Below are 115,343 nucleotides of genomic sequence, written 5' to 3'. Positions count from 1 at the left end.
CAGGATCGTGTCGCCGACGGCGTGATCACCAAGCCAGGACTGGGATCCGATCGCCAGCCGGCCGGTGAACACGAGGCCGTCGGACTCGGGTGAGCCGAGGACCGCGCCGAGCAGCGGGTGCTCCGCCGGGTCGAGGCCGGCCGACAGCACGTCGCCCAGCCCGGCGGCCGCGCCGGCCCAGGCCTCCTTCATGTAGTTGGTGGTGCTGATCCAGAACGTCTCGTGCTGGAACGGGTAGGTCGGCAGCTCGACCCGCCGAGCACCGGTGCCCTCGAAGAACTTCGCCCAGTTGACGGGGACGCCGTTGGCAAACGCTTGCGCCACCCCGGAAACCAGCTCGCGCTCCTGGCCGCGGTCCCGCCGCTGAGTGGCGACGAACGCCACGCCGTCCAGGCAGTTCGCGCCCATCCCGGTCAGCACCGCGTCCGGCCCGATCTCCACGAACCGCGTGACGCCCTGCTCGTGCAGCGTGGTCACCGCGTCCGCGAACCGGACCGCCGCCCGGACGTGGTCGACCCAGTACTCCGGCTCGGTCCACTGCCCGCCGCCGGCCGACGTCGTGACCACGGCCAGCGAAGGCTCGCTGAAGGTCAGACCGGCGACGATGCTCCGGAACTCGTCCAGCATGGGGTCCATCAGCGGCGAGTGGAAAGCGTGCGACACCTTCAACCGCGTGGTCTTCCGGCCCTTGGCCTCGAACTCCGCCTGGATCGCCAGGACAGCGGCCTCGACGCCGGAAATCACCACCGACTGCGGACCATTCACCGCAGCAATGCCAACGCCGTCGACCAGCGTGACCTCGTCCTCGGTGGCTTGCAGAGCCACCATCGCGCCGCCGGCCGGCAGAGCCTGCATCAGCCGACCACGGGTGGCGACCAGCTTGGCGGCATCCGCCAGCGAGAAGACACCGGCGGCGTGGGCGGCGGCGATCTCGCCGACCGAGTGGCCGGCCACGAAGTCGGGCCGCACGCCCCAGGACTCCAGCAGGCGGTACAAAGCCACTTCCAGCGCGAACAACGCCGGCTGGGCACTCTCGGTCCGGTTGAGGAGGTCCTGGTCGGAGCCCCAGACAACGGACCGCAGGACGGAGGCGGCCGCCTCGATCTCGGCCATCACCTCGTCCCAGGCTGCCGCGAACACGGGGAACTTCTCGTGCAGCTCCCGGCCCATGCCGACCCGCTGCGAACCCTGACCGGTGAACAGGAACGCGGTCGCACCCGTCGCCCGCGCCACGGACCGGCTCCGACCTGCGGCGATCGCCTCCAGGTCGGTGGCGGCCGAGTCGCTCAGCGCGACGGCCCGGTGCTCGAACGCCACCCGGTCCGTCAGCATTGTGTATGCCATATCCAGCGGCGAAGCGTCCACCGCGGACAGTTGCGAAGCCTGGGCCTCCAGCGCCTCGGGCGTCTTGCCGGAGACGATCACCGGCACGATCCGTTCCGACGACACTCGCTCGGCGGCCGCCGCCACCGGCGCCTGTTCGATGATCACGTGCGAGTTGGTGCCGGAGATGCCGAACGACGAGACGCCCGCCCGGCGCGGGCGATCCACCGCCGGCCACGGCCGCGACTCGGTCACCAGCTGGACATTCCCGGCCGACCAGTCCACGTGCGGGGTCGGCTCGTCGACGTGCAGGGTCTGCGGCAGGATGCCGTGCCGCATCGCCATGACCATCTTGATGATCCCGGCGACACCGGCCGCCGCCTGCGTGTGGCCCATGTTCGACTTGATCGACCCCAGCCACAGGGGCTCGTCCCGATCCTGGCCATAGGTCGCCAGCAGGGCCTGCGCCTCAATGGGGTCGCCCAGGGTGGTGCCGGTGCCGTGCGCCTCCACAGCGTCCACATCGGACACCGTCAACCCAGCGGAAGCCAACGCCTGGCGGATGACCCGCCGCTGCGACGGGCCGTTCGGGGCGGTCAGGCCGTTGGAGGCGCCGTCCTGGTTCACGGCCGAGCCGCGCACGATCGCCTGGATCGGGTAGCCCATCCGCTCGGCCTCGGACTGCCGGGTCACCAGCATCATGCCGACGCCCTCGCCCCAGCTGGTGCCGTCGGTCGCGCCGGCGAAGGACTTCGCCCGGCCGTCGTGGGCCAGGCCGCGCTGCCGGGAGAACTCGACGAACAGCTCGGGCGTCGCCATCACGGCCACGCCGCCGGCCAGCGCCAGCGTGCACTCACCCGACCGCAGCGCCTGAATCGCCAGGTGCAGGGCGACCAGCGACGACGAGCACGCGGTGTCGATGGTGACCGCCGGCCCCTCCAGACCGAACACATAGGACACTCGGCCGGAGGCGATGGCGCCGGTGCTGCTGTTGGCGGCGTAGTCGTGGTACATCATGCCGGCGAACACGCCGGTGTTGCTGCCCTTCAGCGTCGCCGGGTCGATGCCGGCCCGTTCGAACGTCTCCCACGTCGTCTCCAGCAGCAGCCGCTGCTGCGGGTCCATCATCAGCGCCTCGTTGGGGCTGATGCCGAAGAACGCCGGGTCGAACTCGGCGGCGGTGTGCAGGAAGCCGCCCTGGTTGGTGTAGCTGGTGGCGGCGCGGGTGCTGGTCGGGTCGAACAGCGCGGCCGTGTCCCAGCCCCGGTCCTCCGGGAACGGCGTGATCGCGTCCACGCCGTCGGCGACGAGCCGCCACAGCTCCTCGGGGGTCGACACCCCACCGGGGTATCGGCAGGCCATCGACACGATGACGATCGGGTCGTCGGCGCCGGGCGTCGACACCGGCGTGACGATCTTGACGTCCTCGCCGCTCCCGGACACCTCGTCCAGCAGGTGGCGGGCCAGCACGATCGGCGTCGGGTAGTCGAACACCAGCGTCGCCGGCAGCCGCAGGCCGGTCTCGGTGTTCAGGGTGTTGCGCAGCTCGACCGCCGCCAGCGAGTCGAAGCCGAGGTCGCGGAACGCCCGCTCGGGCTCGACGGCCTTGGCGGAGCTGAAGCCCAGCACCGCCGCGACCCTCGTCAGCACGAGGTTGAGGAGCGTGCCCTCCCACTCCTCCGCCGGCAGCGCGGCCAGCAGTCGCCGCAGTGAGCCGGATTCCGCCTTCGCCCCGGCCGAACGCCGCCGCGCCGCCGGCACCAGCGTGCGGAACAGTGCCGGCAGTTCGTCGCCGCGGGCCTTCAGCGCGGCAAGATCGAGGTGCACGGGGGCAACCGCGCCACGGTCCACGCCCAGCGCGGCGTCGAACAGCTCCAGGCCCTCGTCGTTGCCCAGCGCCACCAGGCCGCCGGCCGAGATGCGGGACTTGTTGGCGGCGTCGAGGGTGTCGGTCATGTCGCTGGAATCGGCCCACAGGCCCCAGGCCAGCGACAGGGCCGGTAGACCCTGCTCGACGCGGTACTCGGCCAGCGCGTCGAGGTAGGCGTTGGCCGCCGCGTAGTTGCCCTGGCCCGGCGCGCCGATCACACCGGCGGCCGAGGAGAAGAGCACGAAGGCGTTGAGCGGCAAGTCCTTCGTCAGCTCGTGCAGGTTCCACGCCGCGTCCACCTTGGGGCGGAACACGTTCGCCAGCCGCTCCGGCGTCAACGTGGAGATCACGCCGTCGTCGAGCACGCCGGCGACGTGGATCACCGCGCTGAGGTCGGGCGTGATCACCTTCGCCAGCGACTCGCGGTCGGCGACGTCACAGGCCACAATGGACACTGCGTCGCCCAGTTCCGCCTTGAGCTCCGGCGCGCCTGGGGCGTCCAGGCCGCGACGGCTGGTGATCAGCAGCTTCCGGACACCGTGCTCGTTGACGAGGTGCCGCGCGAACAGCACGCCCAGGCCGCCGGTGCCGCCGGTCAGCAGCACCGTGCCCTCGCCGAACGGCGTCGCCGGCGTCGCGCCGACCCGGGTCAGCCGCGCGCCCTGGATCACGCCGTCGCGGACGATCACCTGCGGCTCGCCGGAGCCGATCACGTCCGGCAGCACGGAACCGACGTCGACGCCGGGCTCCAGGTCGATCAGGACGTACCGGTCCGGGTTCTCCGACTGGGCCGAACGGACCAGCCCCCGCACGGCCGCGCCGGCCAGGTCGCCGCGCGTCACCACGGCCACCACCGGGGACTCGCTGGTCTGGAGCTTCGCCAGCGTCTCGACGGCGGCGTCGTGGGCGGAGGTGGTGGTCGGCTCGAAGATCTCGACGTCGGCGATGTCGGCGGGCGTGGTCGGGATCGGCGACCACGAGACACCGTAGAGGGATTCGGCGGACTTCGACGCGCTCAGCTGGTCGACCGCGACCGGCCGCAGCATCAGCGATCCGACGGACACGACCGCCGCGCCACCGGCATCCGCGGCCTGCAGGGTGATCGTGCCCTCGCCGACGGGTTTCACCTTGACCCGCAACGACGAGGCCCCGGCGGCCAGGAGCGTCACATCCGACCAGGAGAACGGCAGCGCCGCCTGATCACCGACGACGCCGGTCAGCGGCACCACGTGCAGGGCCGCGTCCAGCAGCGCCGGGTGCAGGCCGAACCGCTCCGCGTCGGCCCCCTCGGGCAGCTCCACCTCGGCGAACACCTCGTCGCCGAGCCGCCAAGCGTTGCGCAGGCCCCGGAAGGTCGGCCCGTAGTTCATGCCGGCCTCGGCCAGCCCCTCGTACGTGCCGCTGACGTCGATCGCCTCCGCGCCGCGCGGCGGCCACTCGGTCAGGTCGAAGGAGGCCGTGGCCGTGCCGAGCACGCCGGAGGCGTGCCGGGTCCAGGCCAGATCGTCGTCGCCACGGGAGTAGACGCTCACCGGCCGGCGGCCGTCTTCCGGTGCACCGACCACAACCTGCACCGCGACGCCGCCCCGCTCGGGCAGGATCAGCGGCGCCTCGATGGTCAGCTCCTCGACGGCGTCGCAACCGACCTGGTCGCCGGCGCGCAGCGTGAGCTCGACGAATCCGGTGCCGGGGAAGAGGATCGCGGTGCCGATCACGTGATCGGCCAGCCAGGCCTGGTTGCCGGCGGCGAGCCGGCCGGTCAGGACCACGCCGTCCGAGTCGGCGAGGGTGACGGCCGCGCTGAGCAGCGGGTGGTCCGCCGCGCCGAGGCCCATCGACGCGGGGTCGCCGCCGATGGCGCCGTCGCCGCGCAGCCAGAACCGCTCGTTCTGGAAGGCGTAGGTGGGGAGGTCGATCCGGCGAGCCCCGTGGCCGCCGAAAAACGCCTCCCAGTCGGCGGACAGGCCCGACACGTACAGGACACCGACCGCCGCGATGATCGCGGACGTCTCGTCGCGGCCCTTGCGCAGCGCGGGAATCAAGGTCGCATTCTCGGTTAGCGCCTGCGCCATGCCCGTCAGCACGCCCTCGGGGCCGATCTCCAGGAACCGGCCCACCCCCTGCGCGGCCAGGCCGGTGATCGCGTCCGCGAAGCGAACGGCCTCGCGGACGTGCTTGACCCAGTACTCAGGCTCGGTCCACTGCCCGCCGCCCGCCGACGTCGTGACGACGGCCAGCGAGGGCTCCTGGAAGCTCAGGCCGGCGACGATGCCACGGAACTCGTCGAGCATCGGCTCCATCAGCGGCGAGTGGAACGCGTGCGACACCTTGAGCCGCGAGGTCTTGCGGCCGCGACCCTCGAACTCGGCCTTGATGGCGAGCACGGCCTCCTCGTCGCCGGAGATCACCACCGACTGCGGACCGTTCACCGCCGCGATGCCGACCCCGTCGACCACCGTGATCTCGTCCTCGGACGCCTGCAACGCCACCATCGCGCCGCCGGCCGGCAGCGCCTGCATCAGGCGGCCCCGAGCGGAGACCAGCTTCCGGGCGTCGTCAAGGGAGAGCACGCCGGCGACATGCGCCGCCGCGATCTCGCCGACCGAGTGCCCGGCGACGAAGTCGGGCTTGAGGCCCCAGGACTCGACGAGCCGGTACAGCGCGACCTCGAAGGCGAACAGGGCGGGCTGGGCGTTGCCGGTCTGATTGAGGACCTCCTGGTCGTCGCCCCAGACGACGGCGGCCACAGCGGGATCGATCGCCGCATCCCAGGCCTGCGCGAACACCGGGAACGCCTTGTGCAGCTCCCGGCCCATGCCGATCCGCTGCGAACCCTGGCCGGTGAACAGGAATGCCGTCGCGACGTCGGCGGCGACACCACGAACGGCCAGCTCCGTCAGGCCCTCGACGGCCTCTTCCCTGCTGCCGGCGACAACCGCCGCGCGGTGCTCCAGAGCCGCCCGGGACGTGGCCAGCGAGTAGGCGATGTCCAGGAGGTCACCCTCCACACTGGACATTCGCGCCGCCTGCGCCACCAGCGCCTCGGCGCTGCGACCGGAGACCAGCAGCGGCAGCGGCACGCCCGCCGGCCACGGCGTGACCTCGGCGGACTCCTCGGTGACTGCCGGCGGCTCCTCGACGATGATGTGGGCGTTGGTGCCGCTGAGGCCGAAGGACGAGATGCCGGCCCGGCGCGGTTGGTCGGAAGCCGGCCACTCCCGGGACTCCGTCAGCAGCTTCACGTTGCCGGCGGTCCAGTCGACGTGCGTGGACGGGTTCTCGGCATGCAGCGTCTTGGGCAGCACGCCGTGGCGCATCGCCATGACCATCTTGATGATGCCGGAAACACCGGCGGCCGCCTGGGCGTGGCCGATGTTGGACTTGATCGACCCCAGCCACAGCGGGCGATCCTCCGGCCGGCCCTGGCCGTACGTGGCGAGAAGTGCCTGCGCCTCAATGGGATCGCCGAGGGTGGTGCCGGTTCCGTGTCCCTCGACGAGGTCGATCTGCGACGCCGAGACCTGCGCGTCGGCCAGCGCCTGGCGGATCACCCGCTGCTGGGCCAGGCCGTTGGGCGCGGTGAGGCCGTTCGACGCGCCGTCCTGGTTGATCGCGGTGCCGCGGACCACCGCCAGCACGGGATGTCCGTTGCGCTGAGCGTCGGAAAGGCGCTCCAGCAGCAACATGCCGGCGCCTTCGGACCAGCCGGTGCCGGCGGCGTCGTCGGAGAAGGCGCGGCACCGGCCGTCGGTGGCAAGGCCCTTCTGCTTGCTGAACGCGATGAACGGGCCGGGTGTGGCCATCACCATCACGCCGCCGGCCAGCGCGAGCGTGCACTCGCGCTTGCGAAGGGCCTGCGCCGCGAGATGCAGCGCCACCAGCGACGAGGAACACGCGGTGTCGACGGTGACCGACGGCCCCTCCAGGCCCAGCGTGTACGAGATGCGGCCGGAGATCACCGCGGCGGCGTTGGCGGTGGTCATGTACGCCTCGGCGACCTCGGGCTGGTTCGCCAACACGTACTCGTAGTCCTGCACACCCGAGCCGGCGAACACCGCCACCGGCTCGCCGCGCACGGCCTGCGGGTTGATGCCGGCGCGTTCGAACGCCTCCCACGAGACCTGCAACATCAGCCGCTGCTGCGGGTCCATCGCCAGCGCCTCGCGCGGCGAGATGCCGAAGAAGCCCGGGTCGAAGTCGCCGGCGTCGTGCACGAAGCCGCCGCTGCTGACGTAGCTGGTGCCGGTCGCGTCGCCGCCGGAGAGCTCGTCCAGGTTCCAGCCGCGGTCGGTCGGGAACGGCGTGATCGCGTCCACGCCGTCCGCGACGAGCCGCCACAGCTCCTCCGGCGAGGACACCCCGCCGGGGTACCGGCAGCTCATCGCGACGATGGCGATCGGGTCCTGCTCCTCGGTCTCCACCTCGTGCAGTCGCCTGCGGGTCTGCTGGAGCTCCGCGGTCACCTTCTTGAGGTAGTCGAGGAGTTTCTCGTCGTTGCCCATCCCAGCCTCACGCGTCCTTCAAGTGGGTAGCCGCCCGATCAGGCAAGACCGAGTTCCTTGTCGATGAAGTCGAAAACGTCGTCGGCGCTGGCGTCCTCCAGGGCGACGCCCTCTCTGCCGTCGCCCAGCAGCTCGCCGAGCCGGCCGATCAGCGTCTGGAGCCGCGCGGTGATCCGGTTGCGCTCGATCTCCTCGGCCGGCAGCGCGAGCACGGTCTCCTCCAGCCGGTCCAGGTCGGCCAGCACCGGCAGCACGCCGCCGTCGCTCTCGCCCAGCAGCGACTTGAGGTGGTCGGCCAGCGCGGACGTGGACGTGTACTCGAAGACCAGAGTGGACGGCAGCTTCAGACCCGTTGCCGTGCCGAGACGATTGCGCAGGTCGACCGCGCTGACCGAGTCGAAGCCGAGGCCCTCGAACGGACGGCTCGGGTCGAGCGAGGCCGGATCGTCGTAACCGAGCACGGCGGCGACGTGGCCGCGCACCAGGTCCAGCACCGCCCGACCACGCTCCACATCGGACATTCCCGCCAGCTTGGCCGCGAACGCCGACTCGCCCTGGCTGTCGTCGCCGCCGTCGAGGATCTCGCGGACCTCCGGCAGCGCGTCGAGCAGCGGCCGCGGGCGGGCCATGGTGAAGGTGGGCACGAACTTCGCCCAGTCGAAGTCGGCGACGACGAGGTGCGTGTCGGCGTTGTCGAGGGCTTGCCGCATGGCGTTGATCGCCAGCTTCGGCGGCATCGCGGGCGCGCCGATCCGCCGCATCAGGGCGCTCAGCTCCTCGTCGACCATGCCGCTTTCCCAGGAGCTCCAGGCGATCGAGGTGGCGGTGCGGCCCTGCGCCAGGCGCCGGTGGGCGAGGGCGTCGAGGTGGGCGTTGGCCGTGCCGTAGCCGGACTGGCCGGTGCTGCCCCACACCGCCGCGCCGGACGAGAACAGCACGAACGCGTCGAGCTCGCGGTCGCCCAGGAGCTCGTCCAGGTGCATCGCGCCGAGCACCTTGGCCCGCCCGACCTCGGCGAACTCGTCGAGCGTGACCTCCTCCACCGGCGCAATGCGTTGTGATACGCCGGCCGCGTGCACGACGGAGGTCAGGTTCGGCAGGCCGTCGAGGAGTTCCTTCAGCGACGAGCGGTCGGCGACATCGCAGGCGGCGACGGTGACCTCGGCGCCGAGCTCCTTCAGCTCCGCCTCGAGTTCCGCCGCGCCGGCGGCGGCGCTGCCGCGACGGCTCGTGAGGACGAGGTGTTCCGCGCCGTTGCCGGCGAGCCAGCGGGCGACGTGCGCGCCGAGTCCGCCGGTGCCGCCGGTGATCAGCGTGGTGCCGCGCGGTTTCCACGACCGCTTCGGCGCGGCACCGTTGAGGCCGGCGCGAACCAGCCGGCGTGCGAAGCGTCCGTTGACACGGATGGCGATCTGGTCCTCGCCGTCGATTCCCGAGAGCGCGCCGAGCAGCCGGCGCACGGTCGTCTCGTCAGCGCCGGCCAGGTCGATCATGCCGCCCCACGTGTCGGGGTGGTCCATCGACAGGACGATGCCCAGGCCCCACAGCGAACCCTGATACGCGCTGGTCAGCTCGGCGTTGTCGGCGACGGCGACGCCGCCGTTGGTGACACACCAGAGCTTCCCGGTGACGCCCGCGTCGGCCAACGCCTGGGCGAGGGCGACGGTCGCGGCGCCGCCGGTGGACATCGCGGGATGCAGCGGGTGCGGGGTGTCGTCCAGCGCCAGCAGGGACAACACGCCGGCCGGGGCGTGGCTGCCGAGCTGCGCGGTGAGGGCGGCGCGGTCGGCGTCGGCGAACTCCAGGACCTCGACCTCGGTCGCGGCAGCGACGGCCTTGACCAGCTCGTGGTCCTTGAAGCCCTTCGGCACCACGACGAGCCAGGTGCCCAGCAGGGATTCGGCCTGCACGTCCTCGACCGGCAGCCAGCTCACCTTGTACCGCCAGGAGTCCACCATGGACTGGTCGCGGTACTGCTTGCGCCACGCCGACATCGCCGGCAGCACCTCGCCGAGCAGGCCCTCCTGGAGCTCCAGCCGGTCGGCCAGGTCGGCGAGGTCCTCGCGCTCGACGGCGTCCCAGAACGCGGCGTCGATCGGGTCCGCGCTGGCGACCGGGGCCTCCTTGTCCCGCCAGTAGAACTTGTGCTGGAAGGCGTAGGTCGGCAGGTCCACGCGGCGCGCCTCGCGGCCCTCGTAGAACCGGTTCCAGTCGACGTGGACGCCGTTGGCAAACGCTTGCGCCAGGCCGGTGACCAGCTCGCGCTCCTGGTCGCGGTCGCGCCGCTGGGTGGCGACGAAGGCCGCGCCCTCGACGCAGTTCGCGCCCATGCCGGTGAGCACGCCGTCCGGCCCGACCTCGACGAACTTGGTCACGCCCTGAGCGTTCAGAGTGGTCACCGCGTCCGCGAAACGGACCGCCGCGCGCACGTGGTCGACCCAGTACTCCGGCGACGTCCACTCCCCGACGCAACCCAGCTTCGGCTCGCCGAACGTCAGCTTTCCGACCACCGCGCGGAACTCGTCCAGCATCGGCTCCATCAGCGGAGAGTGGAACGCGTGCGACACCTTCAGCCGGCTGGTCTTCCGGCCCCGCGCCTCGAACTCCGCCTGAATCGCCAGCACCGCGTCCTCGACACCGGAGATCACCACGGCCTGCGGGCCGTTCACCGCCGCGATGCCGACGCCGTCGACGAGCGTGACCTCGTCCTCGCTGGCCTGCAACGCCACCATCGCGCCGCCGGCCGGCAGCGCCTGCATCAGCCGACCCCGCGCGGTGACCAGCGTCCGAGCGTCCTCGAGCGAGAGGACCCCGGCGATGTGCGCGGCGGCGATCTCGCCGACCGAGTGGCCGGCGACGAAGTCGGGCCGCACGCCCCAGGACTCCAGCAGCCGGCTCATCGCCACCTCGAAGGCGAACAGCGCCGGCTGGGTGGCGCCGGTCCGGTTCAGCGCGTCCTGATCCTCGCCCCAAACGACCGCAGCCAGTTCGGGATCAAGTGCCGCATCCCAGGCCGCGGCGAACACCGGGAACAGGGCGTGCAGGTCGCGGCCCATCCCGATGCGCTGCGACCCCTGACCGGTGAACAGAAAGGCAGTCTTGCCGGCGAGGGCGGAGCCGGTCACCACTCCCGCGCCCGGGGTGCCGTCGGCGATGGCTTGCAGGCCGCGGACGAAGTCCTCGTGCTCGACGCCGACGACCGCCGCCCGCTGGTCGAACGCGGTACGCCCGGTGGCCAGCGAAAACGCCACGTCCAGGGGTTCACCGTCCACGGCGGACAGCTTCGAAGCCTGGTCCCGCAACGCCTGCGCGGTGCGGCCGGAGATCACCCACGGCAGCACCCGCCGCTCGATCTCCCGCGCCGCCGCCTCGACCGGCGGCGCCTCCTCGATGATCACGTGCGCGTTGGTGCCGCTGAGTCCGAAGGAGGAGATCCCGGCGCGGCGGGGTTCGCCGGTCTCCGGCCACGGCTGCGCCTCGGCCAGCAGCGAGATGTTGCCGGCGGTCCAGTCGACCTGCGGCGTCGGCTCGTCCAGGTGCAGCAGCTTCGGCAGCACGCCGTTGCGCATCGCCATGACCATCTTGATGATGCCGCTGACGCCGGCCGCCGCCTGGGCGTGACCGATGTTGGACTTGATCGACCCCAGCCACAGCGGCCGCCCGCGGTCCTTGCCGTACGTGGCGAGCAACGCCTGCGCCTCGATGGGATCGCCCAGCGTCGTGCCGGTGCCGTGCGCCTCGACGACGTCGACCTGGTCGGCGGAGAGCTGCGCGGACGCCAGCGCCGCCTCGATCACCCGCCGCTGCGAGGGCCCGTTCGGGGCGGACAGGCCGTTCGACGCGCCGTCCTGGTTGACCGCGCTTCCCCGCACCACGGCGAGGATCGGGTGGCCGTTGCGCTGCGCGTCGGAAAGCCGCTCCACCAACAGCATTCCGATGCCCTCGCCCCAGCCGGTGCCGTCCGCGGCCTTGGCGAACGACTTGCAGCGGCCATTGCGCGCGAGGCCGCGCTGTTCGCTGAAGCCGACGAACGAGTCGGGGGTCGCCATCACGGTCACGCCGCCGGCCAGCGCCAGCTCGCATTCCCCGTTACGCAGGGCCTGCATCGCCCAGTGCAGCGCGACCAGCGACGACGAACACGCCGTGTCGACGGTGACGGCCGGTCCCTCCAGGCCCAGCACGTACGACACCCGCCCGGAGGCGACGCTGGCGAGGCTGCCGACGCCGCTGCCCGGCCAGTAATCGTGGTAGGCGATGCCGGCGAACACGCCGGTGCGGCTGCCCTTCAGCGTCGTCGGGTCGATGCCGCCGCGCTCCAACGCCTCCCACACCAGCTCCAGCAGCAGCCGCTGCTGCGGGTCGGTCTCCTTGGCCTCCTTCGGGCTGATCCGGAAGAAGTCCGCGTCGAACTCGCCGGCGTCGTGCAGGAAGCCGCCCTCGCGCGAGTACGTCTTGTTCGGCGTGCCCGGTTCCGGGTCGTAGAGGTTCTCGACGTCCCAGCCGCGGTTGGTGGGCAGCATGCTGATGCCGTCGCCGCCGCGCGCGACCAGGTCCCACAGGCCCTCCGGCGTCGTCACGTCGCCGGGGTATCGGCAGCTCATGGCCACGATGGCGATCGGCTCGCGCTGCCTGGACTCGACCTCGCGGAGCTGGCGCCGCACCTGCTGGAGTTCCGTCGTGGCGCGCTTGAGGTAGTCGCGGAGCTTGTCGTCGTTGCTCATCAAGTCAGCCCATCATCTCCGTGGTCAGGAAATGCCGAGTTCGTCGTCCAGCGCGGCGAACAGCTCGTCGTCCGTCGCCTCGTCCAGACTCCCCTCCGAACCCGTGGCGATTTCCTCGTTGTCGCGCCATTTCCGGAGCAGCGCCTCCAGTCGGGCGGTGATCCGGGGCCGGGAGCCGTTCACATCCGTGGCGTGCAGCGACGCCTCCAGCCGGCCGATCTCGGCGAACAGCTGCTGGGCCGGGTCGAACTCGCCCGGCTGGAGCAGTTCGCGCAGGTGCTCGGCGACGTCCTTGGAGGTGGGGTAGTCGAAGACCAGCGTGGCCGGCAACTGGAGGCCGGTGGCCAGGCCGAGCTGTTTGCGCAGTTCGACGGCGGTCAGCGAGTCGAAGCCCAGCTCCTTGAACGCCCGGTCCGGCTCGATGATCGTCGACGCGTCGTGGCCGAGCACCGCCGCGACGTGCTTGCCGACGAGGTCGAGCAGCAGCCGTTCGCGGTCCGCTTCGGGCAGCTCGGCCAGCCGTTCGCGGATCGAGGTGTCGGCCTGCTGCTGCCGGGCCGGCATGCGGACCAGGCCGCGCAGCAGCGTCGGCAGGCCCTCGGGCCGGGCCCGTAGCGATGCCTTGTCCAGCTTCAACGGGACGGTGAGCGAGCCGTCCACCGTGAGCGCCTGGTCGAACAGCGGCCCGATCTCGTCGGAGGTGATCACCGGGGTTCCCATGCGGCGCATGCGTTCCGCGTAGGCCTCGTCGCCGTTGTCCAGCGGACCGAAGGCGATCGCCTTGGCATTGTGCTTCTCGGCCAGGGAGTTCAGGTAGCCGGTGGCGGCGGCGAAGTTGGCCTGGCCGGTGCCGAGGAGCAGGCTCGTCGCCGACGAGACGAGGATCAGGTTGGCGTCACGGTGGTTCCAGGCGCCGTCGACGGTGGCCAGCACGCTGTGCAGCTGATCGTCGGTCATGTCGGCGAGCAGGGCGTTGTCGGTGCGCGACTCGGCGTGGATCACCGTGTCGACCTTGCGCTTGCCGGGCTTGTGCAGGACCTTCACGCCCCTGGCGGTCAGGTGGTCGGCGATGGCCTTGCCGATGCCCTCCTTGCCGCCGGTGATCAGCACGGTGTCGCCTATCTTGCGGTCGCTTCCGGGCGGCGCGGCAGCGAGCCGCGGCACGAGAATCTTGCCGTCGCGGATCCTCAACTCGGGTTCGCCGGTGTCGACGGCCTTCTTGGCCTCCACGCTGCCGTCGGTGTCAACGAGCACGAACCGGCCCGGGCTTTCCTCCTGCGCCGACCGGATCAGGCCCCACAGCGCGCCGTTGTGACCGGTGAGCACAAGTTTGCCCTCGTATGCCCTGATCAGGTGCAGTAGCTGCGTCGCGGCGATCTCGGCGTCGGCGGGCGTGCCGTCGGCCGGGCACGCCACGTGCACGACGTCCGGGGCTTCGAGGGTCGGCAACCACTCGGACCAGTCGGCGAGGGGCAGCTCGGCCGACCACGTCTCGTCGGTGGGACGGGCAGTCGGCGCGGCGACCCAGTCGATCTTGTACAGGTCGTTGCCGATGTTGGCCAGTTGGTCGGCGGTGATCGGCCGGTACTCGATGCCCTGGATGGTCGCCACCGGGCCGCTGTCGTCGGCCAGCGTGACGGTGCCGTTGATTCGCGCACGGATGGCGGAGGTTCCCGCGCGGTGGACGGCGATTCCCTTGTAGGAAGCGGGGAACACCGTGTCGTTGAGCGTGGGCTGGAGGGCCGTTTCCAGCAGGGCCGGGTGCAGCGCGAACCGGTCATCGGCGTCGGGGACCGTGACCTCGGCGAAGATGTCGTCGCCGGCCCGCACCGCCCGGATGCCCTGGAACGCCGGCCCGTAGCCGAAGCCCAGGGCGAGCGGGTCGAGGTCGATCGGCGTGCCGGCCGGCATGTCGAACGTCTCGCCGGCCGGCGCACCCGTGCCGAGAATGCCTGTCGCGTGCCGGATCCAGCCGTCCTCGCCGCGGGAGTAGACGCTGACCCTGTTGTCGCCGGCGACGACCTGGATCGCCACGTCGCCGTTCTCGGGCAGCACCAGCGGGGTTTCGAGGGTGAGCTCCTCGATCAGGTCGTAGCCGGTGCGGGCGGCCGCTTGCAGCGCCAGCTCGACGAAACCGGCGCCGGGGAACAGGATGCTGCCCAGCACGTCGTGATCGGCCAGCCACGGCTGGGTTTCCGGCGACAACCGGCCGGTGAGCACCACGCCGTTGCCCTCCGCGGCCGGGATGGCCGCGCCGAGCAGCGGGTGGTCCACCGAGTCCAGGCCGGCGGAGTTCACGTCGGCGCCGTCGGAGATCACCGAGTTGACCCAGAAGTGCTGGTGCTGGAACGGGTAGGTCGGCAGCTCGACGCGGCGCGCCTCCCGGCCGGCGAAGAACTTCGCCCAGTCGACGTGCACGCCGTTCACCCAGGCCTGCGCGACGCCGGCGACCAGCCCGCGCTCCTGGTCCCGGTCGCGCCGCTGGGTGGCGACGAAGGCGCCGTCGTCGAGGCAGCCCTGCGCCAGGCCGGTCAGCACACCGTCCGGCCCGATCTCCACGAACTTGGTCACGCCCTGCTCATTCAGGCTGGTGACCGCGTCGGCGAACCGGACCGCCGCCCGCACGTGGTTGACCCAGTACTCGGGCTGGTGCCATTCCCCGCCACCGGCGGAGGTCGTGACGACCTGGATCCTCGGCTCGGCGAAGGTCAGCGTTTCCACGACGCTCCGGAACTCGTCGAGCATCGGCTCCATCAGCGGCGAGTGGAACGCGTGCGACACCTTCAACCGCGAGGTCTTGCGCCCCTTGGCCTCGAACTCCGCCTGGATCGCGAGCACGGCATCTTCAACACCGGAGATCACCACCGACTGCGGGCCGTTGATCGCGGCGATCCCCACGCCGTCGACCAGGGTGATCTCGTCCTCGGTGGCCTGAATGGCGACCATCGCGCCGCCGGCCGGCAACGCCTGCATCAACCGGCCCCGAGCCGACACCAGCTTCCGGGCATCCTCAAGCGAAACAACCCCGGCGACATGCGCCGCCGCGACCTCGCCGATCGAGTGACCTGCGACGAAGTCCGGCTTCATCCCCCACGACTCCAGCAGCCGGTACAGCGCCACCTCGAACGCGAACAACGCAGGCTGGGCGTTGCCGGTCTGGTTCAACGCCTCCTGGTCATCACCCCAGACGACGTCGCCATCGATCGCCGCGTCCCAGGCCGCCGCGAACACCGGGAACTTCTCGTACAGCTCCCGGCCCATGCCGATCCGCTGCGACCCCTGACCGGTGAACAGGAACGCCGTCAGCCCCTGCCCGGCGACCGCATCCGTGATGTCGACCAGGCCCCGGGTCAGGCCGTCCCGGTCCTCGGCGACGAACGCCGCGCGGTGCTCCAGCGGGGCCCGCAGCGTCGCCAGCGAGTAGGCGACGTCCAGCGGTTCGCCGTTCCCCAAGAAATTCAACGCTGCGGACAGTTGTGCGGCCTGTGCCTTGAGGCCGTCGGCCGTCTTCGCGGAGACGATCACCGGCACCGGGCGCGGGGCGATCTCCCGCTCCGGCACCTCCTGAACCGCCTGCTCGATGATCACGTGGGCGTTGGTGCCGGAGATGCCGAACGACGAGATGCCCGCCCTGCGCGGGCGATCCACCGCCGGCCACTCCCGCGCCTCGGTGAGCAGCTCGATGTTGCCGGCGGTCCAGTCGACGTGCGGGGTCGGCACGTCCACGTGCAGGGTCTTGGGCAGCACCCCGTGCCGCATCGCCATGATCATCTTGATGATGCCGGCGACACCGGCGGCCGACTGGGTGTGGCCCATGTTGGACTTGATCGACCCCAGCCACAGGGGCTCGGTGCGGTTCTGGCCGTAGGTCGCCAGAAGTGCCTGCGCCTCAATGGGATCGCCCAGGGTGGTGCCGGTGCCGTGCGCCTCGACGGTGTCGACATCGGCGGCGGCGAGCCCGGCGTTGGCCAGCGCCTGCTGGATCACCCGCTGCTGCGCGGGACCGTTCGGCGCGGTCAGACCGTTGGAGGCGCCGTCCTGGTTGATCGCGGAACCCTTCACCACGGCCAGGACGTTGTGACCGTTGCGCTGGGCGTCGGAGAGCCGCTCGATCAGGATCAGGCCGACGCCCTCGCCCCAGCCGGTGCCGTCCGTCGCTCCGGCGAAGGACTTGCAGCGGCCGTCCGGCGAAAGCCCGCGCTGCTTGCTGAACTCCACGAACGTCTCCGGCGTCGCCATCACCGCGACACCGCCGGCCAGCGCCAGCGAGCACTCACCGGTCCGCAGCGCCTGGATGGCCCAGTGCAGAGCCACCAGCGACGACGAGCAGGCGGTGTCGATCGTGACCGCCGGGCCCTCGAAGCCGAACGTGTAGGAAACGCGGCCGGAGGCGATGGAACCCGTGTTGTTGTTGACCTTGTAGTCGTGGTACATCATGCCGGCGAACACGCCGGTGTCGCTGCCGCGCAACGGTCCCGGGTCGATGCCGGCGCTCTCGAACGTCTCCCACGCGGTCTCCAGCAGCAGCCGCTGCTGGGGGTCCATCTCCAGCGCGTCGATCGGGCTGACGCCGAAGAATCCCGGGTCGAACAGCGCGGCGTCGTGCAGGAAGGCACCCCGCTTGGTGTACGTGGTGTTGGGGCGCTCGCCGCTCGGGTCGTAGATCCGCTCGGTGTCCCAGCCGCGGTCGGTCGGGAAGTCGGTGACCGCGTCCACGCCGTTGACCACCAACTGCCACAGGTCCTCCGGCGAGGTCACCCCGCCGGGGTATCGGCAGGCCATGCCGACGATTGCGATCGGTTCGTCCGAAGTGGACTTCGCGCGGGCCTTGGTCGTCTTGGCCGCGCCGGCGAACGTGGTGACCAGGTACCCGGCGACGGCGCGGGTGGTCGGGTAGTCGAAGACCAGGGTGGCCGGCAGCCGCAGGCCGGTCTCGGCGCCGAGCTGGTTGCGGAGCTCGACGGCCGACAGCGAGTCGAAGCCCAGTTCGTTGAACGCGCGGTCCGGGTCGACGGCGTCGACGGTCGCGTGCCCGAGCACGTCGGCGACATGCTTGCGTACCAAGGCAACCAGCAGCCGCTCCCGCTCGCCGGTGTCGAGGCCGGCGAGCCGGCGCTCCAGCGACGAGCCACCGCCGGCGGTCCGCCGCGTCGGGACCCGCACCAGGCCGTGCAGGATCGGCGGTTGCACCGCGGCCTGCGCGCGGAGCGTGCTCAGGTCGAGCCGGAACGGCACCACCGTGGCGAGGCCGGCCTTGAGCGCGCTGTCGAACAGGCCAATGCCTTCTTCCGGCAGCAGGACCGGCATGCCGGCGCGCTCCAGGCGCTGGAGGTCGGCGGCGGTGAGCAGGTCGGCCATGCCGCCGACCTGCGCCCACGGTCCCCACGCCAGCGACACCGCCGGCTGCCCGTTCGCCCGCCGGTGCTCGGCGAGGGCGTCCAGGAAGACGTTGGCGGCAGCGTAGTTCGCCTGCGCGGTGCCGCCGAAAGTGCCGGCGACCGACGAGAACAGCACGAACGCCTTGAGGTCGCCGGCGAGTTCGTGCAGGTGACGGGCGGCGTCGGCCTTGGGGGCGAACACCGTGCGGAACCGGTCGGCGTCCAGCGCGGAGACCACGCCGTCGTCGAGCACGCCGGCCGCGTGCACGATGCCGCTGAGCCGCGGAATTCCCTTGAGCAGCGCGGCAACCGCGTCCCGGTCGGCGACATCGCAGGCCTTCACGGCCACCGAAGCGCCGAGGGCCTCCAGTTCCCGCGTCAGCTCGGCGGCACCGGGGGCGTCCGCGCCGCGCCGGCTGGTCAGCACCAGGTTGGCCACGCCTTGAGACGCGAGGTGCTTGGCGAACAGCGCGCCGAGACCGCTGAGGCCGCCGGTGATCAGCACGGTGTCACCGAATTCGGTGCTGCCGTTGAGTTCCGTCACGCGGGCCAGGCGCGGCACCCGGAGTTCGCCGCCGCGCACCGAGACTTCCGGCTCGCCGAGGGCGATCGCCGCGGTGACGTCGTCGCCGTCGGTGTCGATCAGGCCGAAGCGCCCGGGGTTCTCGGCGATCGCCGACCGGACCAGGCCCCAGACCGGCGCCACGTCGAGGTCGACGGCGTCGGTGTCGACGGCGTTGCGCGTGACGAACACCAGCCGGTTGTCGGCGTTGCTGTCGTCGGCGAGCCAGTCCTGCACGCGGCCGAGAACGTGTTCCAGCGCGTTGTCGGGCGGCACGACCTCGATCGTCGCCTCCTCGGTGCCGGATACCGGGACCGGCGTCCAGACGACGTGGAAGAGCGAATCGTGCTGGCGGTCGACGCTGAGCTGCTCGGTCGACACCGCCCGCGACACCAGGGAGTCGACGGACAGGATCGGGTCGCCGGTGATGTCCGTGACCAGCACGGACACCGAGTCGTCGCCGGTGCGGCGGATCCGCACGCGCAGCTCGGACGCGCCGGCGCGGTGCAGGGTGACGCCGTTCCAGGCGAACGGGAGCTGGGTGTCGCCGGACTCCTCGATCGCGACCAGTTGCGCGTGCAGGGCCGAGTCGAGCAGCGCCGGGTGGATGCCGTAGCGCTCCGCGTCGGCCCCCGCCGGCAGCGCGACTTCGGCGTACGTGTCGTCGCCGTCGAACCAGGCCGCCTTGAGCCCCTGGAACATCGGGCCGTAGGCGTACCCCTGATCGGCGAGGTTCTCGTACGCCCCGTCGAGGTCGGCGGCGTCGCCGGGCGGCGGCCACTCGTCGAGGGTTTCGGGTACGGCGGCCTCCGTGTCGAGCACGCCGGTGGCGTGCCGTGTCCACTCGCGGTCGTCGATACGGGAGTAGATGCCGACGTTGCGGGCGCCGTCGACAACCACCTGCACCGCGACGCCGCCGCGTTCCGGCAGAATCAGCGGCGCCTCGAGGGTCAGCTCCTGCACCACATCGCAGCCGACGTGGTGGCCGGCCTGCAACGCCAGCTCCACAAAGGCGGTGCCCGGCAACAGAAGCGCGCCGAGGACGTCGTGATCCCCCAGCCACGGCTGGGTTTCCACCGACAGCCGGCCCGTGAGCACCACGCCGTCCGTCTCCGCGGAGGCGACCGCCGCGCCGAGCAGCGGGTGCTGCACCGCGATCTGCCCCACCGACGTCACGTCGCCGCCGGAGTTCGCCGACGTCATCCAGAACGTCTGCCGCTGGAAGGCGTACGTGGGCAGCTCCGTGCGCCGCGCGCCGGTGCCGTCGAAGAACTTCGCCCAGTCGACGATCACGCCGTTCGCCCAGGCCTGCGCGATGCCGGCGACGAGCTCCCGCTCCTGGGGCCGCTCGCGGCGCTGGGTGGCGACGAACACCGCGTCCTCGACACAGTTCGCCCCCATGCCGGCCAGCACCCCGTCCGGTCCGACCTCGACGAACTTCGTCACGCCCTGCGCGTTGAGGCTGGTCACCGCGTCGGCGAACCGGACCGCCGCCCGCACGTGGTTGACCCAGTACTCCGGCTCGGTCCACGCCCCGCCACCGGCGGAGGTCGTGACAACGCCCAGCTCCGGCTCGGCGAAGGTCAGCGTTTCCACGACGGCTCGGAACTCGTCGAGCATCGGCTCCATCAGCGGCGAGTGGAACGCGTGCGACACCTTCAACCGCGTCGCCTTGCGCCCCTTGGCCTCGAACTCCGCCTTGATCGCGAGCACGGCATCTTCAACACCGGAGATCACCACCGACTGCGGGCCGTTCACCGCGGCGATGCCGACGCCGTCGACCAGCGTGATCTCGTCCTCGGTGGCCTGGACGGCGACCATCGCGCCACCGGCCGGCAACGCCTGCATCAACCGCCCACGGGCACTGACCAGCGCCTTCGCATCCTCCAGCGACAGGACTCCGGCCACATGCGCCGCCGCGATCTCACCCACGGAGTGACCTGCGACGAAGTCCGGCTTCATCCCCCACGACTCCAGCAGCCGGTACAGCGCCACCTCGAACGCGAAGAGGGCAGGCTGCGCATTGCCGGTCTGGTTGAGGGCTTCTTGGTCCTCACCCCAGGCAACGTCGCCATCGATCGCCGCATCCCAGGCGGCCGCGAACACCGGGAACGCCGCGTGCAGCTCGCGGCCCATGCCGATGCGCTGGGAACCCTGACCGGTGAACAGGAACGCCGTCCTCCCCGGGCGCACCGCCCCGGCCACGAAGTTCTCCCGGTCGAGGCCGACGCCCCGGTGGTCGAACGCCACCCTCTCCACCGCCAGCGTGTATGCAATATCCAGCAGACTGCCGCCCGCATCCGAAAGCCCGGCGATCTGGCCGGCCAGCGCCTCGGGGGTCTTGCCCGACACCAGCAGGGGCACGACTCGGGACGACTCGGCGGGGGCCGGCTCGGCCGCCGGCACCTGCTCGACGATCACGTGCGCGTTGGTGCCGCTCAACCCGAACGACGAGATGCCCGCCCGGCGGGGCCGATCGACCGACGGCCACGGCCGCGACTCGGTCAGCAGCCGGACATTGCCGGCGGCCCAATCCACATGGGGCGTGGGCTCGTCGACGTGCAAGGTCTTGGGCAGCAGGCCGTGCCGCATCGCCATGACCATCTTGATGATGCCGGCGACACCGGCCGCCGCCTGGGAGTGGCCCATGTTGGACTTGATCGACCCCAGCCACAGCGGCTCCGACCGATCCTGACCGTAGGTCGCGAGCAGGGCCTGCGCCTCGATGGGGTCGCCGAGCTTGGTGCCGGTGCCGTGCGCCTCCACGGTGTCCACATCGGACGTGTCGAGGCCGGCATTGGCCAGCGCCTGACGGATGACCCGCTGCTGCGCGGGACCGTTGGGGGCGGTGAGGCCGTTGGAGGCGCCGTCCTGGTTGACGGCGGAACCGCGAATCACGGCGACGATGGGGTGCCCGAGCCGCTCGGCGTCGGACTTGCGCTCGACGAGGATCAGGCCGACACCCTCGGACCAGCCGGTGCCGTCGGCCGCGCCGGCGAACGACTTGCAGCGGCCGTCGGCGGAAAGTCCGCGCTGGGTGGAGAAGTCGATGAGCATCTCGGGCGTCGCCATCACGGCCACGCCGCCGGCCAGCGCCAGCGAGCACTCCCCCGACCGCAGCGCCTGAATCGCCAGGTGCAGCGCCACCAGCGACGACGAACACGCCGTGTCGACAGTGACGGCCGGGCCCTCGAAGCCGAAGCTGTACGAGACACGGCCGGACGCGATGGCGCCGGAGGCGCTGTTCAGGGCGTAGTCGTGGTACATCATGCCGGTGAACACGCCGGTCGAAGAGCCCTTGAGCGACCGGGGATCAATGCCGGCGCGCTCGAACGTCTCCCACGCGGTCTCCAGCAGCAGCCGCTGCTGCGGGTCCATCAGCACGGCCTCGCGCGGGCTGATGCCGAAGAAGTCGGCGTCGAACTCGGCTGCGTCGTGGAGGAAGCCGCCGTCGCGCGCGTACGTCTTGTTGGGCTTGCCGGGCTCCGGGTCGAACAGGTTGGCCAGGTCCCAGCCGCGATTCGTGGGGAACGGGCCGACGGTGTCGCCGCCGTCGGCGACCAGCCGCCACAGGTCCTCGGGCGAGTTGACGCCGCCCGGATAGTGGCAGGCCATGCCGACGATGACGATCGGGTCGTCGTCCAGCGGCGACACCGCCCGAACCGCGGTGACGGCCTTGGCGCCACCGAGCTTCTCGCGCAGGTACTCCGACACCGAGCGGGAGGTCGGGTAGTCGAACACGAGCGTCGCCGGCAGCCGCAGGCCGGTCTCGCCGCCGAGCAGGTTGCGAAGCTCAACGGACGCAAGGGAATCGAAGCCCAGCTCCTGGAACGCGCGGTCCGGCTCGATCGCGTCGGTGGACGCGTGCCCGAGCACCGCGGCGACGTGCTTGCGCACCAGGTCCAGCAGCGCGTCGTCGCTGAGGTCGGCCAGCGAGCTGCCCGTGACCGAACCGGCTCGCGCCGCCTGCCGCTGCGGCACGCGCACCAGGCCACGCAGCACGTGCGGCACCTCGCGGGTGCGCAACGTGGCGAGATCGAGCTTGACCGGCACGACGTTCGCGGAACCGGAGTCCAGGGAGGCATCGAACAGCGACAGGCCCTCGGCCTCGGACAACGCCGGCAGGCCGGACTTCCGCATCCGCTCCAGGTCTGTATCGCCGAGCTCGGCCCCGAGCCCTGCCTCGACGCCCCACAGCCCGTACGCCAGGGAGGTCGCCGGCAGCCCGAGCGCCCGCCGGTGCTGGGCCAGGCCGTCCAGGAACACGTTCGCGGCGGCGTAGCTGGCCTGCCCGGCGGCGAGCAACAGGCCACCGACGGAGGAGACCAGCACGAACATGTCCAGGCCGCGGGTCAGCTCGTGCAGGTACCACGCGGCGTCGGCCTTGGGCCGCAGCACCGCGTCCAACTCCTCGGCGGTAACCGCTTGCACCAGGCCGTTCTCGGCGACGCCGGCCGCGTGCACCACGGCCTTCAGGTCGGAAATGCCCTCCAGCAGGAAGGCCAGCGCGTCCCGGTCACTGACGTCGCACGCGGCAACCGTGACGGTGGCGCCGAGTGCCTCCAGCTCGGACTTCAGTGCGGCGGCTCCGGGGGCCTCGATGCCGCGCCGGCTCGTCAGCACCAGGCTGCGGAAACCCCTTTCCGCCACCAGATGCCGGGCGAACAGCGCACCGAGGCCGCCGGTGCCACCGGTGACCAGGGCCGTGCCGTCGGCTGCCCCAGAGTCAATCGATACAGAGCCGGCGGTGGCGGCCACTCGGGCCAGCCGCGGGACGAACACCGACCCGCCGCGCACCGCGACTTCCGGCTCACCCAGAGCCAAAGCCGCCGCGACATCGTCGGAATCGGTGTCCACCAGGACAAAACGGCCGGGGTTCTCCGCCTGCGCGGCGCGGACGATGCCCCACACCGGGGCGATCGCCAGGTCTATGTCCTCGCCGCCGACGGAAACCGCGCCACGGGTGACGAAGGCGACCCGGTCCTCGCCAACGAGCGCCGCACGGATGCGTTCCAACACAACGGAGGCCACCGTGCGGACGCCGTCGAGCACGTCGCCCTCAGCCGACACGACGTGCTCGACGACAACATCGGGATCGACAGCCGATCCCGAAACCGCGGGCTGCCACACCAACTCGTACAGCGGCTCGGCGGAGGAAAGCTGCGCGGGGGTCACCGGCCGCGACGCCAGGGACGCCACCGTCAGCACCGGCTGACCGGTCAAATCCGCCACGGTAAGGGAAAGACCGCCGTCAGCGGGCGCCATCCGCACCCGCAGCGCCGACGCACCGGCGGCGTGCAGCGACACGCCGCCCCACGAGAACGGCAACTCCGTGTCGCCGTCTCCCAACAGTTCCCCGTGCATCGCCGAGTCGAGCAGCGCCGGGTGCAGCCCGAACCGCTCCGCCTCGGCGCCCTCGGGCAGCGCCACCTCCGCGAACATCTCGTCGCCGCGCCGCCACACCGCCTTCAGCCCCTGGAACACCGGGCCGTAGGCGTAACCACGGCCGAGGAGCTGGTCGTACGCACCGTCGATGTCGACGCGCGAAGCGCCGGCCGGCGGCCACTCGGCCAGCTCCGCAACCGGGACCGACGCACCCACCGTGAGGATGCCGAGAGCGTGCCGCGTCCACGGCAGCCCAGAGTCGGCATTAAGGGGGTCCTCGACGCGCGAGTGCACGCTCACCTGGCGGGCGCCGTCCGCGTCGGCCGCGCCCACCACCACCTGGATCGCCACGCCGCCACGCTCGGGCAGCACCAGCGGCGCCTCCAAGGTCAGTTCCTCCACCAGGTCGCAGCCGACGTGGTCGCCGGCCTGGATCGCCAGCTCCAAAAACGCCGTGCCGGGCAGGATCACCGTGCCCAGCACGTCGTGATCGGCCAGCCAGGGCTGGGTCTGGGTGGACAGCCGGCCGGTCAGCACGACGCCGTCGCCCTCGGGTGCGGCGACCACCGCGGCCAGCAGCGGGTGCTCGACCGGCGCCAGGCCGGCCGAGCCCAGGTCCGAACCCTGCGTCCAGACCGAGTTCACCCAGAACCGCTGGTGCTGGAAGGCATACGTCGGCAGGTCGGCGCGCTGCGCGCCCCGCCCGGCGAAGAACGCCTCCCAGTCCACCGGCACACCGTGGGCCCACGCCTGCGCGACGCCCGCGACCAGCTCGCGCTCCTGGGCCCGACCACGCCGTTGCGTGGCAACGAAAACCGCGTCCTCGACGCAGTTCGCGGCCATCCCGGTCAGCACCCCGTCGGGCCCGACCTCCACGAACCGCGTCACGCCCTCCGCCCTGAGCCCCAGCACCGCGTCCGCGAACCGCACCGCCTCGCGGACATGCCCGACCCAGTACTCCGGCTCGCTCCACCGCCCGCCGCCGGCCGACGTGGTGACCACCGGCAACGACGGCTCGTTGAACGTCAGGCCGGCGACGACACTCCGGAACTCCGCCAGCATCGGCTCCATCAGCGGCGAGTGGAACGCGTGCGACACCTTCAGCCGGGACGTCTTGCGCCCCAACGCCTCGAACTCCGCCTTGATCTCCAGCACGGCCGCTTCGTCACCGGAGATCACCACCGACTGCGGACCGTTCACCGCCGCGATCCCGACCCCGGGCCGCAGCACAACCTCGTCCTCGGCCGCCTGTAAGGCAACCATCGCACCGCCGGCCGGCAGCGCCTGCATCAACCGTCCCCGCGCGGACACCAACGTCCGCGCATCCTCCAGCGACAACACCCCGGCGACATGCGCCGCCGCGATCTCACCCACCGAGTGACCGGCCACGAAGTCCGGCTTGACGCCCCAGGACTCCAGCAGCCGGAACAGCGCCACCTCGAACGCGAACAGCGCGGGCTGGGCGTTTCCGGTCTGGTTCAACGCCTCCTGGTCGTCGCCCCACACCGCGTCGCAGTCGATCGCGGCGTCCCAGGCCTCGGCGAACACCGGGAACGCCGCGTGCAGCTCCCGCCCCATGCCGATCTGCTGTGCACCCTGACCGGTGAACAGGAATGCCGTCTTCCCGGCGTCGGCCGTCACCCCGGCCACGCCGGCAAGCCCGGACACGAGCTCGTCCAGCGACGAGCCGACGACCACCGCGCGCTGTTCCATCGCGGCCCGGCCGGTCGCCAGCGTGTACGCCACATCCACCGGAAGCGTATCCACGGTGGACAAGCGAGAAGCCTGATCCGTCAAGGCCGCGGCGGTCTTGCCGGAGAGAATCCACGGCACCGGTCGCGGATCGACGGAGCGCTCGACGGCCTCGACGACCGGAGCCTGCTCGATGATCACGTGCGCGTTCGTGCCGGAGATGCCGAAGGAGGAGACGCCCGCGCGACGCGGGCGCTCCACCGCGGGCCACGCCCGGGACTCCGTCAACAGCTCAACCGAACCCGCAGTCCAGTCGACGTGCGAACTCGGCGAGTCCACGTGCAGAGTCCTCGGCAGCACGCCGTGCCGGATCGCCATGACCATCTTGATGATCCCGGCGACGCCGGCGGCCGCCTGCGTGTGCCCCATGTTCGACTTGATCGACCCCAGCCACAGGGGCTCCGTGCGTTCCTGCCCGTACACCGCCAGCAGGGCCTGCGCCTCGATCGGATCACCGAGCGTCGTGCCGGTGCCGTGGGCCTCGACGACGTCCACATCGGACGGACCGATGCCGGCCGACGCCAATGCCTGACGGATCACCCGCCGCTGCGACGGGCCGTTCGGCGCGGTGATGCCGTTCGACGCCCCGTCCTGGTTGACGGCACTTCCCCGCACCACGGCCAGAATCGGGTAGCCCAGCCGCTGCGCGTCGGACAACCGCGCCAGCAGCAGCATGCCGGCGCCCTCGCCCCAGCCGACGCCGTCGGCACCGTCGGCGAACGCCCGGCAGCGACCGGTCGGCGACAATCCGCGCTGGCGGGAGAACTCGACGAACGTCTCCAGTGTCGCCATCACGGTAACGCCGCCGGCCAGCGCCAGCGCGCAGTCACCGGCCCGCAGAGCGCGAATCGCCTGATGCAGGGCAACGAGCGACGACGAGCAGGCGGTGTCCACAGTGACCGCCGGGCCTTCAAGCCCCAGGGTGTACGAGACGCGGCCGGACACCATGCTGCCGTCCGAGGTGCCGGCGCCGTAGTCGTGGTACATGACGCCGGCGAACACGCCGGTGCGGCTGCCCTTCAGCGACGTCGGGTCGATGCCGGCCCGCTCCAACGCCTCCCACGCCGTCTCCAGCAGCAACCGTTGCTGCGGGTCCATTTCCGCCGCCTCGCGCGGGCTGATGCGGAACAGCTCCGCGTCGAAGCCGCCGGCGTCGTCGAGGAAGGACCCGTCCCTGGAGTAGATCTTGCCCGGGGCGCCGGGCGTGGGGTCGTAGCTGCCGTCCAGGTCCCAGAACCGGTCCGTGGGCATGGATCCCACGGTGTCCACCTCGTCGACCACCAGCTGCCACAGGTCCTCCGGGGAGCCCACCCCGCCCGGGAATCGGCAGCCCATGCTGACGATCGCGATCGGTTCCTGCTCGCGCCGCTCGGCGTCGGCCAGCCGCTTGCGGGCCTCCCGCAGATCGGACGTCGCTCGCTTGAGGTAGTCGAGAAGCTTCTCCTCGTTGGACACCCCACGCCACCCCATCAGTTCGATCGGAGAACCTTCATGGCAGACAAGAAAAAGGAGACCGCACCCGGTGCAATTATCGCCAACCCCGGGTGCGGTCTCACTAGGTCAACTGCTAATCCTGGTGCGGCGGAGGTCCGCCAGCTCCGGGAACTGCGCGATCGCCTGCTCCGCGGTGAGGTCCGGCTTGCGCGGCCCGCGCAGCGTGGACAGCAGCACCGGCAGGGTGGCCGCCTTCGACTGCGGCGCGGCCAGCGTGTAGACCTCGTACACCGCGTTGCCCACCACCGGGTCGCTCAGAGCGGTGCGGGACATGCGATCCGCGAACTTGGCCTGCCCCTTGCTGACCTTCACCTCGCGGTTGGCCTTGGTGCCGGGGAAGCCGCGGTCCTGGCCGCTGGCCGTCGTCCACGCGAAGTCGGCGGCGCGGGCGATGGCGGTCTGCGCGTTGCGGGACGTGCCCGGCTTCAGGCCGCCGTTGGCCTCCAGCGCCCGGCGCAGCGCCACCGCGCCGTGTGCCGCGACGGACATTCCGTGCGCGTACACGGGGTTCAGCGCCGTGGCGGCGTCGCCGAGGACGACGAAGCCCTCCGGCACGGGGAGCTTGTCGTAGTAGCGGCGGCGGTTGGCCGTGCCTCGGTACGGCTTGACCTCGCCCAGCGGCGTCATGCCGGAGATCATCTCGGCGATGATCGGGTGCCGCTGGTTCTCGGCGAACTTGCGGAATCCGTCCTCGTCGGCCGGCGGCTCGCCGCCGCGGGTGCCGGTCATGGTGCAGATCCACAGGTTGTTCTCGATCGGGAACAGCGTCGCGCCGTGGCCCGGCTGGCCGGTGCCGGCCTGCGGCTGGATGAGGATCACCGGGATCGCCGAACCACCGGGCGGCGCCTGGAACAGCAGCGTCGAGTACGACAGGCCGGAGTCGACGGTCTCCTCGTCGACGGCCGGAAGGCCCAGCGCGGCAAGGAACTTCGGCGACTGCGAGCGCCGACCCGTGGCATCCACGACGAAGTCGGCGTCGATCGTCTCGACCGGCGCGACACCGCGCTGGATCCGCACGCCGGTGATCCGCGAGGCGTCGCCGACCAGACCCTTCACCTGGGTCTGCTCCAGCACGCTGATCTGCGTGTTGCGCAGCGTCTGCTGGCGGACGATGTGGTCCATCAGCTCACGGCTGCACACGATGGAGTAGGCCGGGCTCGGGCCACGGCGGTGCCAGCCGACCGACGAGAGCGTCAGCGAGCCGCCGGGCAGCTCGCGCCGGTGCGCGCCGGCCGCGATTAGCAGCTTGCTGGTGCCGGGCAGCAGGTCGTCAAGCGCCTGCGCGCCGCCGCCCATGAACATGTGCGAGTGGTAGCCCTGCGGAAGTCCCTTGCGGGGCAACGGGGTCTCGGGGAAGGTGTCGCCCTCGACGATGGTGATCGCGTCGGCGTGCCCGACCAGGGAGGCGGCGGCCAGCATGCCGGCCATGCCGCCGCCGAGCACTACGGCGTGGGTGTCGCTCATGCCGTGACCCCCGCCTCGGCCAGGTACTGCCGCATCCGCCGCTCGGCCAGGTCCGGGTCCGGGAACAGGTCGAAGCCGTCGGCGAGCTGGTAGGCCTTGGCCAGGTGCGCCGGCGAGCGGTCGTTCTGCTCGCTCCAGATCATCTTGAAGTGGTCCTGGTGGCCGGACAGCCACGCCAGGAAGGTGAACCCGGTCTTGTAGAACCGGATGTCCATGCCGGTGCCCTCGAACAGGTGGAAGGACAGCTGCACGGTCGGGCCCAGCAGCTCGGTGAAGCCCGCGGTGTCGCCCGCGTCCAGCTTGCGCACGGCCGCGGCGGCCAGCGGGGCCAGCGGGTCCAGGATGCCCAGCAGCGCGTGGCTGTGGTGGGTGCCGTCGCCGGCGATCAGCGTGGGGTAGCTGAGGTCGTCGCCGGTGTAGCACTTGACGCCCTCGGGCAGTCGGCGGCGCATCTCGATCTCGCGGTCCAGCGCCTGCGGCAGCACCTTCACGCCGTCGATCTTGTCCTTGTTCTCGGCCACCACGCCGAGGAAGTTCTCCAGCGCCTCGTCGCCGTTGGCGCTGCCCCAGTAGCCGGCCAGGCCCGGGTCCATCAGCTCACGAACCCAGTGCAGCACCACGGGCTTGCTCGCCTGCTTGATCAGCTGCCGGTAGACCTCGGCGTAGTCGTCGAGGCCCTTGGCCGAGGCGGCGAGCTGCCGGCTGGCCAGGATCACGATCTCGGCGCCGGCCGCCTCGGCGACCTCCATCTGCTGCTCGTACGCGGCGAGCACGTCGGCGACGGAGTGCGCGGCGGTCGGGTCCAGCTGGTCGGTCCAGATCGCCGCGGACAGCCGGCCGCCGACGGCCTTGGCCTCCGCGCCGGACCGCGTGATCAGCTCGGCGGCCAGCGGCCAGTCCAGGCCCATGCCGCGCTGCGAGGTGTCCTGCGCCTCCGTGACGGCCAGGCCGTGCGACCAGAGGTGGCGGCGGAACGCCATGGTGGCGTCCCAGTCGATGGTCGCCGGACCGTACTGCGCGTTCGGCGCGGCCGGGTCGGCGACGACGTGGGCCGCCGAGAACAGGGTGCGGCTGCGCAGCGCGGGGCCGCCGGGAGCAAAGGGGGAAGGCGTCTTCTTGGGCTCGAAGGCAACCAGGTTGCCTTCCGCGTCTGGGAGTTCGATCACAGCAGTCGCTCCGATGCCGTCGTCATGACTTCGCCGGCACCTATTCCCTCACCGCACAACGACCTCCGGCCACCCCTGCGCAGCAGGAGTGGCCGGAGGCTCGTAGTACTGGGGAAATCACTCGGGAACGGCGGCCTCCAGGGGCCGACCGCGCAGCCGGAACCAGGTCGGCACGAGCGTGGCCAGCAGGGCCACCACCGCCGCGTACGCCACCACCGCGAAGAACATCCACAGTGGACCGGTGGGGATCGCGTTTCCGGTGCGGGACAGGCTGAACGGGATCAGCGTGGACGGGGTGACGATGACGCCGAGGATGATGCCGATCACCGCCACCAGGGTTCCCTCGAACGCCATCATGCCCAGGATCTGGCCGCGGGTGGAGCCGGTCAGCCGCTGCAGGCCGAACTCCTTGCGGCGCCTGGTGGTCGACAGCGCCAGGTTGTTGACGATGGTGATGGTGGTGTAGCCGGCGATCATCGCCACGATCAGGTAGCTCACCAGCGCCTGCGACTGGAGGTGCCCGGCGTAGGCGGTGGCCAGGGTGCTGCGGTCGCTGATGGTGCTACCGGGCAGCGTCTGCGACAGGGCGGCCAGGGCCGTACGCAGCTGGGCCACGTCGGCGCCGGCGGTGGCGCGGACCAGGATCTGGATCGGCAGGCCGGGCAGGGTGTGCGCGGCCAGCAGGTCGGCGGGCAGCAGGATCTTGTCGAAGCTGGGCCGGGTCGGGAAGGTGGCGACCAGCTTGACGTCCACGGTGGACCGGTCGCCCAGCCGCAGGGTGATGGTGTCGCCGATGGTGCGGCCGATGCGCTTGGCGTAGGTGTCGGTCAGGGCGACGGTGTTCCCGGTCAGGTTGCGCAGGTCACCGGAGATCGTCGACGAGACACCGATCTTGGACGCGGCGTCGGCGGTGACGCCCTGGATCGGCCAGCCGTCGAGGTCCTTGCCGCCCAACGGGTCCGTGGGCTTCTCGACGAAACCGGTGCTGGCCACGAACTCCGAGGCGGCGTCCACGTTCGGCAGCTGCCGGACCTTGGCCAGCACGTCCGGGGTGAAGCCGGTCGCGCCGGACTGGAGCACCAGGTCGGCGTGCAGGTCGTCGGTGTAGGCGGCGGTGCTGACGTCCTGCTCGGTGGTGACCAGGTACAGGTTGGCGGTGGCGATGGCGGTCAGCAGCATCACCGGGGTGATCACCGCCGCCATCCGGGTGGCGCGTTGGCGGGCGTTGAGCGAGCCCAGGTAGCCGGCCAGGCCGGCGAACGGCCGCAGCAGCGGGGCGATGATCGCCGTCATCAGCTTGGCGATGGCCGGGCCGAGCAGGCCGAGGCCGACGGCCAGGCAGATGGAGATCAGCGCCGCCGGGGTGGCGGTGAGCGGGCCGGTGACGGCGGTCAGCGTCACGAACGACATCAGGGCCGCGACGGCGATGAACACCCAGGCCATGATGACCCGGCCCCAGCCCATGCGCACCGGCTGGTTCTCCGCCTCCTGCAAGGCCGCGGTCGGCTTGGTGACGGCCGCGCGGCGGCCGGCGATGCGGGCCGCGCCGATGCTGGTCAGCAGCGCGATCAGCATGGCGATGACGATCGGCGCCGGGCCCAGGTGGAAGACGATGCCCTCCGGCGCGATGCCGCTGGACACGATCTCGTCGTACAGCCACTCGCTGGCGAAGTACGCGGGCACGATGGCCACCACGGAGGCGAGCAGCGACAGCGTGATCGTCTCACCGCGGATCATCCGGCGCAGCTGGCGCGGCGTGGTGCCGATCGCCCGCAGCAGAGCCATTTCCCGGCCGCGCTGCTGGTAGGCCAGCGCGAGCGTGGAGGAGGCGCCGAACAGGCCGGCCATGATCGCCAGCAGGGTGAACACCGCGGACGTGACGGTGAGGTCGGTGACCTTGAGGGTGTCCGGGAACTCGGCGTAGCCGCGGTGGTCGCCGGTGAGCACGATGGCGCTCGGGCCGACGGCCGCGGTCAGCTTGTCGCTCAGCGCGGCGACGTCCTGGCCGGCGGCCGGGATGACGCCGATCGCGTTCAGCGTGCCGGGCTCGGTGTTGAACTTCTGGACGTCGGCGGGACCGAAGAACAGCGCCGCCTGAGACACGGTGCCGGACGCCCGGGCGATGCCGCTGACGGTGAAGGTCTGCTGGCCGCCGTGCACCTCGACGGTGACCGACTGTCCAACCTGGACACCGGCCAGCGAGGCGGTGGTGGTGTCGAGCACGACCTGACCGGCCGCGGTGGGCTCGGTGCCCGACACCAGCGTGTACGGGGTCAGCTCGGCCGAGGTCCAGCCGTGGCCCAGCGAGGTCATGTCGGTCTCGACCCGGGAGCCGTGGCCGCGGAACTCCTGGCTGCTCGCGGAGACGGGCTTGCCATCCTTGAGCACGACGGCCGGGAACGACACGTCCTGGATCGCCTTGGCGACACCGGGGGTCTTGCCGACGGCGTCGACCACGTCCTGGCCGACGCGGACCTGCTCGGCCAGCGTGTACGGGGTCTGGCCGCCCGGCAGGTTGTAGTTGGAGTTGCCGGCGACGACGATCGGCGCCGCGGCCAGCCGCTGCGCGGGCACGGCGTGCTCCGCGGAGGTCTGGACCAGGCCGCCGGCCGCCATCAGCAGGCCGGCGCAGAAGAACATCGCGATGAAGGTGGCGACGAAGCCGCCCCAGCGGTGGCGCAGTGAGCGCATGGCGAGCTTGAACATCTCAGTTGCTCCCCACAGCCACGTTGTTGCGGCGGGCGGCGACGAAGTTGCCGAGCTGGGTCATGCGCTCGGCGACCGACTCCGGCGTCGGGTTGTGCAGCTCGCCGGCCAGCTGGCCGTCGGCGAGGAACACGACGCTGTCGGCGTGCGAGGCGGCCACCGGGTCGTGCGTGACCATGACGATGGTCTGGCCGGTGGCGCGGACCGAATTGCCCAGCAGCGTCAGGACATCCCGCGCGGTGCGGGTGTCCAGGGCGCCGGTCGGCTCGTCGGCGAAGATCACCGCGGGCCGGGTGACCAGGGCGCGCGCGATGGCGACGCGCTGCTGCTGGCCGCCGGAGAGCTGGCCCGGGCGGTGGTTCTTGCGCTCGGCCAGGCCGACCTGCTGGATGATCCGGTTGACCTCGGCCTTGTTCGGCTTGCGGCCGGCCAGCTGGAGCGGCAGCGTGACGTTCTGGTAGACGGTCAGCGCCGGCAGCAGGTTGAACGACTGGAAGATGAAGCCGATGCGGTCGCGGCGCAGGATCGTCAGCTTCGCCTCGGACAGGCCCTCGATCTTCTGACCGGCCAGCGTCACCGAGCCCGACGTCGGCGTGTCCAGGCCGGCCGCGCAGTGCAGCAGCGTGGACTTGCCGGAGCCCGAGGGGCCCATCACGGCGGTGAAGGTGCCCTGGCGAAAGCCGATGGTGACGCCGCCGAGGGCGACGACCTCGTTGTCCCCCTTGCCGTACACCTTGCGGACCTGGTCCAGCTGGACGGTGGTCGCGGCGCCGGCGTTCGTCCCGTTCTGGTTGTGCTGCGTGGTTGTCACTTCAGACTCCTGATGTGGGATCGGCACTTCGGATCTGTTGGTCGGAACTATACATACGTCTAGCTCATTTGTATAGGACGTACGTTTAAATGTGCTTCTACCTGCTGTTTTGTCCCCGACGGCACCACGTCGAGGGCCCCTAGGTGATCGTCACAGCACCGTGCGTGACACAGGACGGGCACGAGTTGAGGGCCCTTCCCGGGCAGGGAAGGGCGGTTCCAACGGTGAGGAGGGCAGGCCGGGTCGCCCCGCCGCGCGTGGCAGTGGCGCGGCGGACTCTGGGCGTGCGTCATCAACGCCTTGCGGCGTCGGGAAAGAAGGGAGAATGTCTCCGGATCGAGCGCCGGCGGATCAGCGCGCAGCGGCGGCTCGTGGACTCGCGTGCCCTGCTCGACTCCGTGGTGGAACAGGGCCAGTCCGGGTCGGGCGCGACCCCGCTAGCGGGGTCGCTGCGCCCGGGTCAACCAAGGATCAGTTGCTGGCACTGCCAACCTTCTCACCGGCGAAGCTGCGCGCGATCACGTTCAGCGCCTCGGTGATGTCCGCGCCGTTCAGCGCGGTGGTGGGGTCGATGAGCCACTGGGCCATCAGGCCGGTCAGCAGCGCCTGGTTGAACGCGCCGACCAGCGACGCCTGTCGCTCGTCCACCTCGGGGTCGATGTTGTTGAAGAGCATGCCCAGGCCCGGCCGGCCCTCGGCGTTGCCGGAGGTCAGCACCTGGCGAACGTCCTCGGCGTGCTCGATCTGCGCCAGCACCTCGAACTGCGCGGCCCACAACTGCTTGTTCGAGCCGAACATCTCGACGATGCGTCCCCAGATCGCCTCGTACCGTTCGCGCGGGCCCAGATGGTCCACGTCGGCCTCGATCAGAGTCTTCGCAAGCTGTTCACCCCACTCCCTCACCGACTGGATGAGTGCCTGGTTCAGCAGGGCCTCTTTGGACCCGAAGTGGTAGCCGATCGACGCCAGGTTGGCGCCGGAGGCCGCCACGATGTCACGCGCGGTCGTTCTCGCGTAACCCTTCTCCACGAGGCAGCGCTTGGCGCCGGCCAGCAGGTCTTCTCGATGTCCCATGCATCCATTCTACCTCATGTCCTATACAAATGTCCTAGACAGAAGTGGAGTTTTTGCGGCGTCAGCCGGTCGGCGTCGACGCCACGTGCAGGGACAGACCCGCCGGGAGGTCCTTGCGGCCACCCACGTTGAGCTTGCGATACACCTTGGTCAGGTGCTGTTCCACGGTGCTGGGCGTGATGTAGAGGCGGCGACCGATCTCGCGGTTGGTGTGCCCGAGGGTCGCCAGGGCGGCCACCCGCAGCTCCGCGGCGCTCAGCACCGAGCCGACCGCGTCGTCGGCCTCGTCCGGCGCCGCCGTCGGTGTCTCCGCTACGTCCACGCTCCACCGGGACAGCCGGTCCAGCAGCGGTGCGGCGTGACACGACCTCGCCTCCTGACTCGCCCGCAGCGCGGCGGACCGCGCCAGCTCCAGTTCGCCCAGCTCGTGGTGCGCCTGGGCCAGGTCGACCAGGCAGCGGGCCAGTTCCAGCCGGTCCCCGCTGACCTGGAGCAGATCCAACGCGGCGTAGAGCAGCCGCGGCCGTTCCTTCGGGTCGCTGGTGGCCGCCAACACGCGCAGCGACACGCCCTTGACCCGCCCGGTGACGCCACCGGCGAACTCCAGCTGGGCGGTGACCAGTTCCTTGGCCGTCCACGGCCGGCCCAGCAGCACCTGCACCTCGGCCAGGTCGCCGCGCCACATGGAGATCACCGGCACGTCCAGGCCGAGCGCGCCGACCAGCGCGCCGCACTCCTCGAAGTCGCTGAACGCGGCCAGCAGCCGGCCGGTGGCCAGGTAGTGGTGGCCGCGGGCGTTCAGGTAGCGTGGGCCGAAGATCGTCTTGAACATCGCCTCGGGCACGATCTGCTGCGCCAGGGCGGCCGCGCGCTCGTGTCGGCCCATCGCGGTGTTGGCCAGCATCAGCGTGGACAGCGGATACCCGATGAGCACACCCCAGTTCTGCGGGCTCATCAGCTCCAGCGCGGTGGCCGCCAGTTCCTCGGCCTGCGCCGGATCCCCTTGGCGCAGCGAGATGTGCGCGCGGATGCTGGCCAGGACCGCCTGCCACATCGGGGCATTGCGCTTGGCGGCGTCACACAGCAGCCGCTCGCAGGAGATCGCCGCGTCGTCCACCCGGTCCGCGCCGATCAGCACCGACAGCGCCGTCGCCAGCATCTCCAGCGTGGAGTCGCCGAGCGCGCAGCTGGCCAGCACGTGCAGCGCGTTGTTGACGAGGTCCTCGCCGCCGCCGTGTTGCACCATCGACGTCAGCGTGACGCGGGCCCGGGTCCAGGGGTTGTTCGTCGTCTCCTGCGGCATCGAGCCGGGGGCCGTGCCGTAGACGAACTGGTAGGCCAGGCCCAGCTCCGCGGCGATCTGCGCGTCCGCCTGAGTCAGCGACTCCATCACCGTGCCCAGCTGCGCGGTGGCGTCGTCGAGTTTTCCCTGCCACAGCAGGTATCTGATGAACGTCACGAGGTCGCGGCCGGTGAGCGTGCCGTCCTCGAGGGCGTGGTGCAGCGGCGCCAGCCGGCGGGAAGCCGCCAACGGGTTGACCCGCCACTCCGCTCGCGCCAGCGCCGCCGTGATCAGAACGCGCTCGGTGTCGTCCTCGCTGGCCCGCAGCGCCAGGCTGAGGCACCGGATCGCGGTGTCCACGTCGTCGTCGACCAGCGACTGGTCGGCCGCGTCGCGCAGGATCCGGATCGCCCACGGCGCCGTCGCGTCGTCCGCGCCGAGCACGTGCCGAGCCACCGTGACGGGTGTGGCGCCGTGCCAGTACAGGAGTTCCGCCGCGTCGCGGTGCATGACGACCCGGTCGGCCGGGCTCAGGCTGTCCAGCAGCGCCGCGTGCACCGCCGGCCGGCTCAGCTCCGCCGGGCTGAACTGGCCCGAGCGCGCCATGCCGTCCAGGTGCTGCTCGACGGAGCCGCCGTCCATCTCGATCAACCGGCCCACCAGCGCCGGCGTCGCCTCGTCGCCGAGGATCGCCATGCCCCGCGCCACTTCCAGGAAGGACGGGTCGCTGCGGTGCAGGCAGGCCAGGACCGCCCGGCCGAACGCCGCGCCGACGAACGGGTCGCCCTCCCCGTGCGCCTGGTCCTCGATCAGCGCCTTCACCAGCAGCGGCACGCCGCCGCTCACCGCGTGCAGGCCCTCGGCGAGGTTTTCCCTGCCTGCGCCCAGTTTCAGCTCGACGAGGTCGGCGACGCCCTGCGCGGACAGGGGCCGGAGCGTGATCTCGCGGTGCGGGCAGCCGGCGAGCTCGGCGTGGAACCAGGGCCGCGGCGACCAGGGCTGCTCGCATTCGGTCAGCACCATCAGGACCGGGATCGTCCGCATGCGGCGGATCAGGTAGAGCAGGGCCTGCAGGGAGGCGTCGTCGGCGTACTGGACGTCGTCGACGAGCATCACCACCGGCTGGTCCTTGGCCAGGCCGGAGACGATCGTGCAGAGCTCCTGGGCCACGCGCGCGTCGGAGGGGCGCATCGCCGGCGAGCCGAACTGGCCCGGGTCCGCCGCCGGCAGGATGAGGCTGGCCGCGCGCGCGATGACCGACGGGGGCAGGGTGTCGCTGTGGAAGAGCTGGCCCAGCACGCCGCGCTGGAGCGCCCCTTCCGCGCGGGCGCCCGTCGCGCTGAGCAGGAGGGCGCCCGAGTCCACGACGAAGTCGCCGAAGGCGTGCAGCAGTTCGGTCTTGCCGCTGGCGAACCGGCCGCTGACCAGGACCAGCTGGCCGCGGCCCTCGCCGCAGCCGGCATAGGCGTCCCTGAGCAGTTCCCATTCGCCGGAACGGTCGACAAGCTCCATTGTGCACTCACCCCACGTTCGCACTGCTCGCAAAAAACACCCCATCGAACGCGTCGAACCGACCGTAGAATGACGATGCGACCGACGTCAACTAGGGAAAACCGGGGAATTGCACCGCCTGCCCGTCCTCACCGCGACCGCCAGCGCCAACCCCTGGTCAACACGGCTCCGACGGTGTCAACCTAGCAGTGGAACCCCTAGGAAAAGGCCAGTCTTCACCCCCATTCCGGAATTGCAAATGCCGTGTCACGAGCCGGTCACGACTGTTGATTTGAACGGGATATGAACGCCGTGCCGTAGCGTCAAGCCACAGAGGGATCTGGGGGTACGACATGAGCAATGGGAGAGCAGTACTCACCCTACCGGCGCGGCCGGCCGCCGCGGAGCGCGTGACGGTGGCCGTGGCCAGCGGCGAACCCGTGGTGCGCATGGGATTGCGGGTCCTGTGCGAGGACTTCGACGTGGTCGCCGAGGCCTCGACGGCTCGGGAGGCCGTGCGTGAGGTGCTGCTGCACCGGCCCGACGTGCTGGTGCTCGACCTGGCCGACGGCGACGTCGTGCTGACCGAGCTGCGCCGGTCCGCACCGGACGTGGCCGTCCTGGCATTGACGTCCACACTCGCCGACGACACCCTGCGCGCAGCCCTGCGCGCCGGCGTCCGCGGCTACCTGCACAAGGACGCCTCACGCGACGAGATCGTCCGGGGCATCCAAGGCGTCGCCGCCGGCGAGATGATCTTCAGCCGCGCCGCCGCCGATCGCCTCCTGGCATTGGTGGCGCGCCCCTTGGCCGCCGTCTCGGTACCGTTCCCGGGCCTGACCGGCCGCGAGCGGGAGGTCCTCAACCTGGTCGCCGCCGGCCTGTCCAACCAGCTGATCGCCCGGCAGCTCCGGTTGTCGCCCAAGACCGTCAGCAATCACCTGTCGGCCATCTTCACCAAGCTGCGCACCGGTTCCCGGGCCGAGGCGATCGTGCTGGCCCGGGAGGCCGGGCTGGGCGCCATGCAGCGCTAGGGAGCGGCGAGCGACAACGCGCGGAAGAAGGCGGGCGGGGGCCGCCCGCCTTCTCGACACCACCTAGCCGACGCGCCGCCGAGCGAAGCCGTCCAGCACGGAACGCTCGACCCCGACCGCCGCCTCCACCTCCGACACGTCCAGCGCCCCGCAATCCATGCCCCGCACCAGGGCCGCGCTCATGGCCTGAGCCGTCGCCGGCTCGTCCAGGAACGCCCCGGACGACTTCCCGAGGTACGCCCGCAACCGGTCCGCCGCCTGCGGAAAAGCCGCACGGTAGAACGAAAAGGTGGCCAGGAACCGAGACGGGAGCTGGTGCGGATGCAGGTCCCACCCCTGGTACAGCGCATGCTCCAACGACCGAGTCACCAACCGCGTGTGCAGCCGCCACCCGGCATGCACGGCATCGGAATCCCCTACCGGCAGCACATTCGTCGACCCGTCCGAAACATGCACCCCGGTCCCCGCCGCAGCCAACAACATCACGTTCTTGGCGTGATCGGCGACCGGATGCTCCATGGACTGCTGCGCGGCGGTGACGCCGCAAGCGGCACTGTAGTCATAGGTCCCGTAATGCAAACCGGTGCACCGACCCTCGGACGCATGAATCATCCGCGCCACCGTCGCGGCACCGTCAAAACCCAGCACGGCCTGGGTGGTCTCGATCTGGAGCTCGAAACGCAGCGAGCCGGGCGACCGCTCCAGCTGACCACACAGCCACACCATGGACTGCACCTGCTCCACCGACGTCACCTTCGGCAGCGTGACGACGAAATTCGGCGGCAGCGGGCCCAAGGCGTCCAGCAACAGACTCAAGGTCCGTACGCCGCGGCGGCGCCCGGCCGGCTCGAAGCCCTTGATCCGAACCCCGCAGAACGGCGTCGCCCCGGCCCGCAGAACGTCCGCGGCGGCCCGAACATGCTGATCCTCGACGGCATCGTCGACGAACCCGTAGCCGTCCTCGAAGTCGATTCGGAGATCCTCGATCGGCTCGGCACGAAGTTTGTCGACCACCCGCTGGTACACGGGAACGGCATCCACCCCGACCGCGTCGCTCAAAGCGCCGGCATTGGGCGCGAACTCGTCCAACGCGGCCAGCGCGCGGGCGCCCCAGGAAGCGACCAGGTCGGGCACGACCTGGTCCGCCGGCACGTACACGGTGTGCACGGGCTGGCGGACACCGGACGAACCCGGATACAGGCGTTCCCGCAGGGCATCCACATCGGACAGTTGACTGTCCAGTTCGGACACCAGCTTGTCGAGGTCCATCAGTCGATCTTGTCGTAGGCCGGCAGGGTCAGGAAGTCCACGAAGTGATCGTCCAGCGCCACCTGCTCGAACAGCTCGCACGCGGCGTCCAGGTGATCACCCGACAGCTCGGAACGCACGTCCGCCAACACCTCGCGAACCAGCGCGGCCGTGACGACCTGGCCGTCCGACAACACCGTGCCGTTGTGCACCCACTGCCACAACTGCGAACGGGAAATCTCGGCGGTGGCGGCGTCCTCCATCAGGTTGTGAATCGCGGCAGCCCCGTTGCCGGAAAGCCACGACTGGATGTACCGCACACCGACATCCACAGCGGACCGCACGCCGGCAAACGTCGCCTCACCGGGCGTGGATTTGACGTCCAACAGCTGATCGGCGGTCACCCGAACCTCCGGGCGCAGCTTGTCCAACTGATTCGGCCGCTTGCCGAGCACCTCGTCGAAGACGGCCTGGCACACGGGAACCAGATCCGGATGCGCCACCCAGGAACCGTCGAAGCCGTCCCCGGCCTCGCGGCTCTTGTCGGCGCGGACCTTCTCCAGCGCGGCCGCGGTGACCTCGGGATCGCGCCGGTTCGGAATGAACGCGGCCATGCCGCCCATGGCAAAGGCGCCGCGCTTGTGGCAGGTCCGGACCAGCAGTTCCGTGTACGCCCGCATGAACGGCGCGGTCATGGTGACGCTGTTGCGGTCCGGCAGCACGAACTCCTCGCCGGCGTCGCGGAACGTCTTGATCAGGCTGAACAGGTAGTCCCACCGCCCGGCGTTCAGACCGGACGCGTGGTCGCGCAGCTCGTAGAGGATCTCCTCCATCTCGAACGCGGCCGGCACGGTCTCGATCAGCACGGTGGCGCGAATGGTGCCGTGGGGAATGCCCAGCCGCTCCTGCGCGTAGGTGAAAACGTCATTCCACAGCCGCGCCTCGAGGTGGCTTTCCATCTTCGGCAGATAGAAATACGGCCCGCTGCCGCGCGCCAGCAACTCGCGGACGTTGTGGAAGAAATACAGTCCGAAGTCGACCAGGGCCCCGACCGCGGGCCGGCCGTCCACGGGAAGGTGCCGTTCGTCGAGGTGCCAGCCGCGGGGCCGCATGACGATGGTCGCCGGCCGCACGTCCGAGCGCAGCGCGTAGTGCTTGCCCTCGGGCGAGGTGTGCACGATGGTGCCGCGCACCGCGTCGTACAGGTTCTCCTGCCCGGACACCACGTTGTGCCAGTGCGGCGTGTTGGCGTCCTCCAGGTCGGCCAGCCACACCTTGGCCCCCGAGTTCAGCGCGTTGATCGCCATCTTGCGCTCGGTGGGCCCGGTGATCTCCACGCGCCGGTCGGTCAGCGCGGGCGGGGCCGGCGCGACCTGCCACTGCGCGTCGCGGATGGACGCGGTCTCGGGGAGAAAGTCCAGCTTGCGGCCGCCGGCCAACTCAACTCGGCGAGCGGCGCGGGCCGCGATCAGCTCGTCGCGACGCGGGGCGAAGGTCCGGTTGAGGTCGGTGACGAAATCCACCGCCTCCGGGGTCAGGATCTCAGGCACTGTTTTCCTCATCGTGGAGTTTTTCTTCCAGAACCGGGCGAAGCCACGGTACCCTTGGGCACGAGCCAAGTACAGGGAGACCCTGATCGCATGACGAACACCGGTGGGGTGCAGTCGGTCGAACGCACCTTCGAGCTGTTGGAGCTGATGGCCGAGGCCGGCGGCGAAGTCGCGCTCAGCCAGCTGGCGGCCAGCTCGGGCCTGCCGCTGCCGACGATCCACCGGATCATGCGCACCCTGGTCGGCGGCGGCTACGTGCGGCAGCAGCCGTCGCGCCGCTACGCGCTGGGGCCGCGCCTGATCCGGCTGGGCGAGACGGCGAGCCGCACGCTCGGCGCGTGGGCCCGCCCCTATCTGGCCGAACTCACCGAGGTCACCGGCGAGACGTCGAACATGGCGGTGCTGGACGGCGACCAGGTCGTGTACGTGGCACAGGCCCCGTCGCGGCACTCGATGCGCATGTTCACCGAGGTCGGGCGCCGGGTGGACGCGCACTGCACGGCCGTCGGCAAGGCGATCCTGGCCCAGCTGCCCGACGACACGGTGGCGCAGGTGCTGGCCCGGGCCCAGATGAAGCCGCAGACCGAACGGTCGATCACCACGGTCGACGCCATGCGGACCGAGCTGACGTCGATCCGCGAACAGGGGTACGCGGTGGACGACGGCGAGCAGGAGATCGGGGTGCGCTGCCTGGCCGTGGCGGTGCCGGGGTCGCCGTCCAACGCGGCGATCTCCATCAGCGGCCCGGAGACCCGGATGAGCATGATCGCGGTGGACGAGGTCGTGCCGCTGCTGATCAAGGCGGCCAAGGTGTTGGCCCGGGAGATGGACAGCCCGCACGGATAATGTGCCGGTGCCCGAGCCCGGTCAGTCCGCCCTGATCATCCCCGTACCCGCAGCCGCTCCGCTGCTGGCGCGGATCGCCGCCGCCTTCCCCGGGGCGGTCCGGGACGGCGACACCGGGCACGTGACCATGCTCTACCCGTTCGTGCCGGCCGCCGCCGAGAAGCTCGCAGCAGTCGCCGCCGAGCTGGCACCGGTCGATGTCGTGTTGGACCGGGTGGTACGAGAACCGGGTTTCGTAGCACTCACCTCCGACGCCCTGACGCCGCTCACGGTGGCGGTTCGGCGGCACTGGCCGGAGGTCGCACCGTACGGCGGGCGCTTCGGCCCCTCCCCCGAGGCACATCTGACGCTGGCAATGGGCGTGGACGATGCGGCCGGCGCGACCATCGCCGCCTTGGCGGCGCCGGTGCCCGCGCGGCTGGACCAGCTCTGGGTCCTCACCTACGCCGGCACCTGGCGGGTCACCGGTCGGTACCCGTTCGGCGGCTGATCAACCGGATATCGCCCGCCCGACGCCGGCCTGCCGCAGGCGCAGACAGAAGCGAGAGCCGTGCGGATGGCCGGGTTCGTACCAGGCTTCTCCCCCATTGGCCCGCGCGAGGTTGCGGACGATCCACAGTCCCAGACCGGTCCCTTCGCCCCTGCGCTCACTGCCAGGCCCGCGGCTGAACCGCTCGAACAGCCGCGCCACGAAGGAGGCGGGCACGCCGGGGCCGTGGTCGGTCACCCGGATCTCGATCCACCCCGCTGTCGCCCTGGCCGCTATCTCGACCGGCGGCTCGCCGTAGCTGAGGGCGTTCTCCAGGTAGTTCGTGAGCATCTGACGGAACTCGGCGCGGTCGACGACGGCCACGAGCCCGTCGGGCACCGACACGCGGAGGTGGTCGCGCCGCTGCGCGATCTCTGCGAGCTGCTCGACCACGACTTCGAAGACGGAAACGCTCTCGATGACCGGGCTGCCGCCGGCGTCGATCCGCGATGCGGTGAGAAGCTTGCGCACCAGGGCCTGAGCGTAGACGGTGCGCGAGATGATGCGCTCGATGATCTCGACTCGACGCTGTCGGGCCAGCGTGGTCTCGTTGTCGCGCAGCACGTGTGCCAGCAGGCTGATCGCGGCGAGCGGGCTGCGCAGCTCGTGCGCCGCCACCGCGAGCACGATGTTCTGCCGCTCCAGTGCGTATTCGACGTCTGGATGGGTGACATCTCGCAGCACGGCCTGTCGCAGCTGCTCGCCGGTGGTGGTGGTGATGATGATCCGCATCTCGACCACCCGCACCTGGCCGCCGGGCAGGATCAGGTCGATCTCGAAGACGCCGTTCGGGGCGATGGGGTGCCCGAATTCGGCGCCGATCAGGGCGTCCGCCGGTCGGGCGAACAGGTCTTCCGCGGCCTTGTTGCACAGCTGGATGACCCCTTTCCTGTTCACGGCCAGGATCCCGTCGGCCGGTCCCGTGATGACGAGACGGCTGATATCGGCGAACTCACTCACCTGACTGCTGTTCTTCCGGCTCCGGCGACTCGGCCAGCAACCACGGAACCCCGGGAATCGTCGAGTTGCCGGACAGGATGCCCACCACTCTGGTCACGCGCTCGCCGACGTGCAGGCCCTCGCTGTCGACGGTCACGTGCCGGATGCTGGGGTCATGCATGGAACCTCGCGTCTGAAGGACGGCGACGACGCGATGGATCTCACCGGCGGACTCGACGTAGCGGAGGTTGATGGAGACATCGGTGAGGCTGGCGATCTCGGCCGCGATCGCCGGCGTGAGCTGGGGAGTGAACCGCCCGGAGGGCGCCGAGGTGAGCAGCGTGGTCACCCGGTGTTGACGCACCACGGCGCCGAGCGACAGCACGAAGTCGAGCAGTGCTCGGGGCGTGACGACCCGTTCCAGGGCCGACAGTGTGTCCATCACCAGGCGGGTCGGCTGAAACTCCTCGATCAGCTGCCTGAGCCGCAGGAAGTGGTCCTCCAACGAGGCGACCTCCGGGTAGTCGCACACGATCCGGAGCAGGCCGGACGCCTCCATCGAGTCGAGATCGAGCCCCCAGCCGGCGGCGTTTCGGCCCAACTGGGCGCGGCTCTCGTCCAGGGCGAAGATCAGGCAGCGCTCGCCGGCCGCGATCCCGGCCGCGGTGAATCCGAGGCCGGTCAGCGTCTTCCCGACGCCGCTCGGCCCGGTCAGCAGGACGATCGAATCCTGGTAGACGCCGCCCCCGCACATCTCGTCCAGTCCGGGGTTGCCCGTGGAGACACGCGTCCGGGACGCCACCGCGAGCGGCGTGAGGAACGCCAGCGGCATCACGACGATGCCGTGCTTCGGATCGATCGTGAACAGCCACTCCCCGGTGCGGTGCGTGGTGCCGCGGAACTTGACGATCTCCACGGTCCGCCGCCGCCGCTCGTCCGCGAGGACGTTGCGAAGGATGATCACATTGTCGAGCACGAACTCCTCGACGTCGTACCGGGACACGCCGTTGTACTCGCTGGTGCGCTCCGCGGTGATCACCGAGGTCACCCCGATCCGGTTCAGGACGTGCGCGATCCGATGCAGTTCCTGGCGGACGACGGCGGAGTTCGGAAACCGGCTGAAGACCGCGCCGAGCGAGTCGAGCGACACGCGAACGGCGCCGATCCCACGGACGGCATGCTCGATACGGGACGCCAACCCACCGAAGTCGTAGTTGCCGACGATCACCTCACCGCCGTCCTCGGCGTCCGCCGTCGCGTCGACGAAGGCCCAGTGCCGGTCGCGTTCCCACTGCTCGATCGGGAAGCTGAGCGACGCCGCGTTGCGGCGCACGTCTTCGGGCCTCTCCTCGAAGTTGACGAACACGCCTGGTTGGTCGAGATGCTGGATGCCCCTGGCGAGGAATTCGATGGCGAACAACGTCTTGCCGGTGCCGGTGGTGCCGGTGACCAGCGTCGACCGGCCTTCGGGAAGCCCGCCCAACGCGACCTGGTCGAGGCCGTTGATCCTGGTGGGAAGCCGCCTGATCGCATCGTTGTATGTCATGCTTCATCCCCTAGTGGAGTAGGCGGTGCCTCCTCGGGCAGGCCGAGAGCTGTCGCCATCCGACGGTGGTCGGACAGGTCCCCGATCACCCGATACCTCGGCAATGGAGCCATCCTGACGACCATCGGGGTGGCCAGGACGCGCTCCTGATCGGCCACATCCGGATGTTCGGCGACGTCGACCACCTCGACTCGGTAACGGCCGGGCAGCAGGGACTCGCACAACATGCGCAGGTTCGCCTGCGCCGCCACAGACCGCTCCGTCTGGCCGAACACGAAGAGCCGGAAGAAGTAGGTAGTCATCACAGGCACCCCATTCGGGCACACCCTGTTCCGCAACGCGTCACACGATCCGTCTCACGCCGAACCACCCGTCGCGCCGAAGCGAGGTTTGCCCGCATTCCACGGTACGCCGCCCGAACAGGGGCCAGCGGGTACGGTTGAACGCCGCGAACGGAAAGGACGACTGACGTGACCCACGTGCTGGTGGTCGAGGACCAGCGGACCCTCGCTGGCGCCCTGGAGATCGCGATCGACGCCCAACCCGACCTGGACTGCGTCGGGGCGGTGGGCACGGTCGAGGACGCGTTGGCGTTGATCGGACACCGGCGGCCGGACGTCGTGCTGATGGACATCGGACTGCCCGGCGTGAACGGCATCGAAGGCACACGGCGAATAAAAGCGGAATATCCTCATGTACGCGTGCTCGTCCTGACCGCCAATCCGGATGCCGTCCTGCTCGTCGAGGCTCTCGCCGCCGGCGCCACCGGTTTTCTGGCCAAGGACAGCGCGCTGCCCGTTATCCTGACGGCCATCCGCACCCCGCTCGACGGCAAGCTCCTGATCGAGAAGACGTCCGGCGCGGCGCTCGCATCGGCCGTCCTCGTTCCCAACCAGACCGGGCTCACCCGTCGGGAACGAGAGGTTCTCGGCTTGATGGGCGAGGGGATGAACACAGGCGCCATCGCGCAGCGGCTCGTCGTGAGCGCGCACACCGCACGGGGCCACGTCAAGAACGTGATGCGCAAGTTGGGTGCGCACACCCAACTCGAGGCGGTTGTCATCGCCACCAGAAACGGACTCCTGTCAACGCCCCCACTGTCGGTTGATCTTGTCGGCGGCGGCGCCGCTTCAGCCCATCTGGGGGGGGAGGCCAGACCAACTGAGTGATGCCTCACCCGGGAATGCTCCGTAGAGTCCCCGTCCGACGGACGTGCGGGGGCGACGACAGAGGACACGATGGATTCCATGGACCGGCGGGCGCGACGGGCATTCGTTGTCCTCGCAGACAATCTTGTCACCGACTGCGCCCCCATCGACTATCTGGGCACTCTCGCCCAAACTGCCGCCGACCTGCTGGAGTCGGCCTGCGCGGTCCTGTTGACCGGTCGGAGAAATGCATTGGGCCTGGTGGCCACCTCCGCCAACTGGCCCGGTCCGATCGAGATGTCAGAACCCTGGACCGATGACAGACCCGGCATGAACGCCTTCCCCAGCGGACCCAGGATGTATTCGCCCGACCTGACCGAGGATGACCACTGGGCGCTGTTCACCTCCGCCGTGCTGACAGCCCGATTCGGCACCGTGCAGGCATTCTCGATGAGGGTGTGGGAACAGACCGTCGGCGTGATGTGCCTGTTGTCCGAACATCCCGGCAACCTTGACGCCGCACTCGCCCAGGCGTTGGCCAACCTGGCCACCATCGGTGTGCTCAGCGAACGGGCCCGCGACAGCGCGGTTGTCATCGACCAGCTGCAACACGCGCTCGGCAGCCGCGTCACGATCGAGCAGGCCAAAGGCATCCTGGCCGAGCGCCTACAGGTGTCCGTGGACGACGCCTTCTCCACGCTGCGCCGTCACGCGCGAAGCAACAACCTCAAGCTCGACGACGTTGCGCGCGCGGTGGTGGCAGGCGACCTGCCCATCATCTGACCAGGCGGCGGTCCATGGCGTGGCGCGGATTGGCGTCGGCCGTCAGGAGTGAATCTCGGGGCGGTCGATGATCCGCACCCACGAGCCGTCGGCCTCGCGGCGCACGATCTGCACCCGGCCGCCGGTGTCGTCGGACGGCTTGGTCGAGGTCAACGCCAGGTCGTCGCCGTAGTACACGGTCGGCAGCGCCTCCTCGACGGTGAACTCGCCGCCGCGGGACACCAACTGCGCCATGAGCTCGCGGATGCCGGCGCGGCCGACGGTCTGCTGGCCGGGCGGGAACGCCAGCACGGCGTCCTCGGCGTACAGCGCGGCGAGGCCGTCCACGTCGCGGGCGTTGGCCCGCTCGACGAACAGGCGGGACAGGTCTTCGGGGGTCTTCGCGAAAGGTGTCATGGCTCAATCCTGCCGAGCGCGCAGCGATAAGTCCAAGAACTAGTTGCGCTCGGAGCTAGAATCTCCAGTTATGGAACTTCGCCAGCTGGAGTACTTCGTCGCGGTCGCCGAGGACGCCAACTTCACCCGCGCCGCGGAACGCCTGCACGTCGCCCAGCCCGGCGTCAGCGCGCAGATCAAGCAGCTCGAGCGCGAACTGGGCCTGCCGCTGCTGGACCGCTCCGGCCGCACGGTGACGCTGACCGAGGCCGGCGCGGCTGTGCTGCCGTTCGCCCGCGCCGCGCTCGGCGCGGTCGCCGGCAGCAGGCAGGTGGTGGACGAGCTGAGCGGGCTGGTACGCGGCCGGGTCGCGATCGGCACGATCACGTCGTGCCCGGCGGTGGCCATCGCGGACATGATCGCCGGCTTCCACCACGAGCACCCGGCCATCGAGATCACGTTGTCGCAGGACAACTCCGACCGTCTGGTCGACGCCGTCCGGGCCGGCGGCCTGGACCTCGCGGTGATCGCGTTGAGCGCGTCGACCAACTACCCCGGCGTGGCGCTGAAGACGTTCGTGGACGAGCCGATCGTCGCCGCCGTCGGCGACGGGGATCCTTTCCAGGGCAAGAAGACCCTGCCGATCGGGGCGTTCCGGGACCGCGACCTGATCAGCATGCCGCCGGGCACCGGCGTCCGGTCCTGTCTGGACGAAGCGTGCGCGCTGGCCGGCTTCGCACCGCGGATCGCCTTCGAGGCCAACGATCCCACCATGCTCATGCAGCTGGCCAGGCGCGGCCTCGGCGTCGCCTTCCTACCGACGTCGATGGCCGCCAGGCCCGGACTGCACCCCATCGCCGTCGCCAGCCCGGCCCTGCGGGGCCAATTGGCGCTGGCGTGGCGTGCGGACGGTCCGATCAGCCCGGCGGCCACCGCGTTGATCGATCACGGCATCGCCGCGCTCGCCTCTCCTAGCAGCTGACCAGGATCGAGGTGAGCGCCGAGCACGTGACGGTGCTGCTGTCGTTGGCGGCGTTGGGATCCGTCGGCGCGCTGGCGGTGCGGGTGACGGTCACCGGCAGCGAGCTGGAGATCGTCAGCAGGCCCACGGTGAGCTTCAGCGACCTGGTCACCGAGGCGCCGTTGGCGATCGGCCCGACCGCGCAGGTGGCGGTGCGGGCGTTCGCGTCGACCGTGCAGCCGGGCGCCGACGGCGAGACGAAGCCGTTGGCGTAGCTGAACTTCACGGTCGCCGAGGTCGCCGGACCGGGGCCCTTGTCGGTGACGGTCGCGTTGAACGTCACCTCGTGCACCAGCAACCCGGACGGGTTGGCGGTCAGCTTCAGCGCCAGGTCGGCGCTGCGGTTGCCGATCGCGACCTCGTACGGCTGGCTGTCGGTCGGGGTCGGGACCGTCGTGCTGACGGTGTTGCTCGCCGTGCTCAGCACGGTGACGCCGTTGCCGAAGTAGTTGCCCACGTACAGGCTCTGGCCGTCCGGGGTCGCGGCGATGCCGCCGAGAACCCGGCTGGGCTGCACCGGAATCGTGGCCGTCACGGCGCCGTTGTTCAGCACCGAGACGGTGCCGTCGGCGTTGGTGACGTACAGGGCTCCGTTGGTGTAGGCGAGTTCCTGCGGGCTGCCGGGCAGCGATGTGACGCCGGTCTGCGCGCCGGTCGCCGTGGCGAACCTCGTGACGGTGTTGTCGAAGATGTCCACCGCCGCCAGCTCGGCGCTGTCCGGCGAGATCGCCAGGGCGCTCGGCCGCGGGGTGGTGATGGCCGACACCACCGAACCGGTGCCGGTGTCGATCTTGTACACGGTGTTGGCGCCGGTGGCCGCCACGAAGACGAACTTGCCGTCCGGCGTGAGCACGGTGACGCCGGCCGCGACGGAACCGAGCTGGATCGTGTTCGTCACGGTGTTGCTGGCCGTGTCGATCACGTCGAGCTGGTTGGTGCCGTCGTTGCTGACGTACGCCTTGCGGCCGTCCGGCGAGACGGCGACGAAGTTCGGCGCGCCCGGCACCGAGATCGTCGCGATCACCGCGCTCGCGGCCGGGTCGATCACCGACACCTGCTGGCTGCCGTGGTCGGTGACGTAGACGCGGCTGCCGTCCGGCGTGACCGCGACGCCGCGCGGGCTCATGCCGACCGGGATGGTCGCGGTGATCGCGTTGGTGGCGGTGTCGATCACGTACACCTGGTTCTGCCGGCTGTCCGTGACGTAGGCGTTGTAGCCACTGGCTGTGGCGGCCGACGCCGGTGCGGCGAGGCCGAGGCCCGCGAGGACCACAGCGGTCCCCGCCACGACGAGTCTTCGGATCCCCTTGCCCGCACCGCTCATAGCGCACTCCCGTCGCCGTCGACGGCCGACGGGAGCCCGCCGGCACACCGGGATTAGCGCGGTTGAGCCTGAAAGGGTTACACCCGAGTGCCCGAAGGTCACGGCCGTTCGGGCGATGCGGCCCTCCCCCACCCCGTCACGTTCGCCGGCCGTCGCGCGATAGGACCTCTACTGCCGCACCCCCGAGCCAGGAGCCGCCGATGCCGAATCCGGGAGTCGCCGGGCAGGTCGTCACGGCGATCGAGACCGTGTACGGCCTGCGTTTCCCGATCGGACTGCGGGCCTGGGACGGCAGCCGCGCCGGCCGGTCCGAGGGGCCGGTGGCCGTGCTGCGCTCGCCGCGCGCCGTGCGGCAATTGCTGCTGCGACCAGGGCGTTCGGGGCTGGTGAAGGCCTATGTCACCGGCCACCTGGACATCGACGGCGACTTCGCCGTCGGACTGCGGCACTGCCGGGAGCTCGTTGCACACGTTCGGAGCAAGGGTAGGCCGTCGGCGAACCACTGGCCGTTGCTTCTGGGACTGCTGGCCCGCACCGGGGTGGGCGGCCGGCGGATGCCGGTGGACGAGACGCGGCCGACGATCGACTTCCCGCCGTCCATACTGGACGACACGCTGGCCCGGTCGTGCGGGTACTGGACGTCCGAGGGCCCCGAGTACCGGCTCTCCGACGCCCAGCACGACAAGCTGGACCTGGTGTGTCGGAAGCTGCGGCTGGCCAAGGGAATGCGGCTGCTCGACGTCGGCTGCGGGTGGGGATCCCTCGTGCTGCACGCCGCCGAGAACTACGGTGTGGCCGCGACCGGTGTGACGGTGTCCCCGGCGCAGTGCGACTTCGTGCGCGCGCAGGCCGCCGAGCGCGGGCTGTCCCACGCCGTCACGGTGCGGCGGCTGGCACCCCGTGACGTCACCGACGGGCCGTTCGACGCGGTGGCGTCGATCGAGACCGGCGAACACGTCAGCGACCACGACTATCCGGCGTACTGCGAGACCCTGCGCCGGCTGCTGCGGCCCGGTGGGCAGTTGCTGATGCAGCAGACGTCCGGCGGCGGGATGTTCACCGGCTCGTACCTGACGCCCGCGATGGCGACCCGGCCGGTGGAACGCACCCTGACGCAGCTGAAGGACGCGGGGCTGGAGATCAAGGACGTCATGTCCATGCGGGAGCACTACGTCCGCACCATCGACGCCTGGCGGCACGCCCTCGACTCCAGCTGGGAGGACGTCGTCACCCGCGTCGGCGCCCCCCGCGCCCGCATCTGGCGCCTCCAGCTCGCGGACAACGCCCTCGCCTTCGCCGACGACAACATGAGCGTCCACCAGATCCTCGCCGTACGCCCCTAACCCCGCGAGTTCGCCCGGAAATCAAGCACAGCCAGACACACCGAATGTAGGTTTCAGGCAGAAACTCGCCGCGGGTCGCAGTTCTGCCTGAAACCTACATTCGGCCTGGTGCTCAGCGCGACTCGCGGGGGTTCAACGCCAGTGGACGGGGAGTTCCACCGGGCGGGGTTCGGCGGAGCCGGGGACGACCGTCACCGACGCGGGGTCGATGGCCAGGCGGACGCCCGGGAAGCGGAAGGCTATGCGGGACAAGGCGACCGTCAGCTGCATGATCGCCAACTGGGAGCCGATGCAGAAGCGGTCGCCGACACCGAAGGAGACATGACGGTTGTCGCCGCGCATGGGACAGAAGCTGTCGGCGTCGGCGAACCGTGCGGGGTCCCGGTTGGCCGGACCGGTCGCCGCCAGCACGACTTCTCCCTTGCCCACCACCACTTTCCCCACCGGCACGTCCTCCAGCGCGCACCGGGAGCGCATCGTCCCGCCCAGCGGCGCGAACCGCAGCAGCTCGTGGATCATCCGACGTTCCGCCGTCTGTGTGGACGGCCAGGACCCGAACCCGGGGCCGGCCGTCAGCAGTGTCAGCGACGCGTTGGCGATGCCGGCGACCAGCGTCTCGTACCCGGTGGCCATCACCGTCGCCGCCAGTGGCGCCGGCGCCGCCGCGGTATCGGTCAACGCTGTCAACAAATTCGGCCCCGGCGACACCAGCCGCGCGAAGTAGTCGATCAGCGAGAACTGGGCCTCCTCCACGACCGCGGCCGGAAACCGGTTCAGCGACAGCACGATCGACGACCACTCGGCGCACCGCGCGCGATCCTCGGCCGGCACCCCGAGCCAGGTCGCCATCGTCCACATCGCCAGCGGCGCGGCGTACGCGCCCACCAGGTCACCCGATGACCCGACAGCCGACAGCAACGAATCCGCCTCGACCACGAGGCGATCCCGCAGCAGCCGGCTCGGGCACCGCCGCATCGCGGCTTGCAGCTCCCGCCGCAGCGCCGTGTGCTCCGGTGGATCGGACGTGAACAGCAGCCCCGGCAGCAACCGCCCGGACCGGGTGACCTCGCCGCCGAGCGGGGCCTTGCCGAAGCGGGGATCCGACAGCACCAGCCGCACGTCCGCGTAGCTGGTCGCCAGCCAGGCCGGGTGACCCGTCGGCGTCAGAACCCGTTTCACGCCACCGACCATCCGTGCCGGCCGAGCCACCGGCACCCGTCGTCCACCGCTGTCCGCGCGTCCACTTCCACCAAGACTACCGGCACGCGGTTGGGTCCCAACAGGAGCGGTTCGGTGAGCACCCGCCCGCCGAAGGCGACCGCCGACGGCACCGTCGCCGCCAGACAGGTCACCACCAGCCGAGCGCCCCGTCCATGCGCCAGCCACCACCGGCACGCCGCATGGACCACCGCCTGCAACACCCCGCACGACCGCAGCTCGGGCACCACCAGCGCCCGTCCCACGACCGCGAAACTCCCGGACCCCAGAACCGACCGCACGCCGCCGAAATCGTCGTGCAGGTCGTCTTCCCCGGACAGCCTCAGCGTGCCGACCGCCCGGTCCCCAGAGGTGCACAGCAGCTGCACCGCGTCCTCGTCGTGGCCGTCCCAGACCGGGACGCCCAGCCCCGTGAGCGTGTCACGGTAGTGCTCGTCACGCATCCGGATCACCTGCTGCCGTCGGGGAAGGCTGTTGGCGATCCGGACGTCCAGCGCCCGCCCGGCGGAGCGATACCTGCCGATCACCGGGTCGAGCCGGTCGAACGCCCGCGTCGCGGCCGCGAACAGGTCGTGGTCGCGAGGGATGATCACTTCACATAGTCCGGCAGCACGCGCGGCGGCCAGGTGGCGACGCTGAGGATGCCGAGCGCGTAGGCCTTGGACACCAGGGCCGGCCGGTTCGGGGCCTTGAGCTTCCGCAGCATCGCGCTCACGTGGTACTCGACGCCCTGCCGGCTCAGGTAGAGCTGCGAGGCCATCTGCACGGTGGAGACGCCGGCGGCGACCCCCTCGAGGATGCGGGCGTCCACGTCGGTCAGGACCTTGCTCTGGTCGACCACGACGCGGCCGGACTTGGCCGGGTTGCTCGGGGTGATCAGGATCAGGATGGTGGCGGCGACCCGGTTGTTGGCGCGCACCGCGACCGCGGTCAGGTTGCCGGCGACGACGGTGCCGTCGGGACGCATGGCCACCACGTGCTCGGTGAAGCGACCGCGCTTGCCCTCGGTCAGCTTGGCGAACTGGCGGCGCAGGCCGGCGCGCACGCCGGGGTGCAGCAGATCGGTGAACTCGCGGCCGGTCACCTCCGGCGCGGACCGGTCGAGCAGGTGGAACAGATCGGCGTTCGCCTCCAGCACCCGATACGCGGGATCGAGGGCGGCGATGCAAACTCCGGACCGCTCGAAAAGCGATCGGAAAAGGTCGTCGGACTGGTCGGCAACCATTCGCCGGTCGGCGAGTTCGGTGACCACGCTCAGTGGCCGACTGTAGGACTCGGACACGAGGACCCCCGGTGCGTTGGCGTTGTTGACAAGGCGGATAACTCGTTTCGAAGTTGCCAGACGATCGTATGAAGGCCTTGTCGTGCCCGTCTACGTTGTGGGGACTAGTGGGCACTAACACTGTGGTCGGAGAACTCTGTTGGTTCGGTGGGGTGGCAGGGGTGCGGTAGGTGCGGTTCGGTCCCTGCCACCCGGTCTGACAACGATGTCAGCCCGCCTCCGCGCGCATCGCCGCCACCAGCCCGGCGCGGCCGGCGACGGCCAGCTTGCGGTAGGAGTTGGTCAGGTGCTTCTCCACCGCACGGGAGGAAACTCCCAGCTCATCGGCTATTTCGCCGTTGGTGCGGCCGGCCGCGGCGAGCGTCGCCACCTTGCGCTCGGTCTTGGTCAGATCGGTCCGCGCGACCCCCGTACGGCTGGGTGTAGTGGTCCGTACGGGTAGCCAGGGGGTGGACGCGACGGCCCCTGCGTGTCTCACGTACACGTCGCCCTCCGCGCCACCCACCACGTCGCCCAGGGCGGCCTGCGCCCGGGCCAACTCGAGCAGGTGCGAGCTGTTCTCCAGGGTCGCCACGGCGTCGCGGAGCAGCTGCACGCCCTTGGGGCCCTCGGTGATGCTGCCCCACACCCGCAGCGACCGCCCCACGGCCGTGGCCGAGCCCCATTCCCGCGCCAGCTCGTGCTCGGCGCGGACGAGCTCGACCGCCTCGGCCTGCTCACCGAGCTGGTGGTGCAGGCCCGCGGCCCAGCTCCGCCACGGCACCAGCGCCGGGTTGCGCCAGCCGTTGCGGTCGGCGCGCCGGCCCAGGTCGTACAGGTGGTTCAGGGCCGGTCCGAGCCGCCCCTCACGGGCGGCCAGCCAGGCCCGGAGCATGTGCAACGGCCACAGGCTGGGCAGCAGCTCGCCCTGCTCGGTGCACTTGGCCAGCAGCCGCTCGGCCAGCTCCGCGGAGTCGGTCTCGATGGCCACCATGGCCAGCGCCTTGGTCGGCGACGCGACCGTGCGCAGCCAGTCCGCGTCGGCCAGCTCCAGGCCCTCGGTGGCCGCGGCGCGGGCCTGCGACCGCAGGCGGGCGCGCATGAGGATCACCGACTGGTGGGTGGTGATGATCGCCTGCGGCACGATCGCGTTCTGCCGCTTGGCCCGGCTCAGGGCCAGCTCCAGCCACGGTCCGGCGACGTCGTCGCAGTCGGCGGCCAGCAGCGTGGTGACGACCAGCGGCACGGCGGCGTGCGCGTGGCTGGCCACCGCCGGCTCGTGCTCGACGATGCGCCGGGCCAGCGGAGCCGCCTCGGCCGCCGACAGGCCGGTGTTCAGGGTCGCCGCGTGCAGCAGGACGGCGGCCAGCTCGCGCTCGCCGCGGGTCTCCAGCGGCGGGTGTTCGCCCAGCTCACGCAGCCTGTCGACGGCCATGGCCAGCCGCGCCGGGTTGTCCCACTGGGTGCACCGCAGCCGCGCCTCCAGCGACAGCGCCAGCTCGCGGTCGGTGCCGGTGAGCTGGTCGGGGTCGCCGAGCTCGGCCGCGACCTGCGCGATCACGTCCAGCACGGGCGAGGAGGCGACCCCCAGCAAAGGCGGCGCGATACGCGCGACGGCCATCGCCCGTTCACGCATGGAACTGAGCAGGGGAACGGCTTGCGAAATATGTCTGACGGCGGCCGCCGGATCGAACCAGCATTCCGCGGTCGCCAGATCCACGAGCAACATGGCGCGGTCGGGTCCGTCGGATGAACAATCCAGCAAAGCGCGCCGCAAATAGCGAGTGGCCACCTCGGGAGCGCCGCGTGACAACGCGGTGTCGGCGGCCGCTCGGAGTACCGAAATAGTCCAGTCGTCCTGGTCGGCGCTGATCACCAGCAGGTGCGCCGCCACCTGCTCGGCGGGATAGCCGCCGGCGTGCAGCAACTCGGCCGCCCGCCGGTGCAGCCGCTCCGCGTCGTCGGCGCGCATCAGCTGCTCCACGGCGTCCTGCACGGCCAGGTGCAGGAACTTCGGCACGGGCAGGGTCCAGGCCAGCAGCCCCATCCGGTCCAGCACCCGGGCCGCCTCGGTGCAGCCGATGGGATCCAGCTCGCACAGCTGCCCCAGCAGTTCCGCGTCGGCCTGCTCGCCGAGCACCGCCATGGACTTCACGAACGACTGGATGCCCTGCGGCTGGCTGGACAGGCACGAGGTGAGCCGCTCGCGCAGCTGCGAGGGCAGCAGCGAGCGGGCGATCGGGGCGTCGGCGGCGATCGGACGGTAGCCGGAGACGGCCATGCCCAGCAGCACCGACATCAGGAACATCGGGTTGCCGTCGGAGACCTCGTGGCAGGCCTGGACGAACTCCTCCTCGCCGGGCTCGCCGAACTCCTCGGCGACCATCAGCCGGGTGCTGGCCAGCGACAGCGGCCCGGGCCGCAGGGTGCGGCGGGCGCCGTCGGTGACGGCCCGCACCAGCGGCCGCTCGGACAGCGGGTCGCCCTCCCGAACCGTGACGACGACGGTGGCGCGCACTCCGCCCAGCCGCTTGGCCAGATACCCCAGCCAGCGCAGCGACGGCTGGTCGGCCCACTGGAGGTCGTCCACCACGACCAGCACCGGACGTTCCATGCTCATCGCGGTCAGCAGCATGAGCAGGCCGTGCAGCACGGTGTGCCGGACGCCGCCGTCGGGGCGGCCGTCGTCCCAGCGCAGGTGCTCCCACTCCTGGGTCTCGTCCGGGCCGGCGAAGTCGTCGAACACCAGCCGCGACGGCTCGGCCGGGCCGGACAGCCACCCGTCACGCTGCCGCGCGGGCACCGCGGCGAGCACCGGCTCCAGCAGCTGGCGCACCAGGCCGAACGCGAAGTCCTGTTCCAGCAAGGCCCCGTTGGCGCGCAGCACCCGCGCGCCCTGTAAGCCGGCGAGACTGGGCAGGCCACCGAGCAGCGCGGTCTTTCCGATGCCGAGCGGACCGGTGATCACCATCAGCGAGCCGTGGCCGTCGGCGGCCGCCTGCAACGCCTCGGCGACGAGCCCGAACTCGGTCTCCCGTTCGCACAGCACGGTGGTCAGTCCCTCCTCAGCTGCTCGACGCGGGCGATCACGCTGGGCGCGCCCCACGTCTTGGCCAGCCGGTGCTCGGCCGCCAACAGATTCTCCGCCTGCTCGGACCGCCCGAGCGCGCGTAACGCGATCACCGCTGGCGCCCGCCAAGAGATCAGCGCCGGGTTGTCGGCCTGCTTGGCCTGGAGCTGACGGCCGCACTCGAGCATCATGCCGGCGGCCTGCTCGTGATCGCCGGCGGCGAGCCGGAGCTGCCCGTGCGCGTACAGCAGGTGCGGCCAGGTCATGCCGTCGGGAAGGCCCGTCGGGGCCGGGTGGCTGCGCGCGATCCGTTGCGCCGTATCGAATTCGCCACGCCCGAGGGCCATCAGCACCTGGGCGGCGACCAGGCTCGGCGACACCCGCGGGTGCCAGCGCTCCAGCGGCAGCAGCTCCAGCGACGTGGCCAGGGCGCGTTCGGCGGCGTCCAGGTCGAAGCGGCGCGCGGCCAGATCCGAGGCGCAGCTCCAGGCATACGCGGCGAGCACCCGGTCGGCGGGCAACCGCAGGTCGCCGAGCAGTGCTCGCAGCGCGGCGGCGGCCTCGTCGAGCTCGTCGGCGACGGCCAGCGCCCAGGCCGCGCAGGTCCGCGCCCCGGCCGGCCCGTCGATGGCGATCGCCTTGCGCGCCAGCGTCTTGCACCGCTCGATGTCCCGCCCGGCCATGGCCAGGTGCCAGGCGGCGACGCCGGCCTGCACCGGATCCTCCGGCCACTCGGCCAGTTCCGGCGGGCCGTCGAGGCTGATCGGCATGGCGGCGTCGTCCTCGGCCAGCCAGTGCACCGCCACCAGCCGGTCCGCCGACTCGCCGTCGGCCCGGCGGCTGCGGTACGCCTCGGAGGTCAGCCGCCGCACCAGCATGCCGGCGCCGCGGCAGAACAGCAGGTCGGCGGCGCGCACCCGCAGCGGTCCGATCTCCGGACCGCTGTCGGCGACAACAACCTGGCCGAGGTGGCGGTCGGCCGCCTCCGGGCTCTCCAGCAGCTCGATCTCGCCCAGCTCCACCAGCACCTTGGCGTGGGCCAGCGGGTCCGCGGTCTCCCGGGTGGCCCGGGACAGCAGCCTCGTGGCGGAAGTGGCATCGCCGGCCAGGTTGTGCCAGGCGGCGGCGCGGCGCAGCACGTCCACCACCCACGGCTCGCCGATCGCCTTGGTGCCCAACAGGATCGTCGCCACGCCGGTGTCCTCGGCGGCACTGAGGTGGCCGAGCCGGGCGGCGTGTGCGTGCATCGATTCCCGTTGCGCCACCGGCATTCCGGCCAGCAGGCGGTCCGGCGACACCCAGGCGGCCAGCCGCGGCCGGACACCGGTGGTGATCAGGCCGGCGTTGTGCAGCACCGACCGGGCCCGTGGCGCGGACCAGGACTGGAGGCCGGCGACCGTGCAGACCAGGTCGAAGTCCAGCACGCCGGCGCAGATCGCGATGGCCCGCAGCAGCAGCACGAGCTCGGCCGGCAGGCCGTCGATGGTGCGGGACACCATGTCGCTGGCGGCCTCGGCGATCGCCTCCCGCAGCTGGGGAATCGAGCGGTCGGCCGGTAGAACCCGTTGCGCGGACAGCCTTCCCAGCACGGCCCGCAGCACGGCCGGGTTGCCCCGCGTGCCCTCCGCGGCGATGCTGGCGAACTCCTCCCCCACGCCGTCGGGGAATTCGCGGTCCAGCACCGCCCGCACCGCAGCCGGTTCCAGCGGCGCCAGGCGCAGCTGATGGGTCGCGGTGACGTCGACATCGCTGCCGGTACGTGAGGTCAGCAAGAGGATCAGGCGCGTGCCGGTCATCCGGCGCGCCACGCCTTGCAGCCAGCGCAACGACTCCGCGTCCACCCACTGCGCGTCGTCCACGATCGCGAGCAGCGGCCGCTGCCGGGCGGCCGACAGGAACTCCCGGATCAGCTGGCCCAGCGCGGACGGCCCGGCCCCGCTGCGCAATGCCGTCCACTGTGGACTGTCGGCCGGCAGCAAGGGGGCCATCAGCTGCGCCACCACACCGAGCGGCGTCTCCACCTCGCTGGACGCCCCGGTGGCGTGCACGACGCGAATGCCCGCCTCTGACGCCACAGCGTCCGCGCAGGCGGTCAACGCCGTGCGGCCGATGCCGGGCGGGCCCTCCACGGCCACCACCGCGGACCGGCCTTCGGCGGCCCCGGCCAGCACCGCCCGCAACAGGGCCACCTCGACCTGACGGTCGGCGAGGGTGTCCGCGAAAGCAGGGGCACGCGGCGCCATGGTCGCCGGCTTACCGCTCGGCTCGGAACATCGCGGTCAGCTCCGCGCGCCCGGACACGCCGAGCTTGCGGTACGAACTGGTGAGGTGCACCTCGACGGTGCGCAGCGCGACGAACAGCGACTCGGCGATGGCGCGGTTGCTCAGGCCCTCCGCGGCCATCGCGATCACCCGGCGCTCGCTGCCGGTGAGCGCGTCCATCGGCGAGTCGGTCTGCTTGCGCACCCGACCGCCCGCCTCCACCACGAGCTTGCCGATCTCCGCCAGCTCGGCCCGTTCGCCGCTGCGGGTGGCGACGTCCATGGTGGCGCGCAACACCTGCCGCGCCTGCTTGACGTCGCCGGCGCGCAGCAGCGCCTGCCCGAGCCGGTGCCCGGCGCGGATCCGGTCCGGCACCGCGCCGCAGGCCTCCAGCCGGTCGATCGCCACGGTCAGCGGCGCGACGGCGTCCCGCGGGTCCTCGGCGACGAGCCCGGTGACGAGCGCGATCAGCCCGGCCGCCTTGGGAATCGGCCACCGATGGATGTTGTCGCTCATCCGGCCGACGAGTTCGGCGGCCTCCTCACGGCGGTCGAGCTCCACCAGGATGTCCACCGCCTCCGGCCACCACATCACGTACATCGGGTTGGTGATGCCGGCCTCGTCCAGGCTCCGCTCGCAGCGCCGCAACATCTCCAGCGCGCCGGTCAGATCACCGAGCTGGCGCGACACCTTCGCCCGCACGAGCGCGTAGTTGTACCACTCCCAGCCGAATTCCTCGTACCGCGGCCGGACCACCTGGCCGAGCAGCTCCAGCGCGCGGTCGGGCTGCCCGAGGTCGGCGAAGACGCCGGCCTGGGCGATCTGCGGCAGCGTGAGCACCAGGCCCGGCAGCTCCTGGCCGGCCACGTCGGCAGCGGTCTGCGCGTCGGCGACGGCCTCGGCGAGCTCGCCGCGACGGCGCTGGATCACCGCCCGGAAGCCCAGGGCCATCACGTGCATCACGGGTTCGGCGCGCCGCCGGGTCTCGGCCAGCGTGCGATCCAGTCCGGCCAGCGCCGAGTCGATGTCCCCGGCCATCTCGAACGCCAGCGAGCCGCCGAGCAGCGTCATGCCGTCCACCGGGACATCCGGTGTTTCCATCACCCGGCGGGCGCGGCGCAGCACCGTCTCCACCGATCCGCCTTCGAACGCCGACAGCATCGCCATCAGCGACAGCGTCAGCATCTCCGTGGCGGTGTGGCCGGGCGGGTCGGCGATCGCGTGCGCGCGGGCGGTGGCCAGCGGCAGCGTGGAGCACTCGTCGGTGGCGGACATCAGCAGCGCCGACTCGGCCAGCGCGCGCAGCTCCCGGTCGGCCGGGCCGGGCTCGGGCCCGATGACGGCGTCCAGCTGGTCGATCACCTCGACGAGCAGTTCCACCGCCTCCTGCGAGGAATACACCGGCTGGGCGGCGCGGGCGAACAGGGCGGCCACGGGCGTGCGCTCGCGGACGTCGGTGAGCCGCCCCAACACCTCACGCAGCGTCGGCAGCGCACTCGCCGGGTCGACCTGCGCGAGCAGTCCGGCCAGGTCGATCTGCAACCTGGTGCGGGTGTCGGCGTCCAACCATTTGGATCCTAACGCTCGCTGCAAGTAACCCATCGCGGCCTCGGCGGAGCCCCGCCGGTTCGCGCTCGCGGCGGCGTCGCGCAGGATCGGCTGCATCCACGGCTCGTCCACGGGGGTCAGCAGCAGGTGGCCGGCGACGGCCTCGGCCGGCCGGCCCTCATCGTTGAGCAGCCGCGCCGCCCGCGCCCGCACGGCGTGCAGCTCCTGCTCGGAAATGCCGGCCAGGATGGTGGTTCGCACCTGGTCGTGCACGAAGTCCCGGCCCTGCTCGTCCAGCACGTCGCAGCGGGACAGCAGGCCGATGGCGGTCTCCACGGAACGCGCCGGCACCTGCGCCAGCGCGGCGACCAGGTGTGGCGGCCGGGTGCCGACCACCGCGGCGGCGCGCGCCACCGCGGTGACGTAGTCGGGCTGCTTGGCCAGGGCCGAGAGCACGGACGCGGCGAGCACGTCCCGGCCCATCTCCTGCACCAACTCCACGCTCGCGGCGTCCGGCTGCACACCGTTGCGCCGCAACTCGCTCAGCAGCCGGTCGAGCAGCAGCGGGTTGCCGCCGCTGACGTCGGTGCAGCGCGCGGCGAACGCCGGCGCCGGCACCTCGTCGAGGCCGGCGGCGATCAGATCGACGACGTCGTCCGCGCCGAGCGGGCGAACGTCGAGCGTCGTGCAGGATTCGTGGGTGGTCAGCTGCGTGAGCAACTCACCATCCGCGACGCCGGTTCGTTGCGCGACAACCACGAGCAGGCGCAGGTTGTCCGCGCGGCGCAGCAGGAAGTCAAGCCAGCGCAAGGACGAATTGTCGGCCCAGTGCGCGTCGTCGACGATCAGCGCGAGCGGCTGCTCGCCGGTCAGGCCGACCACGAGCCAGTAAAGCCCGTGCAGCACGGCATATCCGCCGCTGGGCAGGTCGCCGTCGTCGCCGGGCGTGAGCGCGGCGCGGGCCCAGCGGGCCGCGCCCTGCACAAGATCCTGATCGATGCCGTCGAACAGCGCGCGCACGGCGGCGTAACCGGAGGCGCTGCCGACCTCGGTGCAGTCGGCGCGCAGCACCCGCATGCCCCGCGCGGCGAAGCGCTGTTCCGCGGCCCGCAACAGCTGGCTCTTGCCGATGCCCGACGGCCCGCGCAGCAGCACCGCCTGGCCGCGGCCCTCGACCGCCAGGCCGGCCTTGTCCTCCAGCTGTGCCAGCTCGTCGGTCCTGCCCAGCAGGACGCGGCCGATCGCGGGTGCGCCGGTTTTGTCCCGAGTGGACACATCCGGCGCCGCGCCGGCGGAGACGAGCCTCCGATCCGGGTTCAGGGCAGACCGCCTTCCCTCTCGCGTCTGGCTGCGACCCACTGCTTATCAGGGCGACTGCCATCAGGCGGTGAAGGATACCGAAGCCGTGCCCTAACGGTCCCGAAAATGCCGTCGTTCTGACCAAGCCGAAGCGTGACCACGAGTCGACCCCCGTTGACACCTAGGACGAGTGGCGGACGGGCTCCTACACCACTGTCGTCGATGAAACAGGTTGATTGCCGGCGGGTGAAGTTTTGTCGAGCGATCGACCCCCATCGGCCCATCGATCAGGGCGGTCGGGCCGCGCGCCGGCCCACCGGACGGCCCAGTGCCCGGGCCCGGAGCGGGTCGCGACGACGGTGTCGCGCTCTACCGGGCCAATTCTTCGTTGAGTGCAAGTAAACGGGGCTCACCGCGGCTGCCCCAATAGTCGTGGATGCAAATTGCAGACGGGGTGGACCGCTGTGGAATCGGCGTGAGAAAACAGGGGTTGCCCGGGGCGTCGCTGATCACGATCACCGCGCTCCGACCAGATGCTCCAACGCCAGTTGCGACAACCGCACGAACCCGTATCCCCTGGCCCCTGCCGAGTCCGGATCGAAGTCGGCGTCGGCCGTACGGAACTGCTCCACACTCTCCCGGCGCGACAACGTCGGCAGCAGGATCTCGTCGACCTTGGCCGCGCGCAACGCCTCCTGCACGTCCGGATCGGCCCGGAAGGCGGCCGCGCGTTCCTTGAGCAGCAAGTAGGTCCGCATGTTCGCGGCCGCGCTGGCCCACACGCCGTCGACGTCCTCAGTGCGCAGCGGCTTGTAGTCGAAGTGTCGCGGTCCGCGGTATCCGGCCTGCTCCAGCAGATCCACGAGGAAGAACGCGGAGAGCAGGTCGCCGTGGCCGAAGATCAGGTCCTGGTCGTAGCGCGGACCCTTCTGACCGTTCAGATCGATATGGAACAGCTTGTCCTGCCACAGCGCCTGCGAGATCCCGTGCACGAAGTTCAGGCCGGCCATCTGCTCGTGGCCCACCTCGGGATTGAGGCCGACCAGGTGCTCGTGCTCCAGTGTGGAGATGAAGCCCAGCGCGTGGCCGATCGTCGGCAGCAGGATGTCACCGCGGGGCTCGTTCGGCTTCGGCTCGATGGCGAACTTGACGTTATAGGCCTGATCGATGACGTACTGCGTCAGTACATTCATCGCCTCGCGGTAGCGGTCCAGCGCCGCGCGCACGTCCTTGGCCGCGTCGGTCTCCGAGCCCTCGCGCCCGCCCCACAGGACATACGTGGTCGCGCCGAGCTCCGCGGCGAGATCCACATTGCGCAACACCTTGCGCAGCGCGAAACGCCGTACCGAGCGGTCGTTGCTCGTGAAGCCGCCGTCCTTGAACACGGGGTGGGTGAACAGGTTCGTGGTCGCCATCGGCACGACGAGGCCGGCCTCGTCGACCGCCTTGCGGAAGCGCTTCACCCGCTCCTCGCGCACCGTGTCGTCCGAGCCGAACGGGATCACGTCGTCGTCGTGGAAGGAGACGCCCCACGCGCCGAGCTCCGCGAGCCGGTGCACGCTCTCGACGGGGTCCAGGGCCGGTCGGGTCGGCTCGCCGAACGGGTCGTTGGCGCGCCAGCCGACCGTCCACAGGCCGAAGCTGAATCTGTCCGCGGGAGTGGGATCGGCGGCCACAGCTACCTCCAACCAGCTTAGTTAGTTCGCCGAACTTAAAGCTCGGCAAGTCGGGCAGTCAATGACGTCCTGATTGCCCTGCGATGAACGGGGGTACCCGGCCCCGGTGACTGCTCACGAAGCGTCGGGGCCGCCGGCCGTTGCCGGCCGATACGCGCTGGTCAGGAAGGTCGGCGCGGGTGGCATGGGCACCGTGTGGCTGGCGCGGGACACGCTGCTGGGCCGGGACGTCGCCATGAAGGACGTCACCGGGCAGGGTGAGCGCGTGCTGCGGGAGGCCCGCGCCGCCGCCCGCGTGGTGCACCCGAATGTCGTCACCGTCTACGACGTCGTCGAGCACGACGACCGGCAGTGGATCGTGATGCAGCACGTGGAGTCGCGGACGCTGGCGGACGTCATCTCCGTCGATGGTCCGCTGCCACCGGAGCGGGCCGCGGAAATTGGCCTGGACCTCGTGGCCGCGCTGCGGGCCGCGCACGAGAGCGGGGTGCTGCACCGGGACGTCAAGCCCGGCAACGTGTTGCTGGACGCCACCGGGCGAGCGCACCTGGCCGACTTCGGCATCGCCAGCGCCGAGGGTGACAGCTCGATCACCGCCGCCGGGGTGCTGGTGGGCGCGCCGTCGTACATGGCGCCCGAGCGGGTCCGGGGGCTGGAAAGCGGTCCGGAGTCGGACTTCTGGTCCCTCGGTGTGACGATCTACGCGGCTGTAGAAGGAATCGTCCCGTTCGATCGCGGCGATCCCTTGGCCACCATGACGTCCGTGCTGACCGACGCGCCGCCCGCGCCGACGAGGGCCGGCTGGCTCGCGCCGCTGCTGACGCGCCTGATGGACAAGGATCCCGCCGCGCGGCCGTCGGCCGACGAGATCGTCGCGGCGCTGTCCGGGTCGTTCCTCGTGCAGCCGACGACGCCGTTGCCGCCGGCTGCGCCGGTCCAGGCGCGCCACCGTCGCCGCGCCCCGATGGCCGTCGGCGCGGTCGCCACCGTGGCCGCCGCGGCCGTCGCCGGGCTGCTGTTCCTGCTTCGGCCCACCGATCCGCCGGCCCACTCGCAGACGCCGGCCGTCGTGCCGCCGGCGTCGACCTCGTCGAGCCAGTCGCCGGTTCAGATCGCGCCGGTCCGGACGACACACTCGTCGACGGCAACGACGACGGCCGCCACCACCGCCACGTCGTCCACGACGACCACGCCGCCGCCCACGACGACCACGGTCGCGCCGACGACCACGACGACCACTCCCGTCACGACAACCACAACCGCACCCGAGAGCACCACCACCGCGGCCGCCGGCCAGACTTCGGTGTCGCCAACAAGTTGATGTTGCCGGGAGGGCAGGGTGAAGTGGTACGCGGACCGGCCAAGCCGGTTTCTGCGTCAGGTGCTCGCCGACGTCGTGGTGCTGGCGTGGATGGGCGCGTGGATCTGGCTCGGGGCGCAGGTCCACGACACGGTCCAACGATTACGGGCGCCCGGTGACAAGCTCGTCGACGCCGGCAGCGGGCTGCGGGACACGTTCCACGACGCCGCCGCCAGCGCCGGCAAGGTGCCGCTGGTCGGCGGGCAGCTCGCCGACACGCTCGGCACCGGTGTGAACGCCGGCTCGACCCTCGTCAACGCCGGCCACGGGGAGATCGACATCGCCGAGAGCCTCGCGTTCTGGCTACCCGTGGCGCTCGTGCTGGGCCCCGTGCTGTTCGCGTTGGCCATCTGGCTGCCGCTGCGGCTGCGCTACGCCCGGTCCGCCGGGGCCGCGCGTCGGATCGGGCGGCTCGACGGCGGGGAGGACCTGCTGGCGCTGCGCGCCCTGACCCGGCTGCCGCTGCGGTCGCTGGCCACCGTCAGCGACGATCCCGCCGTGGACTGGCGCAAGGGCCGGCGCAAGGTGATCGGCGAGCTCGCCGCCCTGGAACAAAACTCGCTCGGATTGCGTCGCACTGGTTAGGAGTTTTTCGAGCTAGAGGAGTTGTGGTGCGCGTCGACATCTGGGCGGACGTCATCTGCCCGTGGTGCTACATCGGCAAGCGGCGGTTCGAGCGGGCGCTGGCCGGCTTCGAGCACCGCGACCGGATCGAGGTCGTGCACCACTCCTTCCAGCTCGACCCGAACTACCCCGTCGGCGGCACCGAGCTGACCGTCGACATGCTGTCGCAGAAGTACGGGATGACCGTGGACGAGGCCGCCCAGATGGAGGCCCGCGTGACGGAGACCGCCGCCGGCGAGGGCCTCGCGTACAACATGGTCGGCCTGCACATCGGCAACACCGCCGACGCGCACCGCGTCGTGCACCTGGCCGCGTCCCACGGCCTCCAGGACGCGATGGTGGAGCGCCTGTTCAAGGCCCACTTCACCGAGCAGCGCTCCGTCTTCTCCCACGACTCGCTGGTCGCCCTGGCCGCCGAGGTCGGCCTCGACCCCGACGAGGTCCGCTCGGTGCTGGCCTCCGACCGTTTCGCCGCCGAGGTCGACGAGGACGCCGCCGTCGCCGCTCGCCTCGGCGCCAACGGCGTGCCGTTCTTCGTGATCGACATGCGCTACGGCGTCTCCGGCGCCCAGCCCACCGAGCTGTTCACCCAGGCCCTCACCGAAGCCTGGACCACCGCCGACCACGCTGCCGACGCCACGCCGACCTCCACCACCGCATCGGCGCACGAGCCCCAACCCGGCACCGACCCCGAACCGAGCAGACGATGACCCGCACCACGAACCGCCCCGGCCCCCAGCGCCCACCCGCCGGCCGCCCCTGGCCCCGCCGCCCCGCGGCCCGCACCATCACCACCCGCTGGTGACCAACCCCGGCGAGTCGCGCTCTGGGACCCACCGAATGCACGTCCCAGGCACACCCCCGCGAGTCGCGCCCAGGAGCAGGGCGAATGTAGGTCTCGGGCAGACGTGAGACCTGAGGCTCGGTTCTGCCCGAAACCGACATTCGGTGTGTCTGAGAGCGCGACTCGCGGGGGTTAGCGGCGGGGGCGGGTGGGCCAGGGGGTGGCGGACTCCAGCTGGGCGGCGACGGAGATCAGGGTGGCCTCGTCGGCGGGGCGGCCGACCAGCATGGCGCCTACGGGGAGGCCGTCGGGGGTCTGGTGCACGGGGAGGGAGATCGCGGGCTGGCCGGTGGCGTTCTGCAACGGCGTGAAGGCGACGAACCGCATGGTCCGCTCGAACTCCTCCGCCGGATCCCCCGTCTCCGTGAACCACCCCACCGGCCGCGGCGGCATCGCCAGCGTGGGACACAGCACCACGTCGTACGCGGCGGTCCGGTCGATCACGGGCCGCGACGCCCCCTGCAACGCCCCCAGCAGCCCGAGCGCCTGTGCACCGGTGATCGAGGCCCCGCGCTCCCGCAGCATCCGCGTCACCGGCCGCAGCAGCTCCTCCTTCCCGGCCGGCACCGGCGTCGCGGCGGCGATCAGGGCCCACACCTGGAGGAACACCTCCGTCATCTGCGGCCCGGCCGGCGGCTCGATCTCCTCCACGTCATGACCCGCGGCCACCAGCAGCTCGGTCGCCACGTCCACCGCCCGCACGCACTCCGGATCGACGTCGACGCCGGTGGGCGCGGCGGTGAACCGCCCGATCCGCAGCCGCCCGGGGTCGCGGTCGGCCTGCGCCAGGAACGTCCCGTCCGGCCCGGCGATCGGCACCAGCCCGCCCGGCCGCAGGGCCACCAGGGCGTCCAGCCCCGCCGCCGAGTCCCGCACCGTCCGCGTCAGCACGCCCCGCACCGACAGCCGGGTCGCGTCCGGCGGCGTCGGGCCGTCCGGCACCCGCCCCCAGGACGGCTTCAGCCCCACCAACCCGCACACGCTCGCCGGAATACGGATCGAGCCGCCGCCGTCGCTCCCCTGCGCCAGCGCGACCATGCCGGCCGACACGGCCGCCGCCGCGCCGGCGCTGGAGCCGCCGGCCGAGTACGCCAGGTTCCACGGCGTCCGCGTCTCCAGGCCGAAGTCCGTCTCCGCATGGGCGGTCAGCCCGAACTCCGGCGTCGTCGTCTTGCCGAGGCTGATCATCCCGGCCCGCCGCAGCGCCGTCACGACGTCGGCGTCGAGCGGCGACCGGAAGCCGACCAGTGCGGCGGAGCCGAACGCGGTCGGGGCGTCCTGCGTGATGGCCAGGTCCTTGATCGCCGTCGGCACGCCGTGCAGCGGCGGCAGCTCCTCGCCGGCGACGACCGCCTGCTCGGCCGCCCGCGCCTGTTCCCGGGCCGGCTCGGCGGTCACCGTCACGAAGGCGTGCACCTCGCCGTCCAGCGCCTCGATCCGGGCCAGGTGGTGGTCCACCAGCTCGACCGGGCTGACCTCGCGGGCCCGGACCGCCGCGGCCTGCTCCAGTGCCGACAGCTCGTGCAACTCGGTCACGCCGCTCTCCCGTCTAGGCTTTCCGGTCATGAGCATTCTCGATCTCCAGCTGACCACACTCGCCGGCGAGCCGACCACTCTGGGCGCGCTCGGCGACAAGGCGCTCCTCGTGGTGAACGTGGCCTCCCGCTGCGGCCTGACCCCGCAGTACGGCGGCCTGGAGCGCCTGCACGAGCGCTACGCCGACCGCGGCTTCAGCGTGGTCGGGGCGCCCTGCAACCAGTTCATGGGCCAGGAGCCCGGCACCGCCGAGGAGATCCAGAACTTCTGCTCCGCCACGTACGGCGTGACGTTCCCGATGCTGGCCAAGCTCGACGTCAACGGCGACGGCCGGCACCCGCTCTACGCCGAGCTGACCCAGACCGCGGACGCCGACGGCGCCGCCGGCGACGTGCAGTGGAACTTCGAGAAGTTCCTGCTGGCGCCGGGCGGCAAGGTGGTCGGCCGGTTCCGGCCGCGGACCGAGCCCGAGGACGCCGGGCTGGTCGCGGCCGTGGAAGCGGTGCTGCCGGCCTGAGGCCGGACGGGCGCGGCGTCAGCTCTCCGGCTTCGCCGCGCCCAGGTTCTGCACCTTCTGGATGTAGAGCTGGCTGTTGGCCCACTTCAACCCGATGCCGACGGGCTGCACCGTCTTGCTGCCATCCTTGGCGACGAGGTGCTCGTCGGCTCGGAAGAAGAAGTCGCCGGGCTGGACGTTGTCCAGCGTCACCGCCTTGAGCCCGCTCATCTGGCTGACGAACGCCTCGGCGCCGCCCTGGAAGTCCGGGGTGAGGAAGGCCTGGGCCGCGTTCTGGGCGTTGCCCGGCAGCTGCGCGTAGAAGTCGGTGATCGCCTGCTGCTGCGCGGTCAGGTCCGGCTGCGACGTGACCGGCGGCCGGTTGATGGCCGTCGCGGGCGGCGCGCTCGTGGTGGTCGACGTGTTGCCGCCGCCCTGCGAGCCGCCGCCGCCACCGCCCGAACCGTCCGCCGTGGTGTGGTTCATCCGGTTCGTCACGAGGATCACGCCGACTATCACCGCGATGACGACGGCCGCCGCGATGCCGATCACCGCCCCGCGGTTCGGGCCGCCGGAACTGGTCTGGCCCTTCGGCCGAACGGGCGGCATGGCGGTGGTCGAGGTGGCCCGCGGGGGGCCGCCGAGCGGACGCTGCTCCACCCGGGTCGCCATCGGCGACGGGTGGTGCGCGTGGACGGCCATCGTCGGCGCCGCGGTCGGTATCGGCATCGCCGGCGCGGGCCGGCCCGAGGCGACCGCGCCCAGCGCCTCGCGGCAGCGCACCATCGTCACGCGCTCGGTCGGCTCGGCCGCCAGCAGCGACAGCAGCGGCTGCGTGAGCGGTCCCGCCTGGCGCGGCGGCTCGATCTGCCCGGATGCCACCTTGTGCAGCAGTGCCAACGGGTTGTCGCTGAGGCCGAACGGCGGAATGCCCTCAACCGTGGCGTAAAGCGTTGCCCCGAGGGAGAAAACGTCGGAGGACGGGGTCGGGTCGTGGCCCTTGGCGATCTCCGGCGCGAGATAGGCCGGCGTGCCGGCGAGCATGCCGGTGGCGGTCACCGTGGAGTCGCCCTGGGCCCGCGAGATGCCGAAGTCGGTGATCTTCACGGTGCCGTCGTCGCCGAGCAAAACGTTGCCGGGCTTGACATCCCGGTGCACGATGCCGGCGGCGTGCGCGGCGGCCAGCGCGGAGGCCACGTGCATGCCGATGCGGGCGGCCTCCTGCGGCGGCAGGGTGCCCTGCTCCTCGAGCACCGCGGACAGGCTGCGGGAGGGCACGTACTCCATCACCAGCCACGGCATGCCGTCGCCCTCGTCGACGACGTCGAAGACCGCGACCGCGTTGGGATGCTGGAGGCGCGCGGCGATCCGGCCCTCGCGCATGGCGCGGCGGCGCGCCTCCTCGGCGTCCGCCTCGGACTGGCCGGGCTGAAGCAACAGCTGCTTCACCGCCACAGTGCGGTACAGCAGCTCGTCGTGCGCCTGCCACACGACGCCCATCGCGCCGCTGCCGATCCGTCGGCCCAAGCGGTAACGGCCCGCGACTACCCGGCCATCGACGGTCACGCCATCTCCTCGTTCACGGTTTCGCGCGCTTGCAAGCGCCGCGACTGCGGCCCGCCACTATGAAACCAGCCACGCGCGCCACGCGGTTGGGCCAACACGGCGGACCGCCGTAGACAATACCCAGCCCCACGCGAATGGAGGCATTGACACGGTGCCGAAGCACATTCACCGTCGTCGTCTACGCATCTGCGGTCCCTGCGGGGGGATGATCATATGAGACGTGTGCCGGCGTGCGCCCTGGCCACCCTGTCGCTCGCCCTGATCGGCTCGGCCTGCGCGGCCGCGCCACCGACACAGCAACCCGGTCCCGAGACGACGCTGACGGTCTGGCTGATGAAGGAGAGCGCGCCGGACAACGTCATCGCCGAGCTGAACCAGCAGTTCCACACGCTGCACCCCAACGTGCAGGTGAAGCTGACCACGCTGGAATGGCCGGGGCGCGACGCGCGCTGGCAGGCCGGCATGGGCTCGGCGTCGCCGCCGGACGTGCTGGAGATGGGCAACAGCGACGTGCTGGCCTACGCCAGCGGCGGCAAGCTGACCGACCTGTCGGCGCAGGACTTCGAGAACTCCGACACATGGCTGCAAGGCCTGCGCGACGCCGGCAGCTTCGACGGCAGGCTGTACGGGGTGCCGTACTACGGCGGCGACCGCGTGGTGATCTACCGCAAGGATCTCTGGCAGCAGGCCGGGCTCGGCGATCCGCCGGCCACGCTGGCGGAGCTGGAGGCCGACGCCGCGCGGCTGACCGCCGCCAACCCGGCGACGGACTTCTCCGCGCTGTACTTCCCCGGTCGCTACCAGTACGCCGCCCTGCCCTTCGTGCTCGACGCCGGCGGTTCCATCGCCACCCGGCAGAACGGGAAGTGGACCGCCGACCTGGAGTCGTCGAAGTCGCTGACCGGGTTGCACAAGTGGGCCGACTTCGTGGCGAAGGTCTCGCGCGCGCCCGCCGACAAGGACGAGACCAGCGACGTGGACGCCCTCGGCAGCGGCCGGGCGGCGATGATCATCGACCAGGGCGTGAACGCCAGCGCGGCGGCCAAGAAGTACCCGGCGCTGGGCCAGCAGCTCGGCGTGTTCCCGATGCCGGGCGCGAACGGCCCGATGCCGGTGTTCCTGGGCGGCTCCAACCTGGTCGTGCCCAAGGCGAGCCGGCAGGCCGACCTGGCCGCGCAGTGGATCCGGCTGCTGACCGGCACCCAGTACGAGGGTCTGCTCGGCCAGAGCGGTCTCGTGCCGAACAGCACGGGCCTGTCCACTTTTGTCAGCGGTGTGACGGCCGTCGAGCTGGCCGCCGCCGGCAGGAGCTGGTTCACGCCGCTGTCCACGCGCTGGTCGGCGGTGGACAACGCGAACGTGATCCAGGACATGCTCCAGTCCATCGCCGCCGGCAAGGCCACCGTCGCCGAGGCGGCGGGCGCCGCCGACACCAAGATCGACGAGCTGCTGAACGCCCCTGGTTGACCCTGGTTTCGTCACCCCCCGCGTTCCTCCGATCACACGCCGCCAGTGCTCGGATGAATCAGCCAACATCGTCCAGTTGGAGCCCTATGAACCGCGCTTAGGTCCGATGTATCGTCAGCGCCCCGCCACACATCGACGTGTCGAGTGGAGCAGCCCTGTGACGACAAGACCCCTCCTGGCGGCCCTCGCGGCCGCGGTGACGCTGGCGACCGCCACGACCTCGGCCGCCGCCGCGGCGGACTCCACCGCCCGGCTGGCGGCCTGGGGGCCGAGCATGACCATCGGCGGTCCCAACTTCAGCAACCAGACGATCCGGATGGTGGTGCACAGCAGCATCGCCGGCAGCTCGCCCCGGATCACCGTGTCCAACCTGCGCGGCACCACGCCGCTGGCCGTCGGCGCGGTGGACGTCGCCGTGCAGAGCGGCATGGCCACGGCCGTCGCCGGCAGCCACCACACCGTCACCTTCGGCCGGTCGCGGACCACGACCATCGCCGCCGGCAAGGAGGCGGTCAGCGACCCGATCCCGATGTCCGTCGGCGCCGGCCAGAACCTGTTGGTGAGCCTGTACCTGCCGAAGGCGACCAGCTCGGCGACGTGGCACTCGGACGCCTTCGACACCTCGTACCTGTCCGCGCCCGGCGACCACAGCCGTGACGACGGCGACGGAAACTACATCGCCGCAAGGACTTCGTGGTACTACCTGTCCGGCCTGGACGTCGTGCCGACCTCGGCCCGGGGCACCGTGGTGTGCTTCGGCGACTCCATCACCGACGGCTACAACACGCCCATCGGCGCCTACCAGCGCTACCCGGACGACCTGGCCCGGCGGCTGGCGGCCGCCGGCACGCCCAAGGGCGTCGTGGACGCCGGCATCGGCGGCAACCGGGTGCTCACCGACGTGCCGAACATCTGGCAGGGCGTCAGCGCCCTCAAGCGGTTCGGCCACGACGCCCTCGGCGAGGCCGGCGTGCGGACGGTGATCCTCTTGGAGGGCGTCAACGACCTGCACGCCGGCGTGAACACCGCCGGCGGCCCGCTGACCGCGCAGGACCTGATCGGCGGCTACCAGCAGCTGATCGCCCAGGCGCACAAGGCCGGCGTGCGGATCATCGGCGGCACGATCATGCCCGACAACGAGCCCGGCGACCGCGAGGCGATCCGGCAGGCGGTCAACACCTGGATCCGGACCGGCGGCGCGTTCGACGGCGTCGTCGACTTCGCCCAGGCGATGGCCGACCCGAACAACGCCGCCGGCATCAACCCCGCGTACGACTCCGGCGACCATTTGCACCCGAACGCCACCGGCATGCAGGCCATGGCCGACGCGGTGAACCTCCAGCTCCTCGGCTGAGAAAGACGCAGGGAAGGACGCCTTACCCTCATTGAACGAGGGTAAGGCGTCCTTCCCTGCATTGGGGTTGCTCAGCCGAGGAGCTGGAAGCCGTCGACCAGGAAGTACGTCCCGTCGAGCTTGCTCACCGTGAGGGTGTGCGAGCCGGGATGCAATCCCTTGACCGAGAACACCTTCTGCTGCACGCCGCGCTGGGCGGTGTTGGCGTTGACCGCCGGCTGGGCGACGCCGTCCAGCGTGACGCCGACGTGCCCCTCGTCCGAGTTGGTCTCGGTGAGGAAGCTGATGCCGGTGCCGGTGAAGGTGATCGACGCCGACGCGCCGTCCTGCTGGCTGTAGTGCACGTTGCCGTTCAGGTCGCCGTAGCTGCGGCCGCCCTGGAACGACCAGCTGCCGCGATAGGCGATGCGGAGATCGTCATCGTCGACCAGGTTGGACCTGGGCGTGTCGGGACCGGCCGCGTCGATGATCGCCTGCGCGGCCGCCGGCCAGTTCTGGTCGGGGACCACAGTGGACGGTTGGAGCGTGATGTTCGTGCCGTTGTTGTTGTAGTTGCCGGTGTCCGTGAAGTTGTTGACGATGGTGTCGTCGTGGATGGTCGGCGTCCACAGGTTCAGCCACAGCGAGCCGCCGATGGACTTCACCACGTTGTCGTGCGTGTACCAGAGGGAACTGCCCTCGTCGTGGTAGATGGCGTTGCAGCCGTTGACGCATTCGCCGAGCACGTTGCCGGTGAACTCGGACTGCGAGGCCTGGCCGCCCAGCGTGTAGATCGGGCCGCCGTCGTTGAGCTCGCCCATCACGCTGTGCACGTGGTTGCCGACGACGTGGTTGCCGCCGGTGTAGGTGGTGCCGTGCGCGCAGGGCTGCGAAAGTCCCTGCTTGGCCTGGAGATCGCAGCTGGACGCCCAGCCCCAGCCCCAGCCGATAGAGACGCCGGAGTACGGGGTGTAGCCGATGTCGTTGTGCGACAACGTGGTGTTGCGGCTGTGCCCGACGAGGACGCCCACGGCGTCGGCGAACTCCTGGCCGACGCGCTGGATCGTGTTGTCGGACACGGTGTTTCCGCTGGTCTGCAGCGGTGCCTGGGTCTGGTAGTAGTCGTCGACCTCTCCGACGGCGACGCCGATGCCGGAGGTGTCGGTGACGCTGCTGCGGTAGACGGTGGAGTCCTGCGTCTGGTCGGCCAGCTCGATGCCGCTGGTGCCGACGTTGCGCACGGTGTCGTCGGAGAAGGTGATCCGCTGGCCGCGGTGCACCTGCACGGCGGCGGGAATGCGGATCGGCGAGCGCGTGGTCGGGTCCCACAACACGCCCGCCTGGTTGTCGACGTACCCCTCGGCGGTGGGTGCGTTCCAGGTCGTGTCGGCGAACGTGATGCCGGAGAAGGTGATGTCGTGCACGGGGGTCACCACGTCGGGGATCACCGTGACGCCGTCGACGAGCATGTAGTCGCCGCCGGTCTTGACCAGCTTGATCGTGTGCTGGCCCCTGGCCAGGCCGGTGACGCTGGCCAGTGCCTGCTGCGCCAGGCGTTCCGACGTGCTGGCGTTGACCGTCTGCGTCTTGACGCCGTCCACGTAGACGTCGGCGGTGCCCTCGTCGGAGTTGGTCTCCGACAGCACCTGGATGCCGGTGCCGGTGAAGGTGTAGCTGAAGGAGTCGCCGTTCGTGCTGGTGTAGTGCACGTCGCCGGCGAGATCGCCGGTGGGGCGGCCGTTCTGGTAGCCCCAGCTGCCGGTGTAGGTGGCGCGCCAGTCGGTGTCGTTGAGCGGCGCGAGGTGGCCGGGCGTGCCGCTGACGTCCAGGAGTTCCTGCGCGGTGGGGAGTTCGACGTCGGCCTTGGCCAGGTTCTCGCCGGGACGCGGCACGTAGTAGACGTAGCCGGCGGCGCCGTCGAGGTAGAACTGGCCGGGCGTGCCGAGCAGCTGGTAGGCGTTCTCCAGCCAGCTGATCCCGTTCAGCGTGGGCAGACCCGCGCCGTTGAAGGGGAAGCCGGGGTTGGGGACGCTGTTGTGGTTGTTGTTCCAGCAGCCCGGGTCGACGGTGAGGTCGGAGCCGCCGGCGGCGTTGCGCGTGATGGACGCCAGCGGGCAGCGCATCTGCTTCCAGGCGTTGTCGTTGACGACCTCGACCTGGCTCTGGTTGGTCCAGTCGGCGTAGGAGCCGTCGCTGGTGGTGAATCCCGTCGCGGTGGTGGAGAAGCCGCCGGGGTTGACGGCGCTGCGGGCCCGCTGCGCCCGCGTGCCGTCGACGAACAGGTCCCGGCTGTCGGCGCCCTTGGGCACCGTGGCGCGGTAGATGTTCTTCGCGGCGTCGACCTGGGTGAACCCGGTGACCTTCGTGCCGCCGCTGAGCACCGGGCGCTGGCCTGCGGCCGCCCGGTAGACGATGGCGTGCCCGGCTCTGCCAGAATCCTGCGGACCTAAGGTGAACGGGCTGGTGAGCCGGTATGTGCCGCCACCCAGCTCGACGACGACATCACCGCTCTGGTTCCGGGCCCGATCCCGCGCCGTGGTCAGCGCGCAGGGTGCCTGGGCCGAGCACGAGCTGCCCCGGCCGTCGGGCGAAACGTGCAGAACATCCGAGGTGTAACCGGCCGTGCTCACGGCGGTAGCGGCTGCTACCAGGTGCGCGGCGACAACGATGGCGAACCGCATCAGACCTCCATCGGACAGACGTCCGATGAATATAGACAGGCCCCCCAATTTCCGCGAGACCCAAACAAACCCGCGAGTCGCGCTCCCAGGCACCCCGAATGCAGGCCTGAGGCACACCACCCCCGCGAGTCGCGCCCACAGTCACACCGAATGTCGGTTTCGAGCAGAACCGAGCCCTCAGCCTCACTTCTGCCCGAGACCTACATTCGCCCTGCCCCGCTGTGCTTGATTTCTGGGCGAACTCGCGGGGGTTCAGGCGAGGAGGCGGGCGCCGGGGCCGGGGGTGCCGGTGACGTCACGGGCGGTGAGGTGGCCGTGGCCGGCGTCGCAGCGGAGTTCGGCGTGCACGGGGGCACCGCACTCCCGGTGGCTCAACAGGATGGCCGGCCCCTCGGGGTCGGCGACGTGCCGGTCGCCCCAGTCCAGCAGCGCCACCAGGATCGGGTACAGGTCCCGCCCCTTGTCGGTGAGCCGGTACTCCTGACGGGCCCGCTGCCCCGGCTCCTGATACGTCTCCCGGTCGAGGATCCCGTGCTCCACCAGGGTGGTGAGCCGGGACGCGAGCAGGTTGCGGGCCACTCCGATGCGCCGCTGGAACTGCTCGAACCGCCGGTTGCCGTAGAACGCCTCACGCAGGATCAACAGCGACCACCGCTCGCCCACGACTTGCAGCGTGCGCGCGATGGAGCAGTTCTCCGCGCTGAACATGGTCCTGTCGTCCACGCCACCAGTGTACGCTGAGTTTCATTACAGGACTTAGCTGGAGGACGCAGATGAAGCTCGCCGGCAGGACCGCGGTGATCACGGGCGGCAACAGCGGCATCGGCCTGGCCACCGCCCGGGCCTTCGTCAACGAGGGCGCGCGCGTGGCGATCACCGGCCGCAACCGCGACACGCTCGACCTGGCCGCCAAGGAACTCGGCGACGCGGCGATCGCCCTGACCGCCGACGCCGCCGACGAGAACCAACTCGCCGCCGCGTTCGCCGAGGCGGCCGACCGTCTCGACGGCATCGACATCGTCTTCGCCAACGCCGGCATCTCCGGCCGGACGCCACTGGGCAGGACCGACCCCAACGACTTCCGCCGCATCGTCGACATCAACCTGACCGGCGTCTTCCTCACGGTCCAGGCCGCCCTCCCGCACCTGCGCGAGAATGCCTCGATCATCCTCAACGGCTCGGTGCACGCCGTGATGGGCGCACCCGGGATGTCCGCCTACGCCGCCACCAAGGCCGCCGTACGGGCGATGACCCGCGTGCTGGCCGCCGAGCTGTCACCACGCCGGATCCGCGTGAACCAGGTGACCCCGGGCGGCACCAACACCCCGATCTGGGGCGACGACGAGGCCCTCAAGCGCATGAACACCTGGGCCGAGTCCACCGTGCCGCTGCAACGCTTCGCCGACGCGGCGGAGGTCGCCGCCGCCGTGCTGTTCCTCGCGTCGAACGACGCCTCCGCCATCCAGGGCACGGAGATCGTCGTCGACGGCGGCGCGACCGGGGCGCCGTCCGGAGCCCCGGTGTTCACGACCCTGCGCCGCTAGGACGCCACCGCGGCGGCGGTGCGGCCGGCGGCGCGCAGGGCCCGCAGCGTCCGGGAGTCCGAGAAGCCGACGGCCCGCGCCGCCGCCTCCACGGTCGTCCCGCTGGCGATGAGGTGCTCGGCGCGCTCCAGCCGCAGCGCCTGCTGGTAGCGCAGCGGCGTGAGGCCGGTGGCGTCGCGGAAACGTCGGGTGATGGTGCGCTCGCTGCATCCGAACTTCCGGCTCAGCTCGGCCAGCCGCAGCGGCTCGGTGTACCGCTCGTCGATCACGTCCTGGAGCCGGTGCACCAGGTCGGACAGGTGGCTGCGGTGCCGCAGCAGGGCGCTGACCTGCTCGTCGCTGCCGTTGCGCCGCGCGTAGACGACCAGCGCCCGCGCGATCCGGCCGGCCGTCGTCGGACCATGCCAGGTGGCGATCAGGTGCAGGGTCAGGTCGATGCCGCTGGCGATCCCGGCAGACGTGGCCAGATTTCCGTCCACTGTGTACAGGACGTCCCGCACGACCTCGGCCGCCGGGTAGCGCGCGGCGAGCTCGTCCTGGAGCTGGTGGTGGGTCGCGCAGCGCCGGCCGTCGAGCAGCCCGGCCCGCCCGAGCGCCTCGGTCGCGGCGCAGACGCTGACGACCATGCCGCCCTGCCGGTGGTGCGCGCGCAGCATCGACAGCGCCCGCTCGCTCGGGTTGACGTCCTCGAGGGTGGCGCACTGCTTGCCCGGCACGATGATGATGTCGTTGGCCCCCAACGCCGGCCACGTCGTCGCGCACCGCACCGGCAGCAGCTCGGCGGTGATGATCTCGGGCTCGTCGGCCACATAGGACAGTTCGTACGGGAGTCCGAAGTCGCGCGCGGTGTGGAACACCTCGGCGGGCCCCGCCAGGTCGAGCAGGTACACCTGCGGTTGCACCAGGAACACCACGCGGCGCATCGAACGCCTCCTTGTCTCGCCGGACCCGGTCTGTCCGGGATGCTAGCGATGGTGTGCTCAACGGCCTGTCATGTCGACCGGATGGATCCGGTTTCTGACTGGATAACCGGGCGGCCTTGCACGGGCGGGCACGCGTTGCGCAGCCTGATGCCGCTGAACGCCAGCGAGCTGGTGATCACCCGGTCCCAGAACGGCCAGAGGTTCGGCAGCACCCTGAGCTGGATGTTCGCCTCTTCGTGCAACGCGAACAGGTCGCCGACCCGCTCCGCCGGCCCGAGCGGCCGGACGATGGTCGTGGCGACGTGGCACTGGCCCTCGAAGTCGTGGAAATCCGCTGCCGGCAGCCGGTACGCGTACAGCTCGACCGTGCGCATGGCCTCCAGCCAACCGTATTCGACCGCGTGCACACGGTCACCGTCGCCGATGATCCGCTCGCGGTCGTCCTCCGTCGTGGACTCCTGCACCCAGGCCATCGCCCGCGGACACTGCCGCGGGAACCAGTAGTCGGGCGAGCGTTGAGCGTCCACCGCCCAGACGTACGCCTCGCGCTGCTTGGCGGTTCGCGCGATGTGGGGCTCGAAGACGGTGATCGTCGGGTCTTCGGAGAAGTGCAGCACCTGGCCGGCTTCAGCACGCATCCGTTCAGGCTATTGAGCCCGCACAAGCCCATTCAGGTGCGCGTACACCACCGCGTGCACGCGGTCCCGAAGTCCCAGCTTGGACAGGATCCGCGACACGTGCGTCTTCACGGTCTCCTCCCCCACGTGCAGCGTCGCCGCGATCTCCGCGTTGCTGAACGCCTCCGCGACCAGTTGCAACACCTCGCGCTCGCGCGGCGTCAGCTGGGCGATGCCCGGCGGCTCCACCGGCGGCGCGACGGCCGTGGCGAAGCGGGAGATCAGCCGCTGCGTCACCGACGGGTCGATCAGCGCGTCGCCACGCGCCGCGACCCGCACCGCGGTGATCAACTCCTCCGGCGGCAGGCTCTTCAGCAGGAAGCCGCTGGCCCCCGCGTGCAGCGCGCGATAGACGTATTCGTCGTGGTCGTAGGTGGTCAGCACGATCACCTTGGTGCGGTTGCCGGGCGAGGCGAGGATCGCCTCGGTGGCAGCGAGCCCGTCCATCTTCGGCATCCGCACGTCCAGCACGGCCACGTCCGGGCGCAGCCGCTGCGTCTCGGCGACGGCCGCGCTGCCGTCGCCGACCTCGGCCACGCAACAGAACTCGTCCTGGGTGTCCAGAATCGCGCGCATGCCGGAGCGGAACATGGCGTGGTCGTCGGCCAGCAGCACCTCAACGGTCACAGTCCCCCCTCGCTGGCGCTCGGCGGGTCTGCGACCCAGGCCTCTGTGCCCAATGGCGCCCTCGCAAGCTCGGTCACAGTCCCCCCTCGCTGGCGCCCGGCGGGTCTGCGACCCAGGCCTCTGTGCCCAATGGCGCCCTCGCAAGCTCGGTCACAGTCCCCCCTCGCTGGCGCCCGGCGCGTCTGCGACCCAGGCCTCTGTGCCCAATGGCGCCCTCGCAAGCTCGGTCACAGCGGGAACACCACCGACGTGCGCCAAGTGCGGCCGTCCGGCTCGGGTCCGCTGCTGGCCAGGCCCCGGAACAGCGTGGCGCGGTTGGCGATGCCCGTCAGGCCGCGGTGCGGGCCGTCGGCCAGCCGGGCGTCCGGACGCATCGGGTTACTGGCCGACAGCACCAGCGAGGTGTCGCCGTAGTCGAGGGTCACGGTGACGTCCGTGCCGTCGCCGTGCCGCAAGGCGTTGGTGAGCATCTCCTGCGCGATCCGGTACAGCGCGATGTCCAGGGATTCCGGCAGTTCGCGGGCGCGGCCCGTGGTGGTGAGCTCCGCCTGGAGGCCGGCCGCGCGGACGCCGTCGAACAGCTCGTCGATGTTGTCCAGGCCCGGCTGCCGCACGCCGTCAGCCCTGTTGCCGTGCAGGAGGTCCAGCAGGTGCCGGAGCTCGACCATGGCCGAGCGGGCGGCGCTCTCCACCGCCGTCACCGAGGCGCCGACCTTGGCGTTCTCCCCGCCGATGATCAGCCGCGCCGCGCCCGCGTGCACGTTGATCGCGCTGACGTGGTGCGCGATGACGTCGTGCAGGTCGCGGGCGATGGCGCCGCGCTCCTCGGCCACGGCCTTGGCCACCGCCTCGTGGGCGTCGCGGCGCTCCTGCTCGGCGCGCTGCTCCAGCTCGGTGAGGTAGGCGCGCCGGGTCGTCGTGTAGCGGCCGACCAGCCACGGCAGCAGCCCGAACTCGACCATCTGGATCGCCAGCAGCTGCCAGTTGACGACCCCGAAGACCAGCACGCGGGCCAGCCCGAGGCAGATCGTGGTGGCGATCATCGTGAGCCAGGCCGACCAGCCGCGCAGCCACGCGCCCGCCCGGTAGCCGGCGATCATCAGGCCGGCGGTGTTGCCCGCCGCGTACGGCGAGATCGTCACCACGCTCAGGATCCGGACCAGGCCGTGCGCCACGGAGACCAGCCCGGACAGCCGCGCGGGGCCGGCCAGCCACAGGTCCACGCCGATGATCGCGACCAGGGCCACGATCTGCGACGCGGTGCTCAGGGTGCAGCCCTCGTACAGCGCCAGGCACACGTCGACGATCACGCACAGGATGCTGACCAGCAGCGACTGCCGCACCAGCACGCCGCGCACGGTCACTCGCACCTGCCCTCCCCTGACTCCGGCACCGATCATGCGGCAGTCACCCCTGACGTCGAATCCCTCCCCAGGGGGACAATCATCCCCCGCGACCGTGGTTACCGGGGGCATTCGGAGTTCCTACGGTTGGCCACGATGAAAGCCACCGTCCTCGCCCTGCTGCTCGGGCTGCTGCTGGTCGCGCCGGCGTACGCGGACACCGCGTCAGCGGGCGGTGACGTACACGTGGCCCAGACGCTCGGTTCCCGCGAACTGACCGTGACGTTGCGCCGGGTCACCGGGGTACCCGGGCCGCTGCACGTGGACGTGCTCACCCATGCCGGTTCACCTGCGGGAACACTACGGCTGTCGGTCTCCGGTCCCGGCACTTCGGCTACCTCATCGGTGACGCTCGGTGCACGCCCGGGGTCGTACGGCGGGGACCTGCGGGTGGACGCCACGGGCCGGTGGGAGCTGGCCGTCGACGACGGGCAGCGGGTCGCGCGCATCCCGTTCGTGGTGTCGGCGCAGCCGATCAGCCCCCCGGAGCAGGCCGTCTACCTGGGCTTTCTGGTCGCCGGTGTGTGCGTGTTGGCGGCGATCGTCGTCGCCACGCGGTCGCGGCGGAGCTGGTGGGCGATGATCCCGGTCAGCGGGGCGGTCGCCGGGATCGCGGTGGCGATCACCGGGGCCGTGCTGTCGACGACCCTGCCGTTGCCGCCGCAGCCGGGGACGCAGGTGGACGCGGACTCGGCCAACACCAGCGATCAGTACAAGCTGTCGCAGCCCTTGGTCGGGGACTACTCCCGGCAGCCGGCGAACATGTCGCTGGCGCCGACTTCCGTTGCCACGCAACGCACCGTGGATGTCGCCTTGGCATTGACCGACGGCGCGACCGGGCGGCCGGTGGACGACCTGATAGCGCACGACAGCGCGTTGATCCATCTGATCGTCATCGGGCCGTCGGGGCAGATGTGGCACCTGCACCCGATCCGTGTCGCGCCAGGGGTTTTCTCGTTCCCGCTGACGTTGCCGGCCGCCGGGCACTATGCCGTTTCGGCCGAGCTGGCACGGATCGGCGGTGGCGTGCAGTTGGTCCGGTCGTCGACAGGGATCGACGCTGTCGGGGATTCTGTTGGTGGTACTGAGGTTCCGCCGTCGGATGTGCACGTGACCGTGCCGGATTTCACCGCCGGGCAGCCGGGGACGATCGTGGCGCACGTCGGTAGTGCAGCGGATCTCCAACCGTGGCTGGGAATGCTCGGTCACCTGATCGCCGTCGGGCCCCTCGGGGCGGGTGGGGCGCAGGCCGCGCCGGTGTGGGTGCATGCGCATTCGATGGGCGGCGACATGACGGGCATGGCGATGGCCGCCGGGTCGATGTCGGGGCTGATGCCCGTGAACGGGGACAGCGCGCCGGACGAAACCGTTGCCGCGTACGGACCCGATGTGGCCTTCACATACACCTTCCCGCTGCCCGGGGACTATCAGGCGTGGATCCAGGTGGAGCGAAGCTATCGTGTTGAGACGATCCCACTGACCGTGCACGTCGCTGCGGCGCCTGTGGTCGGGTCCGGCAAGCATGTGGTGACCGCGCGGCTGGTGGACACCGGGACCGTGGAGCTGGACGTGACGCCGTCGGCCGGGGCGACGGTGACCGTGCAGGCGGTGATGCCGACGACCGGTTACGCGTCCGGGGAGGTTCCCGCTGTGGCAACGGATCCCGGCAAGTTCCGGGTCACCGGCCTGCCGCTGATGATGCCGGGCCAGTGGGAGATCGTCACGACTGTCAAGGATTCGTCCGGAGTGGACGACCATGTGTCACCGGTGACGGTGACCGGATGAGGGGGCGGCAATGAGACCCGTTGCGGCGGGATTCGTGTTGGTGGGCACTGGGATATCGCTGATCGGCACCTCGTGGGACGTGCAGTGGCACATCGACGTGGGACCCGACACGTTCTTCACGCTGCCACACCTGTTCATCTACGCCGGCAGTGCCATCGCGGGCATCGCCAGCCTGGTCGCCGTGCTCGCCGTGACGGCCGCGCAGCGCCGCGGCGAGACGCCCGACCCCACCGACGGCGGTGTGCCGATCCGGGTGTTCGGCGGCCGCTTCACCGCGCCGCTGGGCTATCTCGTCACCGGCGTCGGCGCCGCGATGTTCCTGCTGTACGGTCTGATCGACCTGTGGTGGCACACGGTCTACGGCTTCGACGCCGTGCTGAACTCGCCGCCGCACGTCGCGCTGTTCACCACCGTCTCGATCACCATGATCGGCGCCGTGATCATCGCCGCGGCCTCGCGGGAGCAGCGGTGGGGCCGCATCGCGATGGCCATCAGCGTCCCGGTGCTGATGACGTTCTTCCCCATCACCGCCAACGCTTTCCAGGGCCTGCCGCTGCCGTTCAACCCGGTGGTGGTGGCCACGGCGTGGATCATCGTGCTGCTGCTGGTGGTCACCCGGGTGGCGATCGACCGGCCCGGCGCGGCGGCGCTGACCGCGGCGGTGTTGCTTGTCATGCAAGGGATCCTGTGGCTGTTCACGCCGTGGGCGGCGGAGACGTACGCCGGGGCGGTGGGGTTGCCGCTGCGGGACGGGCTCGGCGACGAGTCGCCGTACATTCCCGCCGGCATCCCGCTGGCCGGACTGCTGGCGGCGGCGGTGATCGAGCTGCTGATCAAGCGCGGGCCGGTGATCGCCGTCGGCATCGCCGGCCTCATCCTCGGTGTCACCTTCCAGCTGCAACAGTCGTGGCTGCATTTCGCCGGGCCGTCCACGCTTTCGGTGCTGGTCGCGACGGCCATAGCCGGCGGGCTGTTCGGCATGCTGGGCGGCTATCTCGGCGCACGGTTCGGTGTCATCCTGCGCGTTCGGGAGAAGGTGGCGGCATGATCCGGCGTTTGCTGGTTGTGTTGGCGGTGCTGGGATTGTCCATCGGCACCGCGGCGCCCGCGATGGCGTACGAGCCCGTCGACATCGTGCACACCGAGCGGGTGCAGGTCGGACCTTACGGCGTCACCGTCGGGTTCTCCACGTGGCCGGTGCGGGCGATGCAGTCGTTGGACTTCACCTTCATACCGGACGGGGGTATCGAGGACAAATCCGGCACCTTGGTTCGGACCCTCCCGTCCGGGGCCCATTACCACCCCGCGCCGCTGGCGCGGCACCCGCGCAAGCGGGACGTGTGGGGCCTGGACGTGTTCGCCCTGCAGACCGAGGGCGACTGGAAGTTCACCTTCGCCATCGACGGGCCGCAGGGGCACGGCGAGGGGACCGCGCCGGTCAGCGTCCTGAGCCAGCCCGGTCCGCCGCTCGCGTTGAGCTGGGTCGTGTGCGCCATCCCGTTCTTCGCGCTGGTGGCGTTTCTGGTGATCGCTTGGCGGCGCGGTCGGAAAGTGAGCGCGGTGGCGGTCGCGTAGGGGTTGTTCCAGGGGGTGGGCTGGCGGTAGTCGCGGTTGTCGGCGGCTACCGCCAGCCGCTCAGGTGTTCTGGACGTGTTGCCAGCCGAAGCGGCCCTTGATGCAGAGGTTGCCGTGGGTCACGGTGCTGTCGTGGGGAGAGGTGACCTTGACGATCTCGTTGTCCTGCACGTGAAGCGTGAGGTTGCAGCCGACGCCGCAGAACGTGCAGACGGTGGTGGTGGCGGTCTGGGCGGACTCGTCCCAGGTGCCGTCGGCGCGTTTGTCGAACTCGCGACGGAAGCTGAGGGCGCCGGTCGGGCAGACCTCGATGCAGTTGCCGCAGTAGACGCAGGCGCTGTCGGGCAACGGGGCGGAGAACTCGGTGGAGATGTGGGCGTCGAACCCGCGACCGGCTACGGCGATGGCGAAGGAGTTCTGCCACTGGTCGCCGCAGGCGTCGACGCACTTGTAGCAGAGGATGCACTTCGAGTAGTCGCGGACGTAGAGCGGGTTGTCGACGAGAGCGGGTTGGGAAACGGTGGCGGCGTCGGGGCCGAAGCGGGAGGGGTCGGCGCCGACCTCGGCCATCCACTCGGACACCCGGGGTGTGGTGGAGAGATCGGTGGCGGAGCCGAGGAGTTCCAACACCATGCGCCGGCTGTGGCGGGTGCGTTCGGTGTCGGTTCGCACGACCATGCCGGGCTCGACCTTGCGGGAGCAGGACGGCACCAAGGTGCGGGAGCCTTCCACCTCGACCATGCACACTCGGCAGGCGTTGGCGGGTTCCAGGGTGTCGCCATAGCACAAGGTGGGAATGTCCTTGCAGGCGCTGAGAATGGTGGCACCCTCGGGCACAGTGATCTGCTCACCGTCCACAGTGAACTCGATGAGCCGGCGAGGAAGACCGATGTCGACGATTGTCACAGGCGCACCCCGAGACGGTCGATGGCGGATTCGATGGCGTTCCAGGCGGTCTGGCCCAGGCCGCAGATGGACGAGTCACGCATGACGCGGCCGATGTCCCGAAGCAGCACGAGGTCTTGGGAATCGCCGGTGCGACGGACGATCCGGTGCAGGGCCTCTTCCTGGCGAACGGTGCCGATACGGCACGGCACGCACTGGCCGCAGGACTCGTCGCGGAAGAACTCGGCGATGCGTAAGAGGAAGCCGCCGACATCCACAGTGCCGTCGAGGACCAGGACGACACCGGAGCCCAGGGTCGTGCCGGCGGATCGGGCGTCCTCCATGGTCAGCGGCAGGTCGATCTCGTCGGGACGCAGGAAACCGCCGGCCGCGCCGCCGAGCAGCACGGCCCGCAGGTCGGGGACGCCACCGGCGAGGTCCAGGAGCTCCCGCAGGGTGGCGCCGAAAGGGACCTCGTAGACGCCGGGGTGGCCGATGGTGCCGGACACGCAGAAAAGCTTGGAGCCGGTGGACTGGGACGTTCCGATCCGTTGGAACGCCTGGCAACCTTCGGTGAGGATGAGCAGCACGTTGGCCAGGGTCTCGACGTTGTTGACGACGGTCGGCCAGCCGAACAGGCCCTTCTCCACGGGGAAAGGCGGCTTGCTGCGGGGCTCGCCGCGGAAGCCCTCGATGGAGTTGAAGATCGCGGTTTCCTCGCCGCAGATGTACGCGCCGGCGCCGCGCCGGATCTCGATGTCGAACTCGAAACCCGCCTGCCCCATGATGTCCCGGCCCAGGAAGCCTCGCTCCCGCGCGACCTCTATGGCGTTCGACAACAGCGAGAACGCCTTCGGGTACTCGCCGCGGATGTACAGGTAGCCGCGAGTGCAGCCGGTGGCGTACGCGGCGACGGTCATGGACTCGACGACGGCGAACGGGTCGCCCTCCATCAGCACGCGATCCTTGAACGTGCCGGGCTCGCTCTCGTCGGCGTTGCACACCAGGTAGTGCGGCCGTTCCGGCTGTCCGGCGGTCGCGGCCCACTTCCGGCCGGTCGGGAACGCGGCCCCGCCACGGCCCATCAGCTTGGCGTCGGTGACCTCCCGGATCACGCCCTGCGGCCCCAGAGCCAACGCGTTGCGCAGGGCCGAGTACCCGCCGGCGGCGCGGTAGTCGTCCAGGCTGCGCGGATCCACGACGCCGACCCGCCGCAGCAGCCGCAGGCCGGGATCTCCCCGCTGCGGCAACGGAATCTCCGGCATCAGGTACTCCGACCCGACACCGGCCTCGACTGCCAACGCCGCCGGCGCGCGTTCGCAGACCCCCAGACACGGACTGCGAACCACGAACTCGCTCTGCGCGTCGACCAACGCTTCCGCACCGTTCACCTTGCACGCCAGATCGACGCAGACGTGCACCACCTTGCGGGGGCGCTCCTCCATCGAGAACAGGGAGTAGAACGTCGCCACGCCGTAGGCCTCGGCCGGCGGCACGTCGAGCCGGCGGCAGATGTGGTTCAACGCGCCCTCGCTGATCCAGCCGACGGCGTCGTTGGCCGCGTGCAGCGCCGGCAACAGCTGGTCGCGGCCGTCACCGGTCAAGGCCGCGTCGATCGCCGCCTGCTCCACAGTGGACGGAGCGGCCGCCAGGAACCGGAGATCCATCAGCGCACCGCCGGGAGCTTGTCGACGCGAATCGCGGCCGCCTTGTACTCGGCGGTGCCGGCGACGGGATCCGTTGCCTCGATGGTGATCTGGTTGACGTCGACCTCGTCCGGGAAGTGGAAGGTCATGAACGCCAGCCCGGGCCGCAGCCCCTCGTCGATCCGCACCGGCGCGACGACGGCCCCGCGCCGCGACGAGACCTGCACCAGCTCGTCCTCGACGACGCCGAGGTCCAGGGCGTCCTCCGGGCACAGGTCCAGCGTCTCGCCGCGGCGCAGCGGGGACGAGAAGCCGCCCGACTGCACGCCCGTGTTGTACGAGTCCAGCCGCCGCCCGGTGGTCAGCCGCAGCGGGAACTCCGCGCTGAGCTCGTCCACGGGCGGACTGTGCCGCAGCACCGAGAACGGCGCCGGCCGACCCCGGCGAACGGGATCGGCCTCCCACAACCGGGCGTGCAGGTACGTCGGCTCCAGGCTTTCCTCACTGGGACAGGGCCACTGGATGCCCCCGAGGTCGGCCAGCCGCGCGTAGCTCATCCCCCGGTGCATGGGGGACAGCGCCCGCATCTCGTCCCAGACCTGCTCCGCGCTGTCGTAGCGCCAGTCGTGACCCAGTCGCCGCGCCAGCTCGCAGAGCAGTTCGATGTCGTCGCGGGCGCCATCGGGCGGCGCGACCGCCTTGCGCACCCGCTGCACGCGGCGCTCGCTGTTGGTGAAGGTGCCGTCGGTCTCGCACCAGGCCGCGGTCGCCGGCAGCACGACGTGCGCCAGCTGGGCGGTCTTGGTGAGGAAGATGTCCTGCACCACAACATGGTCCAGATTGGACATGCGCTTGATGGTGTGCTCGCAGTCGGCCTCGGACTGCGCGGGGTTCTCGCCGATGACGTACACGGTGGTCATGTCGCCGCGTTCCATCGCCTCCAGCATCTGGGTCAGGTTCCAGCCCTTGTACGGCGGGATCTGCGAACCCCAGGCGGCGTCGAAGGCCGCCCGCGCCTCGGGGTCCTCCACGTCCTGGAAGCCGGGCAGCCGGTCGGGGATCGCGCCCATGTCGCCGCCGCCCTGCACGTTGTTCTGCCCGCGCAACGGGTTCAGCCCGGCCCCGTACCGCCCGACCTGGCCGGTCAGCAGCGAGAGGTTGATCAGCGACAGCACGTTGTCGGTGCCGTTGTGGTGCTCGGTGATTCCGAGCGTCCAGGACATCTGGGCCCGGTCCGCCCGCGCGTAGGCGTGCGCCAGTTCGCGGATCAGGTCGGCCGGCACGCCGGTGACCTGCTCGGCGACCGGCAGCGTCCACTCCTCCACCGAAGCGGCGTACTCCTCGAAGCCCTCGGTGCCGCGCTCGATGAACGACCGGTTGGCCAGGCCCGAGTGGATGATCTCGCGCGCGATCGCGTTGGCGAGCGGGATGTCGGTGCCGACCGTGAGCCGCAGCCACCGGTGCGCCCACTTCGCCGTGCTGGTCTGCCGGGGATCCACCACGTACAGCCGGGCGCCCCGGTGCACGGCCTTGAGCACGTGCTGGAAGAAGATCGGATGCGCCTCACGGGCGTTGGAGCCCCACAGCACGATCAGGTCGGCGTCCTCGATCTCCTGGTACGAGGACGTGCCGCCGCCGCTGCCGAACACCTTGGCCAGGCCCGCGACGCTGGGGGCATGGCAGGTGCGGTTGCAGGAGTCGACGTTGTTGGTGCCGATCACGGCGCGGGCGAACTTCTGCGCCACGTAGTTCATCTCGTTGGTGGCCCGCGCGCAGGAGAACATGCCGAACGCGTTCGGCCCGCCGGCCTCGACGTTGCGCCGGAAGCCCTCGGCCGCCCGGTCCAGCGCCTCGTCCCAGCTCGCCGGGCGCAGCACGCCCGAGTCGCGGACCAGCGGCTGGGTGAGCCGCACGTAGGGTTCACGCTTGCGCCGGCCCATCATGCCTCCCACTGCTCGAACCATCGTGCAGACTGTATGCGATCTACGATATTCGACGGGCGCGGTTCAGGGCAAGCAGATCCACCGCGGCGTAGACATTGCGCAGCGTGGGCGCGGCGACGCCGGTCAGCGACGCGAGTTCCACCACCGCGCCGATGATCGCGTCCGTCTCCAGGGCCTTGCCGGCCTCGAGGTCCTGGAGCATCGACGTCTTGTGGTGCCCGACCCGGCGGGCCCCGTCGATGCGCTTCTCGATGGACACCGACGGCTGCGCGCCGGCCGCCCGCGCGATCGCGACGGTCTCGGCCATCATCGCCGCGACGACCGCCCGGGTGTCGTCGTGTTCGCAGATCTCGGCCATGGTGGCGCCGGTCAGCGCGCTCAGCGGGTTGAACGCCACGTTGCCCATGAGCTTGATCCAGATGTCGTCCCGCAGCCGCGGTTCGACCGGACACTTGAGACCGCCGGCCACCATCGCCGCCGCGAGGTCCTGGCAGCGCGCGGAGATCGAGCCGTCCGGCTCGCCGATGGAGAACCGGGTGCCCTCCAGGTGCCGGATCACGCCCGGCTCCTCGATCTCGGTCGAGCAGTAGACGACGCATCCGATGGCGCGCCGCACCTCCAGCACCTCGCTGACCGCGCCGCCCGGGTCGACCGCCTCGATCCGCCTACCCTGCAAGGGATGTCCGGCCAGGCCGTGGAAGTACCACCACGGAATCCCGTTCTGCGCGGCCACGATCGCGGTGTCCGGGCCGAGCAGCGGGGCCAGCAGCTTGCCGCAGGACGCGTACGAGTTGGCCTTGAGCCCCAGGAACACGAAGTCGGCCTCGCCGACCTCGCCCGGATCGTCGGTGGCCGGCGGCCGCGCGGTGAAGTCGCCGCGCGGGCTGAGCACCCGCACGCCGTCACGGCGCAGCGCCGCCAGATGCGCGCCGCGGGCGATGAGATGGACGTCGACCCCGGCCCTGTGCAGGGCCGCTCCCACGTAGGCGCCGATGGCCCCGGCGCCGAGAACAGCGACCTTCATACCCACCTCCAAAGATTGGATACAGTATGCGATGTGCCGCCTGGCGGCGGTAGACCCGCGCGAGTGTTACGTCCGGTAGCTTGTCGATTGCCCTGAGTGCACGATTTGCGGTAGCCTGACCACGGAAGGTGACACGGCCCACGTCTCAGTGTCTTTTGCATACGAAAGTCTGTATCCTTTAAGCACCGACAGTCCTGTGTGGAGGAGGCCCCTCGTGAGCGAGCCCGCGACACCCTTCCCCGGCGGCGCGGTCAACCGGCGCCGGGCGAACCGCGGCACGCTCGGCGGCGCGGCCGACCGCAAGGTGGAGCGCCCCGCCCCGCTGCGGCAGGCCGTCTACGAGGCCCTCATCGAGCTGATCGTCAACCGCACCCTGCAGCCCGGCCAGCACCTGGTGGAGATCGAGCTGGCCGAGTACCTCGGCGTCAGCCGGCAGCCGGTTCGCGAGGCCCTGCAACGACTTCAGACCGAGGGCTGGGTGGATCTACGCCCGGCCCAGGGCGCGTTCGTGCACACGCCGACCGAGGAGGAGGCGGACCAGCTGCTCAGCGTGCGCAGCGTGCTGGAGACGCACTCCGCCAAGCTGGCCGCCGAACACGCCACCCCCGAAGAGGTGGAGATGCTGCGGGACCTCCAGGGCCTGGGGGTGGCCGCCCTGAAGGCGCGCGACGTGGACCGGTTGGTCTCCGCCAACGCCGACCTGCACTCCTTCATCACCACGCTGTCCCGCAATGACGTGCTGGCCGAGCTGATCGGGCTGGTGGACCGCCGGGTCCGCTGGTACTACACGCCGATCGCCGGCCCCCGGGGCGAGGACGCCTGGGCCGAGCACGAGCAGTTGATCGATGCCATCGCCGCCGGCGACGCCGCGGAGGCCAGCCGGATCATGACCGTCCACACGGAACGAACCCGACTGGCCTACCACGAGCAGCGTCAAGCTCGAGCGAGCAGCTAGGCGGTGGTCGGGGCGCCGAAGCCCGAGGCCGCGGCCGACACCGTGGTCTTGGTCTTCGGACGTCCTGGTTGGTGCAGGAACAAGGTGAGGCCGGCGGCGACCAGCGCGATGCAGCCCGCCAGCACGTACGCGCCGGTGTAACCCCAGGCGGTGACCACCATGGCGCCGAGCCCGCCCCCGCCGACACCGCCGACGAGCTTGGCGCTGTACACCAGGCCGTAGTTGGTGGCGTTGTGGTTCTCGCCGAAGTAGTCCGGCACCAGGGCGGCGAACAGCGGGTAGAACGCGCCGCCGCCGAAGCCGACCAGGAAGGCGAACACCATGAACAGCACGATGTTCTCCGTGTTGCCCGAGTAGACCAGGCCGAACTGCGCGACGCCGGCGATCAGCAGCACCACGGTGAGCGTCTGCCGCCGTCCGATGTGGTCGGAGAGCCACCCGACCAGCGCCCGCCCGGTGCCGTTGACGATGGACAGGATGCCGGCCGAGGACGCCGCCACGAACGGCCCGAAGTGGCTGGCGGTGGCGAACTGCACCTGGAAGTTGATGCCGAACAGCGACACGCCGCCGATGATCACCAGCGTGATCCACATCAGCGGCAGCATGCCGGTGCGAACGGCCTCCCCCGGCGTGAACTGCCTGACCGCGGGCGGATTCTTGGCCAGGCTCTTGTTGGCCTTGGTGTTGCGGACCCATTCCTTGGGGTCGATGTGCTCGGGCCACCAGTTCTTCGGCGGGTCCCGGAACAGCAGGCCGCAGCCGGCGACCACGATCAGCATGTACAGGCCGATCACCGACAGGATGGTGGACGTGCTGCCGGGCGTGAGCACGGCGCTGAAGATGTAGATGAACGGCACCGCGCCGTAGGCGAAGCCGCCGTTGACGAATCCCGTGCGGGCGCCCCGCTTCTCGGGATACCACTTGCCGACCATGTTGATGCACGTGGCGTAGACGAGGCCGGCGCCGATGCCACCGCACACCGAGTACCCCGCGAACGCCAGCCCGAGGCTGCCACTGTAGGCGATGGTGAGGTAGCCGATGCCCGACAGCGCCGCGCCCGCCAACATCGCCGTCCGTGCGGAAACCACGTTCCGTTCCCGTAACCGCCCGGCCGGGAATGCCACCGCCGCCTGGAAGACCGCCCATACGGTCGCCAACCAGAACACGTCGGTCAGCGACCAGCCGTACCTCTGCTCCAGCGTCTTGACGACGGCGCCCCAGCCGTATTCGTAGACGCTCACCGCGATCATCGCGACCCAAGGCAACCAGACCATCCAGGCTCGCGAGCGCCCCATGACGTCCCTGGGACTCTCGCCGATCCGGTAGACCCTGCCGTTGTCGTCAGTCAACTCCCTGTAACTGGTGGAACTTGTGGTCATCAGAGCCTCTTTCGCGTGCGTGCGAGCCCCAGTTCCCCTGTGTGTCCCTCCGAAGGCGTCTCATCGGTCACGAATGGCACGGCTAGGTCTGGACCGGCATCTTGCCTCCAATCCGGCTGAAAGTCATGCCCGGAAGCAATCAGCCCTGTACGAGGCCGGCGGCGCGGGCCCAGCGGTATTTCGCGCCGAGCACCGCCACCGGCTTCTCCGTGGTGTACGGGTAGGCGACGATCCCGTGCCGGTACAGGAACTCGGCCGCCTGCTCGACCTCGACGTCGCCCGACAGCGACGCCACGACCGGCTTGTGGATGCCGTGTTCCCGGTACTGCTCGACCACGTCCACGACGAGTTCGGCGAAGACCATGGGCGGCGTGACGATGGTGTGCCAGTAGCCCAGGATCAGCGCGTGCACCCGCTCGTCGGCCAGGCCCAGCGCGATGGTGTTGCGGTACGTGGACGGCGGCTCGCCGCCCGTGATGTCGACCGGGTTGCCGGCCGCGCCGAATGGCGGGATGTATTCCCGGAAGGCCCTGTCCAGGTCGTCCGGAATGGACATCAGCGTGAGGCCGTTGTCCACGCAGGCGTCCGACAGCAGCACCCCGGAGCCGCCGGCGCCGGTGATGATCACGACGTTCTCGCCCCGCGGCGTGGGCAGCAGCGGCACGCCCCGCGCGTACTCCAGCATGTCGTTCAGGCCGGGGGCGCGGATCACGCCGCTCTGCCGCAGGATGTCGTCGTAGACCTTGTCATTGCCGGCCAGCGCGCCGGTGTGCGAGCTGGCCGCCTTCGCACCCTGCGCGGTGCGGCCGGCCTTGAGCACCACCACCGGCTTGGACTTCGAGACCCGCTTGGCCGTCTCCGCGAAGGACCGGCCGTCCTTGAGGTCCTCCAGGTGCATGGCGATCAGCTTGGTGTGCTCGTCGTGCTCGAAGAACGTCAGCAGGTCGTCCTCGTCGATGTCGGCCTTGTTGCCGACGCCGACGATCGCCGACACGCCCATCCGCGCGGAGCGGCTGAAGCCGAGGATGGCCATGCCGATGCCGCCGCTCTGCGAGGAGAGCGCGACGCCGCCCTGCACGTCGTAGGGCGTGCAGAAGGTCGCGGACAGGTGCTCGGGCGTGTAGTAGTAGCCGTAGATGTTCGGCCCGAGGATGCGCACGTCGTGCTCCCGGGCGATCCGCACGACCTCGTCCTGGAGTTCGTGGTTGCCGGTCTCGCCGAAGCCGGACGGGATCAGGATCGCGCCGGCGACGCCCTTCTCTCCCGCCTCCTTCAGGGCCTGTGGCACGAACTTGGCCGGGATGGCGAAGACCGCCACGTCCACGTCGCCGGGCACGTCGGCGATGCTGGCGAAGGCCTTGCGCTCCAGTATCTCCGCGGCCTTGGGGTTGATCGGGTGGATCTCACCCCGGTAGCCGCCGTTGACCAGGTTCTTCATCACCGAGTTGCCGATCTTGCCGTCCTCGGCGGACGCCCCGATCACCGCCACCGCGGCCGGCCGCATGATGCGGTTCATCGCGGCCAGGATCTCCTGCTGGGAGAATCGGTGCGGCTCGGCGGCCGCGTCCGTGTCGACCAGCACCCGCACGTCCACCGCGGTCGCGCCGGTCGGCGTGGCCAGCACCGGGTTGAGGTCCACTTCGGACAGTTGCGGGAAGTCCGTGACCAGGTCGGAGACACGGGTGATCAGGTCGGCGATGGCGTTGCGGTCGGCGGGTTCCGCGCCGCGCACGCCGCGCAGGATCTCCGCCGCCGCGATGCCGTCGATCATGGACAGCGCCTGCTCGCGGTCGGTCGGCGCCAGCCGGAACGTGACGTCCTTGAGCACCTCGACGAGCACGCCGCCAAGGCCGAAGGCCACGATCTTGCCGAAGGTGGCGTCGGTGGTGGCGCCGACGATGACCTCCTGCGCGCCAGAATTCTTGTCAGTCGGCAGCATCTGCTGCACCTGCACGCCGACGATGGCGGCGCTCGGGTTGTAGATCCTGGCGTTGGCGATGATCGTGCGGTAGCCGTGCGCGACCTGGGCCGCGTCCTTCATGCCCACCAGCACGCCGCCGGCCTCGGTCTTGTGCAGGATGTCCGGCGAGACGATCTTCAGCACGACGGGGAAACCCATGCGCTCGGCCAGTTCCACCGCCTCCTCCGAGGAGGCGGCCACCCCCTCGTCGGGCGTGGTGATGCCGTACGCGTCGCAGACGGTCTTGCCCTCGGGCGCGGTCAGCGAGTCGCGGCCGTCCGCCGCGACCTGCGCCAGCACCCGCTGCACCGCCTCGCGGTCATAGTTGCTCACTGCGGCACCTCGCTAGCGCTCGGTGTCCGCGTTCGCGGACGCTCGGCGTTGAATGATTCGCTCGCAAGCTCGCTCATGCCCGCCCCTCAGATCACGCCGGCGGCGCGCAGCCGCTGCAGCTCGGTCGGGTCGTAACCCAGCTCGCCGAGCACCTCGGCGTTGTGCTCGCCCAGCAGCGGCGAGCGGGTGATCTCCACCGGCGAGTCGGAGAGCTTGAGCGGGCAGCCGACCGTCTTGTACGCGCCGCGGTCCGGGTGCTGGACCTCCACCACGGAGCCCAGTTCGGCCAGCGTCTCGTCCTCGATCAGCTCCTTGGTCGACAGGATCGGCCCGCACGGCACGTTCGCCGCGTTCAGCTGCTCCATGACGTCCCATTTGGACAGCCCGCTGGTCCAGTCCTCGATCATCGCGAACACCTTGTCTAGCTTGGACAGTCGCGCCTCCGGCGTGGCCCACTGCGGGTCGTCGGCCAGCTCCGGCTTGCCGATCAGCTCGGCGATGGGCCGCCAGCCGGGCGGTTGGATGATCACGTAGATGTAGTCGTTGGGGCCACCCGGCGCGCAGCGCACCGCCCAGCCCGGCTGGCCGCCGCCGGAAGCGTTGCCGGAGCGGGGAACCTCGTCGCCGAAGCTCTCGTTCGGGTACTCCCCCAGCGGCCCGCGCGCGAGGCGCTGCTGGTCGCGCAGCTTCACCCGGCACAGGTTGAGCACCGCGTCCTGCATGGCCACCTGCACCCGCTGGCCGCGACCGGTGTTGGTGCGCTGGTAGAGCGCCGCCAGGATCGCCGCCACCAGGTGGATGCCGGTGCCGGAATCGCCGATCTGCGCGCCGGTCGCGGTGGGCGGGCCCTCCTCGAAGCCGGTGGTGCTCATCGAGCCGCCCATCGCCTGCGCGATCACCTCGTACGCCTTGAAGTCCGCGTACCGGCCGGGGCCGAACCCCTTGATGGAGGCGTAGACCAGGCGCGGGTTCAGCTCCGAGAGCCGCTCCCAGGTGAAGCCGAACCGGTCGATCACGCCCGGCCCGAAGTTCTCCACCAGAACGTCCACACCGGACACCAGCCGGCCGAAGATCTTCGCGCCCTCCTCGCTCTTCATGTTGAGCGTGATGCTGCGCTTGTTGGCGTTGAGCATGGTGAAGTAGAGGCTGTCCACGTCCGGGATGTCCCGCAGCTGGCCGCGGGTGATGTCGCCGCGCCCCGGCGTCTCCAACTTGATCACGTCCGCGCCCAGCCAGGCCAGCAGCTGGGTGGAGGACGGACCGGACTGCACGTGTGTCATGTCGAGGACGCGCACGCCCTCCAGCGCCTTGCCCATCACGGCCTCCAGCTCACTTGTACATGGTCTGGTTCATGGTTCCGGGGGCGTACGCGTCCGGGTCGACCCAGACGTTGATCAACGACGGCAGCCCGGACTCACGGGCCCGCAGCAGCGCCGGGCCGATGTCGGCCGGGTCGCGGACCTCCTCGCCGTGACCGCCGAGCATCTTGGCGAACTGGTCGTAGTGCACGTCGCCGAGCGTGTTGCCGACGCGTTCCCTGGCCAGGCCGTACTTCTGGGCCTGGCCGTAGCGGATCTGGTTCATCGACGAGTTGTTGCCGACGATGCCCACGAACGGCAGGTTGTAGCGGACCAGCGTCTCGAAGTCCCAGCCGGTCAGCGAGAACGCACCGTCGCCGAACAGCGCCACGACTTCCTTGTCCGGGCGGGCATGCTTGGCCGCCAGCACGAAGGGAATCCCGACGCCGAGCGTGCCCAGCGGGCCCGGGTCCATCCAGTGGCCCGGCGACTTGGGCTGCACCACCTGGCCGGAGAAGGTGACGATGTCGCCGCCGTCGCCGATGTAGATGGAGTCCTCGGTGAGGAACTGGTTGATCTCGTGCACCAGCCGGTACGGGTGGATCGGGCTGGCGTCGGAATGCAGCTGCGGCAACCGCTTCTGGCGCGCCTGCTCCTCGACCTTGTGCAGCTCCTCCAGCCACGGCTTGCGGCCGGTGGCCCCGTTGTCGACCCGGCCGGACGCGGCGGCCGTGACGGCGGACAGGATCAGGCCGGCGTCGCCGACGATGCCCAGGTCGATGTCCCGGTTCTTGCCGACCGTGCGGTAGTCGAGATCGATCTGCACGACCGTGGCCTTCGCGGAAAGCCTTCGCCCGTAACCCATCCGGAAGTCGAAGGGCGTGCCGACGATGACGATCACGTCCGCGTTGTCGAAGGCGTAGCGGCGGGAGAGCTGGAGGTGGTGCGGGTCGCCCGGGGGCAGCGTGCCGCGGCCGGCGCCGTTCATGAACGCCGGGATGTTCAGGGTGCGCACCAGCTCGATCGCCGAGTCGGTGGCGCGGGTCGTCCAGACCTGGCTGCCGAGCAGGATCGCCGGCTTTGTGGCGTGCGCCAACAGGTCCGCGAGCCGCTCGACGGCCTGCGGGTCGCCGGCCTGCCGGGTAGAGGCGCGGTAGCGCCCGGCCTGGGGCACGCGGGCCTTGTCCATCGGCACCTTGTTGTCGAGCACATCACGCGGGATCTCCAGGAACGACGGCCCGGGCGCGCCGTTGAAGGCCTCGCGGAACGCCATCGACACCATGTCGGCCGTGCGGGCGGTGTCCGGCACGGTGGCCGCGAACTTGGTGATCGGGGCCATCATGTCGACGTGCGGGAGGTCCTGCAGCGAGCCCATCTTGTGCTGGGTCAGGGCTCCCTGGCCGCCGATCAGCAGCATCGGGCTCTCCGCGCGGAAGGCGTTGGCCACGCCGGTGACCGCGTCGGTGGTGCCCGGGCCGGCGGTGACCACCGCGCAGCCGGGTTTGCCGGTGACGCGGGCGTAGCCGTCGGCCGCGTGCGCGGCGACCTGCTCGTGGCGGACGTCGATGACCTCGATGCCCTCGTCGACGCAGCCGTCGTAGATGTCGATGATGTGCCCGCCGCACAGGGTGAAGATGGTGTCGACGCCCTCGGCCTTGAGTGCCTTGGCGACCAGGTGGCCACCGGAGATCAGCTGCGGCGCGGGCGCGGATCCGTTCGCCGTCTGGGCCTCTACCACAGGTTCTGTTCCCACCATGCTGGTCAACTCCTCGCCGGCTCCGCTGCACTGTAGATTGCATACGATATGGAGTAGGCATATGCTTACGCCTGTTCCGGCCCGGTGTCCAGAGCAAGGCGAGAAGATTTCGCGACCGTGGCGCCCAGAAGGAAAGAGGGTCGCCGGCGAGCGAGCCGGAGGCAGTCCGGGCCGGCGGAGGTCGGATTCGGCAGACGTCCGAACCGGCAACGGACCCGTCCGGTCGCAGTCCGGATGGCGGAAGGATCCCCGACCGGACGGACCCGCACCCGCGGCCGGCCCCCGCCCGCGGAGAGTTCAGAGGAGGGCCGCACCTTGGATCTGTTCGAACACGAGGCGAGGGACCTGTTCGCCCGCCACGGCATCCCCGTCCCACCCGGCGAGGTGGCCACGACGCCGGCCGGCGCGTACGCGGCGGCGGTGGCGATCGGCGGGCCGGTCGTGGTGAAGGCGCAGGTCAAGACCGGCGGCCGGGGCAAGGCCGGCGGGGTGAAGCTGGCCGGCACGCCCGCCGAGGCGCGGGCCGCCGCGGAGGCGATCCTCGGCATGGACATCAAGGGGCACACCGTGCACAAGGTGCTGGTGACGGCCGCCTCCGCGATCGCCGACGAGTACTACTTCTCCTTCCTGCTGGACCGGGCCAACCGGACGTGGCTGGCGATGGCGTCGGCCGAGGGTGGCACGGACATCGAGGAGGTGGCGGCCACCCGACCGGAAGCCCTGGTGCGGCAACCGGTCCTGACGTTCGACCTGGCCACGGCGAAGGACATCGCCGTGGCGGCGGGGCTGCCGGAGTCGGCGGCGGACGTGCTGGTCCGGCTGTGGGAGGTGTTCGTACGGGAGGACTGCACGCTGGTCGAGGTGAACCCGTTGGTGCGCACCGAGTCCGGCGAGATCGTCGCGCTGGACGGCAAGATCACCCTGGACGACAGCGCGGCGTTCCGGCACGCGGAGCGGCCGGTGGACACCGCCGCCGGCGACCCGCTGGAGCGGGCGGCGCACGCCAAGGGCCTGAACTACGTGAAGCTGACCGGCGATGTCGGCGTCATCGGCAACGGCGCCGGGCTTGTTATGTCCACTTTGGACGTCGTGGCGCAGGCCGGCGGGGTCGGGCCGGCGAACTTCCTGGACATCGGCGGCGGCGCCTCGGCGCAGGTGATGGCCGACGGGCTGGAGATCATCCTCGGCGACGCGGACGTGAAGTCGGTGTTCGTGAACGTGTTCGGCGGCATCACCGCCTGCGACGCGGTGGCCGACGGCATCCTCCAGGCTCTGGGCATGCTCGGCGACCGGGCGACCAAGCCGCTGGTGGTGCGGCTGGACGGCAACAACGTCAAGCGGGGCCGGGAGATCCTGGTCGAGGCCGGGCATCCGCTGGTGACCATGGTGGAGACGATGGACGACGCGGCGCGCACCGCCGCCCGACTCGCGGCGCGGGGAGCGTGACATGGCGATCTTCATCGACGAGGGCAGCCGGGTGGTCGTGCAGGGCATGACCGGATCCGAGGGCAGCAAGCACACCGCCCGGATGCTGCGAGCCGGCACGACCATCGTCGGCGGCGTGAACGCACGCAAGGCCGGGCAGCGCGTGGACTTCGACGGCACGTCGCTGCCGGTGTTCGGCACCGTCGCCGAGGCGATGGCCGAGACCGGCGCGACCGTGTCCGTCCTGTTCGTGCCGCCGGCCTTCTGCAAGGCGGCCGTGATCGAGGCGGTGGATGCCGGGATCGGGCTCGCGGTCGTGATCACCGAGGGCGTCCCCGTGCACGACACCGCCGCGTTCTGGGCGCACTCCGTCGGTTCCGCGACCCGGATCATCGGGCCGAACTGCCCCGGCGTGATCAGCCCCGGCAAGTGCAACGCCGGCATCATCCCCGCCGACATCACCAAGCCGGGCCGGGTCGGCGTGGTCTCGAAGTCCGGCACGCTGACGTACCAGCTGATGCACGAGCTGCGGGACTTCGGCTGCTCCACCGCCGTCGGCATCGGCGGGGATCCCATCGTCGGCACCACGCACATCGATGCCCTGCAAGCGTTCCAGGACGATCCCGAGACCGAGCTCGTCGTCCTGATCGGCGAGATCGGCGGCGACGCCGAGGAACGCGCCGCCGCCTACGTCCAGCGGCACGTCACCAAGCCCGTCGTCGGCTACGTCGCCGGCTTCACCGCGCCCGAGGGCAAGACCATGGGGCACGCCGGCGCGATCGTGTCCGGCTCGTCCGGCACCGCCGAGGCCAAGAAGAAGGCTCTCGAGGCCGCCGGCATCGCCGTCGGCCGCACTCCCGGCGAAACCGCCCTGCTGGCCAGGGAACTGCTCACCGGATGATCGACGCCGAGCGGCGATCCGGTGTCCCTCCCCGGATCGCCGCTCGGAACGCAGGTGTCACACCGGGATGTCGCCCAGCGTGCCCCACTGCCGGGTGGCGACGTTCAACACGTACCAGGTGCCGTCCGACGGCCGCCAAACGGCGAAGTCGTTGCGGCGGTCACCGGTGAAATCGCCCGAAACCGGGATGTCCCCGGCGATGCCCCACTGCCGCACACCACCACCGAGCCGGTACCAGTTGCCCTCGCTCGGCCGCCACACCGTGAAGTCCGCCTTGCCGTCGCCGTCGAAGTCGCCGACCACCGGCACATCGCCGGCGGTCCCCCACTGCGCGAGCAGGCTCTTCTGCCCCGTGGTGCTCGCGATGTCCCACCAGGTGCCGTCGCCGGGCCGCCACACCGCCAGGTCGGCCTTGCCGTCGCCGTCGTAGTCCGCGACCACGGGGACGTCGCCGGACTTGCCCCACTGAGCGTTGTAGGGGACGTGCGTCCGGCTGGGAATCACCCACCACGTGCCGTCGGTGGGCCGGAACAGCACCAGGTCCGCCTTGCCGTCGCCGTCGACGTCGGCCGGGTCCGGAATGTCGCCGGGGATGCCCCACTGCTGGACGATCTGCTGGCCGGTGCTGCTGAGGACGATGTACCAGTTGCCGTCGCTCGGCCGCCAGACGGCGAGGTCGGTCCGGCCGTCGCCGTCGTAGTCGGCGGGTACGGGAACGTCGCCCGACTGACCCCACTGCCGGGTGCTGGTCTGCCCCGTGCGGCTGGAGACGATGTCCCAGGTGCCGTCGCCGGGCCGCCAGATCGCGAAATCCGCCTTGCCGTCGCCGTCGAAGTCGCCGGCGACCTTCTGCGCCGACGGCTCGGTCTGCGCCGGCGCGGCGTGCGCCACCAGCGGCAGCGCGGTCAGCACCGTCAGGCCGATCAGGGCCGAGCCGAGTCGGGTGGTCATGCGCATGTGCTGTGCCTCCCCAGGGTTCGTTGCCGACCCACCGTGACAGCGGGTCGACACGGGGCGGCAGAGGCGGTTCTCCCGGCCGGACCGGGAGCATTTCCCGGCTCGACGGCTTGACCTTGTCACGGCGTCAAGGTTTTAACTGGAGGCATGCGTATCGGGGAGCTCGCCGGGCTGGCGGGGGTGTCGACGCGGACCGTGCGGCACTACCACCGGATCGGGCTGCTGCCGGAGCCGCGGCGGCGGGAGAACGGCTACCGCAGCTACGAACTGCGGGATCTGGTGCTGCTGCTGCGGGCCCGGCGGCTGGTGGAGCTCGGGCTGTCGCTGGAGGAGGTCGCGGACGCGCTGTCCGACGACCGGGGCCGGGACCTCGTGGAGATCATCCGGGAGATCGACGCCGACCTGGCGGCGCAGCAGCAGCGGATCGCCGAGCAGCGCTCGGCCATCGCCACCCTGCTCGCCGCCGACGGCGATCTCCGCTCACCCGACCTCGTGGCCGTGCTGGACACGCTGGCCGACCACCCCGCCGCGGACCGGGAGGGCATGGCCGCCGAGCTCCTCGAGTCGCTGATCGGCAACCTCGACCTGTACCGCTCCGTGCTCGCCGATCCCGTTCTGACGCAACGGATGCTCGCCGTCTACGCCGAGTTCGAGGCGCTGGTCGACATCTCCCCCAACGATCCCGCCGTCGACGAGCTGGCCGCCCGCGTCCGGGACTTCGGGCCGGCGGTCCTCGCGATGATGCCGCCGGACGTGCCGTCCATCGACACCGACCCCGAGACGCTGCTCTCCGCCGTCAGCGCCGGCATGTCCGCCGCCCAGACCCGTTGCCTGCGCCTGATGTTGTCGCACTGGCAGCAGTAAAGGGGTGTCAAGGTCGGGTCGCACCTCTCCCCTGGGTTCCCCCCACGCGCCCGCCCCTCGTCAGGCGCGTACGTGTCCCATCCGACTCAACCAAGACACCCCTCACGCGATGGCCACCGGCAAGACCAGTTGACCGCCGCCGGCTCAGTCTATGGCACCGGCAGGCCCTGTCAACTAGTCTTGGGCCGGTCGACGCCTGCGCGTGGACATCAGTTGAGCTGGGATGGGGTACGGGGATGCTGAGCTTCCAGGACAAGCTCAACGCCGCGTTCGACGCCGTGCGGCCGAAGGGCCCGGAGGGACCGGAGTACCGGAACACCGAGGTGGCGGCGGCGCTGGGCGAGCTCGGCGTGAAGGTGACGGCCTCCTACATCGGCATGCTGCGCGGCGGCGAGCGCGACAACCCGACGGTGAACGTCGTGCAGGGTCTGGCGACGTTCTTCGACCTGGACCCGGTGTACTTCCTGACCCCGACGACGCCGCAGGCGGCGGAGAAGGTGGCCGGCATCCACCGCGACCTGATGCAGCTGGCGGAGTGGCGCGACAAGGGCGTGCTGGCCTTCGCGCTGCGGGCGATGCTGCTCGAACAGGACAGCGGCCAGCTGGCGGAGGCGGCGAAGGTCCTGCTCGAGCAGGTGATGGAGCTACGACGGACCGATCGGGAGCCGGGCCAGCCATGACCGGACCAGCGCCGGCCCGGCGACGGCGAGTTGCCGAGGCGTGCTCACGCTGACCCGCCGCGTCAGCACGTCGTAGTCGGCACGCTCGATGGCGTCGAGGATCCCGCCGTAGAGGTCCATGCCGGCCAGCGCGGTCGGCCGGCCGCCCCGGTGCAGCAGCGGAACGCCGGCGCGAGCCTGCCGGTAGATCTCCCGGGTCCGGGTGATCTCGGATTTGATCAGCTCGCGGAACTCGGGCCCCTGCCGTATCTCCGTCACGCCGAATCGGCGCAGCTCCTCGGCCGGCAGGTACACCCGCCCGCGCCGGAGGTCGTCGCCGACATCGCGCAGGATGTTGGTGAGCTGGAAGGCGATTCCCATCTGCCGCATCGCCTCGGCCGCCTCGTCGGTGCGCGCGCCGAGCACGGGCGCCAGCTGTAGGCCGAGCGTGCCCGCGGAACCGTGCATGTAGGCCTCGAGGTCGGCGTAGGTCTCGTACGAGGTGACGGTCAGGTCGGACGCCATCGCGTCCAGGAACTCCTCGACCAGGTGCACGGGAATGTCCCAGGTCCGCATGGTGTGCAGCAGCGCCCGGCCGATCTCGTCGTCGGTGTCGCCGGCTTTCAGGTCGGCGAGAATCCCCTCCCGCCACGGGGAGAAGCCGGCGGTGTCGGCGCCGTCGACCATCTCGTCGGCGTACCGGCAGAAGCCGTAGATCGCCTGCGCGTACGGCCGACGAGCCGGCGGCAGCAGCAGCGCCGCCAGGTAGAACGACTTGTCGTGCTCGGCCAGCAACTGCTTGCACCGCAGGTAACACTGCCGGAGGCGCGGGTCACGGATGCCGGCGGCATCGAGCTCATCAGTCACGATTGTCCTTGGTATGCAATCAACACTTCATCGAGTGGACGGGACCTCGCCGCCCGGGCGATCTCCAGCCACCAGTGGATGTCGCCGGCGAGATCGGGACCGTCGAGCCCGGTCGCGCCGGACATGGTGGGGTGCAGGGCGAGCAGCCCGTCCCACAGCTCGATCACCCGCCGGTAGACGAGCGCGTGCTGCCGCCGCGGGCGCAGCCGCAGCCGGTCGTGCCACACGGTTCGGGGCGGGTCGATGGTCGCGACGCCGCTGCTCAGCCGAAGCCACAACGGATAGAGCCGGCGACGGTGCCGGTAGTGCCGAGCGGCGCGGAGCAGCCCCTCGACGCGAGGTCCCCACGCCGGCGCGGTGACGCCGGCGAACGCGGGCAGCAGGCTCGACGCGACCAGGGCGCCGTCGACGTCCAACTCCGGCCACGGCGGCACGATCCCCACGGCCTCGGCGATCTGGTACCCGATCACGTGCGCGCAGAAGACGAGCCCGAACACGCACCCGACGGTGTGCACGCGCAGGCCCCGCCGCAGCCACGGCAGATCGGCCTTGGCCGCCATGCGCCACGACACGGAGGTGAAACTCGCGATGGTGTAAGCGAAATAGCTCACGATGAGCACGTAGGTCAGCGCCGCCACCGGATGCACCGGGCCGGGCGTGACCAGCCGGCCGGCGGCACCGCTGGCGAAGTCCACGTCACGGGGCCGGGTCGAGAACAGGATCAGCCCGGTGGCCAGCGTCGACACGCCCAGCAGCGCGGATCGCCGCACCAGCCACGCGATCCGGGTCCGCCGCACAGGATCCGTCCGGTCAGAGGTTGTCTGCCAGAAGAACGTCTGCGTGAAGAAGCCACCGGCGCAGGCGATCACGTGCAGCAGCGGCCAGGACAGCGCCCAGCCGGCCCATCGGTCCACGGCCATCGCGATGGAGTCGATCTCCAGCGGCACCGCCATGCACCAGCAGGCGAAGCCCAGCGCCAGCACGTGCCCGGGCCGGCGGTCCACCGTGACCAGCACGAGCATGCGCAGCCGGGTCATCATCGCCGCGGCGGCCACCACGACGGTGACCATCAGCACGGTGGTCAGCACGTCAGACGCGCAGTTCTCGGGCCAGCGCGTCCACGATCTGCGCCTCGGCCTCGGTCAGGTCGCGATGCCCGGACGGCCGGTCGAGCTCGCCCAGCACGCGCACGGCCTCGCCGGCGAACACCTCGGCCTCCACCTCCTGGCCGTCGGTGAAGCCGCCGCGGCCGAGAATCCGCTTGAGCAGCGCCGGACTCAGGTTCGGCACCAGCGCGTTGAGCACCTTCATCAGCACGTCCCGGGTGGCTGGGTCGACGTCGCAGGTGCGGGCGTGCCCGGGCAGCAGCATGTGCCCGATCTCGTGCCAGATCACGTGGATCTGGTGCAGCGGACTGGATCCGACCGACTGGTAGACGATGTAGTCGGCGTCCGGCATGCCCAGCCAGGCGCCGCTGATCGAGGTCCGCAGCGGCAGCGGGACGAGGTGCAGCGGGCGGCCGCGGTCACGCGAGAGCCATTGGCAGACAACGCGGACGTCCGGATGCAGGAAGTCACGCCGCCGCAGTTCCCCCAGGACATGGTCGACCGTGGCGAACCGTCTCCCCATGTGGAGGGCACTCCCCTCAGCTGCTCGCCGGAACGCGCATTCTACCGCGAATGCCGGAGCCGGTTGGCGTCGGCGACGATCGCCGCGCCCAATGCCCTCGCGGTCTCGGTGCGTACGCGGGGCGGCGGCGACAGCACGAACTCGACCTCGCCGAGGGCCGGAAGTCCGTGCTGGGGGCCGAGTTCGGCCAGGTCGTGCGGGATCAGGCTGCGTGTGTGGGCGGTGACGCCGAGCCCTGCGAGCACGGCTGCGCGCAGCCCGCTGAGGCTGGTGCTCGTGCAGGCGACGCGAAATTGCCGCCCGTGCCACTGCAACGTCTCCAGCGCCTGCGCGCGGCTGACGCTCGGTTCGGGGTAGAGGATCAGCGGCACGGGCGCGGCGGCGTCGACGCGGGTGTGCTCGGTGCCGACCCAGACCAGCCGGTCCCGCCACACCAGCTGCCCGTGCGCGGCCCCGAGCTGGCGTTTGCCGAACACCAGATCGAGTTGGCGGGCCTCCAGTCTGCGGTGCAGCTCGCCGCTGAGCCCCACGGTCAGCTCCAGCTCCACGCCGGGATGCCGCCGCCGGAAGTCACGCAGCACGTCCGCGAGCTGCGTCGACACGAAGTCCTCGGACGCGCCGAACCGCAGCCGCCCCTGGAGTTGCGGCCCGGCGAAGAAGCTGACCGCCTCGCGGCCGGTGTCGACGATCGTGCGGGCGAAGCCGACCATGGCCTCGCCCTCCGGCGTCAGCTCCACGGTGTGCGTGTCGCGCAGGAACATCTGCTTGCCGACCAACGCCTCCAGCTGCCGCACGTGCTGGCTGATCGTCGACTGGCGCATGCCGAGCTGGTCGGCGGCCTGGGTGAAGCTCAGCGTCCGCGCGACGGCCAGGAAGCTCTCCAGCTGTGCCGGCTTGAACATCGGACCAGCGTAATCACAGGCCGAGCCGCCGGCCTCCGGTGTAGACGTTCATCGACGAGCCGCGCAGGAAGCCGATCAGCGTCAGCCCCGTCTCGGCGGCCAGCTCGGCCGCGAGCGAGGACGGCGCGGAGACGGCAGCCAGCACGGGAATCCCGGCCATCACGGCCTTCTGCACCAACTCGAAGGATGCTCGGCCGCTGACCATCAGCACGGTTCCGCTCAGCGGCAGCCGGTCGTCGCGCAGCGCCCAGCCGATCACCTTGTCCACGGCGTTGTGCCGGCCGACGTCCTCGCGCAGGCACAGCAGCCGGCCGTCGCGGGCGAACAGTCCGGCGGCGTGTAGACCACCCGTTCTATCGAACACCAGCTGGGCGGCGCGCAGTGTGTCCGGCATCGTGGTGAGGGCGCCGATGTCGACGCGCAGGTCGTCCTCCTCGACCGACCAGCGACTGGTCGACCGCACGGCGTCCAGGCTGGCCTTGCCGCACAGCCCGCACGACGACGTCGTGTAGAAGTTGCGCTCCACCGACGGATCCGGCGGCGGCACTCCGGGCGCGAGGCTCACGTCCAGCACGTTGTAGCTGTTGCCGCCGTCGGCGGTGGCCCCGGCGCAGTACCGGATCGCGCTGACCTCGCCGGCGCGGCCGACCACGCCCTCGGAGACCAGAAAACCCGCCGCCAGGTCGAAATCGTGGCCGGGTGTGCGCATCGTGACCGACAGCGGCTGGCCGGCGACCCGGACCTCCAGCGGCTCCTCGGCGGCGAGGGTGTCCGGCCGGGCGGTGACCCGGCCGTCCACCACGCGGAGCACGCGCCGCCGGCTCGTGACGCGGCCCATCAGGCCGGCACCAGCAGCCGCGGCACGCCGGGTTGGCGCAGCATGCCGCCGGCGATCGCCGCCACCACGCCGAGGCCGGCCGCGAGCAGGAAACCGGCCGCGTAGCCGTACGTGCCGACGATGGTGGCGGCTGCCCCGATGCCGACGAGGCCGCCGACCGCCTTGGCGCTGTAGACCAAGCCGAAGTTCAGCAGCCCCGCCTGGTCGCCGAAGTGGGCCTCGACCAGGGCCGGGAGCAGGGCGTAGCAGCAGCCGGCGGTGGTCCCGACCAGCAGCGCCGCGAACGCCAGGAGGACGCCCGCCTGGTGTTGGCCGGCGACGATCATCGTGAGCTGGCCGAGGGCACCCAGCGCCAGCGCCGCGCGGATCACCCTGGCGACGCCGAACCGCTCCCCGGCCCAACCCGTCGCCCACCTCGCCACGCCACTGGCCAGGGTCAACAGGCAGACGGTTATCGCCGCGAAGGCGTATCCCCACCCGCTCGATGCGACGAATGCGGCCGTATACGCGACGTCGAAAAGCCACGCCGCCGCCGCGCACGCCACCAGTGCGCACATCGCGGCCGAGGTCGGGCAGCGCAGGAGCTCGCCCGGCGAGTATCGGCGGATCGCTGGCCGGCTGTGCCGCAGGCTCAGGTTCACGTTCTTGTCCAGCGCCCACGTGCGCGGATCCGGACGCTGCGGCCACCAGTCCCTCGGCGGTTCCCGCAGGACGATGCCGCAGACCGCGATCACCGGGATCGCGATGATCGGCAACGGCGCCCAGAACAGCACCGCCCCCGCCGCGAACGCCCCGCTCACCAGGCCCAGGTACGTGCGACGCTCCGGGAACCACTTCGCGACCGTCGCGAAGCACGTGCCGTACACGATGGCCGCGCCGATGCCGCCCAGCACCGCCGACCAGGTGCCCGCGAACAGGTCGCCCACCGCGCACAGCACCGCCCCGACGATCATCGCCGGTGTCGGCCGCACGTGCCGACGCTCCCTCAGCAGGGCCAGCGGGAACACCGCGACGGCCTGCGTCGCCACCCAGATCGCCAGCAGCCAGTAGTTACCGCCCACGATCAGGCCGAACCCGTACTGGCCGGCGCCGGCGACCATCATCGCCACGCACGCCGCCGCCAGCACCCAGTTCCTCGAGTGGCCGAGCAGCTCCCGGTCGCTCTCGCCGACCCGGTACCGCCGGCCGTAGAAGTCCGTTACCTCGGTTGCCATCGGTTTCACCGCCCACCGGTCTCGATCCTGGGGCTGCCGGGCTCGTCACCCGCCCATCTCGACCCAGATTGCATACAGTATGTGATAAGTTGTATAGCATGACCACGGGCTGGGTGGAAGCCAGGCAGGCCGCGAGAACCGCGGCGGAGCCGCTGGAGACGATCACGGTCCCGCTGCGCGACGCACTGGGGCTCGCACTCGCCGGACACCTGCCGGCACTGGTGCCGCTGCCGCTGTGCGACACGGCGGCGATGGACGGGTACGCGGTTCGCGGCCCGGGACCGTGGACGATCGTCGGCCGGCGGCTGGCCGGGCCGTGCGCAGCGGTGACGATCGAGCCGGGCGAGGCGTACGAGATCGCCACCGGCGCACCGATTCCGGTTGGCGCGGAGGCGGTTCTGCCGATCGAACAGTCCTCGGTGGATGAAACGACCCTCAACGGCAACCCCGGGAAGCCCCACATCCGCCGCCGAGGAGAGGACATCCCCCGCGGCCGGCGGGTCCTGCAAGCCGGCGCCGTGGTCACGCCGGCGGCACTTGGCCTCGCCGCGAGCGTCGGGTACGACGTGCTGTCCGTGCACCGCCGCCCCAAGGTCCGGGTGATCGTCAGCGGTGACGAACTGCTGACAGCCGGACTCCCCACGCACGGCCAGGTCCGCGACGCCATCGGACCGCTGCTGCCGGGGCTGATCGCGGACGCCGGCGGCGAACTGTCCGACACGCAGTTCGTCGCCGACCGCGCGGGATCCCTGTCCGAGGCGTTGGCCTGCGACGACGTGGACGTGATCGCGGTCTGCGGCTCCACCTCCGTCGGCCCGGCCGACCACCTGCGGCCGGTGCTCGGCGCGCTGAAGGCGGACGTCCTGGTCGACGGCGTCGCCTGCCGGCCCGGCCACCCGCAACTCCTGGCGGCCCTGCCCGACGGCCGACGCGTGGTCGGTCTGCCCGGCAACCCCTTCGCGGCCCTCGCCGCCGGCCACACCCTGCTCGCGCCGTTGCTGCACCGCCTCGCCGGCCGCTCCCCCAAGCCCCCGCTGACCGGCCGCCTCAGGGCGAGCATCGCCGCGCGGGAACGGGAAACCCGCCTGGTGCCGGCGGTTCGCACCGACGACGCCATCGTCCCGGTCGGCCGTGACCGCGCCGGCAACCTCTGGGGCGCGGCCATGGCCGACGTGCTCGCGGTCGTCCCTCCACAGTGGACCGGAGCCGAAGTCGAGGTGCTGCCGCTCTGACCCTGCCAGAATGACCGCGTGGACTCGTCTGACCAGCGGCCGGCCTATCGCGTGCTGTCGACACGGACCATCGCGCTGTCGGCTGCCGCGCTGGTGGTGATCGGCGTCGGGGTGGGCATCTGGCTGCTGATCGCCTACGGCGACGGCACCGTGGAGTCGAGCAACCGGCTCGACGCGATCAAGACGGCGGGCACGATCGTGGTCGGCACCGGCGGCGCGGGCGCCCTGTGGCTGGCGGCGCGCCGGCAGCGGACGAGCGAGATCGCGTTGCGGCAGAAGGATCTCGACCACGAGAAGGTCGACCGCGACTACGCGTTGCGGGAGCGGATGGCCGCCGCGTCGGAGGCGGACGCCCTCGAGCGTCGGGTCACCGACCTGTACACGAAGGCCGCCGAACAGCTCGGCTCGGACAAGGCGCCGGTCCGCCTGGCCGGCATGTACGCGCTGGAGCGGCTCGCGCAGGCCACCCCCGACCAGCGCCAGACCGTGGTGAACGTGCTCTGCGCCTACCTGCGGATGCCGTTCGACGCCTTCGCCGTCGACCCGGTCGTCGCCGAGGAGCACCAGGTTCGGCTGACCGCCCAACGCATTCTGGTCACGCACGCGAAGCGCACCGCCGAGGCCCGTTGGGACGACCTGGATCTCGACTTCACCCGGGCGGCGCTGTTCGACCTGGACCTCACCGACTGCGTCATCCGCAGCCTGACCTGCGACGAAGCCCGGCTGTTCGGCCGCACCCGCTTCGACACGGCCACGATTCAGCAGGCCTCGTTCAAGTCGGCGACGTTCGCCGACCGGGTCTCCTGGGACCACACGGATTTCCTGGGCCCGGCGTCGTTCGCGGAGGCGCGATTCGAGGACGGGGCCGACTTCGCCAACGCGCGGTTCGCCGAGTGGACACGGTTCAGCCGGTCGCACTTCGCGGCCGACGCATCGTTCCAGGCCACCACGTTCGACGGGGAGGTGCGGTTCGGGTCCACCAGGTTCCTCGGTGACGTCGCGTTCGACCACACCCGGTTCGCCGGGCACACGTTCTTCCACAACGCCGAGTTCGCCGGCGCCGCGCGGTTCACGGCGGTCGAGTTCGCCGCCGAGGTCCGGTTCGACAATGCCGTGTTCGCCACCCTCGCCGACTTCGTCGACGTCCGCTTCGGCGACTACGTCGAGTTCAGCGAGGCGCAGTTCCGCGGCGACACCCGGTTCGGCCACGTGCGGTTCGCCGGCTCGGCCCGCTTCGCCACCACGAGGGCCGACGGCGACCTGCGGTTCGACCACACCTGGGCGCGGTTGGACGTGCCGGACACCGTCGTTCGCGTGTGGCCGACGGCGATCCGCCATGCCCGGCCCGGTTCCTTCGCAGTCGTGCCGGGCGCCTCGGGCGAGGCCGGTGACTGGGGACAGCTGGAGTACGTGCTCGACGAGTAGCCGTCACGCGGACCACAGCACGGCGTGGGCGAAGACGCCGATCTCGGCCTGCCCGCGCAGGGACGGCACGAGCGTCATGCCGTTGACGATGCCGATCGCGCCGAGCACGAACGCCGGCGCGGGATCGGCGGCGAGCTCGGGGCGGGCCCGCCGCAGCAGCGCCACCAGCTCGGCCTCGAACTCCCGCCACGTGCGGGAAATCGCCTCCTGCTGCTCGACCGGCAGGTTCACCGCCTCGGACAGCAGCAGCCGCACGAGGTCGGGATTGGCTGTGGCGAAGGACAAGTAGCTGTCGACGGCCCGTCCCAACGCGTCGGCCGGCCCGTCGGCGGTGCGCAGAATATGGTGCAGGGAAAGCCAGATCGACTCGATGTACCGGGTCAGGGCGTCGTTGAGCAGGTCGGACTTGCTGGCGAAGTGGCTGTAGACGCTGGGCGCCGCGATGCCGGCGGCGGTGCCGATGTCGGCGAGGCTCACGGACGGGTAGCCGTGCTCGGCGAACAGCCGCGTGGCGGCGGCCAGCAGTGCCTCGCGACGCGAGGCCGGTTCCTGCGGATCCTTGCCGACGACGGCCGATTCCGTTGGCACGGCGGGAAGTTCGACGGTCAGCAGCGCATCGCTGATCCGGCACAGCTGGGCGGCGTCGACCTTGCCCAGGTGGTAAGAGACGCTGGCCAGCACGGCGGTGATGGCGCGGGCGCGCATCAGGCCGTTGTCCTCGATCGACTCGGCGACCCGCTCGACAGCGCGACGCAGCCGCCGCCGCACGGCCCGGCGCTGCGCCACGGGCAGCCGCCCGCCCTCCCGGTCCCACAACACCCCGAACTCGCGCCGCGCCAGCACGACCTCGGCGACGGTCGCAATGGTGCCGGCGGCGTCCGGCGGAGCCTGCGCCATCGCCGCCTCCAGCCAGTCCAAGCTCTCGTCGACGACGGCCGCGAGCAGGTCCTCCTTGCCCCGGAAGTGCCGGTACAGCGCGCTCGCGCCGATGCCCACCTCGGCCGCGATGTCTGTCATGCCGACCCGGTGGAAGCCGTGCCGCCAGAACAGCTGGGCGGCGGCCCTGATCAGCTGCTGGCGGCGGTCGCGGGGGCGGGGCACCATGGTCGTCAGTGAATCACGAGTCGACCTGAATCGCGGATAATGTGGCCGAGCACATGCCAAAGCATCTATAAAGTGAACGGTGATGCGGGAGGGAGGCGGGACCATGGCGCTCACCGAGGTGCTGATCGTGGACGAGCAGGACCGGGAGCTGCCGCGCGGCGCGGTCGGCGAGATCGTGGTCCGCGACGACGACGCGCTGTTCGGCCGCTGGCTGCACACCGGCGACGGCGGCTACCTGGACGACGAGGGCCGGGTGCACGTCGTCGACCGGATCAAGGACATGATCGTCTGCGGCGGCGAGAACGTGTACTCGGCCGAGGTGGAGAACGCGCTGGGGAGGCACCCGGCGGTGGCGTCGTGCGTGGTGGTCGGCGTGCCGGACGAGCAGTGGGGCGAGCGCGTGCACGCCGTTGTCGTGCTGGCGCAGGGCGAAGCGGCGACCGGCGAGGAGCTGCGGGAACACGTCGCGCAGCACCTCGCCGGCTACAAGGCGCCGCGCTCGGTGGAGTTCGTCGAGGAGTTGCCCGGGACGGGCGGCTCCTAGTTCACGAGCAGGTCGGCCGCGATCTCGACGCCGTCGGGCACCAGCTCGGCGGCGACCGACTTCGCGGCCGCCGCCACCTCGGGCCGCAGCGCGCCGTCCAGCCCCGACGCCAGCGACTCGACCGCCGCCCGGACGCCGATGCCCAGCGCCTCGACGCGGGCGGCCCAGTAGAACTGGTCGTAGCGGTGCGGCACGATCACGTGCGGCGTGCCGGAGATCGCGGTGACCGTGGTGGTGCCGGAACCGCCGTGGTGCACCACCGCGGCGACCCGCGGGAACAGCGCCTGGAAGTTGGCCTCGTCGATCACGAGCGCGTCGTCGGCGTCCGGCAGCTCCAGATCGGCCCAGCCACGGGAGATCATCGCCCGCCGGCCGTGCTCCCGCGCCGCCGCCAGCATCGTCCGGCCGATGTCGGCCGGCGCCGCGCCGGTGCTGCCGAAGCCGAAGAACACCGGCGGCTCGCCGGCGTCGAGGAACCGAGCCAGGTCGGCCGGCAGCGGCCGGGTGTCCCGCATCAACCACGCGCCGGTCTGCACCACGTCCGAGCCATCCGGCCACGGCCCGAGCACGGGATCTGCCGCCAGCCACGGCCTCGGCGAGTTCACGTGCGTCAGCACGTCGTCGATCGGCGGCAGCCCGATGGATTCCCGCCGGGAATTGACGGCCGGCCGCCAGATGTCGTTCCACCGGCGCGATTCCATCGCCCACAACGTGCGATTGTCGACATCGGCCGGCTGTTGCCAGCCGGGCATCGGCGCCGGCGCGAGCTGCCCGGAAGGGAGTTGATTCGGGCTGAATGTCGCGTAGACGTGGCGAATACCGAGCTTTTCCGCCACGGACGGCGCCGCGACCTGCAACACCGACCACGCCAGGACGACATCGCAGCCATCGGCGGCCGGCAGCAGCGTCTCGAACTGCGTCGCCACCGTGCCCTCGACCAGCTGTTTCACTCCTTCCGGGGAGGCGGCCAGCCGGCGCGTCTCGGAGTCCGGCCGGACCTCCGGACGGACCTCCGGGCCCAGCGGCACGAACTCGATTCCCAGCCCCTCGATCCATCCCCGGAAATCCGGTGGCGCGCACAACCGCGCCTCGTGCCCCATTTCCCGCAGCCGAAGGGCGAGCGCCACTACCGGCTGAACGTCACCGCGCGATCCAATGGTCGAAAGCACCACACGCATGGCGGCGATTGTGCGGGCGCAGAGGGGTCTTGCGGCAAGACCCCCTGTGCGATATACGTTGGAATGGGAGGAAAGGTCAGCCCTGTTCCTGCCGGGGTCGCAGCAGCACGCAGCAGCCGCCGGATCCCGGCGCCAGCACCGCCTCCACGCTCCGCGCCTCCAACCCGTCCAGCACGCCGGCCAGGTACGCCCGGTTGATGCCGCACACCAGGCCGCGGGCCCGGGTGGCGATCGGGTGGAACGGGCAGTCCCGCAGCTGGACGGTCGTCGGGGTGTCGCGCTGCGGCTCGAAACCGTGCTTGGCCAGCACGCGGCAGGTCATGGTCAGCGCCCGCTCGACGCCCAGCCGCCCCGGCCGCTCCTCCTCACGCTCGGCCGACCCGATCGCCCGGCCGCGCTCGGCCGCGATCGTCTCCGCCGACCCGCGGGCGTCGTCGGCCAGCACCGCGTCCACCAGGATGTCGGCCAGCAGGTCGTACTGCCGGGCCGGGATGCTGACCCGCACGTCCACGTCGGTCGGCTCGTACACCTTGGGCGCCCGGCCGACCCGGCCGACGCCCTCGTAGTGGGCCCGCAGCAGGCCGGCGTGGACGAGTTTGTCCAGGTGGAAGGCGGCGAGCTTGCGGGAGATGCCGACCGCGGCCGCCGCCTCGTCCCTCGTCACCGGGTGCCGGGCGGCCCGGATGAAGTCGAACATGCCGCGGCGCAGGTCGTCGTCGAGGGACGCGACGGCGCTGATCGCCCGATCGGTGCTCACCGGTCCCAGAATATCGCCTATTAGCGTGTCCGCAACCACACTTCTTGACCTGCAACGCCGATATGACCAACATCTATTGGCGAAACTGAACCAAGGAGGCGGCATGCACGCGTTACGGGTGGTCCACGAGCCCGCGGCCGGCATCGACCTCGACGCCGCCGAGCGCGCCGCCGGGGACCTGCTGCGGGCGCTCGGGGTGGACACCGACAGCGAGAGCCTGCGCGCCACGCCGGGGCGGATGGCGCGGGCCTACGCCGAGCTGTTCACGCCGCGCCCGTTCGACCTGACGACGTTCCCGAACGACGAAGGCTACGACGAGCTGGTGCTGGCCCGCGGCATCCCGGTGCGGTCGGTCTGCGAGCACCACCTGCTGCCGTTCGTCGGCGTCGCGCACGTCGGCTACCTGCCCGCCGGCCGCATCCTGGGACTGTCCAAACTGGCCCGCGTCGTCGAGCACTTCGCCAGCCGGCCGCAGGTCCAGGAGCGGCTGACCAAGCAGGTCGCCGACTGGCTGTGCGAGCAGCTGGAGCCCAAGGGCGTCGGCGTGGTCATCGAGGCCGAGCACACCTGCATGACGCTGCGCGGGGTGCGGGCCGTCGGCTCCGACACCGTCACCTCGACGCTGCTCGGCACGCTGCGGTCCGACGCGCGGTCGCGGCAGGAGTTCTTCGCGCTGGCCGGAGTGAAATAAGCTACCCAGGGTGTCGAGCCGTCCCGAACTGGTCGCCCTGCGCTCGTTCCTGAGCGTGTACCGGACCGGCGGGGTGGCCCGGGCGGCCGAGGCGCTGGGGCTGTCCCAGCCGGCCGTGTCGCGCCACCTCAAGGCCATCGAGGAGTCGGTCGGCCGGCCGCTGTTCCGGCGGGCCGGCCGGGGCATAGCGCCGACCGAGGCCGGTCACAGCCTGGCCGCCGAGGTCGCCGAGCACATCGACGCCCTCGAAGGGGCGCTGGACGGCCTGCGGTCGGCCACCCTGTCCGGGGCCGGGCCGGTGTTCGTCGGCGCGCCCGTCGACCTGCTGGAACGGTTCGTCGTGCCCCGGATGCCGCCGCTGCTGGCCGAGGGGCTGACCGTGCGGTGCCGGGTCGGACTGTCCCCCGATCTCGTGAACGCCGTGCTGCGCGACGAGATCGACGTGGCGCTGCTGACCAAGATCGAGGGCGTGCCGACCCGGCGGATGTACCTGGTGCCGCTGCTGGAGGAGCGGTTCCTGCTGGTCGGGCCGGCCGGCGAGGAGCCGTACGCGCCGGGGCGGGAGCGGCGGTTCGTCGGCTACACCGAGGACATGCCGATGGCGCGCCGGTACTTCCGGGAGTGCTGGGCGGTGCGGCCGCCCACGCCGGCGCTGATCGTCAACGACTTCCGGGCCGTGGTGGCCGCGGTGATCGCCGGCGCGGGGCTGACCGTCGTGCCGCACTACCTGGTCGAGGAGCACATCGCCGCCGGACGGCTGGCGGTGCTGCACGAGCCGCCGCAGCCGGTGGTCAACTCCGTCCACATAGGAACGCGGCGCGGCCGCGAGCACCTGCCACGAATCCGGGCGGTGTTCGGCGCTTTGTCCACTGTGGACTAGAGGTGCCGGTGCAGGAACTCGGCCGCGGCGTCGGCCGCCTGCGTCACGTGCGGCTCCACGTCGTAGAGGTCGATGTGCTGGCCGGCGTCCAACCAGCGGATCTCGTTGGGGCCGGTGGCATCCGCGTGCACCGCCGCGGCCAGTTCCGGCGAGCAGTAGGCGTCGACCTTCCCGTGCACGATCAGCAGCGGGGTGTGGGCCAGCAGCGGGGCGGCGCCCAGCGCGTCGAAGGTCATCAGCGAGTGCAGCGACCCGTACGTGACCCGGTTCTCCCAGTGCTCAGCCCTGGCCCGATCGGTGCCGTAGTAGGCGTACGGCTCGTCGCCGGCCATCGCCGCGTTGCCCTGATTCGGGGCCACCGCCGGCAGTTCCTCGTCGTAGCGGTCGATGAACGACTCGAGGGCGCTTCGGTAGCCCGCCGGATCGCCGGCAATGAACCGGGTCGGGCTGTTGTACGCGCCGGCGATGCCCACGATCGCCTTCAGCCGCGGATCCGTCGCCCCGGCCTTCACCGCGTAGCCGCCGCCCAGACACACCCCCACCACGCCGACGCGGTCGGTGTGCCGGGCCAGCAGGCCCACCGCCGCCCGCAGATCCGCCAGCTTGCCCTGGCTGTCCTCGTGCGCCCGCCGGCCCTCGCTCTCGCCGAAGCCCC

General features: G+C 71.0%; 77 protein-coding genes (2 of these 77 cut by a window edge). 27 read left to right on the top strand and 50 right to left on the bottom strand.

Annotated elements, in window-relative coordinates; translation table 11 throughout:
• From BCF44_RS05830 to BCF44_RS05790, 9 genes are all read right to left on the bottom strand, one after another.
• A protein-coding gene (locus tag BCF44_RS05830) for a type I polyketide synthase (protein ID WP_116173077.1) crosses the window boundary here: on the bottom strand, window positions 1-7,695 show its 5' portion. 7,137 nt of this gene lie to the left of the window's left edge; 7,695 of the gene's 14,832 nt are visible here — the first part of the coding sequence; its start codon is at window positions 7,693-7,695; the stop codon falls past the left edge of the window.
• Window positions 7,696-7,733: 38 nt separating this feature from the next.
• Window positions 7,734-12,416, bottom strand: a complete 4,683-nt coding sequence (locus BCF44_RS05825; RefSeq protein ID WP_116173076.1) for a type I polyketide synthase — start codon at window positions 12,414-12,416, stop codon at window positions 7,734-7,736.
• A gap of 24 nt (window positions 12,417-12,440) precedes the next feature.
• Entirely contained in the window at window positions 12,441-26,948 is a 14,508-nt protein-coding gene (locus BCF44_RS58475; protein ID WP_281283083.1) for a type I polyketide synthase, read from the bottom strand.
• 105 nt (window positions 26,949-27,053) lie between these two features.
• Entirely contained in the window at window positions 27,054-28,451 is a 1,398-nt protein-coding gene (locus tag BCF44_RS05815; RefSeq protein WP_116173074.1) for an NAD(P)/FAD-dependent oxidoreductase, read from the bottom strand.
• Window positions 28,448-29,617, bottom strand: coding sequence for a DUF993 family protein (locus tag BCF44_RS05810; RefSeq protein ID WP_116173073.1), 1,170 nt, complete (start codon window positions 29,615-29,617; stop codon window positions 28,448-28,450). Before BCF44_RS05810 ends, BCF44_RS05815 begins: the two co-directional genes overlap by 4 nt.
• 117 nt (window positions 29,618-29,734) lie before the next feature.
• Window positions 29,735-32,323, bottom strand: a complete 2,589-nt coding sequence (locus BCF44_RS05805) for an ABC transporter permease (RefSeq protein WP_116173072.1) — start codon at window positions 32,321-32,323, stop codon at window positions 29,735-29,737.
• Between the two features lies 1 nt (window position 32,324).
• Window positions 32,325-33,134, bottom strand: coding sequence for an ABC transporter ATP-binding protein (locus tag BCF44_RS05800; protein WP_116173071.1), 810 nt, complete (start codon window positions 33,132-33,134; stop codon window positions 32,325-32,327).
• A 471-nt stretch (window positions 33,135-33,605) separates the two neighbouring features.
• Window positions 33,606-34,208, bottom strand: a complete 603-nt coding sequence (locus tag BCF44_RS05795) for a TetR/AcrR family transcriptional regulator (RefSeq protein WP_116173070.1) — start codon at window positions 34,206-34,208, stop codon at window positions 33,606-33,608.
• Between the two features lie 61 nt (window positions 34,209-34,269).
• The gene (locus tag BCF44_RS05790) at window positions 34,270-37,002 is read right to left on the bottom strand and encodes a helix-turn-helix transcriptional regulator (RefSeq protein ID WP_170217357.1); all 2,733 of its coding nucleotides are present in this window, start codon (window positions 37,000-37,002) and stop codon (window positions 34,270-34,272) included.
• Between the two features lie 332 nt (window positions 37,003-37,334).
• Here BCF44_RS05790 and BCF44_RS05785 point away from each other — a divergent pair, with 332 nt between their 5' ends.
• Window positions 37,335-38,015 (top strand): LuxR C-terminal-related transcriptional regulator, encoded by a 681-nt coding sequence (locus tag BCF44_RS05785; RefSeq protein ID WP_116173068.1) that lies wholly within the window; start codon window positions 37,335-37,337, stop codon window positions 38,013-38,015.
• 63 nt (window positions 38,016-38,078) lie between these two features.
• Here BCF44_RS05785 and BCF44_RS05780 read toward each other — a convergent pair whose 3' ends face one another.
• A complete protein-coding gene (locus tag BCF44_RS05780) occupies window positions 38,079-39,284 on the bottom strand; it encodes a DUF6986 family protein (RefSeq protein ID WP_116173067.1) in 1,206 nt (401 codons plus the stop codon).
• On the bottom strand, window positions 39,284-40,813 hold the full coding sequence (gene aceB / locus BCF44_RS05775) for a malate synthase A (RefSeq protein ID WP_246014864.1): 1,530 nt from the start codon (window positions 40,811-40,813) through the stop codon (window positions 39,284-39,286). The genes BCF44_RS05780 and aceB overlap by 1 nt, the downstream gene beginning before the upstream one ends.
• A gap of 90 nt (window positions 40,814-40,903) precedes the next feature.
• On the opposite strand from aceB, the gene BCF44_RS05770 reads away from it, so the two are divergent.
• Together BCF44_RS05770 and BCF44_RS05765 are read left to right on the top strand one after the other, a co-directional pair.
• Complete coding sequence (locus BCF44_RS05770) at window positions 40,904-41,659, top strand: IclR family transcriptional regulator (protein WP_116173065.1); 756 nt, start codon at window positions 40,904-40,906, stop codon at window positions 41,657-41,659.
• A 7-nt stretch (window positions 41,660-41,666) separates the two neighbouring features.
• Complete coding sequence (locus BCF44_RS05765; RefSeq protein WP_246014863.1) at window positions 41,667-42,149, top strand: 2'-5' RNA ligase family protein; 483 nt, start codon at window positions 41,667-41,669, stop codon at window positions 42,147-42,149.
• On the opposite strand, the gene BCF44_RS05760 is transcribed toward BCF44_RS05765, so the two are convergent.
• The 3 genes from BCF44_RS05760 to BCF44_RS05750 are packed head-to-tail and all read right to left on the bottom strand — an operon-like array spanning window position 42,150 to window position 44,975.
• Window positions 42,150-43,148, bottom strand: a complete 999-nt coding sequence (locus tag BCF44_RS05760) for a sensor histidine kinase (RefSeq protein ID WP_116173064.1) — start codon at window positions 43,146-43,148, stop codon at window positions 42,150-42,152.
• Window positions 43,141-44,673 (bottom strand): circadian clock protein KaiC, encoded by a 1,533-nt coding sequence (gene kaiC / locus BCF44_RS05755; protein ID WP_116173063.1) that lies wholly within the window; start codon window positions 44,671-44,673, stop codon window positions 43,141-43,143. Before kaiC ends, BCF44_RS05760 begins: the two co-directional genes overlap by 8 nt.
• Window positions 44,670-44,975, bottom strand: coding sequence for a circadian clock KaiB family protein (locus tag BCF44_RS05750; RefSeq protein ID WP_147328398.1), 306 nt, complete (start codon window positions 44,973-44,975; stop codon window positions 44,670-44,672). The genes kaiC and BCF44_RS05750 overlap by 4 nt, the downstream gene beginning before the upstream one ends.
• A 168-nt stretch (window positions 44,976-45,143) precedes the next feature.
• Between BCF44_RS05750 and BCF44_RS05745 the strand changes: the two genes are divergently transcribed.
• Together BCF44_RS05745 and BCF44_RS05740 are read left to right on the top strand one after the other, a co-directional pair.
• A complete protein-coding gene (locus tag BCF44_RS05745) occupies window positions 45,144-45,842 on the top strand; it encodes a response regulator (RefSeq protein ID WP_116173061.1) in 699 nt (232 codons plus the stop codon).
• Window positions 45,843-45,920: 78 nt separating this feature from the next.
• Window positions 45,921-46,604 (top strand): ANTAR domain-containing protein, encoded by a 684-nt coding sequence (locus BCF44_RS05740; RefSeq protein WP_170217356.1) that lies wholly within the window; start codon window positions 45,921-45,923, stop codon window positions 46,602-46,604.
• Window positions 46,605-46,646: 42 nt separating this feature from the next.
• Here the strand turns inward: BCF44_RS05740 and BCF44_RS05735 are convergent, their stop codons facing one another.
• Entirely contained in the window at window positions 46,647-47,000 is a 354-nt protein-coding gene (locus BCF44_RS05735) for a YybH family protein (RefSeq protein WP_116173059.1), read from the bottom strand.
• 70 nt (window positions 47,001-47,070) lie between these two features.
• Between BCF44_RS05735 and BCF44_RS05730 the strand changes: the two genes are divergently transcribed.
• Window positions 47,071-47,961, top strand: a complete 891-nt coding sequence (locus BCF44_RS05730) for a LysR family transcriptional regulator (protein ID WP_116173058.1) — start codon at window positions 47,071-47,073, stop codon at window positions 47,959-47,961.
• On the opposite strand, the gene BCF44_RS05725 is transcribed toward BCF44_RS05730, so the two are convergent.
• Window positions 47,951-49,324, bottom strand: coding sequence for a DUF11 domain-containing protein (locus tag BCF44_RS05725; RefSeq protein WP_116173057.1), 1,374 nt, complete (start codon window positions 49,322-49,324; stop codon window positions 47,951-47,953). The genes BCF44_RS05730 and BCF44_RS05725 overlap by 11 nt on opposite strands.
• A 200-nt stretch (window positions 49,325-49,524) precedes the next feature.
• Between BCF44_RS05725 and BCF44_RS05720 the strand changes: the two genes are divergently transcribed.
• The gene (locus BCF44_RS05720; protein WP_116173056.1) at window positions 49,525-50,667 is read left to right on the top strand and encodes an SAM-dependent methyltransferase; all 1,143 of its coding nucleotides are present in this window, start codon (window positions 49,525-49,527) and stop codon (window positions 50,665-50,667) included.
• Window positions 50,668-50,799: 132 nt separating this feature from the next.
• On the opposite strand, the gene BCF44_RS05715 is transcribed toward BCF44_RS05720, so the two are convergent.
• The 7 genes from BCF44_RS05715 to xylA all read right to left on the bottom strand — a co-directional run bounded on the left by BCF44_RS05715 (window position 50,800) and on the right by xylA (window position 63,001).
• Window positions 50,800-51,846, bottom strand: a complete 1,047-nt coding sequence (locus tag BCF44_RS05715; RefSeq protein WP_170217355.1) for a cytochrome P450 — start codon at window positions 51,844-51,846, stop codon at window positions 50,800-50,802.
• The gene (locus BCF44_RS05710; protein WP_116173054.1) at window positions 51,843-52,478 is read right to left on the bottom strand and encodes a GNAT family N-acetyltransferase; all 636 of its coding nucleotides are present in this window, start codon (window positions 52,476-52,478) and stop codon (window positions 51,843-51,845) included. Before BCF44_RS05710 ends, BCF44_RS05715 begins: the two co-directional genes overlap by 4 nt.
• Window positions 52,475-53,167: a LuxR C-terminal-related transcriptional regulator gene (locus BCF44_RS05705; RefSeq protein ID WP_246014862.1), complete on the bottom strand. Its 693-nt coding sequence runs from the start codon at window positions 53,165-53,167 to the stop codon at window positions 52,475-52,477. Before BCF44_RS05705 ends, BCF44_RS05710 begins: the two co-directional genes overlap by 4 nt.
• A gap of 208 nt (window positions 53,168-53,375) precedes the next feature.
• Window positions 53,376-56,195, bottom strand: coding sequence for a helix-turn-helix transcriptional regulator (locus tag BCF44_RS55320; protein WP_170217354.1), 2,820 nt, complete (start codon window positions 56,193-56,195; stop codon window positions 53,376-53,378).
• 5 nt (window positions 56,196-56,200) lie between these two features.
• A complete protein-coding gene (locus BCF44_RS05690) occupies window positions 56,201-58,459 on the bottom strand; it encodes an AAA family ATPase (RefSeq protein WP_116173052.1) in 2,259 nt (752 codons plus the stop codon).
• Window positions 58,460-58,469: 10 nt separating this feature from the next.
• A complete protein-coding gene (locus BCF44_RS05685; RefSeq protein WP_170217353.1) occupies window positions 58,470-61,301 on the bottom strand; it encodes a LuxR family transcriptional regulator in 2,832 nt (943 codons plus the stop codon).
• Window positions 61,302-61,840: 539 nt separating this feature from the next.
• Window positions 61,841-63,001: a xylose isomerase gene (gene xylA, locus BCF44_RS05680; protein ID WP_116173050.1), complete on the bottom strand. Its 1,161-nt coding sequence runs from the start codon at window positions 62,999-63,001 to the stop codon at window positions 61,841-61,843.
• A gap of 106 nt (window positions 63,002-63,107) precedes the next feature.
• Here xylA and BCF44_RS05675 point away from each other — a divergent pair, with 106 nt between their 5' ends.
• From BCF44_RS05675 to BCF44_RS05665, 3 genes are read left to right on the top strand one after another with little or no spacing between them, the layout of a single operon-like run.
• Window positions 63,108-64,322 (top strand): serine/threonine-protein kinase, encoded by a 1,215-nt coding sequence (locus BCF44_RS05675; protein WP_147328396.1) that lies wholly within the window; start codon window positions 63,108-63,110, stop codon window positions 64,320-64,322.
• Window positions 64,323-64,340: 18 nt separating this feature from the next.
• Window positions 64,341-64,946 (top strand): hypothetical protein, encoded by a 606-nt coding sequence (locus tag BCF44_RS05670; protein WP_116173048.1) that lies wholly within the window; start codon window positions 64,341-64,343, stop codon window positions 64,944-64,946.
• Between the two features lie 26 nt (window positions 64,947-64,972).
• The gene (locus BCF44_RS05665) at window positions 64,973-65,695 is read left to right on the top strand and encodes a DsbA family oxidoreductase (RefSeq protein ID WP_116173555.1); all 723 of its coding nucleotides are present in this window, start codon (window positions 64,973-64,975) and stop codon (window positions 65,693-65,695) included.
• A gap of 266 nt (window positions 65,696-65,961) precedes the next feature.
• On the opposite strand, the gene BCF44_RS05660 is transcribed toward BCF44_RS05665, so the two are convergent.
• A complete protein-coding gene (locus BCF44_RS05660) occupies window positions 65,962-67,365 on the bottom strand; it encodes an amidase (RefSeq protein ID WP_170217352.1) in 1,404 nt (467 codons plus the stop codon).
• Window positions 67,366-67,393: 28 nt separating this feature from the next.
• On the opposite strand from BCF44_RS05660, the gene BCF44_RS05655 reads away from it, so the two are divergent.
• Window positions 67,394-67,882 carry a glutathione peroxidase gene (locus BCF44_RS05655; protein ID WP_116173046.1) on the top strand — a complete coding sequence of 163 codons (489 nt, stop codon included), beginning with the start codon at window positions 67,394-67,396 and terminating at the stop codon, window positions 67,880-67,882.
• An 18-nt stretch (window positions 67,883-67,900) separates the two neighbouring features.
• On the opposite strand, the gene BCF44_RS05650 is transcribed toward BCF44_RS05655, so the two are convergent.
• Complete coding sequence (locus tag BCF44_RS05650) at window positions 67,901-69,427, bottom strand: serine/threonine-protein kinase (RefSeq protein ID WP_116173045.1); 1,527 nt, start codon at window positions 69,425-69,427, stop codon at window positions 67,901-67,903.
• Between the two features lie 213 nt (window positions 69,428-69,640).
• Here BCF44_RS05650 and BCF44_RS05645 point away from each other — a divergent pair, with 213 nt between their 5' ends.
• A complete protein-coding gene (locus tag BCF44_RS05645) occupies window positions 69,641-70,894 on the top strand; it encodes an extracellular solute-binding protein (RefSeq protein ID WP_116173044.1) in 1,254 nt (417 codons plus the stop codon).
• 157 nt (window positions 70,895-71,051) lie between these two features.
• A complete protein-coding gene (locus BCF44_RS05640) occupies window positions 71,052-72,248 on the top strand; it encodes an SGNH/GDSL hydrolase family protein (RefSeq protein WP_211352902.1) in 1,197 nt (398 codons plus the stop codon).
• Window positions 72,249-72,319: 71 nt separating this feature from the next.
• Here BCF44_RS05640 and BCF44_RS05635 read toward each other — a convergent pair whose 3' ends face one another.
• Both BCF44_RS05635 and BCF44_RS05630 read right to left on the bottom strand, forming a co-directional pair.
• Entirely contained in the window at window positions 72,320-74,908 is a 2,589-nt protein-coding gene (locus BCF44_RS05635) for a right-handed parallel beta-helix repeat-containing protein (protein ID WP_116173042.1), read from the bottom strand.
• 252 nt (window positions 74,909-75,160) lie between these two features.
• Complete coding sequence (locus BCF44_RS05630; RefSeq protein ID WP_246014861.1) at window positions 75,161-75,631, bottom strand: winged helix-turn-helix transcriptional regulator; 471 nt, start codon at window positions 75,629-75,631, stop codon at window positions 75,161-75,163.
• A gap of 50 nt (window positions 75,632-75,681) precedes the next feature.
• On the opposite strand from BCF44_RS05630, the gene BCF44_RS05625 reads away from it, so the two are divergent.
• The gene (locus tag BCF44_RS05625) at window positions 75,682-76,452 is read left to right on the top strand and encodes an SDR family NAD(P)-dependent oxidoreductase (protein ID WP_116173040.1); all 771 of its coding nucleotides are present in this window, start codon (window positions 75,682-75,684) and stop codon (window positions 76,450-76,452) included.
• On the opposite strand, the gene BCF44_RS05620 is transcribed toward BCF44_RS05625, so the two are convergent.
• The 4 genes from BCF44_RS05620 to BCF44_RS05605 all read right to left on the bottom strand — a co-directional run bounded on the left by BCF44_RS05620 (window position 76,449) and on the right by BCF44_RS05605 (window position 80,049).
• Window positions 76,449-77,375: a GlxA family transcriptional regulator gene (locus BCF44_RS05620; protein WP_116173039.1), complete on the bottom strand. Its 927-nt coding sequence runs from the start codon at window positions 77,373-77,375 to the stop codon at window positions 76,449-76,451. The genes BCF44_RS05625 and BCF44_RS05620 overlap by 4 nt on opposite strands.
• Before the next feature lie 68 nt (window positions 77,376-77,443).
• Entirely contained in the window at window positions 77,444-78,013 is a 570-nt protein-coding gene (locus BCF44_RS05615; RefSeq protein WP_116173038.1) for a DUF6886 family protein, read from the bottom strand.
• Between the two features lie 9 nt (window positions 78,014-78,022).
• Window positions 78,023-78,679 carry a response regulator gene (locus tag BCF44_RS05610; protein ID WP_116173037.1) on the bottom strand — a complete coding sequence of 219 codons (657 nt, stop codon included), beginning with the start codon at window positions 78,677-78,679 and terminating at the stop codon, window positions 78,023-78,025.
• Window positions 78,680-78,906: 227 nt separating this feature from the next.
• The gene (locus BCF44_RS05605) at window positions 78,907-80,049 is read right to left on the bottom strand and encodes a sensor histidine kinase (RefSeq protein ID WP_246014860.1); all 1,143 of its coding nucleotides are present in this window, start codon (window positions 80,047-80,049) and stop codon (window positions 78,907-78,909) included.
• Window positions 80,050-80,178: 129 nt separating this feature from the next.
• On the opposite strand from BCF44_RS05605, the gene BCF44_RS05600 reads away from it, so the two are divergent.
• The 3 genes from BCF44_RS05600 to BCF44_RS05590 are packed head-to-tail and all read left to right on the top strand — an operon-like array spanning window position 80,179 to window position 83,442.
• Window positions 80,179-81,867 carry a hypothetical protein gene (locus BCF44_RS05600; protein WP_211352901.1) on the top strand — a complete coding sequence of 563 codons (1,689 nt, stop codon included), beginning with the start codon at window positions 80,179-80,181 and terminating at the stop codon, window positions 81,865-81,867.
• A gap of 40 nt (window positions 81,868-81,907) precedes the next feature.
• Window positions 81,908-82,915: a hypothetical protein gene (locus tag BCF44_RS05595; RefSeq protein WP_147328395.1), complete on the top strand. Its 1,008-nt coding sequence runs from the start codon at window positions 81,908-81,910 to the stop codon at window positions 82,913-82,915.
• Complete coding sequence (locus BCF44_RS05590; protein ID WP_116173034.1) at window positions 82,912-83,442, top strand: hypothetical protein; 531 nt, start codon at window positions 82,912-82,914, stop codon at window positions 83,440-83,442. Before BCF44_RS05595 ends, BCF44_RS05590 begins: the two co-directional genes overlap by 4 nt.
• 60 nt (window positions 83,443-83,502) lie before the next feature.
• Here the strand turns inward: BCF44_RS05590 and BCF44_RS05585 are convergent, their stop codons facing one another.
• From BCF44_RS05585 to BCF44_RS05570, 4 genes are read right to left on the bottom strand one after another with little or no spacing between them, the layout of a single operon-like run.
• A complete protein-coding gene (locus BCF44_RS05585) occupies window positions 83,503-84,348 on the bottom strand; it encodes a 2Fe-2S iron-sulfur cluster-binding protein (RefSeq protein WP_116173033.1) in 846 nt (281 codons plus the stop codon).
• Complete coding sequence (locus BCF44_RS05580; protein ID WP_116173032.1) at window positions 84,345-85,994, bottom strand: NADH-ubiquinone oxidoreductase-F iron-sulfur binding region domain-containing protein; 1,650 nt, start codon at window positions 85,992-85,994, stop codon at window positions 84,345-84,347. Before BCF44_RS05580 ends, BCF44_RS05585 begins: the two co-directional genes overlap by 4 nt.
• On the bottom strand, window positions 85,994-87,913 hold the full coding sequence (locus BCF44_RS05575) for a molybdopterin oxidoreductase family protein (RefSeq protein ID WP_116173554.1): 1,920 nt from the start codon (window positions 87,911-87,913) through the stop codon (window positions 85,994-85,996). Before BCF44_RS05575 ends, BCF44_RS05580 begins: the two co-directional genes overlap by 1 nt.
• Window positions 87,914-87,956: 43 nt before the next feature.
• Window positions 87,957-88,940 carry a 2-dehydropantoate 2-reductase gene (locus tag BCF44_RS05570; RefSeq protein ID WP_116173031.1) on the bottom strand — a complete coding sequence of 328 codons (984 nt, stop codon included), beginning with the start codon at window positions 88,938-88,940 and terminating at the stop codon, window positions 87,957-87,959.
• Between the two features lie 214 nt (window positions 88,941-89,154).
• Between BCF44_RS05570 and BCF44_RS05565 the strand changes: the two genes are divergently transcribed.
• The gene (locus BCF44_RS05565) at window positions 89,155-89,895 is read left to right on the top strand and encodes a GntR family transcriptional regulator (RefSeq protein ID WP_116173030.1); all 741 of its coding nucleotides are present in this window, start codon (window positions 89,155-89,157) and stop codon (window positions 89,893-89,895) included.
• Here BCF44_RS05565 and BCF44_RS05560 read toward each other — a convergent pair.
• The 4 genes from BCF44_RS05560 to BCF44_RS05545 all read right to left on the bottom strand — a co-directional run bounded on the left by BCF44_RS05560 (window position 89,892) and on the right by BCF44_RS05545 (window position 96,621).
• Window positions 89,892-91,274, bottom strand: coding sequence for an OFA family MFS transporter (locus BCF44_RS05560; RefSeq protein WP_116173029.1), 1,383 nt, complete (start codon window positions 91,272-91,274; stop codon window positions 89,892-89,894). The genes BCF44_RS05565 and BCF44_RS05560 overlap by 4 nt on opposite strands.
• Window positions 91,275-91,413: 139 nt before the next feature.
• On the bottom strand, window positions 91,414-93,567 hold the full coding sequence (locus BCF44_RS05555) for an acetate--CoA ligase family protein (RefSeq protein WP_116173028.1): 2,154 nt from the start codon (window positions 93,565-93,567) through the stop codon (window positions 91,414-91,416).
• An 86-nt stretch (window positions 93,568-93,653) separates the two neighbouring features.
• A complete protein-coding gene (gene frc / locus BCF44_RS05550; RefSeq protein ID WP_116173027.1) occupies window positions 93,654-94,883 on the bottom strand; it encodes a formyl-CoA transferase in 1,230 nt (409 codons plus the stop codon).
• Window positions 94,884-94,896: 13 nt separating this feature from the next.
• Window positions 94,897-96,621: a thiamine pyrophosphate-binding protein gene (locus BCF44_RS05545; RefSeq protein WP_116173026.1), complete on the bottom strand. Its 1,725-nt coding sequence runs from the start codon at window positions 96,619-96,621 to the stop codon at window positions 94,897-94,899.
• Window positions 96,622-96,936: 315 nt separating this feature from the next.
• Between BCF44_RS05545 and sucC the strand changes: the two genes are divergently transcribed.
• Window positions 96,937-98,067 carry an ADP-forming succinate--CoA ligase subunit beta gene (sucC, locus tag BCF44_RS05540; protein WP_116173025.1) on the top strand — a complete coding sequence of 377 codons (1,131 nt, stop codon included), beginning with the start codon at window positions 96,937-96,939 and terminating at the stop codon, window positions 98,065-98,067.
• Window position 98,068: 1 nt separating this feature from the next.
• Window positions 98,069-98,947 (top strand): succinate--CoA ligase subunit alpha, encoded by an 879-nt coding sequence (gene sucD / locus BCF44_RS05535; RefSeq protein ID WP_116173024.1) that lies wholly within the window; start codon window positions 98,069-98,071, stop codon window positions 98,945-98,947.
• 57 nt (window positions 98,948-99,004) lie between these two features.
• Here sucD and BCF44_RS05530 read toward each other — a convergent pair whose 3' ends face one another.
• Entirely contained in the window at window positions 99,005-99,898 is an 894-nt protein-coding gene (locus BCF44_RS05530; protein WP_246014858.1) for an FG-GAP repeat domain-containing protein, read from the bottom strand.
• A 153-nt stretch (window positions 99,899-100,051) separates the two neighbouring features.
• Between BCF44_RS05530 and BCF44_RS05525 the strand changes: the two genes are divergently transcribed.
• Both BCF44_RS05525 and BCF44_RS05520 read left to right on the top strand, forming a co-directional pair.
• On the top strand, window positions 100,052-100,768 hold the full coding sequence (locus BCF44_RS05525) for a MerR family transcriptional regulator (protein ID WP_116173022.1): 717 nt from the start codon (window positions 100,052-100,054) through the stop codon (window positions 100,766-100,768).
• Window positions 100,769-101,004: 236 nt separating this feature from the next.
• Window positions 101,005-101,448 carry a hypothetical protein gene (locus BCF44_RS05520; RefSeq protein ID WP_116173021.1) on the top strand — a complete coding sequence of 148 codons (444 nt, stop codon included), beginning with the start codon at window positions 101,005-101,007 and terminating at the stop codon, window positions 101,446-101,448.
• On the opposite strand, the gene BCF44_RS05515 is transcribed toward BCF44_RS05520, so the two are convergent.
• The 6 genes from BCF44_RS05515 to BCF44_RS05490 are packed head-to-tail and all read right to left on the bottom strand — an operon-like array spanning window position 101,413 to window position 106,877.
• Window positions 101,413-102,294 carry a phytoene/squalene synthase family protein gene (locus tag BCF44_RS05515; RefSeq protein WP_246014857.1) on the bottom strand — a complete coding sequence of 294 codons (882 nt, stop codon included), beginning with the start codon at window positions 102,292-102,294 and terminating at the stop codon, window positions 101,413-101,415. The two genes, BCF44_RS05520 and BCF44_RS05515, sit on opposite strands and share 36 nt — an antisense overlap.
• Entirely contained in the window at window positions 102,291-103,382 is a 1,092-nt protein-coding gene (locus BCF44_RS05510; RefSeq protein ID WP_116173019.1) for an MAB_1171c family putative transporter, read from the bottom strand. The genes BCF44_RS05515 and BCF44_RS05510 overlap by 4 nt, the downstream gene beginning before the upstream one ends.
• Before the next feature lies 1 nt (window position 103,383).
• Complete coding sequence (locus BCF44_RS05505; protein ID WP_116173018.1) at window positions 103,384-103,923, bottom strand: hypothetical protein; 540 nt, start codon at window positions 103,921-103,923, stop codon at window positions 103,384-103,386.
• 41 nt (window positions 103,924-103,964) lie between these two features.
• Window positions 103,965-104,825, bottom strand: coding sequence for a LysR substrate-binding domain-containing protein (locus BCF44_RS05500; protein WP_116173017.1), 861 nt, complete (start codon window positions 104,823-104,825; stop codon window positions 103,965-103,967).
• A gap of 13 nt (window positions 104,826-104,838) precedes the next feature.
• Window positions 104,839-105,663 (bottom strand): formate dehydrogenase accessory sulfurtransferase FdhD, encoded by an 825-nt coding sequence (fdhD, locus tag BCF44_RS05495; protein ID WP_116173016.1) that lies wholly within the window; start codon window positions 105,661-105,663, stop codon window positions 104,839-104,841.
• A complete protein-coding gene (locus BCF44_RS05490) occupies window positions 105,663-106,877 on the bottom strand; it encodes an MFS transporter (protein ID WP_116173553.1) in 1,215 nt (404 codons plus the stop codon). The genes fdhD and BCF44_RS05490 overlap by 1 nt, the downstream gene beginning before the upstream one ends.
• Before the next feature lie 98 nt (window positions 106,878-106,975).
• Between BCF44_RS05490 and BCF44_RS05485 the strand changes: the two genes are divergently transcribed.
• Both BCF44_RS05485 and BCF44_RS05480 read left to right on the top strand, forming a co-directional pair.
• Window positions 106,976-108,109, top strand: coding sequence for a molybdopterin molybdotransferase MoeA (locus tag BCF44_RS05485; protein WP_116173015.1), 1,134 nt, complete (start codon window positions 106,976-106,978; stop codon window positions 108,107-108,109).
• An 18-nt stretch (window positions 108,110-108,127) separates the two neighbouring features.
• Entirely contained in the window at window positions 108,128-109,534 is a 1,407-nt protein-coding gene (locus BCF44_RS05480; protein ID WP_116173014.1) for a pentapeptide repeat-containing protein, read from the top strand.
• A 3-nt stretch (window positions 109,535-109,537) separates the two neighbouring features.
• Here BCF44_RS05480 and BCF44_RS58470 read toward each other — a convergent pair whose 3' ends face one another.
• Entirely contained in the window at window positions 109,538-110,638 is a 1,101-nt protein-coding gene (locus BCF44_RS58470; RefSeq protein WP_170217351.1) for a TetR/AcrR family transcriptional regulator, read from the bottom strand.
• A gap of 103 nt (window positions 110,639-110,741) precedes the next feature.
• Between BCF44_RS58470 and BCF44_RS05470 the strand changes: the two genes are divergently transcribed.
• Window positions 110,742-111,182, top strand: coding sequence for an AMP-binding enzyme (locus BCF44_RS05470; protein WP_246014856.1), 441 nt, complete (start codon window positions 110,742-110,744; stop codon window positions 111,180-111,182).
• Here BCF44_RS05470 and BCF44_RS05465 read toward each other — a convergent pair.
• Both BCF44_RS05465 and BCF44_RS05460 read right to left on the bottom strand, forming a co-directional pair.
• Entirely contained in the window at window positions 111,179-112,360 is a 1,182-nt protein-coding gene (locus BCF44_RS05465; RefSeq protein WP_116173011.1) for a glycosyltransferase, read from the bottom strand. The two genes, BCF44_RS05470 and BCF44_RS05465, sit on opposite strands and share 4 nt — an antisense overlap.
• A 76-nt stretch (window positions 112,361-112,436) precedes the next feature.
• Window positions 112,437-113,057: a helix-turn-helix transcriptional regulator gene (locus BCF44_RS05460; protein WP_246014889.1), complete on the bottom strand. Its 621-nt coding sequence runs from the start codon at window positions 113,055-113,057 to the stop codon at window positions 112,437-112,439.
• Between the two features lie 163 nt (window positions 113,058-113,220).
• Here BCF44_RS05460 and folE point away from each other — a divergent pair, with 163 nt between their 5' ends.
• Together folE and BCF44_RS05450 are read left to right on the top strand one after the other, a co-directional pair.
• Window positions 113,221-113,808 carry a GTP cyclohydrolase I FolE gene (folE, locus tag BCF44_RS05455; RefSeq protein WP_116173010.1) on the top strand — a complete coding sequence of 196 codons (588 nt, stop codon included), beginning with the start codon at window positions 113,221-113,223 and terminating at the stop codon, window positions 113,806-113,808.
• A gap of 10 nt (window positions 113,809-113,818) precedes the next feature.
• On the top strand, window positions 113,819-114,688 hold the full coding sequence (locus tag BCF44_RS05450) for a LysR family transcriptional regulator (protein WP_116173009.1): 870 nt from the start codon (window positions 113,819-113,821) through the stop codon (window positions 114,686-114,688).
• Here the strand turns inward: BCF44_RS05450 and BCF44_RS05445 are convergent.
• Window positions 114,685-115,343, bottom strand: the 3' portion of a protein-coding gene (locus BCF44_RS05445; RefSeq protein WP_116173008.1) for an alpha/beta hydrolase. Its footprint extends 178 nt past the window's final position; only the last 659 of its 837 coding nucleotides appear in the window; the start codon falls outside the window, past its right edge; the stop codon is at window positions 114,685-114,687. The two genes, BCF44_RS05450 and BCF44_RS05445, sit on opposite strands and share 4 nt — an antisense overlap.

It is taken from the genome of Kutzneria buriramensis (assembly GCF_003387475.1).
Classification (GTDB): domain Bacteria; phylum Actinomycetota; class Actinomycetes; order Mycobacteriales; family Pseudonocardiaceae; genus Kutzneria; species Kutzneria buriramensis.
This window is presented reverse-complemented; position numbering and strand designations above follow the sequence as displayed.

What these genes read in the sequence shown, in the direction of transcription:
- BCF44_RS05825 (WP_116173076.1), bottom strand. Translation starts at nt 12,416, where the DNA reads ATGAGCAACGACGACAAGCTCCGCGACTACCTCAAGCGCGCCACGACG.
- BCF44_RS05815 (WP_116173074.1), bottom strand. Translation starts at nt 28,451, where the DNA reads ATGAGCGACACCCACGCCGTAGTGCTCGGCGGCGGCATGGCCGGCATG.
- BCF44_RS05805 (WP_116173072.1), bottom strand. Translation starts at nt 32,323, where the DNA reads ATGTTCAAGCTCGCCATGCGCTCACTGCGCCACCGCTGGGGCGGCTTC.
- BCF44_RS05795 (WP_116173070.1), bottom strand. Translation starts at nt 34,208, where the DNA reads ATGGGACATCGAGAAGACCTGCTGGCCGGCGCCAAGCGCTGCCTCGTG.
- BCF44_RS05790 (WP_170217357.1), bottom strand. Translation starts at nt 37,002, where the DNA reads ATGGAGCTTGTCGACCGTTCCGGCGAATGGGAACTGCTCAGGGACGCC.
- BCF44_RS05785 (WP_116173068.1), top strand. Translation starts at nt 37,335, where the DNA reads ATGAGCAATGGGAGAGCAGTACTCACCCTACCGGCGCGGCCGGCCGCC.
- BCF44_RS05780 (WP_116173067.1), bottom strand. Translation starts at nt 39,284, where the DNA reads ATGGACCTCGACAAGCTGGTGTCCGAACTGGACAGTCAACTGTCCGAT.
- BCF44_RS05770 (WP_116173065.1), top strand. Translation starts at nt 40,904, where the DNA reads ATGACGAACACCGGTGGGGTGCAGTCGGTCGAACGCACCTTCGAGCTG.
- kaiC (WP_116173063.1), bottom strand. Translation starts at nt 44,673, where the DNA reads ATGACATACAACGATGCGATCAGGCGGCTTCCCACCAGGATCAACGGC.
- BCF44_RS05750 (WP_147328398.1), bottom strand. Translation starts at nt 44,975, where the DNA reads ATGACTACCTACTTCTTCCGGCTCTTCGTGTTCGGCCAGACGGAGCGG.
- BCF44_RS05740 (WP_170217356.1), top strand. Translation starts at nt 45,921, where the DNA reads ATGGACCGGCGGGCGCGACGGGCATTCGTTGTCCTCGCAGACAATCTT.
- BCF44_RS05735 (WP_116173059.1), bottom strand. Translation starts at nt 47,000, where the DNA reads ATGACACCTTTCGCGAAGACCCCCGAAGACCTGTCCCGCCTGTTCGTC.
- BCF44_RS05730 (WP_116173058.1), top strand. Translation starts at nt 47,071, where the DNA reads ATGGAACTTCGCCAGCTGGAGTACTTCGTCGCGGTCGCCGAGGACGCC.
- BCF44_RS05725 (WP_116173057.1), bottom strand. Translation starts at nt 49,324, where the DNA reads ATGAGCGGTGCGGGCAAGGGGATCCGAAGACTCGTCGTGGCGGGGACC.
- BCF44_RS05720 (WP_116173056.1), top strand. Translation starts at nt 49,525, where the DNA reads ATGCCGAATCCGGGAGTCGCCGGGCAGGTCGTCACGGCGATCGAGACC.
- BCF44_RS05690 (WP_116173052.1), bottom strand. Translation starts at nt 58,459, where the DNA reads ATGGCGCCGCGTGCCCCTGCTTTCGCGGACACCCTCGCCGACCGTCAG.
- BCF44_RS05655 (WP_116173046.1), top strand. Translation starts at nt 67,394, where the DNA reads ATGAGCATTCTCGATCTCCAGCTGACCACACTCGCCGGCGAGCCGACC.
- BCF44_RS05645 (WP_116173044.1), top strand. Translation starts at nt 69,641, where the DNA reads ATGAGACGTGTGCCGGCGTGCGCCCTGGCCACCCTGTCGCTCGCCCTG.
- BCF44_RS05635 (WP_116173042.1), bottom strand. Translation starts at nt 74,908, where the DNA reads ATGCGGTTCGCCATCGTTGTCGCCGCGCACCTGGTAGCAGCCGCTACC.
- BCF44_RS05625 (WP_116173040.1), top strand. Translation starts at nt 75,682, where the DNA reads ATGAAGCTCGCCGGCAGGACCGCGGTGATCACGGGCGGCAACAGCGGC.
- BCF44_RS05620 (WP_116173039.1), bottom strand. Translation starts at nt 77,375, where the DNA reads ATGCGCCGCGTGGTGTTCCTGGTGCAACCGCAGGTGTACCTGCTCGAC.
- BCF44_RS05615 (WP_116173038.1), bottom strand. Translation starts at nt 78,013, where the DNA reads ATGCGTGCTGAAGCCGGCCAGGTGCTGCACTTCTCCGAAGACCCGACG.
- BCF44_RS05600 (WP_211352901.1), top strand. Translation starts at nt 80,179, where the DNA reads ATGAAAGCCACCGTCCTCGCCCTGCTGCTCGGGCTGCTGCTGGTCGCG.
- BCF44_RS05590 (WP_116173034.1), top strand. Translation starts at nt 82,912, where the DNA reads ATGATCCGGCGTTTGCTGGTTGTGTTGGCGGTGCTGGGATTGTCCATC.
- BCF44_RS05580 (WP_116173032.1), bottom strand. Translation starts at nt 85,994, where the DNA reads ATGGATCTCCGGTTCCTGGCGGCCGCTCCGTCCACTGTGGAGCAGGCG.
- BCF44_RS05575 (WP_116173554.1), bottom strand. Translation starts at nt 87,913, where the DNA reads ATGGGCCGGCGCAAGCGTGAACCCTACGTGCGGCTCACCCAGCCGCTG.
- BCF44_RS05570 (WP_116173031.1), bottom strand. Translation starts at nt 88,940, where the DNA reads ATGAAGGTCGCTGTTCTCGGCGCCGGGGCCATCGGCGCCTACGTGGGA.
- BCF44_RS05560 (WP_116173029.1), bottom strand. Translation starts at nt 91,274, where the DNA reads ATGACCACAAGTTCCACCAGTTACAGGGAGTTGACTGACGACAACGGC.
- frc (WP_116173027.1), bottom strand. Translation starts at nt 94,883, where the DNA reads ATGGGCAAGGCGCTGGAGGGCGTGCGCGTCCTCGACATGACACACGTG.
- BCF44_RS05545 (WP_116173026.1), bottom strand. Translation starts at nt 96,621, where the DNA reads ATGGTGGGAACAGAACCTGTGGTAGAGGCCCAGACGGCGAACGGATCC.
- sucD (WP_116173024.1), top strand. Translation starts at nt 98,069, where the DNA reads ATGGCGATCTTCATCGACGAGGGCAGCCGGGTGGTCGTGCAGGGCATG.
- BCF44_RS05530 (WP_246014858.1), bottom strand. Translation starts at nt 99,898, where the DNA reads ATGACCACCCGACTCGGCTCGGCCCTGATCGGCCTGACGGTGCTGACC.
- BCF44_RS05525 (WP_116173022.1), top strand. Translation starts at nt 100,052, where the DNA reads ATGCGTATCGGGGAGCTCGCCGGGCTGGCGGGGGTGTCGACGCGGACC.
- BCF44_RS05520 (WP_116173021.1), top strand. Translation starts at nt 101,005, where the DNA reads ATGCTGAGCTTCCAGGACAAGCTCAACGCCGCGTTCGACGCCGTGCGG.
- BCF44_RS05505 (WP_116173018.1), bottom strand. Translation starts at nt 103,923, where the DNA reads ATGGGGAGACGGTTCGCCACGGTCGACCATGTCCTGGGGGAACTGCGG.
- BCF44_RS05500 (WP_116173017.1), bottom strand. Translation starts at nt 104,825, where the DNA reads ATGTTCAAGCCGGCACAGCTGGAGAGCTTCCTGGCCGTCGCGCGGACG.
- fdhD (WP_116173016.1), bottom strand. Translation starts at nt 105,663, where the DNA reads ATGGGCCGCGTCACGAGCCGGCGGCGCGTGCTCCGCGTGGTGGACGGC.
- BCF44_RS05490 (WP_116173553.1), bottom strand. Translation starts at nt 106,877, where the DNA reads ATGGCAACCGAGGTAACGGACTTCTACGGCCGGCGGTACCGGGTCGGC.
- BCF44_RS05485 (WP_116173015.1), top strand. Translation starts at nt 106,976, where the DNA reads ATGACCACGGGCTGGGTGGAAGCCAGGCAGGCCGCGAGAACCGCGGCG.
- BCF44_RS58470 (WP_170217351.1), bottom strand. Translation starts at nt 110,638, where the DNA reads ATGGTGCCCCGCCCCCGCGACCGCCGCCAGCAGCTGATCAGGGCCGCC.
- BCF44_RS05470 (WP_246014856.1), top strand. Translation starts at nt 110,742, where the DNA reads ATGGCGCTCACCGAGGTGCTGATCGTGGACGAGCAGGACCGGGAGCTG.
- BCF44_RS05465 (WP_116173011.1), bottom strand. Translation starts at nt 112,360, where the DNA reads ATGCGTGTGGTGCTTTCGACCATTGGATCGCGCGGTGACGTTCAGCCG.
- BCF44_RS05460 (WP_246014889.1), bottom strand. Translation starts at nt 113,057, where the DNA reads ATGTTCGACTTCATCCGGGCCGCCCGGCACCCGGTGACGAGGGACGAG.
- folE (WP_116173010.1), top strand. Translation starts at nt 113,221, where the DNA reads ATGCACGCGTTACGGGTGGTCCACGAGCCCGCGGCCGGCATCGACCTC.